Source organism: Thermosipho africanus Ob7 (assembly GCF_003351105.1).
Taxonomy (GTDB): Bacteria; Thermotogota; Thermotogae; order Thermotogales; family Fervidobacteriaceae; genus Thermosipho; species Thermosipho africanus.
In genome coordinates, this window is sequence record NZ_NKRG01000008.1 from 1 (window position 1) to 84,505 (window position 84,505).

Here is an 84,505-nt window from a genome sequence, read left to right on the forward strand (position 1 = left end):
AAGAAGATATTGTTACACTAGTAACAGTTGCAAGAATTGAAACAAGAACAAGTGCAAGAACTAATTTTACTTGTAATTTCATTTTAAACACCTCCAATAGGTTCATTTTACTCTATATTATATCATATACTATTTTATCAGTTTTTTAATTATTTAAAAGTTTTTTTCTTTAAAAAATATATGTTTGATGTACAAATAAATTTATTTTTCTTTTCTTTTTATAACTATTTTAATTCTTTTATTTTTAATGTTTGATTTGAAATTAATCCCCTCAATCTATTTTGAGGGGATTATTTTTGTTTAATATAAATGGCAGGCAACAATGTGATTTTTAACTTTTTTTTAGAGGAGGTTCTGCTTCTTTGCAAATATCCAATGCATATGGACATCTTGGGTGAAATTTGCAACCTTTTGGAGGATTAATGGGATTTGGAACTTCACCTTCTGGGATAATTTTTTCCTTTTTTCTTTTTGGATCAGGTTCAGGAACAGCTGAAATTAATGCTTTGGTATATGGATGCAATGGTTCAGTATAAATTTCTTTAAAATCGCCTATTTCTACGATTTTTCCAAGATACATTACACCAATTTTGTTACATATGTATTTTGTTGTTGCAAGATCGTGAGTAATAAATAGAAAAGTTAAATCAAATTCATTTTTCAGATCTATTAATAATTTTAAGAGCTGAGATCTGACAGAAACATCGAGCATTGCAATTGCCTCATCGGCAACTACAAACTTTGGTCTTAAAATCAAAGCACGTGCTATAACTATTCTTTGTCTTTGCCCACCAGATAATTCGTGTGGATATCTATAGTAAAAATCTTCAGGAGGTGACAGATTTACTCTTTCAAGCATTTTCATTACAAGCATTTTTCTCTCCTGATTGCTACCACCTATATTATGAATTTCAAGACCATGCTTGATTGCATCGCCAACTTTCATATATGGATTTAAAGCAGCCATAGGATCTTGAAATATTATTTGCATGTTTTTTCTAAATTTTCTTAATTCTTCTTTGGAAAGTTTTGTAATATCGGTATCTTCAAAAAATATTTTCCCAGAAGTTGGTTCAATTAATCTTAGAATTAATCGTCCTGTGGTAGTTTTACCACTTCCTGACTCTCCAACCAGTCCGAAGGTTTCTCCTTTTGAAATGCTAAAACTAACTCCATCAACAGCCTTTACAAATCGCTGAGGAACCCTCAAAAGAACTTCTCCAACGGTTCGTTTAACTGGGAAATATTTTTTTAGATTTTCGACTTTAATCATTGTTTCACCTCACTATATAACCAGCATTTAACTTTTGATTCATCAACCTCAACTACTGGTGGTTCCTTTAGTTTACAAATTTCTTTTTTGTATGGGCATCTATCTACAAATCTACATCCAATTGGTGGATTTGAAAGATCGGGTGGAGAGCCATATATATATTTTAAGTCTAAGTCGTTTATGTTTGTGTTTGGAATACTTTGCAGTAGTAATTTTGTATAAGGATGCTTTGGCTTATAATACAAATCTTCACTTTTAGCTTCTTCTACAATGTGTCCGCCGTACATAACACAGATTTTATCGGCCATTTCGGCGACAACACCTAAATCATGCGTAATTAATATCATTGACATATCGTATTCTTTTCTTAGTTCATTTAGTAATTTCATAATTTGTGCTTGAACAATAACATCTAATGATGTTGTTGGCTCATCGGCTATTACAAGAATTGGATTTAAAACCAGTGTAAGGGCTATCATAACTCTTTGTCTCATTCCGCCACTGAATTGAAATGAATATTCTTTCATCCTTTCTGGTTCAATTCCAACCTTTTCAAGAACTTTGGCAGTTCTCTTTCGTGCTTCTTCTTTAGTTATTTCTGGTTCATGTGTTTTTAAAGTTTCGTAGAATAATTTTTCTATTTTCATTACTGGGTTAAGCGAAGTCATTGGATCTTGAAAAATCATTCCTATTTTCTTACCCCTTATCTTTCTCATTTTATCTTCAGTAAGATTTATAAGTTCCTGATTTTCTATTTTTACACTACCGTCGTAATATGTTGTGGGAGGAAGAATTTTTAATAATCCTTGTCCAAATGTAGATTTCCCACATCCTGATTCTCCGACAAGGCCAACGGTTTGGCCTTTTTCTATATTTAAACTAATATTGTCTACAGCTTTAACAAATCCTTTTTTTGTTTTGTAGTAGATTTTCAAGTTTTTTGCTTCAAAAAACACAAGATCACCTTCTTTCCCTTATAGTAGGATTTAATAATTCATTTAATCCTTCACTAAACATTGAAAAGCCAAGAACAACTGTTATAATAGCTATTCCGGGGAATAGAAGGCCCCACCAAGCCCTACTTAAAACAAATCTTTGTCCATTACTTAAATCAAATCCCCAATCTGGAGTAGGGGGTGCTATACCTAAACCTAAGAAAGAAAGCCCTGCTTCAGTCATTATTGCATCTGCAAGGTTCATTGATAACACAACCACTATAGATGGTAAGACATTTGGAAAGATATATTTTAAAAGTATTTCACTATTTTTTGCACCTAAAGCCCTTGCAGCTTCTACATATAGTTCATTCTTCACTGAGGACACCTGGTTTCTTATCACCCTAAAATATGTAGGAGTATAAACAACTGCAATTGAAATTGAGATATTTATTATTCCAGGTCCCAGTACTGCAGCTATTGCTATTGCAAGTATCAATCCTGGAAATGAATAAATTGCATCCATTATTAATGTTAATGTTCTATCTAAAGGTCCACCTATAAAACCGGAAATTAATCCAAGCGGAACACCTATTCCGGCTGCAATTGCAACAGCAATAAAGGCAATCATGAGGGCAATTCTTGCCCCGTATATTACCCTACTTAGAACATCTCTTCCTAAATTGTCTGTTCCAAAAACGAATTGGTCATTAGGTGGAGTAAGAGATCTTCCAACCCTTTGTGTTGGATCATATGGTGCAATTTGAGGAGAAAATATTGCAAGTATAATGAAAAATATTAAGATCATCGCACCGATAAATGTTAACCAACCTGTTCCTGTTCCAAACAAGTCGCTTATAAATTCTCCTATTCTTTCGCTAACAAATTTTTTTCTCACATTATCACCTCTTAATACCTTACTCTAGGATCAACTAAAGCGTTGACAATGTCTATAATAATGCTTATAATCACAACAAAAATAGCAAAAAAGATTATTGTTCCCTGAATAGCCGGAAAATCTCTGTACTTTATTTTTAACACTAGATAACTTCCAATTCCAGGCCACGAAAAAGTTGTTTCAGTTAATACTGCTCCTGCAAGTAGCAAAGCAAATTGCATACCCATAATTGTAAAGATAGGAACAAATGCGTTTCTTACAGCGTGTCCGTATAAAATAACTTTTGGTTTTAATCCTCTTGCTTTTGCTGCTTTAACAAAATCTTTTGATAGCATTAAAACAGTGTTGTTACGTACCATTCTTAAGAAAATACTTGAGATAACAAGGCCCAAGGTAATACCTGGGAGAAGAAGGTGTTTTAAAACATCCCAAAAAGCTTCCCAGTTCCAATTAAGGATACTGTCCAGTAACAATAAACCGGTTTTTATATCCAAACTTACACGTGGAGATAATCTACCACCTACTGGAAGCCATCTTAGATAAATTCCAAATAGCAGTTGAAGCATTAATCCTAGCCAGAAAACTGGTACAGCGTATATGAATATTGAATAAACTCTTGCAGAAATATCCAGGGATTTATCTTTTCGCCACGCCGCCTCAGCTCCCCAGAAAATTCCTATAATTAATGCAAAAATAAATGAAAATATCGTTAATTCTAAAGTGGCTGGAAATCTATCTTTTATTTCGCTCCATACAGGTCTATTAGTCAAAGTTGAAACTCCAAGATCTCCTTTTGCAACATCTTTTAAATAATCAAGAAATTGAACTACTATAGGTTTATCAAGTCCAAGTTCATGTCTTTTCGCCTCTATTACTTCAATTGGAGCTTTACCACCGAGAATTGCCAAAACAGGATCACCAGGAATTATTCTAAGTATAAAAAATATCATTATTAGAAGAATTAGGATCATTGGAAGTGCTAATATTATTCTCGTTATTATGTAGCTTTTTAGAGACACTTTATCTCCTCCTTTAAAATATCCCGCCCGCAAGGGGCGGGATACTTCATATAACCTATAAGATTATTTTCTTTCAAGGATGTAGTAACGGAAGATTTGTGTTGGTTCAAGGATAATTCCATCAATGTAATCATGTGCTTCACAATCTGCAGAACCTTGCCAGAGAGGAATGTAAGGTACTTCTGCTGCATGGAAATTTTGAACAAGTTTATATATCATTTCACGTGAGAATTGATCAGTAGCAGCCCTTGCAGCTACCATTAAATCTTCAACGTTTTTATTTTCATAGAAAGATCCAAGTGATTTTGCACCATTAATACTTAAGAATGGCCATAGGTAATCGTCTGGGTCGAGGTAATCTGGATACCAACCAAGTAAGAAGAGTCCCATGGTTCCGTTTAGGAAGTATTCAACGTAAGTTGACCATTCAGCATATTTGATATTTACTTTTATAACACCTGTTTGTTCTAAGGATTCTTTTAATACCTGTGCAACGTCTGCCTCTGTTGTTCCATAGTGAGATGGAGTATACCAGAGATCTATTACAAGAGGATTGTCTTTTGTATAACCTGCAACCTTTAGAATTTCCACGGCTGCTTTAAGATCCCTTTTTGGGAATACATCTTCATGACTCCACATTCCAGCAGGAACCATTGAGTATAATGGTTTTGCAAGGTCTACAAATATATCGTTAACTATTGTTTCTCTATCAACAGCAAGTGCAATGGCCTGTCTTACAAGAGGATTATCAAATGGTTTTTGTTTTACATTTACTACAAGATACCTTATTTGTGGGCTTGCACCAAGGTAAACTTTTATACCAGGTACATTTTTAAGGTCTAATATGTCTCTTGGATCTAAGTGTCTGTATGCTATGTCCACTTCTCCAGTTTCAAGTGCCAATCTTAATTGTTGAGCATTTTCATAGAATTGGATAATAATTTTTGGTGTTTTTGGTTTTGGACCAAAATATTTTGGATTTTCTTCTAAAACAATTCTTACATCCCTTATCCATTCGGTAATTTTGTAAGGACCAGAGGCAGATGGAGCTCCCTCAAAGAATTTATCTTCAGGAAATACTTTTGGATTTACTGGAAATGCAACTGTATAACCCAATACTGAAACAAATGCTGAAAATTTACTTTTTAATGTTACTCTAAAAGTAAATTTGTCAACAACTTCTGTTTTTTCAACTACGTCAGTTAATAAGAATGCAGGATCACCATTAAGTTTCATTACCCTATCAAATGAATATTTGAAAACATTTGCATCAATTTGCGTTCCATCTTCAAAATATGCATCTTTTCTTATATGGAAAGTATATACGAGTCCATCATCAGAAACGTCCCAACTTTCAAATAGCCATGGTTTAATGTTTGCTGTTCCAATTTCATAGTCTACAGGTCCAGATAAGACATTTTGAAGGATGTTACTTGAAAAATAATCATAGCAGTTTGCGGGATCTAGTGTTCTTATTTTATCAGTTGTTCCAACTACAATAACGTCTTTCGATGCAAAAGAAAATACAACAAGCAGCAACCCGATGATAATCATGAATTTTTTCATGAAAATCCCCCCTCTTCAAGTTTAGTAATCTTATTTTATCATAAAGTAATATTTAAAATCAAATATTAACAAATGAAAATTTTTATTAAACTAGTGAAAAACAAAATTTTGTTAATATACAAAAATTTATTTATTTTCATTTTTTATAGTCGTTTTTTATCTTTTTATCTTTTTTTAATAACATTTTGTACTTTTAAAAGTTATAATAACTGTTTATTTTAAATTAAATTATGTTTTAATTTAATAAAAATGTAATATATTTGATTAGGTTGGAGGAATTAAGAAATGAGGATAAAGTTGGAATTTGTTTCGGATGATGACATAATCTTGCCGGTTGGTTTTAACAAGTACATACAGGCATTGATTTATAACTTATTTAGCACAAAATTAAGAAAGTTTGTGCATGAAGAAGGATTTAGAGGAAAGAAAAAATTTTCGCTCTTTTGTTTTTCGTCTATTTTAGAAAGAGGAAAATTTTTTAAAAATATGAAAGTCTTTAATTTTGGAAAAAAGATAAGTTTTTTTATTTCGTCTCCTGTTGATATACTAATGGAAGATTTGGTTACAAATTTATTCAAAGGTGATGAATTTATGTTAGGTGAAAATAAAATATATTTATCATCAGCTATGGCTGTGATAAAGAACGTTTCTGGAGATAGTATTAAAGTAAAAGCTTTAACACCAATTGAGGTTCATAGAACTTATAAAGACAGTGGAAAGAATAAGACTAGGTATTTTACACCATTTGAAAATGAGTTTGCAGAGTTAATAAACCTTAATATAAAAAATAAGTGGGAAGCTTTTTATAAAGAAAAGTTGGATAAAGATATCGAAATAGTCCCACTTTTTGATGATGAAAGATACAAAAGTGTTGTTTATTATGGGTTTGGTGAAAAAAGGTTTGTTATAGAAGGTTGGAAGGGAAGCTATCTATTAAAAGGAGATAAAGATATTCTTTCTTTTGTATACGATACAGGGCTTGGTAGTAAAAATTCACAAGGATTTGGATTTATAGAGTAAGGGGGGATTTAATGTTAAAGCAGATGATAGATTTTTCAAAGAAATTAAGAAGAGAAAATTTCTATTCTCAAAATGAAGAGGTAGATGAAGATATAGTTTTTTTGGTTATACCATTAGAAGATAAAAAAAGTTTCTACTATGTATTGAAAGATAGGTATTACGATAAGCTAGATTTACTGGAAAATGCAAAAAAATACGAAGATATTGACGATGAGTTAAAAAAAGTTTTGAAAAATGTTAAATTATTAACGAAAAAACTTCCTGGAGATGAGAAGGGAAATAAAAGTATTGGATCAAATAAGGGTACAAATTCTTACAACTTATTTATATTTCAGGGAGTTAAGGGTGATTTAGCTTCAAAAATAATGAAAATTTATAACGAAAAGGTTTTAAAAAATTTTAAAAATGAAGTTGGAGAATCTTTGCTGGAGAAACTTATTTTTACAAAAGAAGAGGCTGATTTACTCTTTGAAAGTGTAAAAGAAGCATCGATAAAGTTATTTGAAAAAAATTATCAAAATGTGTACGGAAAGTTTTATTTTGTATTTGAACTGGAAAATAAAAAGCTCTATGAAGAATTTTATGTGAATTATTTAAAGCAAAAGGTTTTTGTTGGCAAAAATGTCGAAAAAAAAGAAGGAAAATGTCCAACATGTGGTAAGGAAGGTATTATTTCAATACCTGATGCGTTTAACACATTGAATGATAAAAAGCCGTTTTTACTTCACCTTGGAAGACCTGTTGGCTATAACGTAATGATTTGCCAAGATTGTGCACTTGAGCTTATAGACTTTATTGGAAAGTTTTTAAATCGCTTTACAATATTTCCTTTGTTTATGAATGAAAATATTCAACAGATGGAGATAAAACTTTTGAAAAGTGATGATGAGAAAATGGGGTTTAGGAAAATTTTAGAACAAATACATGAAGAAATTAATAAAGAAAATTTACTTCTTGATTTTTATCTAATAATACACAAAGATGATTTTGTGTATGTAGATTATGTGTTTAATTTTAAGTATGACTTTAATGGAAAGAGTATTTTTGAGTTAGAAGATGTATTGGATAATCTATTCGATAAACGGTTAAAGAGTAATTATTTTAATCAAGTAAATATTAAGGAAAGTTTACTTGCGAAAAATATTCTCAAATATCGAGAAATTATTTTTGATTTTGTATATAGAGCAAAGTATGATTCGTTGAATAAAAAAGTAATTGATGATATTTTCTATGATTTACTGAGTTGTTATTTGAAAGGTTTACATAATGAAGAAAAAAAGTCTTTAAAGCAAATTGAAAATGCTTTTAAAAGTTATAAAAGTTTAAATAAAATATTTGGGGGTGATTTCATGGAGAACTTAGAAAATATCGAGATGGAAAATTTGGAAAAGATAGAGAATAACTATCAATATTATTATCTTATTGGAAAATTGACAAGGTATCTTCTAGAACAATCAAAGATGTCTGATAAAACTCATGCACTGGTGGAACCATTTATTAATGTTAACAATTCAAAGGTTTTGCTTGAAAGAGTTTTTAACAAATACAAACATGCTATCGGTTTTAAAGATGAAAAGTTTGATAAGATTTTCAGCATAATTTTGAACTATTTTAACAGCGGAAAATTGCCAGATCAGGTAACGAAAAATGATAAGTTTTATTTCTTTGAAGGTTATTTTTCAGGGAAAAATTTATAGAGGAGGGATCTGAATGTTTTTAAAAAGATGTTATGGAATATTTGTTTTAAAGAGTGAAAATAGCAATTGGAATGCTGATTTTACCAAATATCCAAGAAGACTTCCAGATGAAAATGCAACGATATTTGCAACTGATAAATCTGCAAAATATGCGATAAGGAAATATTTTGTTGATTTAGGAGAAAGGGTTTTTGTGTGGAGAACCTTTAAAGAAAACGGCCAACCAAAATCTCTTGAGGAGACATATAAATATTGGGAAGAAGTTTTGAAAAGTGAAGTAAAGAAGATAAAGATAAAAATAAAAAATGAATACAAAGAGGTTGTGGATAAATATGACTTTTTTAATAAATTTATAGATGTAAAATTATTTGGAATAACTTTTGCTGTTGGTGATGAGCAAATGTCGATTACTGGTCCTCTTCAAATAAGCTATGGAGTAAATAGATACAACGTTAATGTTCCCTATGTTGTGGATATAGCATCGCCGTTTAGAAACAAAGAAAATGACAAGCAAACAACACTTGGAAATGAGATAAAGAACTTAAAATCTTATTATGTTTACGATTTTGTATTAAATCCAAAGAATCTACCAGAAGGATGGAGATTAGTGATGAAGAAATTGTTAAATTAAAAGATGCATTGAAAAAATTTGCAACTAATTTAAATACAACCTCTAAAATTGGCACGGAAAATGCCTTGCTTTTATTTGTAACTTTAAAAGAGGATTCAAAGTTAGTTCTTCCAACAATGAAGAATTTAGTTAATGTAGATGAAAATGAAGTTTTGGATCTTTCAAAAATTTCAGAGTTATTGAATAAATATAAAGGTGAAATAGAAAAAGTTGAGGTTTATTACAATGATAATATTTGCAAGGTTAATGGAATAGATGAAAGCTGGAGAAAGGGTGATATTTTACTTTGAGGAGGGCTATTCATGAAAGCCTTTTGTTTTGATATAAAAGCCGATATGGGTTTTTTTAAAAAGAACGATTCAAATGCTAGGGTATTTACCACTTACAATTTTATTCATAAACCTGCAGTTTTGGGAATTTTCGGTGCAATTTTAGGATATGAAGGCTACAATAGAGATAAAAAAAATAGTAGTATTGAATACTATGAAAAGCTTAAAAACTTTAAGATTGCAATAAAGCCTTTGTATAAAAAGCCTTTGAAAAAAACGGTGGTTATATTTAACAATTCGACTGGTCTTGCTTCACAAGAGTTAGGAGGTGTACTTCAGTCAAAAGAACAAGTTATTGTTGAAAGTTTAGGATATACAATTTTTGTACCATTTTTTGAAACATTCAGTGAGGATGAAAGGAAAATTTATGAAAAATTAGAGTATATGGTTAAAAACAAATATGCAGAATATCCTATATATTTTGGAAAAAATGAGTTTTTGGCATATTTTGAAAATTATAGATCACTTAACGTTGAAGAATTAGAAAGAAAAGAAGCAGTTGTTGATTCTCTTGTTAAAATGAAAGATGTTGATTTTTTTGTAAAAACCGATGAGGAAGAATTTGGATTGTTTGAAGAGCATAAAAAAGACCAGAAAATAACATTAATTGATGAATTGCCATATGATTTTGATGAAAATTATATGTATATCAAAGATTTATTCATCTTTACAGATAAAGAGTTGAAAATAAAAAACAACGAAAGTTTTTGGAGGACAAGTGATAATGAAGTTATTTACGTTTTCTAAGTCCATAGATGATAAGATGGCTCATAAAAAGGATGAAAAATTTGAACCTTTTATAGAACATGTTAGGAAAACAGAAAATTACTTAAAAGAATTAATAGAAAAGTATTGTATTGAAGAAATATTAAAAAATTTATTTTATGAGTTTAAAATCAGAGATTCTTATGTTGAAACTGTGTATGAAATTATTAAATACCATGACATAGGAAAATTAACGGAAGAATTTCAGGATGGTTTAAAACTTGGAAATATTTCAATTACTCACAGTGATATAGGATTTTATACGATTTCTTCGCTTTTAACAGATAAAGCGTTGTCAGGAAAGTTAAAAGAAAAGGAGTTTGTATTTTTACTTCTTATTGCAACTGTGGTGTCAAGACACCACAGTTTTTTATTAGATATTAACGAGATTCTTTTTTGGAATGAAGAAAAGGAAAAATATGTGAGGTATATCCTTGAGTTTTTAGAAACGGAGAATGATAAGGATACAATAATTAAAATGACAAAAAGTGCTTTTGGTAATTTAAATATGAGAAAGATAAAAAAGGTTATTAATATAGAATTTTACTTGTTGTATAAACTATTAAATTCTTTACTTATTACTTGTGATTATCTTGCAACCATGGAATTTATGAAAGGTGTTAAGTTTATTCCAAAAATAATAGATAATGGTTTGAAGAATGAGATCTTCGAGAATATATCCTCGAGAAAAATTAATGGAAATTTTAATCCAGATATAGATAAAGAAATTGAAAAGCTTAGGTTGATGAAAAAAGAGGAAATTTTTGATTTGAATACTTTAAGAAGTGTTATAACTGCAAAAATTGAGGAAAAATTTGAGAAAAGCAAGAAAAATGTATTTTTTATTGAAGTTCCAACGGGTGGCGGAAAAACAAATATTTCACTGAGATTGATTAGAAAGCTGTTGGGAAAAAAGAAGAAAGTATTTTACGTAATACCTTACGTAAATATAATAGAACAAAGTTTCGATTACTTTCGCAAATTTATTCCTGGTGAATATATAACAAGATATGATCATAAATATATTGATATATCTGATGATGAAAACAAAGAAAAAAGCTATACTCAAACATTATTCTTAAATTTTCCTTTTGTTTTTACAACTCATGTTGGGTTTTTTGATATGTTCTTTAGAAATGGAAAATCTGATAATTTTAATTTTTATCAAATAGCAAACAGTGCAATTATTTTTGATGAAGTACAGGCATACAATCCGAAATTCTGGAATACACTTTCAAATATTTTTTATTATCTTAGCAAGTATTTAAACACTACAATAATTATAATGAGTGCAACGCTTCCTGATTTTACAAAGTTTATTGAAAAAGAAGACTTTGTTGAAAATTTAACACCAGATGTTGTAGATCATAAATTGTTTGAAAGAGCAAATTATGTATTTTTAGATAAAGATGTTGAGAAAAAATTTTAGAAGAAGTAAATAAATCAAAAAAAACTTTGGTAGTTGTAAATACGGTTAAGGAATCATATAGGATGTATGAAAGATTAAAAAGCATAATAGATGGAGAGGTATATATATTAAATTCGACTTTACTTGATCTAAGAAAAAGAGAGTTAATTGATTATATAAAAAAGTATGATAAGGAAAAACCACTTGTGCTTGTTTCTACACAATCAATTGAAGCAGGTGTAGATCTTGACTTTGATGTGGGGTTTAGAGCATTTTCACTTCTTGATTCGATTATTCAAACTATGGGGCGTGTTAATCGAAATGCAAGATTAAAAAGTGCTAAATTGTTCTTGTTTGATGATGGAAATTGGAAAAGAATTTACAAAAGTGATGAAAGAGAAAAAATTTTGGAAGAGAATTTTTCAAAGTTTAAATCAGGAAAATTAAGCTTAAATGAATTTTATTCACTTACAATAGAAAAGTTAAAGAAAAAGCTAAATGTTTTTACATTAGACTATTTAGATTATTTTAAAGATTTGAAATTTAAAAATATAGATAAAGAATTAAAACTGATTGATGGTGATACTTTTTCACTTTTTATACCTCTTGAAATTCCTTTGAGTAAGTTGAATAACATAAAAAAATTATTATTAGAATACAATTTAATATCTGATAAAGATAAAGTTTTGCAAGGAAAAAAAGTTTGGAAAGTTTACATAGATAATGATTTTAGTTATGTTGAAAATAGATTGTTTTCAAAAATATTTTCATTGTTTGTTGTGTCACTTTATAACTATAGGACTGATGGAAAAAGTATAAAAGAAATATTGAAAGATGAAATGAATGGAGAATTTTATTTTGCAGAAGATTTTGAAAAATATTATAGCTATAAAGATGGTTTAAATGTTGAAAAATTTTTGGAATTAAAATCTTCTAGGGAGTATGATTTTCTATGATTACTGGAAGTTTAATTCAAGCATACTTTGTTTGTAAAAGACAAGCTTGGCTTCTTTCGAGGCAATTAATAGGTGATCAAGATAGTGATTTTCTTGCGATAGGTAGGCTTATTTCTCAAGAGTCATATAGCAGTGATAAAAAAGAGATAACTATAGATGGTGGAAAAGTTGATATTGTAAAGCTAGAAAATGGTGAGATTAAATTAGTCGAAGTTAAAAAATCATCGAGAATGATTAAAAGCGCTAAATTTCAGCTTTTGTATTATATGTGGAAAATGAATGTATATCATGGAGAAATTAGAATTCCAAAAGAAAAGAAGGTTATAGAAGTTCATATGACGGACGATGCTAGAGAAGAATTATTAAATTTAATAAATGAGATAGAAGATGTTTTAAATGGAAATAAAGTGCCAAAAGCAGAAAGAAAAAAGTATTGTAAAACGTGTTCTTTTGAATATTTTTGCTGGAGTTGATATCTGTGAAGGAAACAATATATATTTTTTCTTCAGGAACGTTAAAAAGAGAAGATAATTCTTTGATATTCATAAATGAAGAGAATCAAAAAAAGCATATTCCAGTTGAAAATTTAAAGAGGAAGAAAATTAGATAATCATATATCAGAAATAGAAAGAAATATGGAAAAGATATTAAAAATAGATGAAATACCTAAATTGATGCAAGTTGAAGGAAAGATAAAGAAAATTTATTATAAATCTTTTAATGAAATAATAAATTCTAGTGATTTTAAATTTACAAAGAGGGGGAAAAGGCCACCTATTGATAGGTTAAATTCGTTGATTAGCTTTTCAAATTCTTTGATTTATAGCATAGTTTTAAGAGAAATTTATGCAACACACCTTGATCCTAGAATAGGTTATTTACATTCAACAAATTTTAGAAGATTTTCATTAAATTTGGATATTGCAGAGATTTTTAAGCCTATTATTGGCGATAGAACAATTTTTAGTGTTATTAATAAAAATATAATTGGAGTTAAGGACTTTGAAAAAAGCTTAAATAGAATATTTTTGAATGATAAAGGTAAAAGAAAATTTATTGAATTTTTGGAAAACAGATTGAATGAGACTGTGAAACTGAGAAAGATAGGAAGAAATGTGAGTTATAGGACGTTGATAAGAATGGAACTTTATAAATTGGAAAAACATTTTTTAGAAGATGAAGTATATGAACCTTTAATAATGGAGTGGTGATATGTTTGTTATTTTATATTACGATGTTAATGTAAAGAGAGTTTCAAAGATGCTTAAAGTGTGTAGAAAATATTTGACGTGGGTTCAGAATTCTGTCTTTGAAGGAGAAATAAGTTATTCAAATCTTGAACGTTTAAAAAGCGAAATAAGGAAGATTGTAAAAGATGAGGATTCAGTAGTATTATATGTTTTTAATCAAATGCTGTACAGTGAAAGAGAAGTTTTAGGAAAAGATAAAAAAGAAGAAACAAAATTTTTATAGTTAAATTCAGTCGATGTGCAGTAGTGTAAAAAGTCCTGGAGATCGACTGAAAAAAATAAGAAAATTATGTAAATTCAAAGTATTTTACGTTAATATTATTTAATATTTATTATGATTTTTTCAAAAAGGTTGCAAAAAGTGATAATATGTAATATAATTGTAACGTAATATATGGTTTGTACCTTACCTTGTAGGAATTGAAACTGATTTCTTTTTTAGAAAGAAATTCAATTAGCCTTTTGTTTGTACCTTACCTTATAGGAATTGAAATAAGAAAAGTAATAAAAAATAATGGCTCCTTGTGGAGCCATTATTTTTTTGTTTTATTATTTGATTTTCGTTAAATTTTCAAGTTTCCTTCTATTATAATCTTTGCTTTCCCACCTATGAAGATTTTTTCATTTTCAATTTTTCCAAATATTTCCGATTCCCTGTTCATTGATTCACCTTGAATAATTTTGTATACTTTCTTTTCATCAATTATATTATTTTTGTATAGGTAATATAACAATGCACCATTTGCTGTGCCGGTTGCTGCTTCTTCATTTATTCCATATAACGGTGCAAAATCTCTTGTGTTTGCAAGCGCTTCTTTTTCATCTAAAGTAAATAAGTGAAAACTTACAATGTTGTTTTCTTTTGTAAACTCTTTTATTTTTTCAAGATTTGGTTCTAATTTAAGTAATGTTTCTTTCTTTTTTATTGGAATAAGTAGATCCCATAGTCCAGTATATGAAGCTTGCAGTTTAAAACGTTCATCTAATTCTTCAAAGTTTATACCTAATATTTCTGCTATTGTTTCTTTATCATAAACTTTTCCAAGCTCAGGTTTTGCTTGTTCCATCAAAACTAAGTCATTTTCTATTAAAATAGTTAATTTTCCAACGTTTGTATGTAGATTGTATTTATTGTTTGGAAAAACTAAGTTTTTTTCTTTTAGTACACAAAAAGTGGCGATCGTTGCATGACCACAAAGGTCAATTTCTGAAACTGGTGTAAAATATTCTATTTTAAAGTCATTTTCAGATATCTTTTTAATAAAAGCTGTTTCAGAAAATTTAACTTCACTTGCAATAAGTTGCTTTATACTTTTTGGAATATCTTCTTTTAAAATAACAACACCAGCAGGATTGCCTTTGAAAGGATCATTAGCAAAAGCATCTACTACATAAAAATTCATTTTGCAATTACCTCTTCTACCTCATTGTATGGAGGTTCTTTGCCAGGATCATCTGAAACCCAAGAATATATTATCTTGCCTTTTTCATCAATTACATAAACTGCTCTCTTTGAAACAGTGTAGTTTTCTATTCCTACAAAGTTTTCGTGTACTCCTCCATATTTTCTTGAAACTATGCCACCAAAATCAGAAAGTAGATCAAAATTTAGTCTGTTTTTTTCAGCAAATGCTTTGTTTGCAAAAGGTGAATCTACGCTAATACCAAAAACTTTTGCATTTAAATTGTTAAATTTTGCCATCATATCTCTAAAAGAACATAGTTCTTTTTCACATACACTTGTAAATGCTCCAGGATAGAAAACTAAGACTATTTTTTGCCCTATTAGTGAAGAAAGTTTAACCTTCTCAAGTTTTGTGTTTACAATTTCAAAATCAATATACATACTGCCTTTTTCTAACATAATCTCACCCCTTAATTAGTTATACCTAACTGAACAATTAAATTATAACATATTTTAAAAAAATAACAAAATCTTAAAATTATTTATGATATACTCGAATGATATAATATATTCAAGAAAGGAGAGTGAAAATATGGATTTGACAAATGTAAAAAAGATAGCCCTTGTTGGTGCAACAACCAACAGAGAAAAATTTGGAAATATAATTTTGAGGGATTTAACAAAAAAGGGTTTTGAAATTGTTCCTGTTACTCCAAGATATGATGAAATAGAGGGAATAAAGACTGTAAAGTCAGTTAAAGAACTTTCTAAAGATATTGATTTGATAGTTTTTGTTGTTCCACCGTCAGTTGGAATAGAAGTTACGAAAGAGGCGGTAAGTGAAGGGTTTAAAAACCTATGGTATCAGCCAGGTGCTTATTCTCAAGAAATTGATGAGTATTTAAAAAGTGTTGGTATTGAAGCTGTGCATGATATATGTATTATGGTAGAAACAAATAGGAGGTGATTATATGAATTATATGGAAGAATACAAAGCTTGGCTTGAAAGTCCTTATATTGATGAAGAAACAAAAAAAGAACTTTTATCTATTAAAGATAATGATGAAGAAATCAAGGAGAGATTCTTTAAATATCTTGAATTTGGTACCGCCGGTCTTCGTGGGAAGATAGGAGCAGGTACAAATAGAATGAATAAGTACATTGTTGCAAAAGCAACTCAAGGTCTTGCACAATTTATTCTCGAAAAAAGCGATCCGAAAATGGGAGTAGTAATTGCATACGATGTTAGACACTTTTCTAAAGAATTTGCAAAGATTGCCAGTGAAGTTTTAGCTGGCAATGGAATTAATGTGTATATTTTCGATGATATAAGACCCACACCTATGCTTTCTTTTGCAGTAAGGCATTTAAAAGCTACAGCAGGTATTGTGATAACAGCAAGTCACAATCCACCAGAATATAATGGATACAAGGTTTATTGGAAAGAAGGTTCCCAAATTTTAGATGATGTTGCAATTCCTGTACAAGAAAACATCAAGAAAATAAAGGATTTTGGAGAAATTAAGTATCTTGACTTTGATGAAGGTGTAAAAAGAGGAATCATTAAGGTAATTGGAAAAGAAGTTGATGAAGTATACTATGAAAAAGTCCTATCTCTTGGTTTGAATGATGATATTGATAAAAATATAAACATTGTATACACTCCTTTGAATGGAACGGGAAATATTCATGTTAGACATGTATTAAAAGAAAGAGGTTTTAATAATGTTTATGTAGTTAAAGAGCAAGAACTTCCAGACCCAGATTTTAAGACAGTAGGTTATCCAAATCCAGAAGATATAAAGGCGTTTAAGCTTGCACTTGAACTTGCAAGAGAAAAAGATGCTGACATTGTTCTTGCAACCGATCCTGATTGTGATAGACTTGCCGTTATGGTAAAGCACAACGATGAATATATTGCATTAAATGGAAATCAAACAGGTGCAGTTTTGATTAATTATTTGCTTTCTCAAAGGAGCAAGAAAGGATTACTAAAGGAAAAGAGTATGATTATAAAGTCTATAGTTACTGGAAATTTGGGCAAGAATGTTGCAGAGAAATATGGTGTTTTAACCTTTGAAACTTTGACTGGTTTTAAAAATATTTGTGGACTTGAAAACAAACTTGAAAAAGAAGGATATCAATTTGAATTCGGATATGAAGAAAGTATAGGATTTGTTACTGGAAATTTTGTAAGGGATAAAGATGGAGTTATCTCTGCTATGATGCTTTCAGAAGCTGCTGGTTATTACAAAAAACAAGGAAAAACCCTCGTGGACGTCTTAAATGATTTATATAAAGAATACGGTTATTATCTTGAAAACAACTTTTCTCTAATATATGAAGGAATAGAAGGTATGGAAAAGATAAAAAGGATTATGAAATATTATAGAAACAACTTCCCAAAAAAGATAGGAAATTTAAATTTAGAAAAGTATATTGACTATCTTGACGGAAATGTTTACAACGTAGATGGAGAAAAAATCGGAGAAGTAAATAAGGATCATATTCCATCATCCAATGTTTTAAGATTTTTCTTTGAAGATGGAAGCTGGTATGCAGTAAGACCATCGGGAACTGAACCAAAATTAAAGGTGTATATTTATTCTTTTGCAACTGATAGAGAAGAATCAGAGAGAAAGTTAAAACTAATAGAGGAAACATTTAGAAATATTGTTGATAAGATATAGTGAAAAAATTTTAAAGAGAAACCCCCAAATTGGGGGTTTTTTAAATTATATATGTTTTTAATCATTAAAGCTAAAAGTTTTGCTTATTGATATTATTCTTTGTCATCATATATTCTTTTTTCTCCGGTGATTTTCTGGATAGGTGCGATATCTTGTGTAACTTCCAAGGTTCCAAGATACTTTCCATTTTCATCTCTAACTGCAAAGTATTGAATATAGACATATTTTTCGCCAAGTTTAAGCCAAAAATCTGCTTTATCTCTCTTTCCGGATTTAAAATCGGAAAGGATTTTGTTTACTATTTCTATACTTTTTTCTGGATGACAATTTTGAACTTTTCTTCCAATTATTGTTCTACTTCTAACAAATATTCTATCTTTTGTTTCACTAAAATATTTTACTTCATCGTTTTCATCTACAAATGTTATATCAACTGGTAAGGTATTTAATATCCAGAGAAGTTGTTTTTTTGTCAAAACACCACTTGGAAATTCAATTTTATCACTTGAAGATTTTTCAAGATATTTTTTTATCATAGAATTAATCTTGTCAATTGTTATATCTTCGTCATTAATATTGTCATCTTCTTTTGAATATTCTTCAGGCTTGTAGCAACAATATCCTATTTTGTCAAATTCTTCCCTAATCGTTTTCCATTCTTCATCTGTTATTGTTTCAAGAGATGATGGAAATAGCACGAAGTGTTCTTTGTATATATGGTTTAATATTAGATCAACCATTGCAGTGCTAATATTCCACAATTTCTCTTTTAGATCTTCAAAATTAATCTGCCTATTCTCTTTTAATTGTTTAAGCTCTTTTCTTAAAGTTCTAAAAACGTCATGTTCTTTCCACATTACCATAGGTGGTTTTTCAATTCCGTGTTTTTCAATGACCGGGAATAAAACATTTTCTTCTTTTTGAAAATAAAGTTCAAGATTTTCAAATTCATCGATAAATTCTTGGATTTTTATAATTAGTGGCATAGCTTCAGAAAAATTATCTTTTTGATTTATTTGATCAACTAGTTTTTTAAATTCGACAACCTTTTCTTGAAAATGCTCATGTTCCTTTACAAGTATATAAATAGGATGCCACTTTGGGACATCAAGGGTTGGGCCTTTTGTTTTGCTTTCTAAAACATCAATGTGAATGTTACATACTTTTCTAACTTCATCAACGCTTATTCCTTCTTCGTTCATAAGCTCTTGCTCGACAATTGCTATTTCAAGTGGTGAAATTTCAGAGAGAATTTGTTGAATTTCTTTCTTTAGCTTTTCACTATCTTCTGTTTTGGTTCTTTTAATAAGATTTTTTAAATATTCTCTTTTGTTGAATACCTCGCTCATATTAACACCTCCAAAGTGACTTAGTCTTTACTAATTACATTATATCATTAATTTATTTTGTTGTGTGTAATGTAGATTACGGTTTAAAAATTTTTTGGGTTCATGATAAAATATTCGAGAGAATAATCTAATTAAGAATTGGGAGGAAAGATTTATGTTTAAGTTTATCTTTCTATTTATTGTTGTATTTGAAGTTTTATGGGAAGAAATATTATTATTTTTGAATCTTAAATATTCTACTTCTAAAGATGCAAGCGTTCCTGAAGTTTTGAAAGATAAAATTTCTGATGAAGATTTTGAAAGATCTAAAAGATATTTGAGGGATAAAACTTTGCTTGAATCTTTTTCTCAGCTTATTAAGCTTGGTGTCACTTTAATACTTTTACTTTACGGTTTTCCATTTCTTGAAAATGTAGTTTTGTCATTTTCAAATTCAATAATCATTCAAGGGTTATTATTTTTTGCACTGTATGGACTTATAACTTTTCTTGTAAATCTACCTTTTAATATTTATTCAACATTTGTTATTGAAGAAAAATATGGTTTTAACAAAATGAATGCTAAGACTTTTGTTGTTGATATAATTAAAAGTTTTGTTGTATCAATAATATTATTTGTCCCTTTAATTTCTCTTCTATTGTGGATATTAAGTGTAGATCAGAATTGGTGGTGGAAGGTTTCTATAGGATATATACTATTTCAGGTAATTTTAACTTTAATATATCCAATATTTATTGCACCAATTTTTAACAAATTTACTCCTTTAGAGGATGAAAAACTAAAAGAAGAGATAAATAAATTACTTAAAAAGGCTGGCTTTAACATATTAAGTATTTACGTAATGGATGCATCAAAGAGGACAAAAAAACAAAATGCAGCACTTACTGGAATTGGAAAATCAAAGAGAATTGTATTATACGATACAATTTTAGATTATTCAACAGAAGAGATTTTAGCAATTATAGCTCACGAGCTTGGACACAGTAAAAGAAAGCATATTCCAAAGCTTTTGACAATTATATCAGTGCTGTACACAGTTATATTTTACCTTGTAAATGTTGTTTATAACTATATATTAAGTAGCAACTTATTTGGAATAAATATGAGTTATACAGCATTTACATATTCATTTATATTTATTAGCTCAGTTGTATATTTTGCAATACCGATTATTAATTTCTTGCAAAGAAAGTTTGAGTTTGAGGCAGATAGGTACTCAGCAGAGCTTTTGGAAACACCAGAATATCTAATTTCATCTTTAAAAAGTCTAGTAAAAGAAAATCTTTCAAATGTAAATCCGCTTCCTTTATACAAAGTTTGGCACTACAACCATCCTTCGCCAGAGGAAAGAATAAAGAATTTACTAAAGTTAAAAAAATGATTACACAATAATAGATCTAAGTAAAATAAATAAAAAAGCTACACTTTTTCATTAAAAGTGTAGCTTTTTTTATGTATTTGCCTAAATTTTCCAATTATCGCAAAAATTAATGAAATTTGTAAGGTATCTTTTAAGGAATTAATAATTTGTTAACTTTTTTGTTTCTATTATTACATTTTGATTTTTATTTTGATAAACAAATTACTTGACATTTAATGATACAATAACTTGACGTAGAAGTTTTCATTTCTAATTTATTCTTTTTTCACATAGGGGGGATTAAAACTGATCAAACTTTTTGGAGACTTTTTCATTCCTGAAATAGAAGAATTTTGCTTTACCAAACCCGAAGTTTTACTATTCTCATTTTTAGTTTCAAAAAAAAGCATAGTAAACTTTCTAGATGTAAAGCAGCTATTTGCAGATTTAAAAGAAATTGATGATAGATACATAAGAAGGTTAGTATCGAGGCTCAATGGAAAAATTGAACGTATTGGAAAAGTAGAGCTGCTGAATAACAAACGAATTGAGCTTGTAATGTATAGTGACGTTAAAGTAGATCTATGGGAAATGGAAAAGATATTAAGCAATTTTGATAGATCAGAGAAATTATTAGAAAAAATTTTAGATTTATACACAGGGCCATTTCTTGCTGGTATAGAATGTTTGTGGGCAAAGCAAATGAGAAGGTATTACAACGTTCTTTTAAAGAGCATTGTAGATGATTATTTAGAAAATATAGGATTTGAAAGTAGATTAGCTGTAAAATTAATGAAAGTTTTTCCAGATTTGTCTATTTTTGACGAAGAACTTGAGAGTGAATATTTATATGATTTATTTTAAAATGTTTGGTGATTTTAAGGTATTTGTTGATGGCAAAGAAGTAGAAACGAAGAATAATAAAAATTTAAAATTGCTTTTTTATATTATCTCTTCTAGAAAAAGTTATATTCCAAAAGAAGAGATATACGATGTATTTTGGAATAATTTTACAAGAGATTATGCAAGAAAAAACTTAAATGTTCAAATGTATAATTTAAAGAAGACATATCTATTTTTAGAAGATGTTATAAAAAACTATAGGGAAAACATATACATAGATAGAGATAAAATTAGTTCTGATTATGAATTTTTTATGGATAATATAGGCTCGAATAGTTTAAAAGCACTTAAGGTATATTCCGGTGATTTTTTAGAGGGGTATGACGACGATTGGATTGTTGAAAAAAGAAAGCAATGTAGAAAATTAGCAAACCTTGCTTTATATTTTTACAACGAAGAAGCAAAAAAAGTTGAGATTTTATTAGAAATTCAAAAAGATATGAGAGAAAAACCGTACGTAATACTATTTTTAAATGAAATAAAAAACTTAAGAATGAGAAAAGGAGACTTTCTTTTAAATCTTGAAAATGGATCACTTGTTTTATTAGAAAAAGGTAATAAGACAGTTTCTCAAGCTGTTGATGGATTTTTAAAAAGGTCAGGTATAGAACGTGCAAAGATGTTAAATGAAGATGAAGCATTGAATTTGATAAACTTTAAAAATTCTGATAAGGAGGAAAAAATTTATGAGGAAAATCTTTAGTTTGGTTTTAATACTTGTTTCATTGTTTGCCTTCTCTTTAAAGATATATCCAAATCTCATTTGTAATATTGAAGTTAAAGACTTGATCTTTGAATATAGCTTTTTTGTCAGGAATGATCTTAATTATGATGCAATAATAAGAATTGAAAAGATAGATTTTGTAACGGATGGTAAAAAGTATGAATTTGACCTTCCAGATTATAAGTATAGTGTAAAAAATTACGTTGATTTAGATAGCTATGAATTTGAACTTAAACCGGATGAAGAAAAGAGGATAACGTTAAAGTTTAATATTCCTTCTGATTTTGATGGAGCAAGTGGAGTATTTGCCTTAAAGATTTCTCAGGAAAGTAAAAGAGGTGGACAGATCCAAATAAGGTTAAATTACATTGTTCCATTCTTTTTGAGGTTCAAAAATATAAATCCTATTCAAAAGGTTGATATTACGGATGTTGATATAAGAAATCTAAATCTCTATCCTGATGAACGTTACGGAAATTTTGGAACTTTGATAACCATGAAATTGAAGAACAATGGAAATGTAGTTTTTCTACCTTATGGCACTATTAAAATTACTTCAGTAGATTTAAGGACAACAATTTCTGAAAAAGAAATAAATAGTTTTGATTTAGTTGTATTTCCGGAAAATGAGGCTTTTTATAAGTTTAAAATTCCAGAGATTTTACCAACTGGGAAGGTAAGATTTTCAGTTGAAGGTGAATCGTACGGCATGAGATTTTCTATAAGCAAGGATGCAACAATCAATGAAACCTATGAAAATTTAATTGTTGAAGCATCACCAAATGTTATCATTTTTGATGATAAGACAATAAATACTCTTAAATCAATCTTGATAAAGAATTTAACAAGTTTTAAATCGAATATTTCTTGGGAAATTGTTGATCAAAAAGGTTTAAAAAGTGATATTTTCAAGTTGTATCCAAGTGTTTTAAGAATATATCCATATAGAGCAACCTCTATAAAGATTAGATCAAATGAAAGAGAAATTACCAACGTTGGAGATAGAATTTTTTATTTGCATCTTTTATACGATGGCAAAAAAATTTCTGTAAAATCTCCTTTGATTGTTGTAAGAGGCCAAAAACTTTCTCCAGAGTTGAAAGCAAAATACTTGCCAGAAGAAAATTCTATAGAGCTAACAAATACTGGAAATTGTTTGTTAGCTATAGATATTAACTATTCTAGTTTTTCTCTTTACAATGATATTGTTTTAATACCTGGACAATCTAAAAAAATAAAATTAGAAGATAATATCAGCATTTCAAGGATCATTTTAAAGTATGGGATTTTTGGAGAGAATAAAGAGTATGAAGAGTATATAAGGTGATACCATGAAAAAAATAACTTTTTTGTTTTTGTTAATATGGGGGATTGTTTTTTCTTTAACTGTATCATTCTATGAACAGGATATAAAAGAAGCTTTAAATATTTTATCTTTGGAATCTGGGAAAAAGATAGTGTATGAGCCAAATCTCAGTGGTATTGTAAGTATTGAGATAGACGAGGATTTATCATTGGAAGAAATCCTTGACATTATTCTTTTACCGTATAACTACTATTGGGTAAAGTATGATGAAATCTACTTTGTTGGAGTTTCAAATCCTGAATCGCCCGGTTTTTTTAAAAATGCAAAAATATTTAATATTCCATTGAGGTATAAAACCGCTTCAGAATTGAGCAAAGTTTTACCTAAAGAGTTGAAAGAGTATATTTTATACAGCTCAAGTGAAGATAGTATTACAGTATTTGCGCCAATTCCAGTGGCATCTCAAATTGCAAATATTGTTTCTATCTTAGATGTAAAGGAAAAAAGTTATACCGCAAATATAAAAATAATAGATGTTTCTGAAAGTTATCTGAAATCATTTTTGTTAAAAATAAATTATTCCCAGGAAAGATTAAATGATTTGTTGAGTGGTGCAATATTCTCTATACCATTGTACGGAAATTATTTAAATCTCTTGTTTTCATCGACTACAGAAAATAAAGATTTTGATCTCATATACGATGGAAATATTAAAATGTTAAGTGGAGTAAAATCTTCCTTAAGAACATCTAAAAAAGTATTAGTTGATGAGATAGTGGATAATAAGATTTCTAAAAAAGCAGTTGAATCCAATATTTCCTTTGAGCTTACTCCATATTTTTTAAAATCTTCTGCATTGATAGATTTGAATATTAACTTGGAAAATATAGGGACAGACAGATTAGGTTCACAAGTTTCAACAAAGGTCCCCATTGATTTTAGTGTTCCAAAAGTTATTGGGGCATATTCATATTTAAAATCAGAAAGAGCTGATGGTGGATTGTCTTTTTTAATGGATTTGCCAATAATAGGTAATTTGTTCAAGCAAAATTTTGAAAAGCATGAAAAAAGATATATTTTGTTTGTCTTGAGAATAGAGGAGGAGTAGACAATGCAGAGAAATTTTCTAATATTTTTGTCTTTGATTGTATCTATAATAAGCTTTGCTATTAATTTGGACTTTAATAACAAACCATTGATAGATGTTCTGAATGCTATAGAAGATGAAACAGGAGTTAAGTTTATAATATTGGCAGACGACATTGATAGATTTATAACACTTTCTCTTAAGGATGTTAGTTTAGATGTTGCATTGAGAAGTCTCTTATTACCTTATGGTCTTGATTATGAACGTATTTCAAATGATACTTTTTTAATATACTCTACAACTCAGAAAAAAACTGTTAAATTGATGCCAAAAATCTATACTTTAAAACATACATCTCCAGAATTAATTTCAAATTATCTTTCATTAAACGGTATAGAAAATTACGTAATTGATGAAAAGCTTGTGTTTTATGTAGATTCAGAAGAAGAATATAAAAGAATTATATCTGACATTGAGAAACTTGATGAAAAGATAAATGGAAAAATTTTGATTTTTTCCGTATTTAAATTGAATAAATACAAAGAAGTCTCTACATTAGATGACAGAGTACTTATTAATTTATACAATTTTTCTCAGAGTTATAAATTATTTTCTTTTGTAGAAGGTGGATACTTAAGTTATATGGATGTTAAAATGCCTGCTACAGCAACTTCTCAGGTCATAAAAATTGCGGAATTTACATCGAATGAATTTATTCTAAGGATAAATTCTGAAAAGGAAAATAAAAAACTTGAGCTTTCAATTGGAAGTGATGTTTTTAGCACCAGCTTGAAAGAGAATAACCAAGAACAAAATATTGTTTTAAGAGGAAAGAAAGAAATTTATATTTTAAGATACAAAATTTTAAGTGATGTATTAGCAGAAAAAGTTAAAGATATAGAGCCTTTTGATCTAGATAATAAACAAACGGAAATAACTACTGAGTATTTTAAAGGTAGGACTGATCTTAAAATACAGGATAATAAGTATCTTTTAAAATTGTCCTTTGAATCTATTGAAATTTTAGGTTTTGAGTTTTACACAAATGTGATTGATAATTTTAGTGTAGGGATTGGATTTGAATCAAATTTGTTCTTTTTGACATTGAACGATTTAATTAAGATAAATGATTTATCGCTGCAAATGAATTTAAGATACGATCTTGAAAATTTTTATTTAAGAAATTTGGTAATTTATAAATTTAATTTTGATAGGTTCAAAATTGGGGTAGGCATTGAATTTTCAAATGATAGTACAGAAGTAGTTTTTCATACAAATGTTGATTTTTCAAGGTATGAGTTTGGATTTAAAATTTCAAATGATAAATCCTTTGGAGTCTTATTGGGAGTAATATATTAAAAATCAATGAGAGAAAGCATGGGGATAAAATTAAAGTCTAGGGTAACATTTATTGTGTTTAATGATAGATCGAAATCTGGATAGTTAAATTGAAGAATTAAATCTCCTGATACCATTCCATATCCCCATCTAAAAATTTTGTATCCAATTTTTGTTGGATAGTTTGGGTTCATTGAAATTGATTTTTTTCCTATCCAAACATTGGTAACAGTTACTTTTGAATTGTTTGTAGTTGGTAAAATGTACATGTAAAAACCAGGCGATGAACTTATTTCCATGTAACCAACTATAGCTTTTTTTGTTAGATCGTCAATTACAAAGACTGAATTTTCGTTATATGACCATAAAATGTTTATAGTTTGAGGTATTATTATAATATTTAAAAGAAGAATTGCTAATAAAAAAAATTTTTTCAAAAAAATCACTCCTTTTTATACTATTATAATATAAAAGCCACCCAAATTGGGTGGCTTTATTGCAATTTCACAAAATTTTTTATAATGGTAAGAAGGTAAAGTCAAATTTTACTGTAAAATCATCTGATGCGTTTGTATAATCTCCACCAAATGTAATTGCAAGGTTACCTTCTAAAATTTTTGTTGAAACACTTGTTGGATTTGTGTTATCGTTGCTCAATATAGTGCTTCCTACTTTAACTTCGTTAACTGCTAAATCACTTACTCCACCGTCTGCAACAATAGTTGTTTGATAGTACATCTTGAATGTCTTGTTTGATTCAAATCTGATGTTACCAACGTTTGCAATTCCTGTGGTATCATCAACTGCAAAAACTTGTGTTTCATCGTAGTCCCAAGTAACTTTTACCCATTGAGAAACACTAAAAGTTAATGTTTGTGTCCAGTTTCCGTTTGGGTTTAATTTAATGTTTGCAGTACCAGCGGCAAAAGCAGCCAAGCTTAAAAGTGCAATAAGAAGAATAACTACCTTTTTCATACTTTCCCTCCTTTAAATTGTGATTTAAATTTTCATTTTTAATTTTATCTATATTTTGAGCATTATCAAAACCATATCAATAAATTATTGGTAAATAATAAATCAAAATTTATTTTTTTTGAGCGTAAAGTAGATTTTTTTACTTTTTAGATTAAAAAAAAAACGGGACTTCTATTTAGAAGCCCCGTTTTATATAATTTGTATTTTTTAATTTTCTACTTGCATTGTAATATCGATTGGTCCATAGGTTCTACCAGAGCTAAATGTGTAACTTCCTTTGTATCCAAAGTAATCTCCTGTATCTATAACACCGTTGTTATTGTAGTCTCTCCATGCACATACATATGAATAGTAACCTGGAATTACGGATTTTAATGTGTAATTTCCGTTGCTGACTTTTCCGTATTCACTAACCACTTCATAGCTTCCAGTCCAGAAATTGTATCTTAATACGAAAACTTTTGTTTCTACATCACTTGGTTGTGGTTCTGGATTTGGTGGATTTGTACTTCCGCCATTGTAGTTAATAGCTGCGTATGCATCTATTAAACCTGCACCGTAGTAGTCATCTTCACCAGTTGGTCCCAAATCTTTTGCAGTATTTTTCAAAGCAGCTCTAATTTCTTCTGGTTGAGTTTTTCCAGAAGCATACAATAATGCAGCAACGCCAGCTACGTGTGGTGCGGCCATTGATGTACCTTGTAAGAACATATAAGTATCTCCGTTGCTTGGAGTCCATGCTGTACTTAAAACACCATCTGCATAACCATCGCCATTTTGATCAACACTGGTGTCTCCACCTGGTGCTGCAACATCAACTTCTGGTCCATAGTTCGAGTAAGGTGCTCTTTGAAGATCGTATCTTACAGCTGCAACAGCAATTGTTTCAGGGTATTTGGCTGGATATGAAACAGGTCCATTTTCGTTACCTGCTGCACAGACAATTGTAACACCTTTATTATATGCATATTGGATTGCATCTCTTAAAATTTGAGAATTGCCACCGCCACCAAGGCTCATATTTATTATTTTGGCTCCATGGTCTGCAGCGTATCTTACACCTTGGGCAACTGCGTCAAGCGTTCCAGAACCATCTGCTCCAAGTACTCTTATAGGCATTATCTTTATACCGTATCCACCCCAATTAACTCCTGCAACACCTTTTCCGTTGTTACTTAATGCGGCAATTGTACCTGTTACGTGTGTTCCATGGCTCACGTCTTTTGCAGGATCTGTTGGATCATTATCATTGTCAACAAAGTCGTAACCTTGTACAAAGATACCTTGCAAGTCTGGGTGTGTAAAGCTTACTCCCGTGTCAACAACTGCAACAACCACGTTTGCACTTTTTATAACATCCCATACTTTTGGCAAATTGATTGCTTCATAATGCCATTGATAGCTGTAGTAAGAATCATTTGGAACAGCAAAAGCTCTGTAAATGTAGTTAGGTTCTATGTATTTTACTCCTCCAAGTTTTTTTAAAACATCTAATTTTTTGTCATCTGCTTTGACTTTGAATATGTAAGCTTTTTTTCCATCAAGGCTGTTAGTTGAATATGCATTTTCGACAGAAATTCCCAATTTTGAAATGTTTTGAATATCTCCTTCGTAGTAAACAACATATTCGCCTTTTACAAATTCTACATTTTGATTTTCTACACTGTATGGGGCATATGTTCCATCGGGAAGTTTTACTGTACCGTAAACTGTTGTATAACTTGTTGCTTTTGAGCTAACAAGTGTAAGATCTGATAAACTTTTTCCTTTAAGAAATTCTAGTGGATTTGTAGGAACAGCTTCATCAGTATTTTTTGTAACATTTGAATCCATACACCCAAATAAAACAAAAGTAACTACCGCCAATACAATCAATAAAACTTTCTTCATATCCCTCTATCCCCCCTACTAAAATGTGGTAAAGTAATTTATAGAGACATGGAGTATTTTATCTATTTTTATATTCATTTTTTAAACCAAAACGACAAATTATTGATAAATTTTTAATCAAAATTTGATTTTTTAAAATTCTATTCCCTTTCTTGCCTTGACACCTTTTTTGTAATAGTGCTTAATTTCTTTCATTTCAGTTACGAGGTCTGCAATTTCTATAAATTTTTCTGGAGCATATCTTCCAGTTAAAATAATTTCTACATTTTCATCTCTACTATTCAGTACTTCTAAGACATCTTCAACAGAAAATAGCTTGTAGTAAATTGCAACGTTTACTTCATCGAGGATTACCACATCATATTTTTTACTTTTTAAAACTTCTTCAATTCTTTTTAAACCTTTTTTTGCTGCGTCAATATCTTCTTGAGTTGGTTTGTTAAAGATGAAACAATTTCTTCCAAATTGTTCTATTTCTATGTTCTTTATAAATTCCGGAACTCTTAGCTCGCTATAATCCATTCCTTTTATAAATTGGCCAATAAACACCTTTTTATCAGCACAGGCTGCCCTAAGTGCAAGTCCAAAAGCCGCAGTTGTTTTTCCTTTGCCGTTACCCGTGTAAACATGGATATATCCCATTTTATCCCCTCCATTTTCTAAGTGTATTAAGTAATTGTTCGTTACTTTTTTTATCTTTAAGACCGATTCTTACAAGGTTTAATCCAAAATTTCTTGCATCTCTAACATGAATTTTTCTACTGTGGCAAAAATTTAAAAAGTTATCTATATCTGAGACATCTACTAGAAAGTAGTTGGTATCACTTTTTGTGTAGATAAATTCTTTAAATCTTTCTTTTTGCTCCTTTAAAAATGAAATGGTTATTTCTTTAAAACTATTAACTGTCTCGATGTTTTTTAAAAGGGTATTTAAAAATGTGTAGCCCATTCCACCGATAGCCCATGACATTCTATATTTTTTAAATATTTCTTTGTATTTTTTTGTTTTCACATATCCGACCCTTATTCCGGGGATTCCAAAAAATTTTGTAAAGGTTCTAATTAGTAATACATTGTCAAATTTTTCATAATCTTTTGGATTTTCTACAAAATCTATGAAGGCTTCATCTAGAACAATTTCTATATTTTGATTTAATTTAAAAAATTCTTCTAAGTCTTTATAAATCCCTGTTGGATTATTTGGATTTCCAAGTATTAACACTATCTTTTTAAATTTTTTACTAGCAAGTTTTATTTCGTGCTCAATAACATTTAAGTCAAGGTCCTTATTTACAAAATACCACGGAGTTTTAATTTCTTTTGCTGAAAATTGTGCAACTTTAAAGTATTCTGAATAATTGGGTCTGGGTATAATAACACAGGCATCGTTTAAAATGTGATATCCTATTATGTGAAATGCTTCGGTTGCACCAGCAACTATTACACTTTTTCCAAAAATTTTTTGAAATTTATCTTCTATCCATTCGACGTAGGTGTATCTAAAAATATCATCTTTTCTTATAACATCCTCAATCCAGTCAATTTTTATTGGATTTACAGATATTGAAAAATCTAAAAAATTTTCGTCTTTAATACCACCGTGAACAAAACTATTGCTATCCACACAAACACCACCTTTGTATATAAAGATAGTCCCTTTAAAATATCCTCTTTTTCAACACGTTTTCCTTCAAGTTTATAAACTCCAACTTTTTCAAATCCAAGGTTTAATGCGCCAGCAAACGCACTCATTGGATACATGGAGTTTATTTTTAGTCTTCTGTATTTTTTTAGATAAGAAAAGGCACCTTTAAAATTAAAAAGGGCAATTAATAAAGCAGTAATTCTTGCGGGGATAAAGTTTAATACATCATCAAATCTTGCAGGGAATTTTCCAAACCATTCATACCTTTCATTTCTATATCCAAATAGCGCATCGCAAGTGTTAACTACTCTATATATAAGCGCACCGTATATTCCAAAAATTAAGTAGTAAAATAGAGGACCAACTATACCATCTGATATGTTTTCAGATAAGCTTTCAAGGGCTGCAGAATAAAGTTTATCTTTGCTTAATTTTGAAACATCCCTACTTACAATGCATGATACGTTTTTTCTAAGTTTTTCCACGTCATCTTCGTAGCACCTTTTTACATGAGAATATAATGACTTTATAGAAAAAGTGGATGTTAAAAAATAAATTTCAAACCATTTTGAGATTGATAATAAAGTTTTATACAAAAAAAGCCAAAACAAAATTTCTAAAATTAATGAAAACATGCCTAAAAGAAAACGTGCATGTTTTGACTTTTCAAAAAACTTTCCAATAAATCCCATATATACAACAGGATGAATAAAAGCAGGAAGCTCACCAATAGTTATGTCCATTAGAAGACTAATTAGAAGAATAAACAATTTTCTCAATCTCCTTCATATTAAGACTAGATGTTATGATTTCAGTAACTCTATCTATTTCATCTTCCAGAGTTCTAATGACTATATCTCTTTTTGAATAACCCCTTTGTATTCTTAAAAAGTTTAAGAATTTTTCTAGAAAATCATTGTTGTGGAATATGTTATGAATGTATGTTGCAAAGATATTATCTTTAATGGCACCATCTTTTATGACTTTCTTATTAAAATATATTTTTGAAAAAGGTTTTTCAAATGATTTTGTAATTCCATGGTGAATTTCAAAACCTTTTACGGTTGTATTAAATAATTTTTCCTTTGCAAATACATTTCTTACAGTTTTTTTGTCTATAAAGTAAGTATATGAATTGAGATATCCAAGTCCCTCATATTCTTTTTCTTCTTCTACAAGTTTTTTGCCAAGCATTTGATAACCACCACATATGCCAAATAAAAATGCACCTTTTGAAAGGGCCTTTTTGATTTGTGTATTTTTTTCTTTTAGCCATAGCAAATCGTGGATTGTTGATTTTGTACCAGGAATTATAATTAGGTCAACATCTTCCCTTATATTCTCTACATACCTTGCATTTGTGTTTAAAAAGAGAGGTTCAAAGTCAAAGGTATTTGATATATGTGGAAGTTTTAGTATATCTACTTTTAGATCACCTTTTCCTTCTTTAAATGGAGTAATATCTTCTTCAAAGAGGTTATGATTAAAGTATTCTATAGTCCCAAGAAACTTTATATTAAATCTTTTTCCAAACTTTTCAGGAAAATCCAAAAGAAGCTTTTTGTCTCCTTTGAATTTGTTGAATATATACCCTTTTACTAATTTTCTTTCTTTTTTATTGAATAAAACCATAGTTCCTGCAATCTGTGCAAAAGCACCGCCCCTGTCAATATCTGCAACCAATATTACACTTGCGTTAGCCTTTTTTGCAATTGCCATATTTGAAATATCTTTTATATTTATCTCGGCAGCAGATCCCGAACCTTCTACAATGACAAGTTCATGCTTTTTTTCTAAATTTTTAAGACATTCATATGCGATATTTAAAAGTTCTTCTTTGGATGAATACATGTATTTTTTGTTTTTAATCTTTTCTACTGGTTTTCCTTTTACAATAAGTTGGGAGCCAGTGATATCAGGTTTTAAAAGTATGGGATTCATAATATAACTTGGTTTTTTGTTGCAGGCAATTGCCTGTATATACTGTGCAATTGCCATTTCTCCACCGTCATCGCTTACTATGCTGTTTAGAGAAATATTCTGAGCTTTGAACGGTACTACGTCTATTCCTTTTTTTGCAAAATATCTGCAAAGAGCTGTTGCAATAGTGGTTTTACCAACATTTGAGGCTGTTCCTTGTATCATTAACACCATCTATACCACCTCAAGTATGAGTAAAATAAGTCCATTTACGAAAAGACAAGTTCCACCAAGAACATCTCCTGTTACACCACCAATTTTGCTAGTAGCGATTTTTGATATTAAATAAGTAGTTATCAATGTTACAGTCAATGAAATGATATATTGTTTAAAGAATATAATAAGGAAAAATGTAAAGATTGTTGAAATTAATAAATTCTTTTTTTCAAAAGGAAAAAATAATGCACCAAGACCTTCTTTTTTTGCAGGCTTTGAAAATGCCATTAAAAGGACCATAGAATATCTTCCAAATGTTGATGATACAAAGAAGTGAAATGGGTTTGCATTTAGATAAAGGTTCCAGAAAATTACTACAAACAGCGTTCCAAAGAAAACAGCAAAAGGACCCACATCTCCTTTGCTCATGATTTCTAATCTTTTTTCTTTGGTTGATTGGTTTAAAAAACCATCAAGTGTGTCTAAAAATCCATCGAAATGGAAAAGATCGAAAAAGTAAAATGCTAAGACAAGAAAAAAGACTTTAAGTGCCAGGTTATTTGATAAGGCTCCAAAATAATATATGCTACCAACTATGTAACCTACGAGTGGAAAAAAGCTTGGAAGTTTTTTAACCCTTCTATCAAAGTCATTTACTTTAATATTTAATGGAAGTCTTGAGATAAAGGAAAGTGAAAGAAGAAAATTTTTTATCATAAATTTTCCCTCCAGAGGTTGTAGGAATCTAAAAAGTCGTTTAGATCGAAGACTTCAAAACATATATATTTAAGATTTGGCATTAATTTCATGTATTCTTTTGAAAGCAAAAGTGTTTCTTTGTCTAGTTTTAGATGATCTTGATCTCCTTTTACCCCCATTAAATGAAATTCTACGGTATTTTCGAAAAATTCTTTTGTTACTTTCATACCTAAGATGTGATGACCTATATCAAATACCGTTCTATTGTGTATTAAAATGTCTTTTTTTAGATTTTCCACGGAAATTTTGTCTGATTTTTTCAATAAAGGTTCTATACAATCTATTGGGTGGGCAACATAGTTTAATATTGGTAAATTACTTTCTTCAAAAAAATTAAATGCATCTTCGACGTTGTTTATACAGTCTGTTGGAAGGTGTACGGTGTATTCTAGTCCGTATTTTTTTGAGATTTTATAAAGTTCTGGAAGTTCATTTTTTAGCATATGTCTTGTTTCCATGTCAAATGAAAAAACAAGAAGTTCTACAAAATCGACTATTTCAGCAACTAATTTAACATTTTCAAGATAACCTCCTGGAATAAGCCAAGAAGTGGCTCCTATTTTCATTTTATTTTCACCCCTATCCCCGATACCATTAAATAAACATTATCTGAAAGTGAAGCAACTTTTTTGTTGAGCAGTCCCAAGTTGTCTACATATTTTCTTGAAAGTTTATTTTCTGGTATTATTCCCCATCCTACTTCGTTTGTGACAATAATTAAGTTGTAATTAACTCTTTTTAGTGAATCAATAAGTTTTTTTGTATAATATTCTATATCTTTTTCATAATAATATAGATTTCCAAGATAGGTTGTGAGACAGTCAAGTATTGCAACTTCATATTTTTGATTTAGACTTTCAATGATTTTATAGACCTCTATTGGTTCTTCAAAAGTGTCAAAACCTATTCTTTCTTGTTTATGTTTTTCTATTCTTTTTTTCATCTCTTCATCAAAAGCAACACCAGTTGCAATAAATGCCTTTTTTTTAAAGTTTTCTGATAACTTTAAAGCAAAACTACTTTTTCCTGATTTTACACCACCAGTTATAAGGGTTATCATGATATCACCTTTTCATTTTTAAAGTTAAAGTATTTTATAGCGGCTTCTATTAAATAAACGGATAATGCCGCACCTGTTCCTTCACCAAGCCTCATATCAAGATCTAAGATAGGCCTTACACCTAGGCTATCCAAAATGACTTTATGCCCTTTTACTTTTGATAAATGTCCGAAAAAGGCGTAATCTAAAACTCTTTCATTTATCTTATACGCTAGGTAAAATCCGGCGGTTGTTGGAAATCCGTCTATAACCACGGGGACTTTATTTTTAAAAGCTTCTAAGATGAAACCTGCCATTTGACCTATGCAGTATCCACCAACCTTAGAGAGAACATCAATTGGATCATTTGGATTTGGCCTATTTATTTTCAAAGCTTTCTTTACAATATTTCTTTTCTTTATTACAGAAGAAGGAGGAATAGGTGTTCCAATATCGGTTATTTTATTCACATCAAAGCCAAATGAGGCAAATATTGCGGTTGCCGTTGTTGTATTTCCAATACCTTTGTCACCTATTACAAGTAAATCTGCTCCTTGGCTTATAGCTTTTTTTGCAACTTTCATTCCATATTCAATACATGTAATTGCTTCTTCTCTTGTCATTGCAGGCCCCATTGAAAAATCTTTTGTGCCATATCCTACTTTCATTTTTATCAATGAAGGATTATCTTCAAAATCATAATCTACGCCACTATCTACTACAAAAAATTTAAGCCCCATATGTCTTGCAAAGACGTTTATACCTGCACCACCTTTAAAATAATTTAAAACCATTTGATAGGTCACGTTTTTAGGATACGCAGAAACTCCGTTTTGTACTACTCCATGATCTGCTGCAAATACATAAACTCTTTTGTCCTTGAACATTGGCAATGGAATTTGCTTTTTTATTTTAAAAAGTTTACTGGCAAGTTCTTCAAGATATCCTGCCTCGTTCATTTTAATTCCCCCTTGAGTATGTTTGAAAGTATTTTTGAAAAATTATCGAAATTATCTATATAATATAGATTGGTCTGTACTTTTAAATCTGAACTGCCAAACCCTTTTGGACCTGTAAAAAATTGAGACATGTAGAGTGAAATCTTTTCCTCGCATTTTGTTTCTGAAGAAACCATTACAACTGATTTTACGTTTGATTTATCGAGAAGATAGTCAATATGCCAGTGCAACTTTTTATTTTTGGACAGGTGCCTAGATACTCTTTTTTCAATATTGTTCATAGCAGAGCCTACATATACGTAAGTACCTTTTTTTAGATTCCATTTTTTTATTTTGGTATCTATTGGCAATTCAATTAATAGTAAGTAGCATCCTTTCATATTTTCACCTTAATAAAAACAAAAATTTCCCCGAAATGCCCTAGCATTCGGGAAGTGACTTTCATCATAGGCAGGTCTCCCGGCTCCCGGATCAACCTACTCTCCACGCCTTCCCAGGAAATACTCCCAGTGGCATCCTGTGGATTTCGTCCCCGGTTACGGTTGCTGGGCAGCCCCGGCCTTTCACCGGTGTTCCCTTAACCTATGATGGTTTTCTATATTATATACTATAAAAGGCCGGTTAGCCCGGCCTTTTGGTCGGGGTGACTGGACTTGAACCAGCGACCTCTTGCGCCCCATGCAAGCGCGCTAGCCAACTGCGCTACACCCCGATACACTAAAATTATATTCTATCTTTCTTTTTATGTCAAACTATATCAGTCTTTTTTAAGTTTGTAAAAAGTTGAATTTTGATAAAAATCCTGCTTTTTTGTGTTAAAATAAAACGTGGGAGGCGTTTTTTTGATGTTTAGATTTTATTTAAAATACTTTTTGATAGCTTTTATCATATTTGCATTTTTTCCCATATCCTTTTATTATTTATCATATCCTAAAGGAGTAAAAATAGTAAAGGCGGAGAATGGAATTTCTCTTCCGATTTCTTCAACTCTAAATTCAAGAAGGACATTCCATTTGAAATTTCAAATTCCAAATGGATATAGTTATGTATATTTCCCATATGTTGATTGTTCATATATTAAAGTCTATTCTTCAGGGAAATTAATTGGAAAATATGGATTTAACGATAGAAATGCGCATTCTTGGTTTGTGCCGATGTTGTTTGAGATTCCAAATAATATAAATAGCTTGGAAGTTGAAATTAGCGGAGTTTATTCAATAGGGCTTGATAGTTTTTATTTGATAAAAGAGGGTGAAAGAAAAAAATATGTCTTTTTAAGATTTTTAACGGATAATTTAATAAATATATCGATAGGTCTTGTGTTAACTCTTGGTATACTGCTTTTAATGCTTTCGAAAAACGCAAATTTTTTGCGAAAAAATGCATATGTTTATTTTGGGCTCTCGAGTATTTTTGCAACGGTCTGGCTTTTTGATTTGTTGTCATTTGAAAGTTTTTGGTTTCCATTAAGGAAAATATTTGTATCAACTGCATATTTTTCGCTTTTATTAATAATAGTTGGATTTGAGGTTTATAATTTTTCAAAGGTAAGTAAAATTGCAAAAATTGTGTCAATTTTGAATTTTGCTGCGGGAGTTTCTGTGTTGCTAACATTTTCCGATTATCAGCTAAAGTTAGTTTCAACATATGTATCTCCTCTTTTAATACTTGATTCTTTGTATTTAGTATATATAACTTTTAGAGCGTATATACCTCTTGATATGATTTTTTCATCATTTTTTGCAATAACTGTATCTCACGATGCTCTAGTTATGATTTTAAATGTGCCGGCTAGATTTTTTTCTCCATACGGTGTAATAGCTATATATTTAAGTTTTGTGTTTAACATTCTTTTTGAATATAAAGAAAAATCTACGGAGGTAAATATATTATACGCACAGAGTATTATAGACAAATTAACTGGTGCATACAACCGGGGAGTTTTAAATAGTAACTTTTTGAAAAAAGGAGATGTATTGGTTTTTGTTGATCTAAATAAATTTAAGCAAATCAATGACACGCTGGGGCATGATGTTGGAGATAAGGTATTACAAAAACTTTCAAGTATAATTAAGTCATATATTAGCTCTTCAGATCTTCTTGTTAGAATGGGTGGAGATGAGTTTTTAGTTGTTTTGAAAAACAAAGATGAGAGTATAGCAAAAGATTTAATGAAAAAAATTCTTGAAGAGTTTAAAAAATCCTTTGAGTTTTCACCAACATTTTCATGGGGTATTTCAAAGATTGAAGATAATAATATAGACAACGCTATTAGAAAAGCAGATGATTTAATGTATAAAATGAAAAGGGGAAAATAGTTATGCGGTAATACTTTTTTGATATATATTCCAAAGATGCAGAGCAGGATCGTAGCTTTTTACAAAAAGATTTACTCTATTTTCTTTTAATACTTTTCTTGTTCGGTTATTATAACTAATAACGATATTTCTTTTTTCATCGTATATAATGAATTTTTCATTTTTTAGTCTTTCAAGAAAGTATAAAAATAAAAGATCTATTATATTCGAGTTAGAGGAAAATGAAGATATAAATACTCCGTTGTGTTCTAAAAAGTAGAGCTTTCTTTTAATTTTTTCAAATTCAGTCAATACATCTTTAGAAATTTTTCTAAGAGTTTTTTCTAAAAAGGTATTTTTTGTAATAACATATTTTATAATTAGCGATTCAATATTTTTTATTTCAGAAAGAAATGGTAGAAAAATATAACTGTCGTGTATGAATTTTTTAGTAAATTCTATTTCAGAAAGATCGATAAGAATTGATATTTTCCTTTCTTTTTTTAAGACAAAATCTGGTATTATGTTGTTTTTATAGCAAAATTGAATTAGTTTAAGCAGTCCATTAAAGGTTCCATCATATGATACCATCATTTACAAATCCCACCCATTTTTAGAAAATTCAAATAAGGGCATATAAGTCTTTGAAGTTTTAAAGTTTTTTCCTTTAATAGAGATGAAGTCCTTTGCTTTTTTTAGAGAAATTCCTGCCTTTTTTAGAGTGTCAAAGTTAAGTATTCCATGTTTTCTGAGCATGATTATTTTTTGAGCAGATTTAAGGCCAATCCCGGGGATCCTTATTAATTCGTCAAATGTTGCTTTGGATATATCTATTGGAAAGAATTCTGGATGTTTTAGGGCCCACAAAGATTTTGGATCGATATTTAAATCAAGATTTTCAGAATTATCAAAAATTTCTTCTATAGAGTAATTGTAGAACCTTATGAGAAAATCTGTTTGGTACAATCTGTGCTCTCTTAAAGAATTTTCACTCCTTTGTGGAAGCCTTTTATCTTTGTTTATGGCTATATACCCTGAATAATACACCCTTTTAAGTTTATATATTTTATAGAGTTTGCTTGAAAATTCTATAATTTTTTTATCTGATTCGTTAGTTGCCCCAACTATTATCTGTGTTGTTTGTCCCAAAGGAGAATAAGGCTTTACATGTGAATATTTCTTTTTTTCTTCGATGTATTGAAGATATTTAATTGCGGAAGTTTGTAATGGTTTTTGTATTGCTTCTGGCTTTTTTTCAGGTGTAAGATTAAAAAATGCATCTTTTTTTAAAAATTCTACATTTATACTTACCCTGTCTGCGTACATTCCAGCCTTTTCAACTAATGTATCGTCTGCTCCTGGAACTATTTTTAAGTGAATGTAACCAGGAAATTTTTCTTCTTCTCTTAGTTTCTTTGCAACATTTACCAATTGCTCCATAGTATAGTTTGGATCCTTTATTATAGCCGAACTTAAAAAAAGACCTTCTATGTAATTTCTTTTGTAAAAATCCACAGTTAGTTTTACAACTTCATCCACCGTAAAACTTGCACGTTTTATGTTATTTGATTTTCGGTTTATACAATATGCACAATCGTATATGCATGCATTTGAAAATAGTATTTTTAATATAGGAACATACCTGCCATTTGCTACGCTGTAGTACACAAAATCTTTTTTTCTCTTCCCAAAAGAGCATGAAACATCGTATTTTGCAGCAGCAGAAAGAATACTTAGTTTTTCCTCAAGTGTCATATCAACCCCTCCAAGTATACGTTTGTATATATTATATCATGAAAAAATGTATTTTTCAAAATTTTGAGTAATCTTGAGGTATAAAGTTATATAAAATTTTGTTTTTTTATATAAAAATATATAAAAATTGTATAAGAATTGAATTTTATGTATTTTTCCCTTAGAGTTAAATAGTCAAAAATGACTATGGGAGGGATTTTTATGAAAAAGATTTTGTTATTCCTTTTGTATTTCAATTTTTTGTTAACTTACGCTGAAGGGATTTACAAATTTCCAGCAGAATATTTTAAACATGAAACTACATGGCTTGTTTGGCCTCATGAACACACATATGGAGAAAAGTATAGAGATGAACTTGAGCCAATATGGATTGAGATGGCAAAGCATTTAAGTTTTTCAGAGAAAGTATGCATTATTGTATACGATAGAAATGAAAAGTATAGAGTGTCAAAGATTTTAGAAAGGTCTAAAGCAAATATGGAAAATGTAAGGTTTTTTGTATATAAAACAGATGATGTGTGGATAAGGGATACTGGGCCTTTTTTTGTATACGATGAAAATAAAAATTTAGTGGTATTAAATTTTGGATTTAATGGCTGGGGAGGGAAAGTACCATATAATAGAGATAAAAACTTAAAAAAATTTATAGGAAAATTATTAAATTTGGAAATAATTAATCTTAAAGATATTGTTCTTGAAGGAGGTGCTGTGGAATTGGGAGACGATGGTACATGTTTATTAACCAAAAGTGCTATTTTAAATAAAAATAGAAACCCGAATTTGTCAGTTGAAGAGTTAAAGTTCTATTTAAATAAATATCTTGGAGCAAGTAAGTTTGTAGTTTTAGAAGGAGTTAAAGGAATTGACATCACTGATTTTCACATTGATGGTTTTGCAAAAGTTTATAAGGATAAGATAATAACGATGAAAAGAGAAGAACTAATAGAATGGGGACTTTCAGAAAGTGATATAGAAATTTTATATTCTGCGAAAAATAACAAAGGAAAGAAATTTGATTTTGTTTTTTTACCACTTACAAAAAATAATGTGACTTTGAAAAATGGAAAAAACTTGAGGTATAAAGGTTCATATGTAAATTTTTATATTGCAAATAAAGTTGTTTTAGTACCAGTATATAATGATCCAAATGATAGCGTTGCTTTAAGAATACTTGAAAATATTTTTCCTAAAAGAAAAGTTGTAGGTATCGATGTTAGAGAATTATATAAATATGGAGGTATGATACATTGTGTTACAATTCAACAGCCAAAAATGGTAGAATATAATTAAACTATATTTGGAGGGATTGTATGGAAATAATTAAAGAACTTAAAAATGGAAAGATACTATCAAAGAAAATCAAAGGAAAGCCTGGAAAAGTTAAAGTATTTGAGGAAGAATTAAATGATAATTATATTTTGATCAATAACTGGCAAAGTTGGGGACCAACAAAGGTTATACCTAAGGATTTTAAACTTAATATTTCAAAAGATTTTCTTGAAAAAGCAAGGTTTTCACCTAATCCAAATCCTGAGTTATTACTAGATTATATTGTTAGTGACTATTTTATTGCTACGAAAGATAAATTATACGGTTTTTTGTCATCAAAGATCGGCCATCCTTATTTTTTGATAAAGGATGGAAAAATAGAAGGGTATATCGATTATTTTGAAGAAGAATTTGAAGATTATACTGAAACAGAACCACTAGTTGTTTTGAGTGGAAATATTGATATGCTTTTGAGAGAGTATGGAGAACTCCTTAGAGATTATAACAAACCACAATTTAAGGAATGGAATCCTGTAGGTTGGTCAAGTTGGTATTATTATTTTGAAAAACTTACTTGGAATGATGTTTTGAAAAATCTTGAACTTGCTAAAAATTATCCATTTGAAGTTTTTCAAATAGATGATTCTTGGCAAAAAGACATAGGAGATTGGCAGCCAAAAGAAAGTTTCCCATCGTTAAAAGAAATGGCAGAGACTATAAAGAAATTTGGATTTGTTCCTGGAATATGGCTTGCTCCATTTAGTGTATCTGAAACTTCAAGCATTTTTAAAGAGCACAAAGATTGGCTTGTAAAAGATGATGATGGAAATCCAAAGGTAGCGTATCAAAATTGGGGAAAAAATATCTACGCACTTGATCTGAGTAATCCAGAAGTTTTAGATTTTGTTGAAACTCTTTTTAAAGTTCTAAAAGATTCAAGATTTGAATATTTTAAAATAGATTTCTTATTTGCAGGTGCAATTCCTGGAAAAAGATATCAAAATATATCCCCCATTCGTGCATATAGGCTTGGAATGGAAAAAATAAGGAAAACGGTAAATGACAATTTCATCCTTGGGTGTGGAGCTCCTCTTCTTCCGTCAATCGGTTATGTTGATGGAATGAGAATTGGTCCTGATACAGCACCTTATTATGATCCAAAAATTCCGGATAATTTAGGACCAAATGCATATAGCGCGCTTCGCAATACAATAACAAGGTATTTTATGAACAAAAAACTTTGGTGGAATGATCCAGATTGTTTGCTTCTTAGAAAAACGGAGACGAATCTTACAACAAATCAAAAAAAGATGTTTGCAATAACAGCGGGAATGCTTGATAACATGATACTTGTAAGTGATGATCTAGAACTTGAACTAGATGATTTTCTCATTCCGACAGCTTTAAAATTAAAAGATGGAGAATATTTTGTAGAAGGCATTATGGACAAGGCATTTACTATTTATACAAAAAATGAAAAAGTTGGAGAAGTTAAATTTAGAATTTGTCTTGAAACAGAAAAATCTGAGTATTATCCAGATAAAGATTTCTTAAAGGGTAAAAAATAAGAATGCGTCCCAGCTGGGACGCATCTATTTATTATAACTTAATTTTTCCTTCATAAAGTGGGAATCTAGTGCAGAGATCTTTTACCTTCTTTTGTGTTTTTTCAATGATTTCTTCATCTACATTTCCTTCTTCGTCTTTTACATGTTTTAGTACATCTACAATAAGTTCTGCTATTTCTTCCATTTCAGATTCCTTCATTCCTCTTGTTGTAAGTGCTGGTGTTCCAAGTCTTATACCACTTGCAATAAATGGAGATCTTGTTTCATTTGGAATGGTGTTTTTGTTTACTGTAATGTGGCATTTTCCAAGTGCAATTTCTGCAGCTTTTCCAGTAACATTTAGTGGGTTAAGATCAACGAGCATTAAGTGAGTGTCTGTTCCACCTGAAACAATCCTCAAGCCTCTTTTTTCAAGTTCTGCTGCAAGTGTTTTCGCGTTCTTTACAACTTGTTTTTGATATTCTTTAAATTCGTCTGTTAATGCTTCTTTGAAACAAACAGCTTTTGCAGCAATTACATGCATTAATGGTCCACCCTGAATTCCAGGGAATATTGATTTATTTATTGCTTTGTACAATTCTTTATCATTGGTTAATATCATACCACCTCTTGGACCTCTCAATGTTTTGTGAGTAGTACTTGTTACTATGTGAGCATATTCTGCAGGATTTGGATAAATTCCTGCTGCAACAAGACCAGCAAAATGTGCCATATCTACGATGAGATATGCTCCAACTTCATCTGCTATTTCTCTAAATTTTTTAAAGTCAATTATTCTTGAGTAGGCACTTCCTCCGGCAACTATAATCTTTGGTTTGTGTTTTAAGGCAAGATCTCTAACCTCATCATAGTCGATTACTTCGGTTTCAGGATTTACACCGTATGGAACGACGTTATATATTCTTCCAGAAAAGTTTACAGAAGCACCATGGGTGAGGTGACCTCCATGACTTAACGACATTCCCATTATAGTATCTCCTGGTTCGGAAACGGCAAAGTATGCTCCCATATTTGCTTGTGAGCCTGAATGTGGTTGAACATTTGCGTACTTTACGTTAAACAATTCTTTTGCTCTATCTCTTGCAAGCTTTTCAGCAACATCTACCCATTCACAGCCACCGTAGTATCTTCTTCCAGGATATCCTTCTGCATATTTATTAGTTAAAACGCTTCCCATTGCTTCAATTACAGCAAGTGATGCAAAATTTTCTGAAGCAATAAGTTCAAGTCCGTATTCTTGTCTTTCCCATTCTTTTAATATAACATCATATATTTCAGGGTCAGTCTTTTTAACGTTTTCCCACATGAAATATCCCTCCTGTTTATTTTGTATTAGTCATTAATATTCTAACATTAACAATATACTTTAAAAACTATAAAAAACATTGATTAAAAACAAAGAACACAAAAAATCATTTTAAGACAACTTTTATTTTGGTTTTAAAAAGATTTATGATAAAATCTAAATATAAATTTCAATCAAAATTTTAATTTGTCGGTCGATAATATAATAAACAGATAATAAACATCTATTTTTAGCTGTTTAGTATATATAAGGTTTTAAAGAAGATGAAAATGTATGTTTTAAACAAAGTGAAAAACAACATCAATCTTTTATTAAATTTGATGATAATAAAGTTTTTTGGTAAAATATCTTCAGAAAGTTATTTACTAAATTTAAAGGGAGGGGAACATATGAAAATGAAAAAAGGTTTTACTTTAGTTGAGCTTTTGATCGTTTTGGCAGTTATTGCCGCATTACTTTCAGTTGCAACACCACTTGCATTAAACGCAGTAAAGAAGGCAAAAGCAAGTCAGGTAGCACAAAACTTTAGGGCGATAAAGTCTGCGGTAGAAAATTGGTTTAATACTAATAATCCTGATGACCCAACAAGTTTGAATGTAGATAATGATTTAAAAGGAAAATATCTTAACTCAATTCCAGATGGATTTACAGTATCTGTAGCTGATAGTGGAAGTGGAGTGTACACAGTAACTATTGAATATACAAAAAATGATATTGCACTTGCAGATGTTCAAAAAAGTGGAATGCCTGAAGTTACACAAGATGGAAATAATCTTAAATTAACATTTGATCTTCAAAAGTGGTGGTAATAAGAAGTTGTTTTTGACAAAAGCCCTCTTAAATGAGGGCTTTTTTCTTTGAATATGAAAGAAAATAAGAGAATTTTCTTTTTAATTAGTTTAGAAAGAATTTTTTGGACTAAAATAAGACTTTACAGATATGGGGATCTTTTTTGTATAATTATGTTAGTTGATTGAAACAACCAACTAACATAAAGGGGTAGGTAGAATGATAACAGATTCTTTGAAAAAAATAATAAGCTATAGCTGGAAAAATAAAGTTGTTACTGCAAAGAGTATTTCTCTGGATTTAGGTTTAGAAAAATCTACTGTGTCGAGAAATATTTCAAAGCTTAGAGAAAAAAATATTTTGATTAAAACAGATGAGTTATCTCCTTCAAATTTGGGAGGAAGAAAAACAATTGTTTATTCATTTAACGAAAAATTAGGACACATATTGGGAATTTCTGTAGAGCAAGATGGTATTGAATGTGTAAAAACTGATTTGTTTTCTAATGTTTTAGATAAAAAAAAGATTGTGCAAAAGATTAATGAAAAAAATATAGCTTTCATTTTAAGAGAAATTGTTAAAGAAAACGAAGATATTCTTGGTGTTGGAATTTCTATTCCAGGTATCATTGAAAATAATACGGTAGTTTTTTCTGAAGCCCTTTCTTTAAAAAATTTTAATCTTGAAAATACTCTTTTATTGGACATACCAATTTTTGTAGAGAAAGATTCTATTTGTGGTGCAACAAGATATAGTCTTGAAAGTAAAAATATAGTTTATTTCCAATTGTCTGTTCCATATTATGTAAATGAACCAGTTGGTTTTGGCGTTGGAATTGTTATTGATGGAAAACCATATTATGGTCACAGCAATTTTTCTGGTGAATACAAGCTTAATAAAAGTATTTATAATAAAAAGATTTCATATGAAGAATTTTTGAAAAAATCGGTTTCTTTAGATGAATTTTTTGTGGATATTTCAAAAAAGATAGGACAAATTTCTAGTATTTTAGATCCAGAAATTGTGGTTATAGGTGGTAATATTACTTTAATTTCAGGTATTGAAAATTTAAGAGATTTTATAGTAGAGCAAGTATATATGTATGAACATAGAAAGATGGAAATAGTTATTGAAGATGCTAGGGAATTTGTGAATGCAGAGGGTGCGGCAATAAATGTGTTAAAAAATATGTTTTTAAAAGAAGAAGGAATTGAGTATTTCTGTAAGAAGGTGATTTTAAATGAATGATTTTGGTAATTTATTCTTTATAGGTTTTCAAAATCAGTTTGATAAAGATTTGCTTGAAAGAATTAATCCATGTGGAATAATTTTGTATCCTGAGAATATGAATGATGTGTTTAAATTACAGATTAACATGGAAAGAATATATTCACTGTTTGATAAAGGATATCACTTTTTTATATCAAGTGACCATGAAGGAGGGCAACTTGAGACTGTTCCAAATATATTTCCATCACCTGGAAATATGGCAATTGGAAAGGTGGGGGGAGCATCCGAATTTGGAAGCTACCTTGCTCATATGTTGAAGCTACATGGGTTTAATATGGTCTTTGCACCTGTTGTTGATGTAAAACATGAAAATTCGAGCCATGTTACAGGGTTTAGAGCATATTCCGATGATCATGAGATTGTAATGGCGCGTGCGCTGGAGTTTATTAGATCGCTTTTAGATGAAAATATTGCCCCTACTTTAAAACATTTTCCAGGACATGGAAAAGCAAAAGAGGATTCCCACTTCACTCTTCCAGTAGTTTTTGATTTTGATGAAAATGATGAAGATATGATGATATTTAAAGAACTATCAAAGCATGTTGATTTTATAATGACTGCACATGTTATGTACCCAAAATTAGATGAAGTAGTTGCCACTCTTTCAAAGAAGATTTTAAAGGGTATATTAAGGGAAAAATTTGGATATAAAGGTTTAATAATTTCTGATGCGTTTGAAATGAAAGCTCTCTACAAAAATTATTCACCAAAAGAAGTTATAAAAAGATTCTTTGAAGCAGATGGAGACATAATCCTTATTGGAGATGTTGAAAATCATTATTATCTGATAGAAACCTTTAATTCCATGGTTAAAAGTGGAGAATTGGATATTGAACTTTTAAAAGAAAAGGTTGAAAAAATAAAGAAGATAAAAGAAAAATATGTATCAGACACTTATCCTACAAGGTTTTTATCTAAAATTGCAAAGCAAGCAATTGATTTTAAATTAGATTCTCCTGTTGAAAATCCATCGTTTTTAATCCCCCAAGCAAAAAATCTCAGCCTTGCAGATACTTCCCAGAAGGATCTTAAATACCTAAGAAATTTAATAAAAGAAGAGTTTAAAGACGCAAAAATTTATACAAGTAGCTCAGAAATTAGTAATGAGGATACAGTTATATATTTTGTTTTAGACAAAGTTGAAAATGTTAATGCAAAGCGTGTTATTTATATTTTTTTAAGAGATGTATTGAAAAAAGATGTTGAATATGTAAATCCGTATTCTTCAAAGCTTATTTCAATATATCATGTTTTACAACTTTTTAAAGGGGAGGGGTTACTATGAAGCGTATTTTGGTAGTTTTATTGGTTGTAGTTGCACTACTTAGTTTTTCAAAGACGAAGTTAACATTCTGGGGATTTATGATGAACGATGAACATGCAAAAAAGGTTCTTGAAAAATTCATGGCAGAAAATCCAGATATTGAAGTAGAATACGTACAACTTTCATGGGCTAATGGCTTTGACAAGATAGTGACTGCAATTGCTGGAGGAGAAGATCTAGATGTTGTAGAGTTAGGAAACACATGGGTTGCAAATTTTGCAGAAAGAAACGCACTTGAGAGTATGGATATCTTTTACAAAAATTATGGTAAAGACTATGTTGGATGGAACACGGTATACTATCAAGGAAGCTATTGGGCAGTTCCATGGCTTCTTGGAACAAGGGCTCTCTTTTACAATTTAGAACTTTTTGAAAAAGCTGGTCTTGATCCTGACAATCCTCCAAAGACTTGGGAAGAACTTTATGTAGCAGCAAAAAAGATAAATGAATTATCAGACGATATCTACGGTTTTGGAATGCCAGCTGGAGAAAATTATAGCCCATGGCAACAATGGTTCTTACCGGCAGTTTGGGGAACAGGTGGAGATATTATTACGGAAGATGGAAAGAGAGCACTTCTTACTTCTTGTAAGGTAAAAGAAACAGCAGAATTTTATAAGGCGTTATCTAAGGTTTCATTGAAGACAAAACAAGCAGACCTTGCAAAGGCATTTGGCGAAGGAAAGATAGGGCTATATGTCAGTGGTGCATGGGATATTGACTACCTTGAAACAAATTATCCAGAAACACCATTTAACGTTGTATTTATACCAAAGCCAGCAGCATGGTATGGTACACATGCATCATTTGCAGGAGCAGAAGTTCTTGCAATAATGAAGCATTCTAAGCATAAAAAAGAAGCACAAAAACTTGTAGAATTTCTTATAAGACCAGATATTGCAATGGAAGTTGCAATGATTTGGCCTGCAATATTCCCATCACATGTAGATGCAGGAAACGACCCATGGTTTGAAGACCATCCATTGCACAAGGTATTCTATGAACAAAATAAATATGCAAAACCTGTTCCATCTATTCCTGCATGGCCAAAAGTTCAGGCAGTATTAACCGAAGCAATTGAAAAAATAATACTCCAAGATGCAGATATTGATACCACACTCTTTGAGTACAACATGAAAATTCAAAAGATTTTAGACGGAGAAGAATAAAAATTTCCCCTGCCCAAAAGGCAGGGGATTTTGGGGTGGTTATTTTGAAGAGAAAAACACGATACAATGTTGAAACGTTTTTGCTTCTGCTACCTTTTTTGATACTATTTGCAGCTTTTGGAGTTTTTCCTATTGCCTACTCGTTTTTCATGAGTTTTACTGACTACTCAGCTTTAAGTCCAGATTTTAATTTTGTAGGCTTAAAAAATTATATACGCATGTTTCATGATGAAGTATTTTTAACAGCGCTTAAGAATACGGTTATATTTGTTGTTGGAACTATTCCCTTTACAACGGTGATTTCTTTATTACTTGCCGTTTTAATAAACAGTAAGTTTCTACCATTAAAGGATTTATTTAAAGCTGGCTTTTTTCTTCCAACAGTTGTTTCTATGGTGGTTATTTCAACCACATGGATGTATCTTTACAGCGCAGATGGATTTTTTAATAAAATGTTGGAGTTTTTTGGAATGAATCCCATTCCTACAAGCTGGCTTGCTCATACAAAAACTGCACTTTTGTCCATAATGATAATGGACGTATGGGCAGCTATTGGTTATTATACCATACTTTTTCTTGCAGGTCTTCAGAGTATACCGCAGCAATTATATGAAGCTGCAGCAATAGATGGTGCAAGTAAATCAAAGATCTTTTTTAAAATAACACTACCACTTTTAAAGCCAACTTTGTATTTTGTTATTGCGTTAAATACGATCAGATCATTTCAAATCTTTTCTGAGATCTTTACCATGACAGGTGGAGGACCTATGAATTCAACTCAAACTATTGTACATTACTTGTACATTGTTGGGTTTAGAAACTTTGAAATGGGGTATGCTTCTGCAATTGCATACGTTCTAGTGTTAATTATTTTCCTTGTAACACTGGTACAGGGAAAATTACTTAGGAGTGAAAGTATATGAAGAAGGCGATTTTGCTAACAATAATGTTTATTTTGCTTATAATCTCTCTTTTTCCAATGTTCTCCATGTTTTATACGGCAGTTATTCCAAGTGGTAATCTTACAAAAGTTATAAAAGAAAGGTATATAAATGACTTTGAAATTAAATATATGAGTTATTTGAGGCGTAAAGTAAAATCAAAAGGAAAAATTTCAATTGTAAATGAATCGCCACAAAGTACTAGATCAATTTTGGCAAGTGGTCCAGTAGAGCTTCTTGTTGATAAATTGGATTTACGTGTTGCAAAGTATATAGAATTCTGGGTAAAAGGTGAAGGAGATTTTTCAGTCGAAATAAGGGATGCTTTTTCAAAGAGCGTTTCAAAAAACTTTAAGGCAACTGGTGAGTGGAAAAAATATATTATTGATTATAAAGACCTGAAGGAGATAAATTTAAAATATGTATCAAAATTGGTCTTTAATTTTGATGGTCAGTATTACCTTGATGATGTAAAGGTAAAATACAAATTTCCAACATTGCTTAATTTTATCAATGTGTTAAAAGAAGATATGTTTTCAAGGTATATCCTTAACAGTTTGATAGTTTCTACGATAGTAGTTATCGGAAATATCATATTTTCTACTATGGTTGCATATGCGTTTGCAAGAAGAAAGTTCTTTGGAAAAAATGTGCTTTTTTCAATAGTTCTTGCAACGATGATGATACCGCCTCAAGTTACGATTATACCAATATTTATCATAATGAAAAATATAGGTTGGATAGATACATATTTTGCCTTAACGGTTCCTATGCTTGTGACACCGTTTAGTATATTTTTATTAAAGCAGTATATAGAGCAACTTCCTATAGAATTGGAGCAGGCAGCTTATGTGGATGGTGCAAATACATTCCAAATTCTTTTTAAAATAATTTTCCCGCTTTCAAAACCGGCAATAGCGGTGATGGCTATAAATACATTTATTGCCACGTGGAATGATCTTTTCTATCCACTTGTTATGACAAATTCAAGAGAAATGAGGACGGTACAGGTTGGACTTGCCCTGTATCAGAAGCTAAATCAGATAGATTGGCCAAGACTTATGGCGGCATCGTCTATAATAGGGTTGCCGGTTATAATAATCTTTCTTGCATTCCAAAAACATATAATTTCAGGAATTACAAAGGGGGCTTTAAAAGGATGAACTATACATATTCTGAAATAAAACGAATTCCAGAACTTTTGAAAAGAATTGAAAATTACTCTTTTGAGTTTAACAAAGAAAAAAGATATATTTTTGTTGGTTGTGGTTCATCATTTAACCTTTCTTTGACTGCTTCATACATCCTTGAAAAATTTGGGATCAAATCCAAAGTTTTAACTGGTGGAAAGGTTATAACTTTTAACTATGTTCCAGATGCCGATGTAGGTATATTTATTTCGCGCACTGGAGAATCAACTGAAACTGTAAAAGCAGCAGAGATTTTTAAAGAAAAGGGAGTACATACAATTGGTATTACATGCGAAAAAGGAACAACTCTTGAAAAGATTTGTGATGAAACGTTTGTGTTTGACTTTTTACACGAAGAAAGCATAGTTATGACTGGTTCCTTTGTTTCTATTTTGCATTTTCTAGTGAAAAGGTATAGTATTGTTGAAAAGGCAAGTAAAGTACTGGAGGAATCTGAGAAATTTATAGAAAATCTTGATTTAAAAAAATATAATCACTTTATCTTTTTGGGGTTTGATGAGGAATATGGTATTTCAAAAGAAGGAGCATTAAAGATGCAAGAGATGGCAAAGCAATTTGTAGAATATCATGAACCTCTTGAGTATAGACATGGACCTGTTTCAAGAATTTCTGAACATTCCCTTGTTGTTATAAACTCAAAAGATACGGAAAATGAGTATAATCTAAAGAAAGATCTCGAAAAATATACTAAAGTAATACTTCTAGGTAGAAATGGTGATATTGATATAGAATACGATAATGGACTTGAGACACCTTTAAAAATGATATTTTCTCAAGTTCTGTCATTTAAAAAGGCCGTAGTTGAAGGTTTAAACCCAGACAAACCAGAAAAACTTTCAAAAAGTGTGATAATCTGAAGGTGAAAATATGTTAATTGAAAATGTCCTTATTGTGGATCCTATTGATGGAGAATTTACAGGAAGCATTGAGTTTGAAGATAAAATATTGAGTATAAGAAAATATGATTGTACTCCCAAATACGTTTTAATGCCAGGGTTTGCTGATACACATACACACGGATTCATGGGAATAGATTGTATGCAGAGTACAAAAGAAGAATTTAAACAATGGGCAGATCTTGTTGAAAAAGAAGGCGTTACTTATCTTTTTCCAACAACAGTTTCTGCGGATTTTAAAATGTTAGAAAAGGTTATTAAAAAATTTTCTTCAGCAAAGCATTCTTCACTATTTTATTTACATCTTGAAGGGCCCTTTATAAACAAAGAAAGGGCTGGAGCTCAAAACAAGAAGTATATAACTGATTTTGATGGAAAAATTATAGACCTTGAAAGAATAAAAATTATGACAATTGCACCAGAAATTAAAGGTTTTTTTGAACTTTTGAAAATACTAAAAGAAAATAAAGTAGCAGCATCTATAGGGCATTCAAATGCTACATTTGATATTTTCAAAAAAGCATATGAGGCTGGAGTAAATAGGATAACGCATTTTCCAAATGCTCTACCACAACTTCACCACAGAGAAATAGGGATTGTTGGTGGCGTATTTCTTTATAAACCATTTGTTGAGATTATTCCAGATTTAATACATCTTTCGCAAGATTTTTTAAGACTTGTATATAAATTACTTGGACCTGATAGGATAATTCTTGTAACAGATAGTATTTCTGCAGCAGGTTTAAAGGATGGGATATATGACCTTGGAGGGTTACTGGTTAAAGTCAAAGATGGTATAGCAAGGCTAGAAAATGGTGCGCTTGCTGGGAGTACTCTGAAATTTAGTGATGGACTGAGAAACTTTAAAAAGGTTACTAATTGCTCATTAAAGGATTTATCAAAGGTATCTTCTTATAACGCTCTAAAGAGCGTAGGTATAGATGGGGGAAGAATAAAGGAAGGATATCCTGCAAAATTTGTGCTTTTAAATCAAGATTTGCAAATAATCAAAGTTTATAACTAAAAGTCTAAGTTGATAAAGGTAAAAATTGGTGGTATAATGCATACAGAAAATTGAATATAATGTTAACACCTTGGGTACCAAAGCGGTTTAAAAGGGAACGCCGGTGAAAGGCCGGGGCTGCCCAGCAACCGTAACCGGGGACGAAATCCACAGAATGCCACTGGGAGTATTTCCTGGGAAGGCGTGGAGAGTAGGTTGATCCGGGAGCCGGGAGACCTGCCTAAGGTGTAGCAATTCCACAAAAGCTAGGGGCTTTTTGTGGAAATTTTTGTTTAGATATATTCAAAGGGGGGATTTTGTGGATTTAAAACAAAAGGTTATTGATAGGCTAAATAACTTAACAAAACCGGTTAGAAGTCTTGGATATCTAGAAGACATCGCACTAAAGATGGCACTTATTCAAAACAAAGAAATTCCAGAATTGTTTAACGACAAGAGAGTATACGTCTTTGCATCAGATCATGGTGTTGTAGAAAATGGAGTTTCTGCATATCCTAAGGATGTTACTTATCAAATGGTTTTTAACTTTTTAAATGGTGGTGCTGCAATAAATGTCTTTTCAAGACATGTTGGTGCAAAGGTTTATGTGGTTGATGCAGGCGTTGATTATGATTTTCAAGATAATCATTCATTGATAAAAATGAAGGTCGGTTATGGTACAAAAGATTTTACAAAAGGTCCTGCAATGAGTAGAGAGGAAGCAGAAAAGTGCATTGAGCTTGGTAAAAAAATAGCAAGAGAGGCAATAGAGGAAGGAGCAGATCTTCTTGCTGTGGGGGATATGGGGATAGGGAACACCACAACCGCTTCTGCGATTGCTGTTGCATTTGGATACAACATTGATGATATTATCGACATTGGAACACCGCTTGATAGCGAAGGAATTAAAAGGAAAAGAGAGGCAATATTAAGAGCAATTGAAGTTAACAGGCCTGATCCAAATGACCCAATAGATGTTCTTTCAAAGGTTGGAGGATACTGCATAGGTGAAATGGCAGGATTTATACTTGAAGCTGCACACTCTAAAGTTCCTGTCGTAATTGATGGTTTTCCCACCACTTCGGCATTTTTAATTTCCTACTATTTAGACAAAGATGTTATAAATTACGTATTTAGTGGACACAAATCTTACGTAAAAGGTCACAAAGTTATATTGGATTCTTTAAATTTGCGTCCTATTCTCGATCTTGATATGAGACTTGGTGAGGGAACAGGAGCAGTTCTTTCTATGCCACTTATAGAAGCAGCTATAAAGATGATAAGGGAGATGGCTACCTTTGACTCAGCCAATGTTTCAAAGGGAATTGACCAGAATTTGGAGGATGTAAAATGAAGGGTATATTATTGGTTGCTCATGGTAGTAGAGTTCAAGAAACAAAAGAGATTGTATACAGATATTTTGAAGACTTACAAAGAAAATACAAAAATTGCAAATTGGGCTTTATGGAATTTAACGAGCCAAGTATTGAAGATGCTGTAAAGGAATTTTTGAAAGAAAAGGTCGAGGAAATAGTTGTTCTTCCACTTTTCTTATTTGAAGGAATGCATATAAAAAAAGATATTCCAGAAATTTTAGAAAAATATCCAATAAAGTTCAAGATATTAAAACCTATTTTGTACGACAAAAAGGTTTCAGATATTCTTTTTGAAAGGATTGAAAAAAGTGAAGTATACTGATCCTTTTGAAATAGAGAAAAAGAGTTTTTTAATTATAAGAAAAAATTTGAAAAAAGAACACAAACCAGGTTACTTGGATATTGTAACAAGGGTAATCCATGCAACTGCCGATTTTGAATTTGAAGAACTCTTAAGATTTAAAAATGATCCTATATCAGTTTTTAAAGAAACTGTGAAAAACGGTGCCAATATTGTAGTTGATACAAAGATGATTAAGGCTGGAATAAGTAAAAAATTCTTGGAAAAGTATAACGTGAAAGTAAAATGCTACATAGATGATGAGGATGTAATAAATCAAGCAAGGATCTCCAATTGTACACGTTCAATTCTTGCTATGAAAAAAGCAGTTGAGGAAAAAAATAACGATATTTTTGTTATTGGAAATGCACCAACTGCATTATTTACTCTTTGCTCATATATTGAAAATTCATCATTTTTACCAAAACTAGTTATAGGTGTTCCTGTAGGTTTTGTTGGAGCACAAGAGTCGAAAGAAGTTTTAAATTTGCTTGATGTACCTTCTATTATTACAAAAGGTAGAAAAGGTGGAAGTACAGTAGCAGTTGCAATTGTTAATGCGCTTTTTAGACTGTTGGAGGAGTAGCATGAAAAAGGAATTAAGGTATGGATACACAACTGGTTCTTGCGCAACTGCAGCAGCTAAAGCAGCAACTTACATGCTCTTTAACGATGAAATTTTAAAGAGTGTAAAAATAGATCTTCCAATTGGAAAAGAGATAGAGATTGATATTTTTTACATCGAAAGAAAAGAAGGAGAAGTTATTTGTGGGGTAAGAAAAGATGCAGGTGATGATCCAGACGTTACCCACAACATGATAATATATGCTAAAGCAGAAAAATCGAAAGAGTTTTTAATAACCGGTGGAGAGGGGATAGGGGTAGTTACAAAAAAAGGTCTTCCACTGCAAGTAGGAGATTATGCAATAAACCCTGTTCCAAGAAAAATGATAGAAAGTGAAGTAAAGAAGGTTTTACCAGAAGGAGAAAATGTAAAAATTACAATTTTTGCACCGGAAGGAAAATACATTGCTAAAAGAACGCTTAATCCCAAACTTGGAATAATCGGAGGTATTTCAATACTTGGTACTACAGGCATAGTAGAGCCTTTGTCAGATGAGGCGTATAAAAAAACAATAGATCTTGAAATTTCAATGGCAAGCAGCGAAAGTAATGAAATTTGTCTTGTATTTGGAAATTATGGAAAAAATTTTACAACTCTTTCTTCTAAGATGCCGCTTGTTACTATGGGAAATTACGTTGGTTTTGCTCTTGAATCTTCTTGCAAGCATAGAATAAAAAAAGTATATCTTGTGGGTCAAATTGGAAAAATGATAAAAGTAGCGGGTGGAATTTTCAATACCTACAGTTACATTGCAGATGCAAGAAATGAGATTTTTACTGCTTACCTTTCATTGTATGGACTTGATAGAGGTATTCTAGAAAAAGTTATGAATGCAAACACAACTGAAGAAATACTCGATTTAATAGAAGGAAAAGTTGGAAAAGATTTTTTTGAAAATCTTGCACTAAGGATCAAAGAAAAATGCACTCAATACGTAAAGGGGTGTCTTGAGGTAGAAGTTGAGATATTTTCACTAAAAAAAGGGCATCTTGCAAAGACCTGGAGTGATTTTAAATGATAACGGTGGTTGGAGTTGGACCTGGCAATCCAAAACTTTTAACTTCTTATGCTCTTAAAAAAATTAAAGAAGCTAAAGTGCTGGTAGGAGGCCAAAGATTACTTGAACAATTTGATACAAGGGCCAAAAAAATACCGTATGATAGGAATTTTGATCTGAAAAGCATTGATAAATTAGGAGATGGTGTAGTAATTCTTGCCTCTGGTGATCCATTGTTATATGGAATAGCCAACACGTTACTTAAAAACTTTGGAAAAGAAAAAATTGAAATTATCCCTGGAATAAGTTGTGTTCAATACATGGCATCTAAATTAAAAGTCTCTCTTAATGATGCAAAGATTGTGAGCTTTCATGGAAGAAAAGGAAAGTTAGAAGAAATATTAAACTACAAAAAGATATTCATTTTTACTGATAAGGTAAATACGCCGCAAAAGATAGCAAAAGATTTGAGGAAAGCAAGTTGTACTGATTACGTGATCTTTGTAGGAGAAAATCTTTCGTATGAGAATGAAAAGATTTGTAGATTTACTTTGAAAGAACTTGCAGAGTATGAATATGAATTTGGAATAAATCTTGTTCTTCTTCTCGGGGAGTAGATCTTATGTATTTTGATGATGAATTTTTTTTGCATGAAAATACACCTATTACTAAATCTGAAATAAGGGCAATTGTGTATTCAAAGCTTAATTTGAATAAAAAGGATGTATTTTGGGACATAGGTGCAGGAAGTGGAGCAGTTTCAATAGAAGCCTCCTTTTTGTGCAAGAAGGTTTTTGCTGTTGAAAAAAAGTTGGAGAGGGTAAAGACAATAAACGAAAATATAAGGCGGGCAAAAGCAAAAAATATTGATGTGATATTGGGAGAAGCTCCACAGGCTCTTGAAGCTCTTCCTTCTCCGACAAAGGTATTTATAGGGGGAAGTGAGGATAAGACTCTTGAATTATTAACGACTGTAGAAAGAAAAATTTTAAATGGTGGAATAATTGTAGCAACATCTATAACGCTTGAAACATTGTATATGATTGATAATTTTTACAAAGAGCAGAAGAAAGAAATAATACAGGTTGGAGTAACAAAATTAAGTTCACATAAAAAAAGAATGTTTATAGCAAGAAACCCTATATTTATAATTACCGTTTGGAGGTGAATCCTTATACTATTTGGTGTTGGAATTTTCCCAGAAGATAATATTACATTGGCGGCTATTGAGGCACTTAAAAGTTCTAAATATATATTTTGCCCAAGAACGGAAAGCGGGTCAATTGCAGCAGAGCTGGTTAAAAAATATGTTCAAAAAGATATAGAATTTATTGATTTTCCAATGGGGAAAGACATAAAGATAGATGTCTCAAGGATTTTAAAATCACTTTTAGAAAATAAAAATGTTTCTTTTGTATCAATCGGGGATCCACTTTTTTATAGCACGTTTCTTTACATAATGGATGTTGCAAAAAAATATGAAATAGAGATAAAGGTATTTCCAACGATTACTTCTTTTTCTTTAGCAGCATCGAAGATTAATTTGCCAATTGCGTTAAAAGACGAAGGTATTTCAGTTGTTCCAGGAACTAATTTGAAACTGTTAGAAAAAGCAGTTAACATTTTTGACAATATAGTGGTTATAAAGCCAAACAGAAATTTTTTGAAAATAGTTGATATTTTAAAAGATAAAGGTTTTAAAATATACATCTTTGAAAACCTTGGTTTTGAAAATGAAAGGGTATTTGTAGAAGATATTCCTGAAAGTATTGGGTATCTTTCGATAATTATTGCAAAGCGAGGGATAAAATAAATGGTTTATTTTATTGGAGCAGGTCCAGGGGATCCGGAGCTTTTAACTTTGAAGGGATATAAGATATTGAAAAGTTGTCAAGTTGTTATTTATGCGGGCTCTCTTGTAAATCCAGAGATATTAAACTTTGCAGATAAAAATGCAAAGGTATATGATAGCTCGAAGATGACGTTGGAAGAAATATTAGAAGTAATAAGGCGGTATAAAGATAAAGATATAGCAAGACTTCATACAGGTGATCCATCGCTGTTTGGAGCAATAAATGAGCAGATAGAGCTTTTAGAAAAAGAAGGTATTCCATACAAGATTATTCCTGGAGTAAGTTCTATATTTGCTGGTGCTGCAAGTTTGAAAAGAGAACTTACAGTTCCTGAAATTACCCAAACAGTCATTATTACAAGGTATGGAAAAAGAACATATGTCCCGGAAGAACTAGAAAAACTTTCAAAACACAATGCAACCTTGGTTTTGTTTTTAAGTGTAAAATACCTGAAAGAGATTGTTGATATTTTAAAGAGAAATTATCCAAGTAATACACCAATTTCAATTGTGTACAAAGCAAGCTGGAAAGATGAAAATGTCGTAAGTGGTACACTTGAGGATATTGTTGAAAAAGCAGGAAACATTGAAAGTACAGCGTTGATATATGTGGGACGTTTCTTGGAAGATATTAAGACAAGATCGAAATTGTATGATAAAACATTTTCTCACATGTATAGAAGGTCAGAATATGAAGATAGCAGTTCTTTCGATAACTAAAAACGGTGCAGAACTTTCAAAAAAACTTTTTAATTCTATTGAATGTGATGTGTATGTAAAAGAAGATTTTAAATTTAACGGAGCAAAAATTATAAATTTTCCTTTGAAAAGGTTTGTAAAGAAAATTTTTAAAATGTACGATGCTCTTGTCTTTATCATGGCAACAGGTATCGTTGTAAGGGTGGTAGCAGATTGTTTGAAAGATAAATTTGAGGATCCAGCAGTAGTTGTAATAGATGAAAAAGGAAAATTTGTTATAAGCCTCCTATCTGGACACGTTGGTGGGGCAAATGAACTTGCAAAGAGGCTTTCAAAAATTTTAGACGCTGTACCTGTTATAACTACTGCATCAGATGTAAATGGTATTGAGTCAATTGATATGATAGCCAAAAGGTATGGTTTTGAAATAGAAAGGCGAGAAGATCTATCAAAGGTTAGTGCAGCTATAGTAAACAAGGAACATGTCGACTTCATATTAGATTCTGAACTTGATATAGATGTTGAAAGTAAAAGCTACATTGATTCAACAGCACAGGTTTATATTACAAACAAAGTTGTTTTTTCCAAAAAACCACATGTCATATTAAGGCCAAAAAATCTAGTAGTAGGCATAGGTTGCAAGAAAAATTTAGAATTTAAAAAGCTTTTGCAATTTGTTGAAAGCTCGCTTGTATTTTTAAATTTGTCAAAAAATAGCATTAGAGCAATTGCAACTATCGAATTAAAAAAGAAAGAAGATGCGCTGCTAAAACTTTCAAAGTATTTAAATGTACCGCTTAAGATTTATTCGGTTGAGGATATTAAAAAGGTTGAAAGTTTGTTTGAAGGCTCAGAGTTTGTAAAAAAAATAATTGGTGTGGGGTCAGTTGCAAGACCAGTTGGGTACCTTGAAAGTAACATGGGAAAGGAACTGTTTTATTCAAAAAAAGATGGAATGGTACTTTCAATTTATCAGGATAGGTGATATATGATGATAAAACTTGTGGGAATTGGACCAGGTGATTTGCAGTATTTAACGTTTAGGGCAAAGGATGCGTTAGAAAAATGTGATGTGGTAATAGGTTATGAAAAATATGTCGAGCAAATTGCAGAGTTAATAAAATCAAAAGTGATATACAAATACAAAATGGGACAAGAAGAGGAAAGATGTAAAAGAGCAGTGGAGTTGTCAAATGAAGGAAAAGATGTTTGTCTTGTCTGTGGGGGAGATCCTGGTATTTACAGCCTTTCAAGTATAATTCTAAATTTAACAGATAATGTTGAAATTATTCCTGGTATTTCTGCTTTAAATGCCTGTGCTAGCATTTTGGGATCACCTATAAGCAATGATTTTGTTGTCTTGAGCTTTTCAGATTATAACGTGGACATTTCAGAGATAAAGAAAAGAGTTGAACTTGCTTGCAAGGTAGATTTTGTGATGGTTATTTATAACCCCATAAGCAAGGTTAGATTGGAAAAAACTAAAGAAATATTTCAGGTTATTGTGGATAACAAGCCGGCTAAAACAAAAGTAGCATTAGTAAAAAATTGCTACAGAGCAGATTTTAGTATGAGAATAATAGAGCTTTCTCAAATATTTGAAAACATCGATTTTATAGACATGAATACAACAGTGATAGTTGGAAACAAATATACATACGAAAATTTTGGAAGATTAATTACACCAAGGTGGTACAAATGATACTTGTTTTATCTGGAACAAGTGTAGGAAGAAAAGTCGCAGATGCGCTTTCAAGAAAATATAAAGTGCTAGTTTCTACAAAAACAGAGTATGGAAAAAAATTAATAAATGAAAATAAAAATTTAAAGGCTGTATATGGAGAACTTGATAGAGAAAGTCTAAAGAGTTTAATTTTGGAAAACAATATCAAAGTTATAGTCGATGCAACTCATCCTTTTGCAACTATTATTAGTAAAATAGCTTTTTCAGTTTCAAAAGAACTAAATGTGGATTATATAAGGTACTTAGAGGAAGAAGAAAAAGTTTCATATGAAAATGCAATATATGTGGAAGGACACAGTCAGGCAAAAGAAAAATGCTATGATTTTGACAATATTTTCTTAACCATAGGGACTAAGAATTTGGCAGTGTATAAGGATTTGATTGATTCAAAGAATGTTTTTGTGAGGGTACTTCCAACGGTTGAATCAATAAAGGTTTGTGAGGATTTGAATATTTTACCCAAAAATATAATAGCCATGCAGGGACCGTTTTCTAAGGAGCTTAATTATATTTTGTTTAAAGAAACAGAGGCCCAGGTAGTTGTTACAAAGGAGAGTAATCTCTTTGAAAAGGTAGAAGCTGCAAAACGACTTGGAATACATTTGATTATTGTTAAAAGACCTAAAGAAGTTGGTAGGAAAAAGGTAAGCAGTATAGATGAACTAATGAGGGTGATAAAGGATGCTGAATAATCTAAAAATGATAGGCATAGGGAGAAATGCTCCTCTTTATATTTTGGAAAAGTTTGATTTTGATGAAAAAGAAATTATTGAGCTTTTAAAAAGTAAAGTAGATGAAATCGCCGTGCTTAAAACGTGCCATAGAAGAGAAATATATTTTATTGGAGATTTAAAAAAACTACCTTTTGATTTAGATGAAAATGTAGAAGGATATTTGATACAAAGAACAGGGCTTGATGTTGTAAGACATCTATTTAAAGTTTCATCAGGACTTGATTCCATGGTTCTTGGGGAGCATCAAATTCTTTCACAAGTAAAAAATACATACAAAAATTTTTGTGAAGGAAAATTGTTGAAGCGAATATTTAATGAAGCAATTTCAGTCGGAAAAGAGGTTAGGGAAAAAACTGGAGTTTCAAAATTTCCACTTTCAATAAGTTATATTGCTGTAAAGTTAATTGAGGAATTAAAAGGAAAAATTTCAGAAAAAGACATTTTTGTGATAGGTACAGGCCAAATGGGGCAAAAGGTGGTTAAGTATCTTGTTGATAGAAATGCAAATGTATATATATCCAACAGAACAAAGTCCAAGGCTTTAGAAATTAAAAATAAATATCCGGGAGTACATTTGGTTGATTTTTCAAAAAAGTATGAGTTTATTTCAAAGAGTGATGTTGTAATTAGTGCTACTAATGCCCCACACTATGTCGTTGAAAAGAAAAAAGTTAATACAAGAAAAAAAATATTGTTTATTGATCTTTCAATGCCAAGAAATATAGATCCAAAGCTTTCAAAGTTACATGATCTATACACACTTGATGATCTACAAAAGATTTCTGAAAAGTATAGCTTATTAAGAAAAGAAAAGATAGATATGATGCAAAAAATTTTGGAGCAAAGAATAGAAAAATTTTTGAATTGGTATTATTCACGAAATTTGAAAGAAAAGATAGAAGATGTAATAAAGATGAGAGACATTGTTGTGGAAGAAGAATTTAAAAGGCTTGTTAATAAAGTTGAGGATAACAAAAATCTTGAAAAGATAAAGGAAAGTCTTAGAAGATGCGCAAATAGAATGGCAAGTTATCATATCCAATATTTAAAGGGTGAAAGATTATGAAGATAAAGGTTGGGACACGTGGAAGCAAACTAGCTTTAATACAAACTAATATGGTTGTTGAAAGGTTAAAGAGTAAGTTATCGAACGTTTCATTTGAAGTTATACCAATCAAAACAAAGGGAGATATTGTAAAAAAGCCAGTTGAGAAAATAGGAGGAAAAGGAGTTTTTGTAAGTGATATTGAAAAGCTCCTTTTAAATGGAGAAATTGATATAGCAATTCATAGTATGAAGGATATGCCAAGTAAGATTCCAGATGGACTGTATCTAACTTCAGTATTAAAAAGAGAAGATGCAAGGGATGTATTTGTTGGAAAAAATGATTTCTTTTTGCTAGAAAGTGGTGCAAAAATAGGAACTTCAAGTAAAAGACGTATGTTTCAATTAAGTATGTTAAGACCAGACATTGAAATAGTACCCATTCGTGGAAATGTTGATACAAGGCTAAAAAGAATCGGTGAGCTTGATGGAATTGTCCTTGCTGCGGCAGGATTAAAAAGACTTGGGCTTGAGAAAAAAATTACTAATTATTTTTCGATAGAGCAAGTTGTTCCAGCACCATGCCAAGGAATTTTAGCACTCGAATTTACATCTAAATTTTTACCTTTATTTGAAAAGGTAAAAGATGAAATTGTAGATCCTGATACAGAATATGTTTCAAAAATAGAAAGAAAAGTTCTTTCTATTTCAGGTTTTGATTGTAACACGCCGTTTGGTTTTTACTGTGAAAAGAATGATGATAACTTGGTTTTTCACATATTTAAAAATGAGACAAGAGAAAGGTTGGTAGCTGATAAAGAAAGAGCATATGAAGTGTTAGGAGAGATAAGATGGGAGTAGTTTACCTTGTTGGTGCCGGACCTGGAGACTTGAAATTAATAACTTTAAAGGGATTAGAAGTTTTAAAAGAGGCTGATTGTGTGGTTTATGATCATCTGATAAATCCTAATCTTTTAAATTTTGCAAAAGATGATGCAAAGCTTATATATGTTGGTAAAGTCGCAGGAAATCATTCCAAAACTCAGGAGCAGATAAACAAAATTTTAGAAGACGAGGCAAGAAAGGCAAATGTGGTTGTTAGGTTAAAAGGTGGAGATCCGTTTGTATTTGGAAGAGGTGGGGAAGAATTTGACTATTTAACGCAAAGAGGAATTAAAGTAGAAATAATTCCAGGTATAACTTCAGCAATTGCAGCACCAGCTTATGCAGGAATACCTGTTACACAAAGAGGTATTTCTTCACACTTTCATGTTTATACAGGACATAGTAAAGACACGAAAATTTATGAAGATAGTGGTACTATAGTGTTTCTAATGGTTTCAAAAAACATAGATTTTGTAAAAGAAAAACTTCTTGAAAAGTTTTTACCTGACACACCTTGTGCGGTTATAAACAACGGAACGACAAATCTACAAAAAACTTATCTGACATTAGTTAAGGATCTTAATACCCAGTTATTTGATTCACCTTCGCTTTTGGTTGTAGGGGATGTTGTAAAAAAGAGAATAAATTGGTTTGAAGGCGGAAAGTTATTTGGAAAGAAAATATTAATTACAACTCAGTATAGCAAGGATTTTGAAATTTTAGAGAAAAGCGGTGCACAACTTTATTTTGTTCCAACCTTTTATATTAAAGAAAATGTTGAAAAACTTAAATACCTTGCAAAAAATTTGGATAAATATGAGATATTGATATTTACAAGTAAAAACGGTGTACGGCTATTTTTAAAGTGGTTAAAGAAATTCAAAATTGACTTAAGAAGCCTAAAAGCAGAGATAGCGGTAATCGGTGAAAAGACAGCAAAAGAATTTGAAAAAGTTGGCGTATTTGCTGATATTATACCTGAAAAAGAGCTTTCTGAAAAATTATTTGAAATGATTGATAAAAGAAAAAAGGCAGCATATATAACGTCGACTTTGGGGAAGAATATAAATGAGGAAAACATAGAAAAGATTGAGATTTATCAAACAATTGAGAACTATAGAATGAAGAGGGTTTTAAATGAAGTATTAAAAAAAGAAATGGATTATGTTATTTTTACAAGCCCTTCATCATTTTTATTCTTTCTTAGAATGGCAAAACTTAATAAAGAAAAGATATGTGCGATAGGGCCTGTTACTAAAAAATGTATAGAAGATCATGGGTACAAAGTTGAAATAATGCCAAAAAAATACACTTATGAAGAACTTTGCAAGGAAATATTGAAAAAGGGGGATAGATCTTGATAAAGAGGCCTAGAAGATTGAGAAAAAATGAGATTATACGTAGCCTTGTAAGAGAGTATAAGGTTTGTGTGGATGATCTAGTTTATCCTCTATTTATTAAGGACGGTTACAAATTAAAAGAGGAAATAGATTCGATGCCAGGTATTTTTAGATATTCTATTGATACAGCAATTGAAGAGATAAAGGAAGCAAGATCATATGGTATAAAAAGTTTTATACTCTTTGGAGTGCCTGAGGAAAAGAATTTAGAGTGTGCACTTTCTGGGATAATTCCAAAAGCACTTAGACAAATAAAAAGAGAAATTGAAGATATTGTATTGATTGCAGATGTTTGCATGTGTGGATATACAAAAGAAGGCCATTGTGGAATTGTAAAAGATGGTGTGATTTTAAACGATGAGAGTTTGACTGTACTAGCTGATATTGCACTAAGCTATGCAGAAGCGGGAGCTGATATTGTAGCACCATCTGATATGATGGATGGAAGGGTTTACGAAATCAGAAAAAAACTCGATGAACATAAATTTACAGATACCCTTATAATGTCTTACAGTGTAAAATACGCATCTTCTTTTTATGGCCCATTCAGAGATGCGGCTCACTCTGCTCCAGCATTTGGAGATAGAAAGACTTACCAGATGGATTATGCAAATAAAAGAGAAGCTTTAATGGAAATAGAGCTTGATATTGAAGAAGGTGCAGATATAGTAATGGTAAAACCTGCACTTTCTTATCTAGATATAATACATCTTGCAAAAGAAAAGTTTAATCTTCCAGTTGCGGCGTACAACGTGAGTGGAGAATATTCAATGGTAAAGGCTGCATCAAAGATGGGATGGATAAATGAAAAGGACATAGTGATGGAGATTTTAACTAGTATGAAGAGGGCAGGAGCGGATATAATCATAACTTATCATGCAAAGGATGTTGCAAGATGGATTACTTGCCAGTAATTTTAAACATAAAAGGTAAGAAATGTTTGATTGTAGGTGGAGGAAAAGTTGCAGCAAGAAAAATAAAATACCTTCTTGGAAGAGTTGAAATAACAGTAATTTCAAAGGATTTTTGTAGAGAGATAAAAGAGATGGAAGGTATAAAGCTTGTGAGAAAAGCATATGACTCTTCAGATTTAGATGGCTTTGACATAGTTATTGCTGCAACAAATGATGAGAGAACAAATAAGCAGATTTTTCTGGATGCACAAAATAAAAATGTTCTTGTAAATAATGCAACAAGTAAAGAATATTGTGATTTTTTAATGCCGGCTTTTTTCAACTACAAAGACTTTATAGTTGCGGTTTCAAGCTTTGGTAATTCTCCAAAAAGGGCAAAAAATTTAAAAGAAAAGATAAAAAGATATTTGGGGGGATTGGATGTTTGAGATAGCAAAAAAATATATGCCTGGTGGTGTAAACAGTCCAGTAAGGGCGTTTAAATCTGTGGAGATGGAACCAATTTTTGTCAAGAGTGCAAAAAAAAGTAAATTAATAGACATAAACAACAAAGAGTACATCGATTATATACAATCCTGGGGTGCACTTATTTTAGGTCATGCACACGAGGAAGTTGTTGAAGAAATAAAAAAACAAGCAGAGCTGGGAACCAGTTATGGTTTATGTCATGAACTTGAAGTAGAAATGGCAAGATTAATTGTAAAGCATATTCCATCGGTTGAAATGGTAAGAATGGTGAATTCTGGAACAGAAGCAGTTATGAGTGCTATAAGGCTTGCAAGGGCGTATACGAATCGAGAACTCATAGTAAAGTTTGAGGGATGCTACCATGGACATTCAGATGGGCTTTTAGTAAAAGCAGGATCTGGTGCATTGACATTTGGAACTCCAAGTTCAAAAGGTGTTACTGAGAAGATAGTTTCAAATACGTTAGTTGCAAGGTACAACGATATAGAAAGTGTAAAAGAGTTATTTGATAAATACGGAGAAAATATAGCATGCGTTATTGTTGAACCTGTTGCAGGGAATATGGGAGTTGTACTTCCAAAGCAAGGATTTTTAGAAGGCCTTAGAGAGATAACCAAAGAATATGGTTCACTATTGATATTTGATGAGGTTATAACTGGATTTAGAGTATCTATTAATGGGGCACAAGGTTATTACAATGTTCTTCCAGATATTACAACCCTTGGAAAGATTATAGGCGGAGCACTTCCAGTTGGAGCGTACGGTGGAAGAAGAGAAATAATGGAATTAGTATCTCCACAAGGGCCAGTTTATCAAGCAGGTACATTATCTGGAAATCCTCTAACACTTGCCGCTGGCATTAAGACTATTAAAATTATTGAAAATGATCCAGGTTTTTATTCTAAATTAGACGAATTAGGAAAGTATTTTGAAGAAGGGATTGTCAGTGCATTAGGTGATTTTTATGTTAAGGTTAATAGAATAAAAAGTATGCTTTCCTTCTTTTTTAGCAAACAAGAGGTTAATTCGTATGAAAAAGTAATGAATTCTGACGTTGAAAATTACAAAAAACTATTTAAATATTTGTTCGAAAACGGTATTTTACTACCCCCCTCACCTTTTGAAAGTTTATTTATTTCATCTTCTCATTCAAAGGAAGACATAGAAAAAACGGTATATTACTTTGAAAAATTTTCAAAAAAACTTAAGGAGGGAAAGCTATGAGGTTTTTGATGGTTTTAATACTTGTTTTTGTAATTCCATCATTCGGATTTAGCATGCACATTATGGAAGGTTTTTTACCACCAGCCCATGCCACTTTCTGGTACATACTTTCTATACCATTTTTTACATACGGACTTTTTGCTATTAGAAAGATATTAAAAGAAAACCCTAAACAAAAGATGTTACTTGCTTTTGTTGCGGCATTTGCGTTCGTGCTTTCTGCAATGAAAATACCTTCTGTTACAGGAAGTTGTTCACATCCTACTGGCGTAGGTCTTGGTGCGATAATATTTGGCCCTACTACTATGACCGTACTTGGTGCTATTGTTCTACTGTTCCAGGCTCTTCTTCTAGCTCATGGTGGTATAACAACTCTTGGAGCAAATGTGTTTTCAATGGCAATTGTTGGTCCACTTGTAAGTTATTTTGTGTATAAATTACTTATGAAAACAGGTAAAAGAACACTTGCAGTGTTTTTAGCAGCATTTTTGGGAGATTTGTTAACCTATGTAACAACTTCTTTTCAACTTGCATTGGCATTTCCAGATAAATCATATGGTATGTGGTATTCATTTGCAAAATTTCTTGGAATTTTTGCTGTAACTCAGATTCCACTTGCAATAATTGAAGGATTTTTGACTGTTGTGGTTTTGGATATGATTCTAAAATACAACGAAGAGATTGCTCTTGGAGGTGAAAGATAATGGAAAAAAAACACATATACATGTTAGTAGCAAGTTTAGTAATAGTAATTTTTTCTTTGATTATTAACAGTGGTGCTGAATTTGCGGGTGCAGATGGTATGGCAGAAGAGGTAATATCTCAAATTAATCAAGATTATTCACCGTGGTTTTCACCACTTTGGGAACCACCAAGTGGAGAAATTGAAAGTCTGTTATTTTCCTTGCAGGCAGCAATTGGTGCTTTGATAATAGGATACTATTTTGGAATTTTAAAAGGAAAAAGGCAGGTAAAAAATGATAGCGGAAAAAATATCGTATGATAATAGATTTTCAAATATTCATCCTTTACCAAAAATTATATTTTCTTTTTCTTTGCTTTTTCTGACTTTTTGGTTTAGTAATATTGTAAATCTTCTAGTTATTGCTTCTATATTTTTACTGTGCTTTTTGGGGAAAATTAAGATAACAGATTTTTTGAAGTTTTTCCTTGTAATAGTTTTGTTTATTTTTCTTTCAAGTTTAACTCTTTTTTTTGATTTCTCATCTCTTACAATTCAAAGGGGTTTAAAGGTTTTTGTTAGAAGTGTTGCAGGAACATCATGTATACTTTTTCTAATATTTACAACTCCAGTTGTTGATATTATTTCTTTTATACATTTTAGAATGTTAAAAGATCTAATATTTCTAATATACCGTGCGATTTATATACTTCTCAAAGTAGTTGAGCAGATGATTACTGCACAAACGGCAAGATTTGGTTATTCAAATTTTAGAAATACAATTAACAGTATGAAATACCTTATGTACGGAGCTTTTTCCAGGTCTATTAAATATTCTGAGGAAAGCTATATGGGACTTTCAAGTAGGAATTATAACGGTACTATAGAGATTCTAAAGGAATATAGATTAAATCTGTATATCTTAATTCCTTTTGTGGTTGAAATTGTTCTTATTGCTTTGGAGGTTTTTTATGTTAAGGCTTGAAAATGTGTATTTTTCGTATGAGTCAAAGAATTACATTCTTGAAGATATAAGTTTAGAGTTTAAAAAGGGATTAAAAATAGCAATACTTGGCAGGAATGGTTGTGGTAAAACAACTTTGATGCTTTTATGTTCAGGTATTTTAAAACCAAAAAAAGGAAAAATATTTATTGATGATTTAGAAGTTAAAAATCCAAGGCTTTTAAAAAAACATGTAGGTATTGTGTTTCAAAATCCAGATACACAGTTATTAGCCGCAAAAGTTTATCAAGATATTTCTTTTGGACTTTTTAATCTTGGTTTTGGAAAAGACATAGTAAAGAAAAAGGTTGAAGAAATTATTAAACGCCTTGGAATAGAACACTTAAAAAATAAGCCGACACAGTTTTTGAGTTATGGGCAAAAAAGATTAGTTAGCATTGCAGATATTCTTGTAATGGAGCCAGAATATATCTTTCTAGATGAGCCAGAAGCTTATCTTGATTACAAATCATTTTTGAAAGTCCAAGAAATTATTTCAGAGCTTCCGAAGGAAGGAAAAAGTGTTATTATTTCTACTCATGATAGTGATTTTGCATTTGAATGGGCAGATTATATTTATGTCATTGACAACAAAACAGTTGCTTTACATGGAACACCAGATTATGTATTTTCACAGTTAGAAGATTTACAAAAGATAGGATTAAAAATTCCATTAATAAAAAGATTGGAGGTATAGGATGAAGGTATTTTGTTCATTTAGTGGCGGAAAAGATTCAATGCTTGCACTTTACTATGGTCTAAAAAAATACAAAAAAGTAGATTATCTTTTTACAATGCTCTCAGAAGATTGTATTCATTCAAGAGCTCATGGACTTCCAAAAAGTTTACTAGAAAAACAAGCTCAAAGTATTGGTATTAGATTAATTACAAAATGTAGCAGTTGGAAGGAATATGAAAACAATTTTTTGAGTTTTCTTGATGAGTATGTCAAAGGAGGAGTTGGCATATTTGGAGATATTGATCTTCAAGAACATCTCGATTGGGTGGAAAACGTGTGTTCAAAAAAAGATGTAGAAGTTTTTGAACCACTTTGGCTAAAGAAAAGAAAAGATGTGGTAAGTGAATTTCTTTCACTTGGTTTTAAGGCAAAGATTATTGCGTTAAAAAAAGATTTAGGTATTGAAAAGTACCTTGGAAAAGATTTAACCTTTGATCTTGCAGATGAATTTGAAAAAATCGGTGTAGATGCGTGCGGGGAAAATGGAGAATTTCATACCTTTGTGTACGATGGCCCTATATTTAAGTATCCAGTTGATTTTAAAGTAAAAGGAACAGTTCAAAAAGAAAGAAATATTGTTTTAGAACTTGAGTAAAGGAATTCCCACCTGGGAATTCCTTAATTATTGGTTGACTTTATCTAATTTTTGTTCTTTGACCTTTTTTGCATTTTTAGAAATTTTATTTGAAATGAATTTTCCAAATGAAATTGAAAATAAGTATGAGAAAGGATCTGTAAAGAATTTGTAGTGGTAATTTTTTTTATTTAAACCTTTTTCGATCCAGTAATTTTTATCTATATCAAGCAGGTTTGTTGCCATTGCTTTTTGTACCTGAAATCTTATTAACTTAGTTAATCTTATATATCTTTTTGGTGGCTTTTCCATAGCATTTATAAATTTTTTTTATTTGTTTTTTGCTTACTACTCTTTTTTCAGAAACACGTTTACCTATTTTCCCAGTTGGGATCATTCCCCATGTTGTTACAACGTCTTCAAGATATTGGAGAACTTTTTTTAGGGAACTTCCTGCGGTAGTTGCAACTAAAAGTGCAGGTTTTCCTAAAAGAGGAGGTCTGTGATACCATCTGCATGTCCTATCAAGAAACTTTTTTAAGACTCCAGAAACATTTTCAATGTAGACTGGTGTTCCAAGAACAATACCATCTGCAGATTTTAGTTTTTCCATTAGCTCTTCTGCCTGGTCTTTAATAACGCAAAAATCTTTTTTTATACACACTTCACATCCAAGACAATCTTTAATATCATACTCTTTTAAGTGTATATACTCTACATCATATGGAAGTTTTTCTGCAATATTTTTTAAAAGTTCAAAGGTTCTTCCCTTTCTTGCGCTGCCGTTAATAACCAAGACTTTTTTCATATAACCACCTCAAAATCTATATTAGATTCATTTGTTTCTACTGCATACTTTGCAAGTTCATCTGCAAGTTCGTTGTATTTTACACCTGTGTGGGATTTTACCTTTTCAAATTTTACCTTTATGTCTTTTGCATAATTGTAAAATTTTTCTTTGTAGACTCTTGTAAGAGGTGTTTTTGCCCGCCATTCACCCGTTATCCATTTTTCAAGGCCTTCATAGTCGTAATATAAGGTTATACATTTAAATCCTTTTTGCTTTGCAATTTCTAGGGCGTACAAAACTGCAAGGATTTCTCCACTTACATTTCTGTGTTTTGCAAGTTCCTCATTTTCTATACTTTTGTAGAATTTTTCAATTTTTTGTGAAAGTATTACTATTGAAAATCCAATTTTTTTGGTTTCTGAAGAATAACTGCCGTCTATATAAACCTTTATACAGAGGATATTTTCGGCAAACTCATTTGCTACTTCTTTGCTGGTTGCAGCTAAAATTTTTATTGCTGTAGCTTCACGTTTTTTATTAAAAAACACTTGAAGTTTCAAGATTTGATTTTTCTTTTTTAAGTAACATATATGTTGAAATTTATATCTTTTTATTGAAGTAATTTCAAATTCACTTGGTATTATGGAATAAAAACTTTCAAAGTCAGAAGTATCTTTTCCAAAATATTCTATACTTATATCTTTTATTCTTGGATTATTAATTATTCTAATGCTATCAATCCTCCCTACTAAAGTATACCATTTTTTGTAAATAAAGAAAACAAAAAAAGTCTGGATAAAATCCCGACTCTACCATTTAACGGTAGGTGAAAAAGTAAACTTTATTGGTAATTTATAAATTTCTGCCTTTGTTTGACCTAAAAATCAGACTCAACAAATTTTAGTGATAAAACAAATTTTCCAGATTTTGGAAATCGTATTATTTTAAAGGGATTAATATTTGAAACTTGAAAGTCTTCAAGTGTAATATAATAATACGACTTGCAAAAATTGTTTCTTGAGAAAAATGTTATGAAGTTATTTAAAATTTCACCTAATTCGTTGTTAAAACTCTTAGATAAAAATTGCACTTCTACTTTAATATCTGTGTTTGAATGAAAATTTATTTCTAAGAATTTAAAATTACAATAGAATTTAGAAAAATTTTTTTGAGTTATAACTATGGGAATGGAATTTATAGTTATATCAATCCATTGACCCCCCTAATTTTAATATTTTTCTCTATTTTAGTCCATTTAATGAGCTTGTATTAATTGATTTTGGGGTGTTCTGAGACAAAGCTATTGAAAATGATAACAAAAGAAAGATGAAAGTAAAATATTTTATCTGGTTCAAATGATTCGCCCATTTCTATTTATTTTAAATAAAGCCAGGCTTGGTGGCCTGGCTTTGAGAAAAAGTTATTTTATTTATTTAATAATTTTAGAATGGAATACCCTGACCAATGTAAAAATTATTTTTCAATAAATCTAATCATCATTTGATAATCTTTTCTATATTGTATTGTTTGTCTAGAAAATAGATTATTTATTTTTGTTCTTCCTTCTACAAGATAAGCATACAATCTTCACATAGATTGAATATTAGTTAAATACATAAGAGATAAAATCAAAACAAAGATATGATCAGGATACTTTCTTAGATATATTCTTTTAGACTTGTCAAGGACAAAATTAGATAATTTATTGAGTAATTTTAGTGGTCAAATAATATTGAAGTGAATATTGTTGGGCTACACCTTCTTGTTTGGTGCTTTGTATTTGGTACAAAAACAATTTTAGCAGGTATAGCCCTTTTTTATATTCTAATTTAACCTATTTTTACTTTGGCCAGGGTCAAATTAAATACTATCAAAATTTTGATAAGACTAGAATATTTAATTATTTATTAACAAAAGGAGTGTATAATGTATGGGTGAAAAATTTTAGAAACACGTATGAAGTATTATTTTTTGATGTGATATATTATTTAGTATCCCTTACAAGCTATTATTTAAAAAATCCAAATATTTACTTTATTTAACCTATGTAAGTTCTCATGAAAAGATACTTTAATTAATAAAGAATGTTTTATAATAAAGAAAATTTATTTGTTCCGTATGACTTTGCAAGATTTTTATTAGAAAAAAATTTTGAGTTAAGAGATTCAATTTACATCCCAATATATATTACTCTTGAAAACAGTGTTGATATTTCTAGATTTTTGAGAAAAGGTGATGTGCTATCAAAGAAAGATAACACGTTTTTGGTCTTACTTGAAAAAATCATAATATTTCTATGATTGAGGAAGTTACAAGTTTTTTAAAGCATTTAGAAAAAATGGAATTGAGGTTAAACATTTTGAGGTAAAATAAAGGCGACCTTGGAAGTCGCCTTTATTTATTCCCATTCAATTGTTGCAGGTGGTTTAGAAGTTATGTCATATACTACCCTGTTTACACCATCTACCTCATTTACTATTCTTTTTGCAACTTTATTTAAAAATTCATGTGGAAGTTTTGACCAATCTGCAGTCATACCATCAAAGCTATTAACTGCCCTTAAAGCAATAACGTTATCATATGTTCTATAGTCTCCCATAACTCCAACGGATCTAATAGGTAAAAATACAGCAAATGCCTGCCATACTTTATCATATAGATCGTTTTTCTTTAGCTCTTCAATGAATATATGATCTGCATGTTGCAGTATTTTTATAGCTTCATTTGTTACCTCTCCTATAATCCTTACTGCAAGTCCTGGTCCAGGAAACGGATGTCTATTTATCATTTCATCAGGAAGTCCAAGAATCTTTCCAATTTTTCTTACCTCATCCTTAAAGAGATATCTAAAAGGTTCTATAATTTTAAAAGGTAACTTTTCGGGAAGTCCACCTACATTGTGGTGTGTTTTTATCTTTGCGGCAGCTTTCCGTTCGCTAACTTTACTTTCAATAATGTCCGGATAGAGTGTACCCTGAGCAAGATACTTTATATTTCCATGCTTTTCAAGGAGTTTCATTGAAGCCTCATAAAACACGTCTATAAAGGTGTGACCTATTATTTTCCTTTTTTCTTCCGGATCTTCAACTCCTTTTAGGTTACTTAAAAACCTTTCTTTTGCATCAACAACGACTATATCTATTCCCAATTTTCTAAAATTTTCTTCTACTTCTTGCCTTTCATTTAGCCTTAGAAGACCAGTATCAACAAATATTGGGATTGAATTTTTTCCAATTGCTTTGTCAAGCAGCAGTGCAACAACTGATGAATCAACTCCACCAGAAAGTCCCAAAATTACTTTGTCATTACCTACTACTTTTCTAATTTCATTTATCTTTTCTTCAATAAAGTCTGTCATTTTCCAATTTTTTTCCATCTTTGCGACTTTAGAGACAAAATTTTCCAATATTTTGTCTCCAAAACTTGTATGAGTAACTTCTGGGTGAAATTGAACACCGTATATAGTTCCATCTTTGTTTCGTATTGCAGCATAAGGTGAATTTTCACTCTCTCCAATAACAAGGAATCCTTCTGGTAATTTTTCGACTCTGTCTGAATGACTCATCCATACATCAAACTCTTTAGGTAAGCCTTCAAATAGAGGATCATCTTTTACTTTTAATACAGCATGTCCAAACTCTCTTTTTGGAGATTTTTCCACTATCCCTCCAAATTTGTGGACTAGTGATTGAAGGCCATAGCATATTCCAAGGATGGGAATGTTCAATTCTAAAATATAGTCAGGAACAAACGGTGCGTCTTTTTCAAAAACACTTGCAGGACCACCGGAGAGAATTATTGCTGCAGGATTTAAGTTTTGAACTTCTTCTTTTGAAGCGTCCCAAGGAAGTAGTTCAGCATAATAACCTTTTTCCCTAACGCGTCTTACAATAAGTTGAGTATACTGGGATCCATAATCAAGGACAACAACAGTATTCAAAAAAACACCCCCCAAACTTTTTCAAAAATTTTACCATTAAAGAGACTAAAAAAGATAAAAATGATATAAATTATATGTTAAAAAGATAAGTCAACATTTGGGACTTCTTTTTCAGCTTCTTCAACTTTAAAGAATGGAGCTTCCTTAAATTTAAACATAGAAGCAATTATGTTTGAAGGGAAAACTGAAATCTTTGTATTGTATTTCATTACTATATCGTTGTAAAATTGCCTTGCGTATGATATTTTGTCTTCTGTTTTTCTTAGTTCTTCCATTAAAGAGCTTACATTTTCGTTAGCCTTTAGGTCGGGATAATTTTCTACAACAGCTAAAAGTTTTGATAATGCTCCAGTAAGTTGATTTTCTGCCTCAATTTTTTTACTAATATCTTTGCTTGAAATAGCAGAAGCTCTTGCTTGCAAAACTTTTTCAAGTGTTTCCTGTTCAAATTTCATGTATCCTTTTACACTGTTAACAAGATTTGGAATTAGATCGTGCCTTCTTTTAAGTTGAACATCGATTTGACTCCAAGCGTTTTCTATCATCTTTTTAAGTTTTACTAGAGAGTTGTATGTACCAATAACCCAGAAAAGAATTAATAATATAATACCTAGAATAACCCAGATCAAAAAAACTCACCTCCTTATTGTATTAAAAAGCTCCACCACCACCACCACCGGAGCCTCCACCAATACCACCGGCTCCGCCTGAAAATCCTCCTTTTCCTGAGGAGTTTCCATAAACTGTTGAATGTGCAACTGTAGAAATAACATAAAACTGTCTTCCAAATCTTCTATATGGATAATAATACACTGTTTCGTTTACATCGATGTCTTTAGGTATCAATTTTTTCAAGTGTTTTTCAACCTTATCGGCTATGGAAAGCGCTGTTGCATACACAAGATAATCTTCCCACAAAATTATAGATTCTGGAGGATATTGTGAAAGAAGAGAATAATCAGTTAAAAATTTTTCAAAGTTTTTCCATTTAAGATAGTATTCTCTTCCTTCTTTTGACCAACTACCAAATACATCCTTTGGTAAAATGAATACCACTGCACCTATTGCAAAAATCAGGCTTGAAAAAACACTCTGATATAAAAAGTTTATTTTTGAAAAAGAGAAAAATATTAAAATTGAAGAAATTATTGAAAATATTCCAACTAAATAGGAAAGGTAAGTACCAGCAAGAGATAAATACTTTCTTGATTTTGCGATATCTACTACAAGAGACTTGTATGCATTAAATTCGTCAAGAAAGTCTTTAGCAAGTTTTTTATCCTTAGATAAAGTTTTTTTAAGCTGCGAGAAAGAAAAAATATTTTCAAATGAGTATTTTTTTAATAGTTGATAGAAAAGTTTTTCAGTTTCACTTAAATCATTTCCGTCTCTGTCAAGGATTTTTATGTATTCCCCTTCTTTATCAAGTTCTACATATTTCTTTTTGTAAAGATCCATGATTACCGCACTAATTCCATCAGAATCAATTTTACTTAATTGATTTACAACTATTGCGTTAACAATATCTGGAGAATCATTATATGGTATTTCCCTCTCATATATCCCACTGTATGGAATTTCTTTTTCTCTTCCAAAAAAGTTGAAAATAAGCATTAAAAGAGTGATTGATAAAATTGTAAGTATAGGTGGTAATATTCTACTTAAAAAGACTTTTGAAGAATAAGATTTTTCAATTTTTTCTATATCATTTAAATAAAGGCTTGGATTTTCATATGAGTATTTCAACTTTTTGGGAGGAAATATAAATCTTGCTTCTGCAAATGTATAAGGTGGGAGTTTTTTAATGTTTAAGGTGAATGTATTACCATTTCTTGAATAATTTATTTTTGGGTGAGTGTATATTTTTTCTGCAGTTAAATCTTTTGGAAAGACAAATTTTGCGGTTATGTTATTGACTGGAGCATCCCATCTTGGCCCCCAAAATTGTCTAAAGACTTGTGAAATATCACTTCCATTTTCAAATACGTACTTTGCATCATATGTGACGTGAAGTTCAATGTTTTCAATCTCTTGCGGTGATATGGGAGTATTAGATACCCACACTCTTGCCTCAAATTCTCTGTCATTTTTTCTTAAAAATTCAACTCTTTCGCCATTAACATTTTCAATCCACAATTTTACGTTTTCTATTTTTACAGCTCTGCTTTGTTCTACGTATCTATATACACCTCTAAAGGGCTTTCTCATTTTGTAATTAATTACTTCATGTACATGGACTATACCATCTTCATCCATTATTTGCTCTATGTTAGCGGAAGTAATTTCATACATTCCGTTGAAATACCATTGTATATATCCGCTAATAAAAAGCTGTATGATAATAATTGCAATGATAGAAATAATAGTTAAAAGTATATATTTTGCAATTTTCATTTGTTCACCCCCCGACAAGCAAATTATATCATACAAGAAAAATAAAGACTATATATGAAATAAATCCCCCCGTTGAAATTCTTTGGGGGGATTTCTAATGTTAAATTTTGTTATATGATATTATTTCGTTTAAGTCTTTTCTTTTTAGTTTTGGTTTTGGGTCATTTCCATGTCCTACTGGTATAATAACTTCCAGTTTATAAGTTGAAAAGTTAAAATCTTGAGGATTTGGTGGCGTATATGTAAGACTTGAGAGTCCTTTTTCTTCAAGTGCTAAAAGTAGATATCCGACAGATATCCAAGTGGATTCTTTTGAGAATGGAAATCTTTTGTCTGAATAGACTAAAATTAAATAAGGAGCTTCCGTTAGAAAGCTTTTTTGCCAAGTTATATTATATTCATTAAGAAAATCTTTTAGTTTTCCTTTAGATTTTTCATAGAATATTTTTTCTTTTTCTTCCACAGATTTTCTAATCTTTTCTTTTAGTTTTTCATCATCGACTATCACAAAATGCCACGGTTGACTGTTCATACCTGATGGTGCTTCTTTTGCTACGTTTATAGCATATTTTATATCTTCAATATTTACCTTTTCATTTAAAAATATTCTTGTAGTTTTTCTTTTCTTTGCAAGATCAAAAATCACTTTTATCACCTCTTTAATATTTTTTTGGAGAGTTTAAGTCCTTCACTTGCATTTTTTGCATAGTATACACCAAAATTCTCTGCAATTTCCTTATTTAATGATGCTCCACCGGCAATTATCGGAATTTTTACACCTTCTTTTTCGAGTAAGTCTTTTACTTCTTTTATCCTTCCTATAGTTGTTGTCATCATAGCAGAAAGCCCTAGTATATCTGGTTTGTGTTTTTTTACCTCCTCTAAGATTTTTGAAGCTGGTACATCTTTTCCAAGATCAATTACGTTGAATCCAGAACTTTTAAATAATGTTGCAACAATCTTTTTACCAATATCGTGAACATCGCCTTCAACTGTTGCAACAATTATTGTGCCTATCTTTTGCTTGTCATTTTTTTCAAGGAGTGAGTTTAAGTATTCAAAGACAGGAGTTACTGTTTCAGCAGCAAGTATAAGGTGTGGAAGGTATATAACACCTTTTGAATATAACTCTCCAATGTGTTCCATAGCTTTTGAAAGAATATTTTGACTTATTTGAAGAGGAGAATATTCTTCAAGTAATTTTTCAATTTCTTGTTTTATTTCTTTTTCTTTCTTTTTAAGGATCATTTCAACAAGAGGATCTTCTTTTAGAATTTCTTGTTTTGCAAGTTCTTTTCCCTTTAGTACAAGTGTTCCAAAAATAGCGTTCATTGTACATTTTTCACTTGTATTTAATATAGCTGCATTGAGCCCTTTGTCTAAGCATAGTGTAAGAAAAGAAGCATTTAAAGCCTCTCTATTTGGCATTCCAAAACTTAAATTTGAAAGTCCAACGGATGTCATTAGACCTTCTTTTGATAATAATTCTATAGTTTCAACTGTGACTTTTGGATCTTTTTTTGCACCAACTGGAAGAACAAGTGGATCAACTAAGATTCGATTGCGTTCTATTCCGTTTTTTTCAAGGTATTCTACAGCTTCTTTTGCAATTTCAAATCTTTCTTTTGCAGTTTCAGGAATTTTATCTTTCATTGTAAGAAGAACAAGCACTCCTCCGTATCTTTTAAGTAGATATATTGCATTGTCTAGTTTTTCCTTTTTGGCTGTAGAAGAATTTATTATTGGTCTTCCAACGTATTCTTTTAAAGCTTCTTCCATAAATTCAAACTCTTGTATATCAAGGGAAAGAGGTAGACTTCCGATTTTGTCAAGGGTATTAACAACAAGGTTAAAATGTGATTTGTCAAGAAGTTTTTCTATTCCAAGATTTACATCTAAAACATGAGCGCCTTCTTGTTCTTGCATAGATGCAAGTTCAACAATTTTACTAAAATCTTTGTTCTTTATTTTTTCCTGGAGTTTCTTTTTACCTGCTGCATTAATTCTTTCACCAATGATTAAAAATGGGGAAATCTTTTGCAATTTTGTCCTACTTGAGACAAATTCTTCAGCTATAATTTTTCTTTTTTTTGGTTTTCTATTCTTTAAAAATTTAATCATTAATCTTATGTGCTCTGGTGAAGTTCCACAGCACCCTCCAACAATATTTGCACCTACCTCCACAAAATCTTCCATGTAAATTGCAAACTTTTCTGGAGAGGTTTTGTATACAATACTTCCATCTCTTTGAAGTTTGGGTTTTCCTGCGTTTGGTTCTACACTAATTGGTTTTTTAGAGTATTGAGCTAGTTTTTTAAAAACTGATAATAATTTTTCGGGTTCTAATGTACAGTTTATTCCAATAACATCTACATCTAAATCGTTTAGTAAGGTTGCAAAAATCTCGACACTTGTTCCTGTGACAGCTTTTGAGTTTTCTTCAAAAGTCATTTGAGCAATTATTGGTATATCTTGTGAAAGATCCCTGAGTGCAAGAATTGCGGCTTTTAACTCTTTTAAATCAGACATTGTTTCTATTATAAAGCCATCAACGCCTGCATTTAATAGTATCTCCCCTTGTTCTCTGAAAACATCGTATGCTTCGTCAAATGAAATCTCACCTAATGGTTCTATTAAAAATCCAGTTGATGAAATATCACCTAAAACATAGACATTTTTTTGTCCCGCTGCTTGTTTGGCAATTTTAACAGCATTATAGTTTATATCTTTTATGTTATAGCTAACTTTTAACGATTTTAGTTTAAGTCTATTTGCACTGAATGTGTTAGTAAGTAGAAAATCCACACCTGCATCAACATATGCTTTTTGAAGATCAAATACCATTTCTTTATCTGTAATGTTTAGAGTTTCAATAACACCTTTAAATCCCTTTTTAAAAAACTCTGTGCCATATGCACCGTCGAGAAAGTAAATTCTTTCATTAAGCATTTGTAGAAATTCTTTTCTATTCAACTTTTACCACCATCCTATCATACATGTTGTTGTTTTTCTTGGGATCATAATACCACTTTCTAAGACCTTTATTTTATCCACTTTTAATAAATTAATGATAGTTCTATTTTCTCTAATGTCTACATCCTCATATCCTGGAGAAAACCTCATTGTCCCATCTTTGTATTTTTTTCTTAACTTTTTATCAAAATTATCATTTAATGTTTCAAGAGCTTCTGAACCCCACGCATCAAGAATCATTCCAGAAAATACTTCTCCATTTTCTGTGTAATGTTCTATTTTTTTATCTATTTCTTCCCCAAGTGTGGAGACAAAAAGCGTCATTTTTTTAACACCTTTAAATTTTTCTGGAATTATACTTTTTGGTAATTCTTCTATGTTAAATGTTTCATACCAGATAGTTGGAGATGATAAAGAAAGACCTTCAAGGTAAAGATCGTTTATCTTTTTGATTAATTCTTCGTCAAGTTTTTCATATCTTGTAGATGCTCTTGCAACGACTATTTTCTTTTTAGGCATATATTCAAATTTTTCGGGGATATAAATCACATGAATTCCTCCTATATGTGCTTTAATATTTCTACAATTGCATCGGTATTGCTCATTGTAAAAAAGTGTATTCCTGGGACATTATTTTCTTTTAGTTTTTCAATTAATTTTATGGTATATTTTACGCCTGTCCAGAATTCTTCTTTTGGGGTTCTTGCATTATCTAGTTTTTCAATCAATTCTTCAGGAATATCTACATAAAAAGTTCCAGGTATTTTTAATGCGCTTTTGTAGCTTAGAATAGGTTTAAGGCCAGGTATAACTTTTACGGTTATTCCTTCATTCCTTAAAAGTTTGACAAAATTAAAATACTTTTCTATATCAAAGAACATTTGAGTTATTACAAACTGTGCTCCTGCTTCTATCTTCCTCTTTAAGTATTTTATATCAGTTTTTAGATTTGGAGATTCATAATGTTTTTCTGGATATCCTGCAACACCAATACAAAAATTTGTTTTTTTGGCTGTTTGATACAAGTATTTTCCTTTATTCATATCGGAAATTTGTTGGACAAGCTGGTAAGCATAATCATACTGCCATTCTTTTTTTATTACATTTTTCTTTTTATCTCCACGAATAACAAATACATTATCGATTCCAAGAAAATCTAGATCAATTAATAATTCCTCAAGCTCAAATTTGCTGTTTCCGATACAGGTGAGATGCGGGACTACATCTACATTGTATCTCATCTTTAATGCAGCAACAATTCCCATTGTTCCTGGCCTTTTAACCTTTGGAAGTTTAAGAATCTGGCCATCTATTTCATAGTATTCAAGTTCTGGAGGATGCTTGGTTACACTTATAAATGCTGGATTGTATGGCATTATTTTGTCTATTGCTTTATATAGATTATCTGCACTATGCCCTCTAAGTGGCGGTATTACTTCAATTGAAATAAAAAAGTCTTTGATTTGAGATATTTTCATTTTTTCATCCCCTTACGTTATGTATAGCCTTTATAATTATATTTTTATCTATTGTAACGATTATATCTTGGATTTCTTCAAATTTTCTTGAAAGTAAATTTTTTGCATCATGTACATTTTTAATTTTATTAGATATTGCGGTAGCATATGCATCAGCAAGGGCAGGGTCACTGCATACAACTGTAGTTGTATCTGTTTTGCCAAAATTTTTTGAATGTCCAATTTTTCTTGAAGATGTTGCAATCCCGAACTCTCCAGGTGGTAATTCTAGGTATAAATTAGTATTAGTTGAAAGTATCATTATAGTTGTTGGCTCATGTGAATAAATATATAAATCTCCACCATTTTCTACTAAAAGTTTTTTTGGATTTACTAGCTTTTTAATATATTGTCCAATATGTTTTGCAAAAGCACCTGCAACAGCCGCCATTGGTCCAACATTTGCCTTTTTTGAAGCTTTAAGCATATCTTTTGCTACTTTTGGAGCATTCTCATCAAATGCAATTGGTTTTAAAGATGCAAGGAAAGTTTTTGTTGCATATTCTTCCAGTTCTTTTCTCAAGAAAACAAGATAGTTGTAAGCTAGAACCGAAAGTCCTGTTTCTTTTTTGTCTAATGCAATCCAAAGATCGCTTTCTTTGTACTTTATTGAAAAAGAAAAAAGATTGTTTCCCATGAAGTTTCTATAAAACCTTTTCAATTTATCAGCCCCCATGGAAGCTCTATTCCAACTGGGCATACATCACTACAAAGTCCGCAATTTGTACATTTTGTTTTTTCAAACTTTACTGTATCATTTTCTATGTAAAAAGCATTACAGTATCCTGTACACAAACCGCAATTTACACATTCGTTTTTAATGACTTTTTCTTGCTTAGTACTTTTTGTGTTTAATTTTTTGTAATCAGATTTTGATGGAAGAGAGGCGACTGGTTTTGTAAGGAAAAATTCTTTGTTTAAAATTTGTTTTTTTAGTTCATTTGCAATTTTTCTTGATACATTCATGCTGGTAATAGGAGCAGTTTTTACATATTTACCATTTAACTCAATTTTACCACTTTTTAATTCTTGATAAGTTACTTCTCTTATTATAGGTTTATCATGTTTTGAGTAATCTCTTACTGTTGTTATAAGTTCTGAGTTTGAGCGTGTTACATAATAGGCTATCTCTTCATCTAGTATAGGAATAGGTATACCAATTCCTATAAATATAGTAACTCCATATCCTTTAAATTTTGCTGCTCTAATATATTCTCTTGACATTTCTTTTGCGTTTCCAATTACTGCAAGAGTTCTAGAAGGATTTTTTGGGATATCTTCTGTACTTGGATTATACTGTGTTCCTTGCCAGACAACGTATCCTTGAGTTCCTCCAAAGAATATTCTAGTGCCTATTCCTATTGTTTTTAACTTTGGATCTTTTAAAAGTGGGCTTAACTCTCCTGAAGTAGCATAAGTGACATTTGAATAATTTGGGAGTAATTTTCCCATATATGTATATATAGTTTTATTAGAACCATTTGTAGCAGCCGAGTAGTTTTGGTATACGTTTCTTGGATTAAAGAAATAGAATTCATTTATTATGTCTTTATTTATGTAACCTTCTATTTTTTTTCTGGGATAGCAATCTGTTCCTTTTGCATTGGCAGATAAAAATACATCCTGACCAGAGATTAGTTTTTCAATGACGTAAGAACCGCCAATCCCATCTTCTTGAGTTGCGCCCAAGAATCCATCAACAGCAGCAAGGCCTGCATGAACTGTGACTCCATCTAACTTTATTTCTTCCATTCTCATTGGAGGTGTTGTGTGGCCGAAGTTGAAGAAAACACCGGATGAACACATTGGTGAAAAGGTCCCAGTGGTTACAACGTCAACGTTTTCATATACGTACTTTACACCTTTTTCTTTTGAGAGTTTTACAGCTTCTTCCGCTGTTAAAACTACTACTTTACCTTTTTCAATTTTTTCGTTGATTTCTTCAAAACTTCTCATATAACCCCCTCCCTTGCAAATAAGATGTTGTGTATAACATTTAGAATGTTTTTAAGATTTTTATTTTCTACAAGGAGAATTAAAAAATTTTTCGCGTCTTTAAGTAACCAAAAGTTAAATTTGTGAAAGTAGAGGCTATTTAAGATAAGGAGTTTTTTTCCAATGTCTAAATCTCCACCTACAAGTATGAGCGACAAGTTTTCTTTTATAGTTATTGTTGAAAAGTTATCCTTTATACTTTCAAATTTTTCTTTTTCTATTATTACGTTTGCATTATTTTGGAATATATCTATGTACTTTACATTTTTTGGTATTTTTTTCAACTTTCCATTTATAAATAAGAGATCTTTTAGGAAACTTATTGATAAAACTCCAACGTTAGTTTCGTTTCCTATAATAGTAGATCCACTTTTATCTAATCCCTTTATTATTATTGGAATATTTTTAGATTTTGCAGGAGCAATTGCTTTATATTGAATAATCTTTGCACCAAAGTAGGAAAGAAGCTCAGCTATTTCATATGAGATTTTTGTAATTGGGAAAGGATTTTTAACAAGTTTAGGATCACAAGTGAAGAGTTGACTTACATCTTTATATAGAGTTACATTTTCGGCGTCTAATATGTTTGCCAAAGCTGTCGCTGTATAATCACTTCCACCTCGTCCAAGAGTTTTTATTTTTCCATTGTGTATAGCATAAAAACCCGGGACAATATAAATTTTTTTCTCTTTAAAGTATGATTTTATACTTCTTTTGAGTTCTATTTTTTCACTATTTTTTGTTAGGTTAAGTTCTATTTCTTCGGGTAGTTTTTCTTCAACGTTGAAACCTTCCTTTTCTAAAAATAATTTAAGTGCGAGAGAATTACATCTTTCGCCGTGGGAGATTATTTTTTCATAGTCTCTTTCATTTAAAATTTCATACACTCTTTCTTTTAATTTTTCTGATCCAAACCCCATTTGACCAGCAAGTTTTTGATAGATATTTTCAAGAAGCTTTTTGTTAATTTGATTGTTTAAAAGTAAATCTGTGACTCCATATGGTGCTGAGACAACTATTACTAGGTTGTCTTGTTCGAGTAATGGTGGTACTTTAAAAAAAGAGTCTTTTTCTTTAAAAATTGAACCGCCAAGTTTAATAACTTTCAAAAATAACACCCCCTTATTTAAAATAAAAAAAGGCGGCCAGTTTTTACTGACCGCCTTTTTGCTATTAGTTAATTCCTACTAATTAAAACCTATACAGCAAAAGATAATGGCGGCCAGTTTTTCCACATGCCGCACATTATCATCATATTTACATTTAAGAAGGATTTATTAAGCATTGAAGTTTGATTTTTAAAGATAATTTTTTGCAATTTTCTTCCCCCTTTTGATGAGATTTTAACAAATAATTTTTGTTTGTCAAGGCAATTTTTTAAAATATGTGATATAATGATTTTGTGTTAATAAAAAGACTAATTTTAAATATGTGTTACGGAAAACAGCCTGTGAGTTAATTAAAAT

88 protein-coding genes, 1 tRNA gene, 1 pseudogene and 2 riboswitches are annotated in these 84,505 nt (G+C 30.7%); of the genes and pseudogenes, 53 read left to right on the top strand and 37 right to left on the bottom strand.

Annotated elements, in window-relative coordinates; translation table 11 throughout:
* Positions 1–300: 300 nt before the first annotated feature.
* The 5 genes and pseudogenes from OB7_RS08165 to OB7_RS08185 form a co-directional block, all read right to left on the bottom strand.
* A pseudogene (locus tag OB7_RS08165) lies at positions 301–1,273 on the bottom strand (ABC transporter ATP-binding protein).
* Positions 1,270–2,229, bottom strand: a complete 960-nt coding sequence (locus OB7_RS08170; protein ID WP_012579936.1) for an ABC transporter ATP-binding protein — start codon at positions 2,227–2,229, stop codon at positions 1,270–1,272. Before OB7_RS08170 ends, OB7_RS08165 begins: the two are co-directional and overlap by 4 nt.
* A gap of 4 nt (positions 2,230–2,233) precedes the next feature.
* Entirely contained in the window at positions 2,234–3,106 is an 873-nt protein-coding gene (locus OB7_RS08175) for an ABC transporter permease (RefSeq protein ID WP_114703012.1), read from the bottom strand.
* Positions 3,107–3,117: 11 nt separating this feature from the next.
* Entirely contained in the window at positions 3,118–4,125 is a 1,008-nt protein-coding gene (locus OB7_RS08180; protein WP_004101043.1) for an ABC transporter permease, read from the bottom strand.
* Positions 4,126–4,188: 63 nt separating this feature from the next.
* Positions 4,189–5,691, bottom strand: coding sequence for an ABC transporter substrate-binding protein (locus OB7_RS08185; RefSeq protein WP_114703013.1), 1,503 nt, complete (start codon positions 5,689–5,691; stop codon positions 4,189–4,191).
* A gap of 285 nt (positions 5,692–5,976) precedes the next feature.
* Here OB7_RS08185 and cas6 point away from each other — a divergent pair, with 285 nt between their 5' ends.
* The 11 genes from cas6 to cas2 are packed head-to-tail and all read left to right on the top strand — an operon-like array spanning position 5,977 to position 13,970.
* Entirely contained in the window at positions 5,977–6,711 is a 735-nt protein-coding gene (gene cas6, locus OB7_RS08190; RefSeq protein WP_114703014.1) for a CRISPR-associated endoribonuclease Cas6, read from the top strand.
* 11 nt (positions 6,712–6,722) lie between these two features.
* Positions 6,723–8,408 (top strand): hypothetical protein, encoded by a 1,686-nt coding sequence (locus tag OB7_RS08195; protein WP_114703015.1) that lies wholly within the window; start codon positions 6,723–6,725, stop codon positions 8,406–8,408.
* Positions 8,409–8,421: 13 nt separating this feature from the next.
* Entirely contained in the window at positions 8,422–9,039 is a 618-nt protein-coding gene (locus OB7_RS08200) for a type I CRISPR-associated protein Cas7 (protein WP_249031070.1), read from the top strand.
* Positions 9,006–9,329: a hypothetical protein gene (locus OB7_RS10110; protein WP_249031071.1), complete on the top strand. Its 324-nt coding sequence runs from the start codon at positions 9,006–9,008 to the stop codon at positions 9,327–9,329. The genes OB7_RS08200 and OB7_RS10110 overlap by 34 nt, the downstream gene beginning before the upstream one ends.
* 12 nt (positions 9,330–9,341) lie before the next feature.
* Positions 9,342–10,115, top strand: a complete 774-nt coding sequence (gene cas5 / locus OB7_RS08205) for a CRISPR-associated protein Cas5 (protein ID WP_114703016.1) — start codon at positions 9,342–9,344, stop codon at positions 10,113–10,115.
* On the top strand, positions 10,093–11,562 hold the full coding sequence (locus OB7_RS10115; RefSeq protein WP_249031072.1) for a CRISPR-associated endonuclease Cas3'': 1,470 nt from the start codon (positions 10,093–10,095) through the stop codon (positions 11,560–11,562). The genes cas5 and OB7_RS10115 overlap by 23 nt, the downstream gene beginning before the upstream one ends.
* Before the next feature lie 26 nt (positions 11,563–11,588).
* Complete coding sequence (locus tag OB7_RS10120) at positions 11,589–12,497, top strand: hypothetical protein (protein ID WP_249031073.1); 909 nt, start codon at positions 11,589–11,591, stop codon at positions 12,495–12,497.
* On the top strand, positions 12,494–12,970 hold the full coding sequence (gene cas4 / locus OB7_RS08215) for a CRISPR-associated protein Cas4 (RefSeq protein ID WP_114703017.1): 477 nt from the start codon (positions 12,494–12,496) through the stop codon (positions 12,968–12,970). Before OB7_RS10120 ends, cas4 begins: the two co-directional genes overlap by 4 nt.
* Positions 12,971–12,975: 5 nt before the next feature.
* A complete protein-coding gene (locus OB7_RS10230) occupies positions 12,976–13,107 on the top strand; it encodes a hypothetical protein (RefSeq protein WP_282956784.1) in 132 nt (43 codons plus the stop codon).
* Between the two features lie 25 nt (positions 13,108–13,132).
* The gene (cas1, locus tag OB7_RS08220; protein WP_249031074.1) at positions 13,133–13,708 is read left to right on the top strand and encodes a CRISPR-associated endonuclease Cas1; all 576 of its coding nucleotides are present in this window, start codon (positions 13,133–13,135) and stop codon (positions 13,706–13,708) included.
* Between the two features lies 1 nt (position 13,709).
* Positions 13,710–13,970 (top strand): CRISPR-associated endonuclease Cas2, encoded by a 261-nt coding sequence (gene cas2 / locus OB7_RS08225; RefSeq protein WP_114703018.1) that lies wholly within the window; start codon positions 13,710–13,712, stop codon positions 13,968–13,970.
* 340 nt (positions 13,971–14,310) lie between these two features.
* On the opposite strand, the gene OB7_RS08230 is transcribed toward cas2, so the two are convergent.
* Together OB7_RS08230 and OB7_RS08235 are read right to left on the bottom strand one after the other, a co-directional pair.
* The gene (locus OB7_RS08230; RefSeq protein ID WP_114703019.1) at positions 14,311–15,150 is read right to left on the bottom strand and encodes a PhzF family phenazine biosynthesis protein; all 840 of its coding nucleotides are present in this window, start codon (positions 15,148–15,150) and stop codon (positions 14,311–14,313) included.
* The gene (locus OB7_RS08235; RefSeq protein ID WP_114703020.1) at positions 15,147–15,611 is read right to left on the bottom strand and encodes a peroxiredoxin; all 465 of its coding nucleotides are present in this window, start codon (positions 15,609–15,611) and stop codon (positions 15,147–15,149) included. The genes OB7_RS08230 and OB7_RS08235 overlap by 4 nt, the downstream gene beginning before the upstream one ends.
* Before the next feature lie 133 nt (positions 15,612–15,744).
* Here OB7_RS08235 and OB7_RS08240 point away from each other — a divergent pair, with 133 nt between their 5' ends.
* On the top strand, positions 15,745–16,119 hold the full coding sequence (locus OB7_RS08240; RefSeq protein ID WP_114703021.1) for a CoA-binding protein: 375 nt from the start codon (positions 15,745–15,747) through the stop codon (positions 16,117–16,119).
* A 4-nt stretch (positions 16,120–16,123) separates the two neighbouring features.
* The gene (locus OB7_RS08245) at positions 16,124–17,842 is read left to right on the top strand and encodes a phospho-sugar mutase (protein ID WP_114703022.1); all 1,719 of its coding nucleotides are present in this window, start codon (positions 16,124–16,126) and stop codon (positions 17,840–17,842) included.
* 92 nt (positions 17,843–17,934) lie between these two features.
* On the opposite strand, the gene OB7_RS08250 is transcribed toward OB7_RS08245, so the two are convergent.
* Positions 17,935–19,191 carry a DUF438 domain-containing protein gene (locus tag OB7_RS08250; RefSeq protein WP_012579943.1) on the bottom strand — a complete coding sequence of 419 codons (1,257 nt, stop codon included), beginning with the start codon at positions 19,189–19,191 and terminating at the stop codon, positions 17,935–17,937.
* Between the two features lie 154 nt (positions 19,192–19,345).
* Between OB7_RS08250 and OB7_RS08255 the strand changes: the two genes are divergently transcribed.
* The 6 genes from OB7_RS08255 to OB7_RS08280 all read left to right on the top strand — a co-directional run bounded on the left by OB7_RS08255 (position 19,346) and on the right by OB7_RS08280 (position 25,930).
* Positions 19,346–20,572: a M48 family metallopeptidase gene (locus tag OB7_RS08255; RefSeq protein WP_114703023.1), complete on the top strand. Its 1,227-nt coding sequence runs from the start codon at positions 19,346–19,348 to the stop codon at positions 20,570–20,572.
* 537 nt (positions 20,573–21,109) lie between these two features.
* On the top strand, positions 21,110–21,415 hold the full coding sequence (locus OB7_RS08260; RefSeq protein WP_004101064.1) for a hypothetical protein: 306 nt from the start codon (positions 21,110–21,112) through the stop codon (positions 21,413–21,415).
* The gene (locus OB7_RS08265) at positions 21,402–22,157 is read left to right on the top strand and encodes a hypothetical protein (RefSeq protein WP_012579945.1); all 756 of its coding nucleotides are present in this window, start codon (positions 21,402–21,404) and stop codon (positions 22,155–22,157) included. Before OB7_RS08260 ends, OB7_RS08265 begins: the two co-directional genes overlap by 14 nt.
* Positions 22,141–23,505 (top strand): hypothetical protein, encoded by a 1,365-nt coding sequence (locus tag OB7_RS08270; protein WP_114703024.1) that lies wholly within the window; start codon positions 22,141–22,143, stop codon positions 23,503–23,505. The genes OB7_RS08265 and OB7_RS08270 overlap by 17 nt, the downstream gene beginning before the upstream one ends.
* Positions 23,506–23,509: 4 nt before the next feature.
* On the top strand, positions 23,510–24,592 hold the full coding sequence (locus OB7_RS08275) for an energy transducer TonB (protein WP_004101067.1): 1,083 nt from the start codon (positions 23,510–23,512) through the stop codon (positions 24,590–24,592).
* A gap of 3 nt (positions 24,593–24,595) precedes the next feature.
* On the top strand, positions 24,596–25,930 hold the full coding sequence (locus OB7_RS08280; protein WP_004101068.1) for an STN domain-containing protein: 1,335 nt from the start codon (positions 24,596–24,598) through the stop codon (positions 25,928–25,930).
* On the opposite strand, the gene OB7_RS08285 is transcribed toward OB7_RS08280, so the two are convergent.
* The 13 genes from OB7_RS08285 to OB7_RS08345 all read right to left on the bottom strand — a co-directional run bounded on the left by OB7_RS08285 (position 25,927) and on the right by OB7_RS08345 (position 36,024).
* Positions 25,927–26,346, bottom strand: coding sequence for a hypothetical protein (locus tag OB7_RS08285; protein ID WP_004101069.1), 420 nt, complete (start codon positions 26,344–26,346; stop codon positions 25,927–25,929). The two genes, OB7_RS08280 and OB7_RS08285, sit on opposite strands and share 4 nt — an antisense overlap.
* Positions 26,347–26,425: 79 nt before the next feature.
* Positions 26,426–26,884 (bottom strand): hypothetical protein, encoded by a 459-nt coding sequence (locus tag OB7_RS08290; RefSeq protein WP_004101070.1) that lies wholly within the window; start codon positions 26,882–26,884, stop codon positions 26,426–26,428.
* 207 nt (positions 26,885–27,091) lie between these two features.
* Complete coding sequence (locus OB7_RS08295; protein WP_114703025.1) at positions 27,092–28,774, bottom strand: S8 family peptidase; 1,683 nt, start codon at positions 28,772–28,774, stop codon at positions 27,092–27,094.
* A 132-nt stretch (positions 28,775–28,906) separates the two neighbouring features.
* The gene (gene cobO, locus OB7_RS08300) at positions 28,907–29,416 is read right to left on the bottom strand and encodes a cob(I)yrinic acid a,c-diamide adenosyltransferase (protein ID WP_114703026.1); all 510 of its coding nucleotides are present in this window, start codon (positions 29,414–29,416) and stop codon (positions 28,907–28,909) included.
* A gap of 1 nt (position 29,417) precedes the next feature.
* Complete coding sequence (locus OB7_RS08305; RefSeq protein WP_114703027.1) at positions 29,418–30,398, bottom strand: aminotransferase class I/II-fold pyridoxal phosphate-dependent enzyme; 981 nt, start codon at positions 30,396–30,398, stop codon at positions 29,418–29,420.
* The gene (gene cbiB / locus OB7_RS08310) at positions 30,347–31,189 is read right to left on the bottom strand and encodes an adenosylcobinamide-phosphate synthase CbiB (RefSeq protein WP_114703028.1); all 843 of its coding nucleotides are present in this window, start codon (positions 31,187–31,189) and stop codon (positions 30,347–30,349) included. Before cbiB ends, OB7_RS08305 begins: the two co-directional genes overlap by 52 nt.
* Entirely contained in the window at positions 31,170–32,573 is a 1,404-nt protein-coding gene (locus OB7_RS08315) for a cobyric acid synthase (RefSeq protein WP_114703029.1), read from the bottom strand. The genes cbiB and OB7_RS08315 overlap by 20 nt, the downstream gene beginning before the upstream one ends.
* A complete protein-coding gene (locus OB7_RS08320; RefSeq protein ID WP_114703030.1) occupies positions 32,574–33,272 on the bottom strand; it encodes an adenosylcobinamide-GDP ribazoletransferase in 699 nt (232 codons plus the stop codon).
* Positions 33,269–33,880: a cobamide remodeling phosphodiesterase CbiR gene (gene cbiR / locus OB7_RS08325; protein WP_114703031.1), complete on the bottom strand. Its 612-nt coding sequence runs from the start codon at positions 33,878–33,880 to the stop codon at positions 33,269–33,271. The genes OB7_RS08320 and cbiR overlap by 4 nt, the downstream gene beginning before the upstream one ends.
* Entirely contained in the window at positions 33,877–34,374 is a 498-nt protein-coding gene (gene cobU, locus OB7_RS08330; protein WP_012579954.1) for a bifunctional adenosylcobinamide kinase/adenosylcobinamide-phosphate guanylyltransferase, read from the bottom strand. The genes cbiR and cobU overlap by 4 nt, the downstream gene beginning before the upstream one ends.
* Positions 34,371–35,312, bottom strand: a complete 942-nt coding sequence (gene cobT / locus OB7_RS08335) for a nicotinate-nucleotide--dimethylbenzimidazole phosphoribosyltransferase (protein WP_114703032.1) — start codon at positions 35,310–35,312, stop codon at positions 34,371–34,373. Before cobT (OB7_RS08335) ends, cobU begins: the two co-directional genes overlap by 4 nt.
* On the bottom strand, positions 35,309–35,692 hold the full coding sequence (locus OB7_RS08340; RefSeq protein ID WP_114703033.1) for a GIY-YIG nuclease family protein: 384 nt from the start codon (positions 35,690–35,692) through the stop codon (positions 35,309–35,311). Before OB7_RS08340 ends, cobT (OB7_RS08335) begins: the two co-directional genes overlap by 4 nt.
* A 52-nt stretch (positions 35,693–35,744) precedes the next feature.
* A riboswitch (cobalamin riboswitch) is annotated at positions 35,745–35,913 on the bottom strand.
* Between the two features lie 34 nt (positions 35,914–35,947).
* Positions 35,948–36,024, bottom strand: a tRNA-Pro gene (locus OB7_RS08345).
* A gap of 133 nt (positions 36,025–36,157) precedes the next feature.
* Here OB7_RS08345 and OB7_RS08350 point away from each other — a divergent pair.
* Positions 36,158–37,630 (top strand): GGDEF domain-containing protein, encoded by a 1,473-nt coding sequence (locus OB7_RS08350; protein ID WP_114703068.1) that lies wholly within the window; start codon positions 36,158–36,160, stop codon positions 37,628–37,630.
* Here the strand turns inward: OB7_RS08350 and OB7_RS08355 are convergent, their stop codons facing one another.
* Positions 37,631–38,203 carry a DUF4130 domain-containing protein gene (locus OB7_RS08355; protein ID WP_114703034.1) on the bottom strand — a complete coding sequence of 191 codons (573 nt, stop codon included), beginning with the start codon at positions 38,201–38,203 and terminating at the stop codon, positions 37,631–37,633. It lies immediately after the preceding gene.
* Positions 38,204–39,364, bottom strand: a complete 1,161-nt coding sequence (locus OB7_RS08360) for a putative DNA modification/repair radical SAM protein (protein ID WP_114703035.1) — start codon at positions 39,362–39,364, stop codon at positions 38,204–38,206.
* A gap of 201 nt (positions 39,365–39,565) precedes the next feature.
* Between OB7_RS08360 and OB7_RS08365 the strand changes: the two genes are divergently transcribed.
* Positions 39,566–40,654 carry an agmatine deiminase family protein gene (locus tag OB7_RS08365; protein ID WP_170128455.1) on the top strand — a complete coding sequence of 363 codons (1,089 nt, stop codon included), beginning with the start codon at positions 39,566–39,568 and terminating at the stop codon, positions 40,652–40,654.
* 20 nt (positions 40,655–40,674) lie between these two features.
* A complete protein-coding gene (locus tag OB7_RS08370; RefSeq protein ID WP_114703037.1) occupies positions 40,675–42,201 on the top strand; it encodes a glycoside hydrolase family 36 protein in 1,527 nt (508 codons plus the stop codon).
* 31 nt (positions 42,202–42,232) lie between these two features.
* On the opposite strand, the gene glyA is transcribed toward OB7_RS08370, so the two are convergent.
* Positions 42,233–43,507 (bottom strand): serine hydroxymethyltransferase, encoded by a 1,275-nt coding sequence (glyA, locus tag OB7_RS08375; protein ID WP_114703038.1) that lies wholly within the window; start codon positions 43,505–43,507, stop codon positions 42,233–42,235.
* Positions 43,508–43,896: 389 nt separating this feature from the next.
* Between glyA and OB7_RS08380 the strand changes: the two genes are divergently transcribed.
* The 30 genes from OB7_RS08380 to OB7_RS08525 all read left to right on the top strand — a co-directional run bounded on the left by OB7_RS08380 (position 43,897) and on the right by OB7_RS08525 (position 69,451).
* Complete coding sequence (locus OB7_RS08380) at positions 43,897–44,316, top strand: type IV pilin protein (protein ID WP_346252950.1); 420 nt, start codon at positions 43,897–43,899, stop codon at positions 44,314–44,316.
* 199 nt (positions 44,317–44,515) lie between these two features.
* A complete protein-coding gene (locus OB7_RS08385) occupies positions 44,516–45,544 on the top strand; it encodes an ROK family transcriptional regulator (RefSeq protein ID WP_114703040.1) in 1,029 nt (342 codons plus the stop codon).
* Positions 45,537–46,871, top strand: coding sequence for a glycoside hydrolase family 3 N-terminal domain-containing protein (locus tag OB7_RS08390; protein WP_114703041.1), 1,335 nt, complete (start codon positions 45,537–45,539; stop codon positions 46,869–46,871). The genes OB7_RS08385 and OB7_RS08390 overlap by 8 nt, the downstream gene beginning before the upstream one ends.
* On the top strand, positions 46,868–48,079 hold the full coding sequence (locus tag OB7_RS08395; RefSeq protein WP_114703042.1) for an extracellular solute-binding protein: 1,212 nt from the start codon (positions 46,868–46,870) through the stop codon (positions 48,077–48,079). Before OB7_RS08390 ends, OB7_RS08395 begins: the two co-directional genes overlap by 4 nt.
* 35 nt (positions 48,080–48,114) lie before the next feature.
* Positions 48,115–49,002, top strand: coding sequence for a carbohydrate ABC transporter permease (locus OB7_RS08400; protein ID WP_114703043.1), 888 nt, complete (start codon positions 48,115–48,117; stop codon positions 49,000–49,002).
* Positions 48,999–50,183, top strand: a complete 1,185-nt coding sequence (locus tag OB7_RS08405; protein WP_114703044.1) for a carbohydrate ABC transporter permease — start codon at positions 48,999–49,001, stop codon at positions 50,181–50,183. The genes OB7_RS08400 and OB7_RS08405 overlap by 4 nt, the downstream gene beginning before the upstream one ends.
* Positions 50,180–51,088, top strand: a complete 909-nt coding sequence (locus OB7_RS08410; RefSeq protein ID WP_114703045.1) for an SIS domain-containing protein — start codon at positions 50,180–50,182, stop codon at positions 51,086–51,088. Before OB7_RS08405 ends, OB7_RS08410 begins: the two co-directional genes overlap by 4 nt.
* Before the next feature lie 10 nt (positions 51,089–51,098).
* Positions 51,099–52,151, top strand: coding sequence for an N-acetylglucosamine-6-phosphate deacetylase (nagA, locus tag OB7_RS08415; RefSeq protein WP_114703046.1), 1,053 nt, complete (start codon positions 51,099–51,101; stop codon positions 52,149–52,151).
* Positions 52,152–52,206: 55 nt separating this feature from the next.
* Positions 52,207–52,389: riboswitch (cobalamin riboswitch) on the top strand.
* A 60-nt stretch (positions 52,390–52,449) separates the two neighbouring features.
* Positions 52,450–53,484 carry a nicotinate-nucleotide--dimethylbenzimidazole phosphoribosyltransferase gene (gene cobT, locus OB7_RS08420; RefSeq protein WP_114703047.1) on the top strand — a complete coding sequence of 345 codons (1,035 nt, stop codon included), beginning with the start codon at positions 52,450–52,452 and terminating at the stop codon, positions 53,482–53,484.
* Positions 53,481–53,828 carry a sirohydrochlorin chelatase gene (locus tag OB7_RS08425; RefSeq protein WP_114703048.1) on the top strand — a complete coding sequence of 116 codons (348 nt, stop codon included), beginning with the start codon at positions 53,481–53,483 and terminating at the stop codon, positions 53,826–53,828. Before cobT (OB7_RS08420) ends, OB7_RS08425 begins: the two co-directional genes overlap by 4 nt.
* Positions 53,815–54,432, top strand: a complete 618-nt coding sequence (locus OB7_RS08430; RefSeq protein ID WP_038042290.1) for a precorrin-8X methylmutase — start codon at positions 53,815–53,817, stop codon at positions 54,430–54,432. The genes OB7_RS08425 and OB7_RS08430 overlap by 14 nt, the downstream gene beginning before the upstream one ends.
* 1 nt (position 54,433) lies before the next feature.
* On the top strand, positions 54,434–55,489 hold the full coding sequence (gene cbiD, locus OB7_RS08435; protein WP_114703049.1) for a cobalt-precorrin-5B (C(1))-methyltransferase CbiD: 1,056 nt from the start codon (positions 54,434–54,436) through the stop codon (positions 55,487–55,489).
* Entirely contained in the window at positions 55,486–56,085 is a 600-nt protein-coding gene (gene cbiE / locus OB7_RS08440) for a precorrin-6y C5,15-methyltransferase (decarboxylating) subunit CbiE (RefSeq protein WP_004101140.1), read from the top strand. The genes cbiD and cbiE overlap by 4 nt, the downstream gene beginning before the upstream one ends.
* A 5-nt stretch (positions 56,086–56,090) precedes the next feature.
* Complete coding sequence (cbiT, locus tag OB7_RS08445) at positions 56,091–56,636, top strand: precorrin-6Y C5,15-methyltransferase (decarboxylating) subunit CbiT (RefSeq protein ID WP_114703050.1); 546 nt, start codon at positions 56,091–56,093, stop codon at positions 56,634–56,636.
* 6 nt (positions 56,637–56,642) lie between these two features.
* Positions 56,643–57,281, top strand: a complete 639-nt coding sequence (locus OB7_RS08450; protein WP_081578899.1) for an SAM-dependent methyltransferase — start codon at positions 56,643–56,645, stop codon at positions 57,279–57,281.
* Entirely contained in the window at positions 57,282–58,040 is a 759-nt protein-coding gene (gene cobM, locus OB7_RS08455) for a precorrin-4 C(11)-methyltransferase (RefSeq protein ID WP_114703051.1), read from the top strand. It abuts the gene before it with no gap.
* Entirely contained in the window at positions 58,012–59,004 is a 993-nt protein-coding gene (gene cbiG / locus OB7_RS08460) for a cobalt-precorrin 5A hydrolase (protein ID WP_114703052.1), read from the top strand. Before cobM ends, cbiG begins: the two co-directional genes overlap by 29 nt.
* Positions 59,005–59,007: 3 nt before the next feature.
* Positions 59,008–59,721, top strand: coding sequence for a precorrin-3B C(17)-methyltransferase (locus OB7_RS08465; RefSeq protein ID WP_041427202.1), 714 nt, complete (start codon positions 59,008–59,010; stop codon positions 59,719–59,721).
* A complete protein-coding gene (gene cobK / locus OB7_RS08470) occupies positions 59,718–60,455 on the top strand; it encodes a precorrin-6A reductase (protein WP_114703053.1) in 738 nt (245 codons plus the stop codon). The genes OB7_RS08465 and cobK overlap by 4 nt, the downstream gene beginning before the upstream one ends.
* Entirely contained in the window at positions 60,445–61,563 is a 1,119-nt protein-coding gene (gene hemA, locus OB7_RS08475) for a glutamyl-tRNA reductase (RefSeq protein ID WP_114703054.1), read from the top strand. Before cobK ends, hemA begins: the two co-directional genes overlap by 11 nt.
* Positions 61,560–62,402, top strand: a complete 843-nt coding sequence (gene hemC, locus OB7_RS08480) for a hydroxymethylbilane synthase (RefSeq protein ID WP_114703055.1) — start codon at positions 61,560–61,562, stop codon at positions 62,400–62,402. The genes hemA and hemC overlap by 4 nt, the downstream gene beginning before the upstream one ends.
* On the top strand, positions 62,393–63,787 hold the full coding sequence (cobA, locus tag OB7_RS08485; RefSeq protein WP_114703056.1) for a uroporphyrinogen-III C-methyltransferase: 1,395 nt from the start codon (positions 62,393–62,395) through the stop codon (positions 63,785–63,787). Before hemC ends, cobA begins: the two co-directional genes overlap by 10 nt.
* Complete coding sequence (gene hemB / locus OB7_RS08490) at positions 63,784–64,740, top strand: porphobilinogen synthase (RefSeq protein WP_012579985.1); 957 nt, start codon at positions 63,784–63,786, stop codon at positions 64,738–64,740. The genes cobA and hemB overlap by 4 nt, the downstream gene beginning before the upstream one ends.
* Positions 64,722–65,168: a precorrin-2 dehydrogenase/sirohydrochlorin ferrochelatase family protein gene (locus OB7_RS08495; RefSeq protein WP_114703057.1), complete on the top strand. Its 447-nt coding sequence runs from the start codon at positions 64,722–64,724 to the stop codon at positions 65,166–65,168. The genes hemB and OB7_RS08495 overlap by 19 nt, the downstream gene beginning before the upstream one ends.
* Positions 65,161–66,432 (top strand): glutamate-1-semialdehyde 2,1-aminomutase, encoded by a 1,272-nt coding sequence (hemL, locus tag OB7_RS08500; protein WP_114703058.1) that lies wholly within the window; start codon positions 65,161–65,163, stop codon positions 66,430–66,432. Before OB7_RS08495 ends, hemL begins: the two co-directional genes overlap by 8 nt.
* Positions 66,429–67,136: an energy-coupling factor ABC transporter permease gene (locus OB7_RS08505; RefSeq protein WP_114703059.1), complete on the top strand. Its 708-nt coding sequence runs from the start codon at positions 66,429–66,431 to the stop codon at positions 67,134–67,136. The genes hemL and OB7_RS08505 overlap by 4 nt, the downstream gene beginning before the upstream one ends.
* Entirely contained in the window at positions 67,136–67,435 is a 300-nt protein-coding gene (locus OB7_RS08510; RefSeq protein WP_114703060.1) for an energy-coupling factor ABC transporter substrate-binding protein, read from the top strand. The genes OB7_RS08505 and OB7_RS08510 overlap by 1 nt, the downstream gene beginning before the upstream one ends.
* Positions 67,410–68,099 (top strand): CbiQ family ECF transporter T component, encoded by a 690-nt coding sequence (locus OB7_RS08515; protein ID WP_004101164.1) that lies wholly within the window; start codon positions 67,410–67,412, stop codon positions 68,097–68,099. Before OB7_RS08510 ends, OB7_RS08515 begins: the two co-directional genes overlap by 26 nt.
* Entirely contained in the window at positions 68,086–68,814 is a 729-nt protein-coding gene (locus tag OB7_RS08520; RefSeq protein WP_012579990.1) for an energy-coupling factor ABC transporter ATP-binding protein, read from the top strand. Before OB7_RS08515 ends, OB7_RS08520 begins: the two co-directional genes overlap by 14 nt.
* 1 nt (position 68,815) lies before the next feature.
* The gene (locus OB7_RS08525; protein WP_012579991.1) at positions 68,816–69,451 is read left to right on the top strand and encodes a Dph6-related ATP pyrophosphatase; all 636 of its coding nucleotides are present in this window, start codon (positions 68,816–68,818) and stop codon (positions 69,449–69,451) included.
* A gap of 27 nt (positions 69,452–69,478) precedes the next feature.
* Here OB7_RS08525 and OB7_RS08530 read toward each other — a convergent pair whose 3' ends face one another.
* From OB7_RS08530 to OB7_RS08540, 3 genes are read right to left on the bottom strand one after another with little or no spacing between them, the layout of a single operon-like run.
* The gene (locus OB7_RS08530) at positions 69,479–69,676 is read right to left on the bottom strand and encodes a hypothetical protein (protein WP_147275529.1); all 198 of its coding nucleotides are present in this window, start codon (positions 69,674–69,676) and stop codon (positions 69,479–69,481) included.
* Between the two features lie 28 nt (positions 69,677–69,704).
* Complete coding sequence (locus OB7_RS08535) at positions 69,705–70,238, bottom strand: flavodoxin family protein (protein ID WP_114703061.1); 534 nt, start codon at positions 70,236–70,238, stop codon at positions 69,705–69,707.
* Positions 70,235–70,768: an RNase H family protein gene (locus OB7_RS08540; RefSeq protein ID WP_012579993.1), complete on the bottom strand. Its 534-nt coding sequence runs from the start codon at positions 70,766–70,768 to the stop codon at positions 70,235–70,237. Before OB7_RS08540 ends, OB7_RS08535 begins: the two co-directional genes overlap by 4 nt.
* Positions 70,769–72,304: 1,536 nt before the next feature.
* On the opposite strand from OB7_RS08540, the gene OB7_RS08550 reads away from it, so the two are divergent.
* Positions 72,305–72,520: a hypothetical protein gene (locus tag OB7_RS08550; protein ID WP_004101178.1), complete on the top strand. Its 216-nt coding sequence runs from the start codon at positions 72,305–72,307 to the stop codon at positions 72,518–72,520.
* Positions 72,521–72,618: 98 nt separating this feature from the next.
* Here the strand turns inward: OB7_RS08550 and guaA are convergent, their stop codons facing one another.
* The 10 genes from guaA to OB7_RS08600 form a co-directional block, all read right to left on the bottom strand.
* The gene (gene guaA, locus OB7_RS08555) at positions 72,619–74,160 is read right to left on the bottom strand and encodes a glutamine-hydrolyzing GMP synthase (protein WP_012579994.1); all 1,542 of its coding nucleotides are present in this window, start codon (positions 74,158–74,160) and stop codon (positions 72,619–72,621) included.
* Positions 74,161–74,237: 77 nt separating this feature from the next.
* Complete coding sequence (locus tag OB7_RS08560) at positions 74,238–74,789, bottom strand: LemA family protein (protein ID WP_004101187.1); 552 nt, start codon at positions 74,787–74,789, stop codon at positions 74,238–74,240.
* Between the two features lie 22 nt (positions 74,790–74,811).
* The gene (locus OB7_RS08565; protein WP_114703062.1) at positions 74,812–76,554 is read right to left on the bottom strand and encodes a DUF2207 domain-containing protein; all 1,743 of its coding nucleotides are present in this window, start codon (positions 76,552–76,554) and stop codon (positions 74,812–74,814) included.
* Between the two features lie 100 nt (positions 76,555–76,654).
* On the bottom strand, positions 76,655–77,200 hold the full coding sequence (locus OB7_RS08570) for a nitroreductase family protein (RefSeq protein ID WP_012579996.1): 546 nt from the start codon (positions 77,198–77,200) through the stop codon (positions 76,655–76,657).
* A gap of 5 nt (positions 77,201–77,205) precedes the next feature.
* Positions 77,206–79,527 (bottom strand): homocysteine S-methyltransferase family protein, encoded by a 2,322-nt coding sequence (locus OB7_RS08575; RefSeq protein ID WP_114703063.1) that lies wholly within the window; start codon positions 79,525–79,527, stop codon positions 77,206–77,208.
* Positions 79,528–79,530: 3 nt separating this feature from the next.
* The gene (locus OB7_RS08580) at positions 79,531–80,076 is read right to left on the bottom strand and encodes a methionine synthase (protein ID WP_012579998.1); all 546 of its coding nucleotides are present in this window, start codon (positions 80,074–80,076) and stop codon (positions 79,531–79,533) included.
* Positions 80,077–80,087: 11 nt separating this feature from the next.
* Positions 80,088–81,005, bottom strand: coding sequence for a methylenetetrahydrofolate reductase (locus OB7_RS08585; RefSeq protein ID WP_114703064.1), 918 nt, complete (start codon positions 81,003–81,005; stop codon positions 80,088–80,090).
* Positions 81,006–81,009: 4 nt separating this feature from the next.
* Entirely contained in the window at positions 81,010–81,705 is a 696-nt protein-coding gene (locus OB7_RS08590; RefSeq protein WP_114703065.1) for a UPF0280 family protein, read from the bottom strand.
* Positions 81,702–83,000: a homocysteine biosynthesis protein gene (locus OB7_RS08595; RefSeq protein ID WP_114703066.1), complete on the bottom strand. Its 1,299-nt coding sequence runs from the start codon at positions 82,998–83,000 to the stop codon at positions 81,702–81,704. Before OB7_RS08595 ends, OB7_RS08590 begins: the two co-directional genes overlap by 4 nt.
* Complete coding sequence (locus OB7_RS08600) at positions 82,997–84,148, bottom strand: amino acid kinase family protein (RefSeq protein WP_114703067.1); 1,152 nt, start codon at positions 84,146–84,148, stop codon at positions 82,997–82,999. Before OB7_RS08600 ends, OB7_RS08595 begins: the two co-directional genes overlap by 4 nt.
* Positions 84,149–84,505: the final 357 nt, after the last annotated feature.

Coding starts and splice junctions, on each gene's coding strand:
- OB7_RS08380 (WP_346252950.1), top strand. CDS start 43,897: ATGAAAATGAAAAAAGGTTTTACTTTAGTTGAGCTTTTGATCGTTTTG.
- OB7_RS10115 (WP_249031072.1), top strand. CDS start 10,093: ATGAAGTTATTTACGTTTTCTAAGTCCATAGATGATAAGATGGCTCAT.
- cbiD (WP_114703049.1), top strand. CDS start 54,434: ATGAAAAAGGAATTAAGGTATGGATACACAACTGGTTCTTGCGCAACT.
- OB7_RS08320 (WP_114703030.1), bottom strand. CDS start 33,272: ATGATAAAAAATTTTCTTCTTTCACTTTCCTTTATCTCAAGACTTCCA.
- OB7_RS08250 (WP_012579943.1), bottom strand. CDS start 19,191: ATGAGCGAGGTATTCAACAAAAGAGAATATTTAAAAAATCTTATTAAA.
- OB7_RS08340 (WP_114703033.1), bottom strand. CDS start 35,692: ATGAAAGGATGCTACTTACTATTAATTGAATTGCCAATAGATACCAAA.
- cbiG (WP_114703052.1), top strand. CDS start 58,012: ATGAAGATAGCAGTTCTTTCGATAACTAAAAACGGTGCAGAACTTTCA.
- OB7_RS08505 (WP_114703059.1), top strand. CDS start 66,429: ATGAGGTTTTTGATGGTTTTAATACTTGTTTTTGTAATTCCATCATTC.
- cobM (WP_114703051.1), top strand. CDS start 57,282: ATGGTTTATTTTATTGGAGCAGGTCCAGGGGATCCGGAGCTTTTAACT.
- OB7_RS08525 (WP_012579991.1), top strand. CDS start 68,816: ATGAAGGTATTTTGTTCATTTAGTGGCGGAAAAGATTCAATGCTTGCA.
- cbiT (WP_114703050.1), top strand. CDS start 56,091: ATGTATTTTGATGATGAATTTTTTTTGCATGAAAATACACCTATTACT.
- cobK (WP_114703053.1), top strand. CDS start 59,718: ATGATACTTGTTTTATCTGGAACAAGTGTAGGAAGAAAAGTCGCAGAT.
- cas6 (WP_114703014.1), top strand. CDS start 5,977: ATGAGGATAAAGTTGGAATTTGTTTCGGATGATGACATAATCTTGCCG.
- OB7_RS08395 (WP_114703042.1), top strand. CDS start 46,868: ATGAAGCGTATTTTGGTAGTTTTATTGGTTGTAGTTGCACTACTTAGT.
- OB7_RS08295 (WP_114703025.1), bottom strand. CDS start 28,774: ATGAAGAAAGTTTTATTGATTGTATTGGCGGTAGTTACTTTTGTTTTA.
- OB7_RS08385 (WP_114703040.1), top strand. CDS start 44,516: ATGATAACAGATTCTTTGAAAAAAATAATAAGCTATAGCTGGAAAAAT.
- OB7_RS08315 (WP_114703029.1), bottom strand. CDS start 32,573: ATGGTGTTAATGATACAAGGAACAGCCTCAAATGTTGGTAAAACCACT.
- OB7_RS08185 (WP_114703013.1), bottom strand. CDS start 5,691: ATGAAAAAATTCATGATTATCATCGGGTTGCTGCTTGTTGTATTTTCT.
- cobT (WP_114703032.1), bottom strand. CDS start 35,312: ATGAACGAGGCAGGATATCTTGAAGAACTTGCCAGTAAACTTTTTAAA.
- OB7_RS08270 (WP_114703024.1), top strand. CDS start 22,141: ATGAGGAAAATCTTTAGTTTGGTTTTAATACTTGTTTCATTGTTTGCC.
- OB7_RS08240 (WP_114703021.1), top strand. CDS start 15,745: ATGGATTTGACAAATGTAAAAAAGATAGCCCTTGTTGGTGCAACAACC.
- OB7_RS08515 (WP_004101164.1), top strand. CDS start 67,410: ATGATAGCGGAAAAAATATCGTATGATAATAGATTTTCAAATATTCAT.
- OB7_RS08230 (WP_114703019.1), bottom strand. CDS start 15,150: ATGAATTTTTATGTAGTAGATGCTTTTGCTAATGATCCTTTCAAAGGC.
- cas2 (WP_114703018.1), top strand. CDS start 13,710: ATGTTTGTTATTTTATATTACGATGTTAATGTAAAGAGAGTTTCAAAG.
- OB7_RS08535 (WP_114703061.1), bottom strand. CDS start 70,238: ATGAAAAAAGTCTTGGTTATTAACGGCAGCGCAAGAAAGGGAAGAACC.
- OB7_RS08265 (WP_012579945.1), top strand. CDS start 21,402: ATGATTTATTTTAAAATGTTTGGTGATTTTAAGGTATTTGTTGATGGC.
- OB7_RS08275 (WP_004101067.1), top strand. CDS start 23,510: ATGAAAAAAATAACTTTTTTGTTTTTGTTAATATGGGGGATTGTTTTT.
- cobO (WP_114703026.1), bottom strand. CDS start 29,416: ATGGGATATATCCATGTTTACACGGGTAACGGCAAAGGAAAAACAACT.
- OB7_RS08245 (WP_114703022.1), top strand. CDS start 16,124: ATGAATTATATGGAAGAATACAAAGCTTGGCTTGAAAGTCCTTATATT.
- glyA (WP_114703038.1), bottom strand. CDS start 43,507: ATGTGGGAAAACGTTAAAAAGACTGACCCTGAAATATATGATGTTATA.
- cobA (WP_114703056.1), top strand. CDS start 62,393: ATGGGAGTAGTTTACCTTGTTGGTGCCGGACCTGGAGACTTGAAATTA.
- OB7_RS08235 (WP_114703020.1), bottom strand. CDS start 15,611: ATGTTAGAAAAAGGCAGTATGTATATTGATTTTGAAATTGTAAACACA.
- hemA (WP_114703054.1), top strand. CDS start 60,445: ATGCTGAATAATCTAAAAATGATAGGCATAGGGAGAAATGCTCCTCTT.
- cbiR (WP_114703031.1), bottom strand. CDS start 33,880: ATGAAAATAGGAGCCACTTCTTGGCTTATTCCAGGAGGTTATCTTGAA.
- cbiE (WP_004101140.1), top strand. CDS start 55,486: ATGATAACGGTGGTTGGAGTTGGACCTGGCAATCCAAAACTTTTAACT.
- cobU (WP_012579954.1), bottom strand. CDS start 34,374: ATGATAACCCTTATAACTGGTGGTGTAAAATCAGGAAAAAGTAGTTTT.
- OB7_RS08290 (WP_004101070.1), bottom strand. CDS start 26,884: ATGAAAAAGGTAGTTATTCTTCTTATTGCACTTTTAAGCTTGGCTGCT.
- OB7_RS08360 (WP_114703035.1), bottom strand. CDS start 39,364: ATGACACTTGAGGAAAAACTAAGTATTCTTTCTGCTGCTGCAAAATAC.
- OB7_RS08255 (WP_114703023.1), top strand. CDS start 19,346: ATGTTTAAGTTTATCTTTCTATTTATTGTTGTATTTGAAGTTTTATGG.
- OB7_RS08350 (WP_114703068.1), top strand. CDS start 36,158: ATGTTTAGATTTTATTTAAAATACTTTTTGATAGCTTTTATCATATTT.
- OB7_RS08280 (WP_004101068.1), top strand. CDS start 24,596: ATGCAGAGAAATTTTCTAATATTTTTGTCTTTGATTGTATCTATAATA.
- OB7_RS08410 (WP_114703045.1), top strand. CDS start 50,180: ATGAACTATACATATTCTGAAATAAAACGAATTCCAGAACTTTTGAAA.
- OB7_RS08365 (WP_170128455.1), top strand. CDS start 39,566: ATGAAAAAGATTTTGTTATTCCTTTTGTATTTCAATTTTTTGTTAACT.
- OB7_RS08355 (WP_114703034.1), bottom strand. CDS start 38,203: ATGATGGTATCATATGATGGAACCTTTAATGGACTGCTTAAACTAATT.
- OB7_RS08595 (WP_114703066.1), bottom strand. CDS start 83,000: ATGAGAAGTTTTGAAGAAATCAACGAAAAAATTGAAAAAGGTAAAGTA.
- OB7_RS08370 (WP_114703037.1), top strand. CDS start 40,675: ATGGAAATAATTAAAGAACTTAAAAATGGAAAGATACTATCAAAGAAA.
- OB7_RS08585 (WP_114703064.1), bottom strand. CDS start 81,005: ATGAAAATATCTCAAATCAAAGACTTTTTTATTTCAATTGAAGTAATA.
- OB7_RS08565 (WP_114703062.1), bottom strand. CDS start 76,554: ATGAAAATTGCAAAATATATACTTTTAACTATTATTTCTATCATTGCA.
- OB7_RS08260 (WP_004101064.1), top strand. CDS start 21,110: ATGTATAGTGACGTTAAAGTAGATCTATGGGAAATGGAAAAGATATTA.
- OB7_RS10110 (WP_249031071.1), top strand. CDS start 9,006: ATGGAGATTAGTGATGAAGAAATTGTTAAATTAAAAGATGCATTGAAA.
- OB7_RS08510 (WP_114703060.1), top strand. CDS start 67,136: ATGGAAAAAAAACACATATACATGTTAGTAGCAAGTTTAGTAATAGTA.
- OB7_RS08465 (WP_041427202.1), top strand. CDS start 59,008: ATGATGATAAAACTTGTGGGAATTGGACCAGGTGATTTGCAGTATTTA.
- OB7_RS08195 (WP_114703015.1), top strand. CDS start 6,723: ATGTTAAAGCAGATGATAGATTTTTCAAAGAAATTAAGAAGAGAAAAT.
- OB7_RS08200 (WP_249031070.1), top strand. CDS start 8,422: ATGTTTTTAAAAAGATGTTATGGAATATTTGTTTTAAAGAGTGAAAAT.
- OB7_RS08530 (WP_147275529.1), bottom strand. CDS start 69,676: ATGGCAACAAACCTGCTTGATATAGATAAAAATTACTGGATCGAAAAA.
- cas4 (WP_114703017.1), top strand. CDS start 12,494: ATGATTACTGGAAGTTTAATTCAAGCATACTTTGTTTGTAAAAGACAA.
- OB7_RS08390 (WP_114703041.1), top strand. CDS start 45,537: ATGAATGATTTTGGTAATTTATTCTTTATAGGTTTTCAAAATCAGTTT.
- cas1 (WP_249031074.1), top strand. CDS start 13,133: ATGGAAAAGATATTAAAAATAGATGAAATACCTAAATTGATGCAAGTT.
- OB7_RS08550 (WP_004101178.1), top strand. CDS start 72,305: ATGTTTTATAATAAAGAAAATTTATTTGTTCCGTATGACTTTGCAAGA.
- hemC (WP_114703055.1), top strand. CDS start 61,560: ATGAAGATAAAGGTTGGGACACGTGGAAGCAAACTAGCTTTAATACAA.
- nagA (WP_114703046.1), top strand. CDS start 51,099: ATGTTAATTGAAAATGTCCTTATTGTGGATCCTATTGATGGAGAATTT.
- OB7_RS08425 (WP_114703048.1), top strand. CDS start 53,481: ATGAAGGGTATATTATTGGTTGCTCATGGTAGTAGAGTTCAAGAAACA.
- cas5 (WP_114703016.1), top strand. CDS start 9,342: ATGAAAGCCTTTTGTTTTGATATAAAAGCCGATATGGGTTTTTTTAAA.
- OB7_RS08520 (WP_012579990.1), top strand. CDS start 68,086: ATGTTAAGGCTTGAAAATGTGTATTTTTCGTATGAGTCAAAGAATTAC.
- OB7_RS08495 (WP_114703057.1), top strand. CDS start 64,722: ATGGATTACTTGCCAGTAATTTTAAACATAAAAGGTAAGAAATGTTTG.
- hemL (WP_114703058.1), top strand. CDS start 65,161: ATGTTTGAGATAGCAAAAAAATATATGCCTGGTGGTGTAAACAGTCCA.
- OB7_RS08405 (WP_114703044.1), top strand. CDS start 48,999: ATGAAGAAGGCGATTTTGCTAACAATAATGTTTATTTTGCTTATAATC.